This window comes from Ochrobactrum vermis (assembly GCF_002975205.1).
In the GTDB taxonomy this organism is placed as follows: domain Bacteria; phylum Pseudomonadota; class Alphaproteobacteria; order Rhizobiales; family Rhizobiaceae; genus Brucella; species Brucella vermis.
The window spans coordinates 2,639,016-2,751,847 of record NZ_PCOC01000001.1; the positions used below are offsets into that span (position 1 = coordinate 2,639,016).

Sequence of the window (112,832 nt, forward strand, 5' to 3'; positions counted from 1 at the left end):
GCCTCGATCACACCAAGCATGAGACCAGCTAAGCCAGACCTTCATTTTCTGGGTTTGCGGGAACCCGTTGACCATCACCGTTACCTTGATTTCCGCCGGTTCACGGCCAACAATTGTCAGGCCGAACAAGTCATCAAGTCCGCCGCCATCCAGACCGACCACAACGGCCTCCGAACGCCTGAAAAGCGCTTCCAAGGCTTCCATATGCGACAGTTTCGATAGTTCCGGATCTACTCCACTGTCCCATAGGTCAGCACCTGGCCACCGGTTGGCGCGCAGGTTCATGCCGATCTCAATATTCAGATGCTTGGCAAGGAACGTCTGGGTAGTGTCGCCGTCATCGTCTTGGCCGCGCTCAACGTTCCGCATCTTGTTATGAAGCCAATCCTTGCGCACCGACCGTCCAAGATTGGGGTTGGTCACATAGAAGTTTTCAGGCTTCATATATGCCTTGGACTTCACCATGCGTTCCGGGAACTCGTAGAGTATTGGCATGCTGCGCGGGTCTTCGATAACGCCGTCGCGCACATCGCGGAAATAGTCCAACTTCTCCTTGAATACGCCCGTAGGAGGAGCATCAGACTGAGTGGTGATGTAGATTACAAACCCCTCGGAACGGGCTGCCAGGCCGCCCATGGCTTCCTGTAGCATTGCAGCCGCGTTTGCCTTCTTGCCGAACAGCCAAAGCTCCTCGATCAGGACGAATGCAGCTTTCTTGCCTGCCGATGTCGACGCATCAGCCGAAATCACCTTCAGGACTGCCGATGTGACCCTATGCGTGATCTGCTTTAGGTTATCCTGCACACTGAGCAGGTCCATAAGCTCCTTGTCGGCCTTGACCATTTCGGCAGCAGGTTTGAACGAGTTATCGGCAACCTCTCGTGTCGGTGCCAGGATCAGCAATTCAGCAGCAAAACGCCAGTTGCGGATCAAAGCCGTGAGCATGATCCCGGCGACTAGTGTGGACTTGCCGTTCTTTTTACTGACCAAAAGAAAGAACTCTTCGATCAGCCTGGTTGCAGTACTCGCATCGTAGGCACCGAAGACGGCCCGAACGATATCGAACACCCATTCGTCAGACACTTCACCGAAGGTCGGGAAGTCGTATTCGTCGGTTTCGGGCCGATAGACCTTCGGCATGTCCACGACCTTGAGGGCCTTGAACACTTCCAGCGCGGCTTCGGCTTCGTCCGGGAACAGCGGATCGCATGGAACCAGCGACTTTCGGTTGATGATCCTTTCTTCCCAGTCCGGGCAAGCGGTAGACCAGTGAGCCTTCATCAATTGTTACTCACGATCAGCTTGGGCGGCGCTGGCGGTGCGAACTTCCCGCCCACTGCCTGCGCTGCGAGCTTCTGTTCTTCCTTCTTGCCGAGCTTTGGCTTCTTTTCAGGCTTGTCGGGGTTCCGTTTCCGGTTCGCCTCATTCGCTGAAACCTGCTCGATCAGGCGATTTTGCGCCGAGACATTCCCGCCTATGGCTGACTGATATCGCGCCCAGAGCACATCAGCCCTGACTTTTGCCGTCGCGATGTCCATCTCCAAAGAAAAATGCTTGCGCAAAGTTGGCTCGGAAATGCCGATTGCTTCGGCTATCGCCTCATTTGTCATCCCGCAGGCCTTGAGAACCCGCACTTTCTCACGATGTTCATCCGTCGGCGCGAACTCAGGCCGACCGCTGTTTTTGTTACCGGCCATGGGCGAAAATCCGTTGTGAAGAAAAAAATCGTGTTCGTTAGAAGGGCGCGGGTGTGGCGTCTGCCCCGGTTTTCTGGGCGAGGTACCCCCCGGTCGAATGTTTCACGGGCAGTGTTTCACGCATGATCGGCACTTCCGTTTCAATTCCAGGTTAATACCAAAGTTGATCACGAGTTCTCCTTGCCTTTGGTGCGCGTTCACGATTGTATCGATTTGTTAAACAAGGGAGGCTTGAATGAGTGATGAAATAAAGGTCGGTTCTGTCGTACAACTGAAGTCGGGTGGACCGAGGATGACTGTCAATGGCATCGATCACGCTATGGGCGAGGATGATCGCCTTAGCGCGTGGTGTGATTGGTTTGTTGAAGAACGTGGTTCCCTCCAACAAAAGAACGGTGTCTTTCCTCTGACTTCACTTGAACCAGCTTAATTGAGACAAGGGGCGGCTCAACTCTGAAGCTGCCCCTTGTCTCCCGACTTCAATATCCTTGCCTACGCTCTTCGGACTGTATGAGGCTGTCATGCACAGACTTCGCCACAGTCTCGATATTGTTAATGTCCCAGAACAGTTCCGGGTCTCCTTTGTGCGGGATGATGTGGTTAGCGACTGGGCTATTCCCTGCCGGGTACTTGCCTATGCAGAGAGTGCCGGTGCGCTTGCATGTGTACTGATCGCGCTCCCAGACCTTTTGTCGGAGCTTCTGCCACTGGGCGGTGTAGTACCAGCGCCGCCAAGGCTGGGTCTCGTCTCGTTCCTTCAACCTGGCTTTCTCACCCTTCGATACGCTCATGCGAGGCTTGAGGGTGCGGACCAGTGGCCGAACAGTCTTGATCCTAGCCAACGAACCCTCTTGATTTGCTGGAGCCGTCCCTGTTTATTCCCCGATGGGAAATGGGAGGGCTGAATGTTTCTTGAATGGCTTACTGTGATAGCTGGGGCGTTATCAGCTGTGTCGTGGCTGATTTCAGCCCTGATAACGCCAGATTTTTCTATCTCATACTGGGGCGGGCCACCTGCGCACATCCGTAAACGTGCGACATTGGGAACCTGGCTGAACGCGTCTGGAGCGCTATTTGCTGCTATCGCTATCGGTGCCCAAGCGATTTCAACCTATATCTCATTGCCCCAGTAGCTCGGCAGCTGCTTAAACTTAGGAGCATCGTCTATGAGTATCGAAAGCCCTTCTTACGAGCAGATGAACCAAGCGCTAGATTTAATCAGCGAGATTGCTGAAAAGGCAGCTGCCTCCGATGGCATCCCCTCGGAAGTTGACCAAGCTTTAGACAAGATCATTTCTCTCGCTCGCTACAAGTCGAATGTCAGTGGGGCAAAGCTCACCCCAAGGACGTAGTCTTATTGACAGGCCCGCGGAAGGGTTCGAACCTTCGCACCATGGCTCTAACCTACTGAGCTACGCGGGCCTGTCGTTTGAGGCTCAGGCCTCAATGCAATTCTTTGACCCCACCCGTGCGCGCCGGGTGTTCCATATGCTTGTTGAGCAGGGATGTTCATGGGGTCTTTGTGGCCCGGTCTCGCCGTGGCGCACTTCTTCGACGTTACCGTCTATGGATGCCTTTTTACGCAGTTTTCCGACACGGCGTCAAACTCGACTGTCAACCGATATGACGCGGTTCGGCTTCGAACGTTCATAACACGTTGACTGGTAATAGGAATTATTGCCTCTGATTTTCGGGATGGTGCGTCGATTGTAAGGAAAATATGCCTGATTTCGGGGCCAACTGGCAACACCCCGAAACCGGCTGTTTTGTCATTGTATGTGCCGCTCCGAACAAGATAGGCCATTAAACGACATATCGGAGTTGATCTTCCAGCAAATCAGGCGCTGGTTCACCTCTGGCAATCTCCATTCCCATCGTTGCCAGTTCGTCGGCTCGTTCGTTGCCGGTGATCCCGACATGGCCTTTAACCCAACCGATGGTGATATGGTCCTTGCCGTCAAGCACAGCGTCGATCTGCTGCCATAGGTCAGCATTGGCAAGCTCTTTCGTCTCGCCGCGCTTCCAGCCCTTTTTCTTCCAGCCGTGTCGCCAGTCATTGCAGCCGTTCACCACATACTGACTGTCACAGAGGATATGCACCGGCTCGCCTTGTGCGACTGCCCATCGAATAGACATAAGCATGCCGGTCAGTTCCATGATGTTGTTCGTGCTGTCCAGCATGCCGCCGCAGTTGGAATGCACTTCCAGACCATCACGGTAAACGGCAAAGCCCCATCCACCATCACCGGGATTTGGCTCGCAACCGCCATCGGAGAACACGACAAGGCCAGCGGTTGGCAATGGCGGGCGGGCGGCCACCTCCCGTTTGTTGCTCTTTCCACCAGATTTAGCCACCTGCTGCGGTTTGACTACCTTGGCGACCTTCGGCGCGTCTTCGGGTAAACGCTCTTGTATAGCCTTTAAAATCAGAAAGCAGGAAGTGCCCATGGGTGGAAACTTGAACCGGGTGCCGACAAGCTGTTGAGCCATGAACGTTGCCTGACGCTCAGTTTTGATGCTGGATGGCTCCAGACCGGCATTCTCCAGCCAGTTTCGGAGCGGATAGAGGCTATCTGGCCACTGGTAAGTCATGCCGCTGTCTCCTCTTGGTCCGAGTACAGCTTAAGGATATGGCTCAAGCCTTCCTCGACATCCTCAAGAATGCTCCATGCGTTGAATGCTGTGCGCTTGAGGTGAGGGACAGATAGCCATGGATGAGGGCCAGTCACCCGGTTATGGATGAACTGAAACATGCCGACTATTTCGATGTAAGCCTGCTGCTCTTCCTGCTTCACGGCATACCGTCCAAGTTCGCGGACGGCTATGTCAATGCCGCATTTGCTTTCGTGATATCGCCTCAACCATCGCGAATAGTATTCGAGCGCCTTATTCAGGCTCTTGGCGCGTTCAATCTTTGGCATCGCTGCGCAAGCCTCTGCTGATAGCAGGAACGACCATTCACACACCGACCGATAGTTACCGAAGAACATATTGTTCTGCCGCCAGTGGCGGATATCGACAACGTTGTTCATGCTATCGGCCTCCATGCCAAAAAGGACATCGCGACCTTATCCCGGCTCATCGCCTTCAACGTCGCAATTTCTCCGAGTGTTCGATCTTCGGGCTGCCCAGCGAACAAGCATTGGAAGCGATCAATCATCGCCGGTTCGCACAACTCCATGAACGCATCTCTGTTAAGGTCGGGCAGTGCATCACGAAACACATTGAAACTCTCAAGAGCTTCATCTTGTGGCTGCTTGAGCGGCTTGCCTTTGACCGTGACACGGGAAGCTGCTGACAGTACGCCCATATCATCAGACGGCCAGCCGGTGCCGTCATGCCAAATGACTTCCGCAATCTTGGCACCGAGCACGAGTTTAATCGCGTGTTCGACACCAGCTATAACTAACTCTTTCCGGGCAGACGGACTAAACGAAGTGCGAATATCCGCAGCGATGTTGCGAATATCTTTCGCACTTAAGTCCGATACCTTCTTCCCTTTAACCAACTCAGCCCGCACCGCTGCATCAATCTTGGCTTCGATCTCACGATCAATAAGTGAAATTGGCTTGTTCATACCAAGCGCTCCCGTGCTTCATTCAACGCTGCAATTAGCGCGTCTAGGTTCTCGATACCTACAATCGTGATCTTGCTTTCCTCATAGCCAAGCCACGCCTGTTTCAGGTGAATACGATTGCCGAGTGTGTCGCAGTCCAGCGCGATGTACCCTTGATGAGGAACGACGATTTCCGCTTTCGAAACCCGTCTCCTGTCTGTCGTCTCGCTTTCTGTCTGACGTTTCCGTCTCTGTTTCACGTTTCTGTTTCTTTCTCTTTTTCTCTCTCCTGTTTCTGTATCCATTTCTGTCTCTGTCTCTGTGTGTCCACAGGCTCTCGACAGGCTGTCGAGAGGGTATTCATAAGCTGTCATGAGCGTGTCCCTCCGAAACCGGAATATCCGCTTCGTTCTTCGTCTCGGCTGTTGAACTTGGTCTTGCTGAGAGCTTCAACGAAATCGGCTTCCACCTTTTCGCGGATCGTGTCGCTTTCAATGTTGGCGATCAGCTTCTGGGTGCCTTGCGCATGGCTCTTGTTGGTTGGCGGCGAAACCCGAAACCAGCCATTAATGAACACTTCTTCGGTTGCGTCGTCGTAAGAGATCAGCCCCGAAGTAATCAGTTCGCTTCGGGATGTGGTGTATTCCTCAATGCCCCATCCAAGGTCAGTGCAGGCGTACCCTTCCGGTATCCGATAGCAGCCTGCGGAGTTCTGGTGGCTACACGTGACGTAGAACAGCAGAAGCAACCTGCATTTGTCGGTCGATAGCGACAGAAAGCGACGGGACCGCCAGATAGCTGGAGAAACCATCGAGAATTGACGTGAACTCATTGAAGTGTCGCTCCCTCGGCGTTTTCCGATGGCAGTCTGAGGTTGTATTTGACGTGAAGTTTTCCTTCCTTATCGAAAGCGATAAACACAACGAGATAGCCATTCTTGATAAGAGACATATTGGCGTCGAAAAGCTCCTGATCGGACATGGGAAGCCCTTCGGTGATGGTTTTGAAGGCTTCAACCAAGATCGACAGAGCAGGCTCCCCAAGATGCTGGGAAGCCTCAGAATATGAATGGCTGGCCGTGACACGGTTCCAGTCAAGCTTTGATGCGCGGCGCTCTTTCCGGTTCATCGAGCCACCTCCGGCAGAAACGCGGCAACCAGTTCCTTTTCCTTGAGGTCGCCCCATTCCGAGAACGATATGCAGGACAGCATGAACTCGGCCTTGATGCGCACCTCTTCAAGCGAGGTGCATATCGCGTCAAGAACAGCCTGCCGGGTTGCATCGATACCGTCATGGAATGACTTATCCACGTGGTCCCATGCTTCGTTCGGGATGGCGTGATAGACTTCCATATTCGCCTTGTGAGCGGCGATTGCCTGTTGGAGGCTCATTGGCTTGCCTCCTTGGGATAAAGGCGGCTCATGAAGTCGCGTTTCAGCGCTTCAGACCGATTGCGAACATCATTCCAGGCAAAAGCAAGCTGCTCTAGCTCTTCGTCGGTAATCTGAACCCGGCTGTATTCGTCATATTTTGACGTTTGGCCGATAGTCCTATCCAGAATATCCGCGAGAATGCCGGACATGCAGACCAGCGCCTGAAAGTCGAACTCGATATCTTTAAGTTGTGAGACGATTTGCTTTTCGTTGATCATGCTGCACCGCCTGACGCTTCCGTTTCGGAGGCTAGTTGGCGAGCCATTGCACTGAAGTCAGCGAGATTTTCAGCGAAGAATGCTTCTTGCCGTAGCAGCAACCATGCTCGGCGTTCATGGTCATCCGGCGAAACAGGAGTTACGGCACGAGCGGTATCGGCAACAAGTCCAGCGATGCCGTCAACGAAGTCCATCAGGCTATACAGGGTCTCGCCTGCTTCGTTGAACCGGTCTGTTTGCTCGTTGTGATATCGAGGCTGGCTGACCAGTCCGGCAATGACATTGTGGACCGTTCGGCAAGCTTCATAACAAGCCGACATCTCGTACAGGCTATGGCCGGTGAAGTGATGCGTTCCGAAATACAGATTGGTGCTCTGCATTTTGATTTCCGGCATCATTGTCAGATCGTCCGGAAGTGTGGTATTGCTCTGCATGTTCTTAAAACCTTTTGCGGGGTTTGAACCATGGTCCAGAGAGGCGGCAACCTCTGCTGGGCCTTTTCTTTTCTGGGTCACGCTGCGGCCTTCCCTTTGAAAAAGGCAACCAATTCACCGCGCTCGATAACCCATCGATCTCCGATTTTCTTCGCAGGTAGCTGGCCCTGTTTCAGCATATAGGCCGTGGCAGGGAAGCTCTGTCCGATCACCTTTGATATTCCTTCAATTCCCCAAATCAGTTCCAAAGCGTTGTCGCTAGCCATTTATATGTTCTCCAATCGTTCATGAGTGCAACTTGCCATCACAACACTTTATTAACCGAGATTAAGAATGAGTGCAAGTCGCCCTATTGCATTTTTTGATGGCAAGTTGCACTCATTATGAATGACAGAGAAACCGAAGTACCCAAGTGAAGTTGCAGAGCGCTTTCAAATCAGGCTTCCGCCGGGCTTGAGGGATCGCATTAAAGCGTACGCAGACGCTCATGATCGATCCATGAACACTGAGATTGTGCGTATTCTTGAGAGAGAATTCCCTGAACCGTGGGATTTGACGGGGCGCGTCACAGAACTGGTCGAAATGATGAAATTCATTCGAGAAGGAAAAGACGACGATCAGAATGTTCACAAGATGGCAGAGATCATCAAGGAGACAATTGAAGGTATTGCTTCGGGCCGTGTGAGAGGTGTTGATGAAGAAGCCCGGAAATCCATTGCAAGCGAATGGAACGAATACCAAGAAGAATTACTGAAATACGATGATCGAACCCCGGGTTACGACCACATAGAGTATCAGTCCCTTCAACGCGCAGGAAACACCGCGAAATACGTTTGGCCTGATGGGGAGATAGGGCCGAAAGAGCCGAAAAGAGAGCAAGGTTCCGGCAATCCTAAAGACTACGACGATCCAGATTTTCCGGACTAAGCCATGTCGATACGCAAACGAGAATGGACAACTCCAAAAGGCGAACAGAAATCGGCCTGGGTGGTTGATTACGTCGATATTCAGGGGAAGCGGCGCCTAAAGACCTTCGCGAAGAAGAAGGATGCCGATCAATTCTCAGCAACAGCGAAGGTGGAAATCCGCGAAGGAGTGCATGTCGCGGACAGCGCCAGCGCGACAGTGAAGGAAGCGGGAGAGTTTTGGATCAAGCGATCCGAGCAGAACGGGCTAGAGCGCGGTACTATCGTTCAGTACCGGCAGCACCTTGATTTACACATCAAGCCTTTTCTGGGAGACACGCTGCTCTCGCGGTTGAACGTGCCGACGGTCCGCGCATTTGAAGACAAGATGATTGATGAAGGCCGGTCGCCGTCGATGGTCAAGAAGGTGCTAGTCAGCCTCGGATCTCTGCTCTCCGATGCGCAGGAGCGCGGCCTCGTGGTTCGCAATGCTGTCAGGGAGAAGAGCCGCGTTCGTCAGAAGGGCAAGGATAGACGCCTAGAACGCCGCCAGAAGGGCAAGCTCAAGCTTGGGGTAGACATTCCCACGCCAGCGGAGATCAAGGCCATTGTTGGAGCGCTGCAAGGCAAATGGCGGCCTATCCTGCTGACCGCGATCTTTACCGGGCTTCGGGCTTCCGAACTTCGCGGACTGCGATGGGCCGATATCGACTTTGAAAGGCGGGAAATTCACGTTCGCCAACGGGCCGACAGGTTCAACAATATCGGCAGGCCGAAGTCAGAAGCCGGTGAGCGCGCTGTGCCTATACCTCCCCTTGTCCTGAATACACTCAAGGAATGGCGTTTGGCATGTCCACGTCCAAGAGTGAAGGACGCTGACGGAAACGTCGTACAGGAGGAAATAAAGCCGGAGCAGCTTGCATTCCCGAATGGTCTGGGGAAAGTGGAAACGCTGTCGGCGATTATGCAGCGCGGCTTCCAGCCTTTGCAGATCGCGGCAGGTGTGTCGGTTGATACGGGTCGTAAAGACAAGGACGGCAAACCGATCATGGCGGCGAAGTACACGGGCTTTCACTCGCTACGTCACTTCTATGCGTCGTGGTGTATCAATCGAAGGGAAGACGGCGGGCTAGGACTGCCCCCGAAGATGGTTCAGGAAAGGCTCGGTCACTCGTCAATCATGCTGACGATGGACACCTACGGCCACCTGTTCCCGCGCACCGATGATGCTGAAGAACTGGCAGCCGCAGAGACCGCGCTGCTTAGTTAGCCGGGTGTTGAGTATTTAGAACGCAACATCAACGCAACATGCTTTTCTAAGCTACTGATTTAATTAGCCTCAGATCATATTCCTAATCTGTAGGTCACAGGTTCGATTCCTGTCGGGATCACCACCGCAATTCACCCCTCATACGGCCAGCTGGCCTGCGAAAAGACACCGCCATCGACCCATATCGTCTGGCCGGTTACAAAACGCGCTGCATCGGAAACAAAGAACAGGACCGGCCCGGAAATGTCTTCCGCCGTTCCCACCCTGCGCAGCGGTGTGATGCGTGCCCAGGTGCCCGCATAGTCGGGCTGCTCTTCTGCTGTGCGTTCATTGAGGATCGCACCGGGAGCCACGCAATTCACCCGGATGCCATGCGGCCCGAGCTCCACTGCCGAAGCCTTGGTGAACTGCTCTATGCCGCCCTTCGATGCCGTGTAGGAAACCAGTTTCGGAAAGGCGAGTTTGTTGCAGCCTGAGCCGATATTGACGATGGCACCGCCCTTGTCGGCCTCAACCATACGCTTCGCGGCAGCCTGCGTGTTGAGGAAACAGCCTTTCAGATTGGTGCGAATAACATCGTCCCAACCGTCTTCGGAAAGTTCCAGCAAAGGTGCCCATGTCTGGATGCCTGCATTGTTGATCAGCACATCGGGTGCATCGCCGAACCAGTCGCAAACCTCGTCGAAGAAGGCTTCGACCTCGACGCGCCTTCCGACATCGCAACCAAGCCCCAGCGCCTGACCACCAGCCTCCTCGATGGCTTCCACGAGCGATTGTGCAGCTTCGTCATCGTGCTTGTAGCTGAAAGCCACCGTGTAGCCCGCTTCCGCAAAAGCAGAAACAAGATGCCTTCCGATGCCGGTGCTCCCGCCCGTGACGACTGCAAACCCATTCATAAAATTCCCTCCCGAAGCATCCAGAAAGAGAATTTAATCAAGTTTGAACAATGGTAAAGCTGTGAAAATGGAAATACCAGTTTTCCTGAAAGAGGAGGCTTAACATGAACCCCGATATTCAAGTTGCCAATGGCGCGTGTCACTGCGGAACGGTACGTTTTCGCGTCAAACTATCCGACGGGCTTAACACTGCGCGCCGCTGCACCTGTTCCTATTGCCGGATGCGCGGAGCAGTCGCCGTTTCCGCCGATCTCAATGGTGTTGAAATTCTGGAAGGCGAAGCTGCGCTCACGCTTTACACATTCAACACAGGGGCGGCAAAGCACTATTTCTGCTCGAAATGCGGGATTTACACCTTCCACCAGCGCCGTTCCAGCCCGCACCAGTTCGGCGTGAATGTAGCCTGTCTCGAAGGTATTTCGCCCTTCGACTTCAAGGTTATTCCTGTCAACGACGGCGTGAACCATCCATCCGACAATCCGAACTACAAAGGTTCCGGCATCGCTGGCTATCTGCGTTTTGAGCCGGTTGTTGAAGCCGATTAAATCCTTGCACGCCGCTTCTGCTCGTTTTTCTCCCATGAGAAAACAACGGGCGGCAGCGGATCGCGCCCGCGAATAATGTCCGATCCCTTTTCGCCGACCATGATGGTCGGCGCATTGGTGTTGCAGGACGGCACGCGCGGCATGATCGAGCTGTCGCACACCCGCAAGCCCTCCAGACCGCGCACGCGCAGTTCGAGATCGACCACGGCTGAAGCGTCGGTGCCCATCTTGCACGTGCCGACCGGATGGTGATCGGTCTTGGCATTGGCGCAGGCATAGTCGAACAGATCATCGTCGGTGACCACTTTCGGCCCCGGCAGCCGTTCGGCCATGACATAAGGTTTTAGCGCGGCCTGCTGCATGATTTCGCGCGCGATCTTCAGCCCTTCCAGCGACATTTTCAGATCGTGCGGATCGCTCCAGTAATTGGGGTCGATCAGCGGAGCCGCTGCCGGATCGCTGGATGCCAGACGCACCGTGCCGCGCGAGCGCGGATGCAGATAGGCGGAATTGAGCGTCACGCCCGCATTCTTGAGCTTCTCGACACCTGCTTCAATCCCCGAACCGAGTCCCAGATGGAACTGGATATCCGGCGAACGGGCATCCGGGTCGGCATACCAGAAACCGCCCGTTTCAAAGAGGCTCGACGCCACCGGGCCAGAGCGCAACAGCATATATTGCAGGCCCGCGCCAAGCGTGCGGTGCAGCTTGGCGACGCCGTCATAAGTGTGATCGCCAGTGCATTCGCTGATGACGAACAGGTCGAGATGATCCTGCATGTTCTCGCCAACGCCGGGCAGATCGTGTTTTACAGCAACGCCTGCCTGTTTCAGATGATCAGCCGGTCCGATCCCCGATTGCAGCAGAAGCTTCGGCGAGCCGATAGCGCCCGATGAAATGATGACTTCCCGCGATGCGCGCAACACCTCGCCACTCATCAGGGCGACGCCCGTGGCGCGCGTCTTCTCCAGCACGATGTTGCGGACTGGCGCATTGATCCTGACCGTCAGGTTTCGCCGTCCCTTGATCGATGCGAGATAGGCAAGTGAGGCGGAAGAACGGCGGCGGTTGCGCTGCGTCAGCTGATAGAAGCCGACACCCGCCTGTTCGCGCCCGTTGAAATCCGGGTTGTAGGGAATCCCCAACTCCTGCCCGGCGCGGATATAGGCATCGCAGATCGGCAGCGGTGCGGACGGCATGGAAACACCCAATGGCCCGCCATAGGAATGATAATCATCGTTGAAACGCTGATTGTCCTCGGCGCGTTTGAAATAGGGCAGCACGCTGCGATAATCCCAGCCGGTGCAGCCATCTTCATCGGCCCACAAATCATAATCGGCAGCATTGCCGCGCGTATAAATCTGCGCATTGATGCTGGAACCGCCACCGATCACCTTCGCCTGCGTATAGCGCAACACGCGGTTCTTCATATGCTTTTGCGGAACGGTCTCCCATCCCCAGCTGGCCACGCCCTTGGTCATTTTGGCAAAGCCGGCAGGCATATGGAAAAGCGGATTCCAGTCACTGCCGCCCGCCTCCAGCAGCAACACTTTCACCGAGGCATCCTCGCTCAGGCGATTGGCGAGAACACAACCGGCAGGCCCACCACCCACGATGATATAATCGTAATTCATCACGTCGTTCCTAAAGCTTTGCTATCGAAAGGCCGCCATCGGCATTGATCACCGACCCGGTGGCGAAGATGAAATTGCCGCCCGCAAGCCCGGCCACGATAGCGCCAACATCGCCCACCTCGCCCCAGCGTTTCATCGGCACCAGCCCGCCGTCGATCAGCCTGTCGTAGCGCTTGGCGACCTTCGCCGTCATGTCGGTGCGAATGATGCCCGGTCGCACTTCGAACACACCGATCCGCGCCTCGGCCAGACGCAGCGCCAGCCCCAGCACAAAGGCGGTCAGCCCCGCCTTGCTGATGCAGTAATCGAGCCTTTCCGGCGAACTCATCACCGATGAAACCGAACTGATCGTCACGATGCTGCGTGGAAAACGCACATCGGTGACCGCCAGCATGGCTTTCACCACGCCTTGCGTGAAAAACACTGTGCCACGCAGATTGACCCCCATGATGGTGTCGAAATTTTCAGGCTTCAGCCCAAGAAAATCGCCCCGCTCGACAGACCCCATGCCCGCATTGTTGACGAGACAATCGATGCTGCCAAACTCCTTCAGCACAGCAGCAATCGTCGCTTCGTGCGTTTCAACAGCAGCGAGATCGCCTTTGAAGAAGGCCACCTTGCCACCCATGCCGCGCAATTCGTGGATGACGGCCTCGTCGTTCTCAACATCGGTAATCGCCAGATCGAAACCCTTTGCCGCCAGGGCGCGGGCAATGCCAAGCCCGATGCCGCGACGTCCGCCGGTTACCAGCGCCACAGGTCTTTGACGGTTCATGCCAGTACCTCCCGAGTAAGACTGTCAGACACGCGCAGCGCCTGCGCAGCGATGGTCAGCGCCGGATTGACCGCCGCCGATGTCGGCAGGAATGACGCATCGACCACATGGAGATTGGGATGATCGTAAGCGCGGCACCAGGGATCAAGCGGCGCTGTCGCCGGATCATTGCCAATGCGCACCGTCCCGCATTGATGCGACGGCGTGCGCCGGTCGAAGGCCCGCGACAGCACGACGGGGAAACCCGCTGCCCGCAGCGCGGATTTGAGCTTTTCCACCAGCATCAGATGCGCTTTCCAGTTGCTGCGCACCCAATGCAGAACAATGCGGTCACCATCCACAGTCACGCGGCTTTCCGGGGATGGCAAGTCTTCGCTCATGGCGTAGAAATCGATTGTGTGTCCGGCAATCCGGCTCAAAAGCCATTCCGGAATACGCGGCATATTGGATTTCAGAATCGCGCCCGACACGCGCCCCAGCAATTGCACATTGCCGAGCGGCGGCCCGCCTGCGCCGTCCGACAGGTAGTAATCGTTGAAGCCAAAGGTCTTCTGGTAGACGCTATCATTGCGATAGCGCGGATCAAAAGCGATCACGGCGCTTGCGTTGTGGTTCATGAAATTGCGACCGACCTGATCGGAACGATTGGCCAGTCCCGACCGCAGCAAGAGCGCCGCCGATTGCACCGCACCGGCGGACAAAATGACAAGCTTTGGACGCAGGACCAGCGCCTCGCCGTTCTTCACATAATGAACAGCCACGATGGTTTTACCATCCGGACCGGCTTCCAGCCGCGTCACCCGCGCCGCTGTTTCCAGCCGAACGTTCGGATGCTTGAGCGCCGCCGCGAGCGGACAGGTTTCCGCATCCATCTTGCCATCATCGCAATTGGGATGCGCATCCCACGGCGTCTTTGCCTTTGCCAGCCAGCGGTCAATATCGACCCCAAGCGGTAGCGATGCAGCATGAAGACCGTTCTTCTTCAACCGCGCCCGCACATCGGCAATCGCCGGTTCGTCATGGATCGCCGGATAGGGATAGGGCTTTGAATGATCCGGCTCGGTCGGATCGTCGCCCAGTTCGCCGCGCACATGAAAGAGCTGTTCGGCGCGGCTATACCACGGCTCCAGCTCGTCATAGGCGAATGGCCAGGCGGGCGAGACGCCTTCCAGATGCGCCATTTCCGCAAAATCCTCGCGGCGATAGCGGATCAACACCGCGCCAAAGAATTTGGAATTGCCGCCGACATTGTAATAATTGCCGGGATTGAACGGCGTACCGTTCGTCTCGTACCAGAACTCTTTCGGACGAAAGAAGCCTTGTTGGAAAATGGCGCGCGGGTCGCGGTTTTCCGGTCTGTCCGGCAAATGCTCCCCCGCCTCAAGGATGAGAATGTCGGCACCCGACGCCGCAAGACCGGCGGCCATTGTCGCGCCGCCAATACCCGATCCGATGATGACGATATCCGGCTGTCCTCCCAAAGCCGTCACTCCCTACTTCGCCTGAGGCATCCACCAGCCGCTGCGCGCGCCGATATGCAGATTGAGCGTCTTGGTCTCGGTGTAATCTTCCACCGCATGACGGCCCAGCTCGCGGCCAAGACCCGACTGGCGGTAACCGCCGAAAGGCAGTTCCGGTGTGCCGTCCATGAAAGTGTTCATCCAGACCGTACCGGCCCGCACCTTGCGCCCTATAGTCATGCAGGTATCGAAGTCGCGGCTCCACACGCCTGCGGAAAGACCGTAATCAACCGCATTGGCAATGGAGATCGCCTCATCCACCGTATCGAAGGAAAGGACTGACAGAACCGGCCCGAACACTTCCTCACGCGCCACGGCCATGTCGGCCTTCACGCCTGCCAGAATGGTTGGCCCCATATATTGACCAAGACCGAGATCCAGAACTTCGCCGCCATGAGCCAGCGCCGCACCGGCCTTTTTGGCCTGATCGACATAGGCGCCGACCTTGCTCAGATGCTGCGGCGTGATGATCGCGCCCACCTGCGTGCTGACATCAAGCGGATCGCCGACAATGACCTTTTTCGACAGATCGGCGACGCGCCCGACAATCTCATCGACAATCGAGCGATGCACGATCAACCGCGAACCGGCATTGCAGCACTCGCCCGCATTGAACCACGCGCCGAAAACCGCCGCGTCGATGAAGGCATCCATATCCGCATCCGGGAACAGGATTTGCGGGTTCTTGCCGCCAAGCTCCAGCGACACTTTCTTGAGCGTCTGAGCGGCATTGGCCATGGTCAGCTTGCCGACGCCAGTGGAGCCGGTGAACGACACCATATCCACATTGGGATGCGTGCTCATATGCTGGCCGACATCGGCGCCCGTTCCGGTGATGATATTGACCACACCGTCCGGCACGCCTGCCTCAGCCAGAATTTCGCCAAGCACCAGCGTCGAACCGGAGGTGAGTTCCGAAGGCTTTACGACCGCCGTGCAACCCGCCGCCAAGGCGAAAGGCAGCTTCTGCCCGACGATCAGGAAAGGAAAGTTCCACGGTGTGATGATGGAGACGACACCAATCGCCTCACGCAGCACGACGCCCAAAGTACCATCGCCCAGCGTATTATAGCTTTCGCCGTGCAGATCACGCGCCAGCGCTGCCGCATAGCGCCAGATATCGACGGAACCGGCAATCTCGCCGCGCACCTGACTGATCGGCTTTCCAGCTTCAATCGCATCGAGATAGGCAAGCTCTTCGGCCCGGGCTTCGATCAGATCGGCAGCTTTCAGCAGAACCAGCGAACGCTGCGATGCCGTTCTGGAAGACCAGCGCCCATCGTCAAAAGTCTTGCGCGCGCTCGCTACGGCGCGTTCCACATCCGCCTTGTTGCCCGCCGGATAACGACTGACCGTCACACCATGGCCGGGCGCAACGCGCTCGATGCTGCCACCGCTTTGGCTTTGCACCCATTTGCCATCGATCAGCATGGAGAATTCGCGGACGGCCAGTCCGGCCAACGGTTGCGGCTTTACAATCGTGCTCATCACCATTTTCCTTCAAAATTTGCTTCGCGCTTTTCGCTGAACGAGCGCACGCCTTCCTTCAGATCGCCGGTCTTGGCGACAAGGATGGAACCCAGCGCCTCGACAGCGGTTCCATTGTCCTCGCCATTGGCGACGGACAGCATCAGTTTGGAAATTTCCAGTGCAGCCGGTCCGCGCTTGGCCACCCGCGCCGCATAATCCTGCGCCGCCTGCAAGGCTGCGCCCGTCTCGACAACGGCATCGACCAGCCCATGCGACAGCGCTTCCTCAGCCGCAAACATTTCACCGCCCAGCACCATGCGCCGCACGATCTGCGCACCAAAGCGGCGCACAAGACGCTGCGTGCCCGACCAGCCCGGGATCATGCCAAGCGAGGTTTCCGGCAGGCCGATCTTCGCCTGTTTTTCGACAATGCGGATATCGGCGGCCCCTGCCAGTTCCAGCCCACCACCCAAAGCATGGCCGTTCATCGCCGCGATCAACGGCACACGCAAAGTCGCAAGCCGCTCGAACACCCGATGCCCATAACGCACCCAGGCGTGGCCGAACTCCGCCGGTTCCATGCCGCCCCAGGCCTTGATGTCACCACCGGCGGAAAAAGCCTTGCCCTCGCCGGTCAGGATCGCAACGCGCACGGTGCTGTCCGCCTCCACCCGGTCACAGGCGGCAGAGAGTTCCTGCAAAAGCTCGATATCGAAGGCATTGAGCTTTTCGGGCCGCCTGATGGTCATGACCGCGATGTGATTTTCGGTTGTGATTTCTATCCGATCAGCCATCTCACGCCTCCAGCTTTCGCGCCGGTTTTTGCGGCAGCGTGAGGCCAATCGGCTCCTCTCGGAACAGCGCCTGATCCATGGTCTTAAGCTTGTCCGAAACGATCAGCGGAAATTCGGATTGATCGAGAATATGCGTCTGCAAATCCACACCCGGCGCAATCTCGGTGAGTACAATGCCTTGCGGCGTCAGCTTCATCACCGCGCGTTCGGTGACATAGGTAATGTCCTGCCCCTGCGCGACGCTGCGGGGGCCCGAGAAGGTGACATGCTCGACCTCATTGACGAGCTTTTTCAGCTTGCCTTCCTTCTCGATCACCAGCTTGCCATCGGCGACCGACAATTTCGCACCCGCATTGAACATGCCGGAGAAGACAATCTTTCTGGCCCTTGCCGTGATATCGACAAAGCCGCCTGCCCCTGCAGTGACATGCGGACGGAATGACAGTTTCGACACATTGACCGAGCCGTCGCGTCCGATCTCAAGGAAGGACAAAAGCGAGGCGTCAAACCCCGCGCCCTGAAAATAGGTGAACTGATAGGGCGATGGCATATAGGCGTCCGCATTCGCTGCGCAGCCAAAGGCAAAATCCAGCAGCGGCACGCCGCCGACAGCACCCTGCTCGATCACCCATGTCACGGCACCGTGCAGGCCTTCTTCCAGCAAAATGCGCGGTACATTGGCGGAAATGCCGAAGCCGAGATTGACGGCGCTGCCCGCCTGCAATTCCTGCGAAACACGGCGCGCAATCGCCTTCTGGATATTGAACTCGGCCAGACGGAACGTGTCCAGCGGACGGAAAATCTCGCCCGAAATCGCCGGGTCGTAGAGCGTCTGCGTCGTCTGCTTCTGGTCGGGATCGACCACGATATAATCGACCAGAACACCCGGCACCCGCACATCATGCGGCTTCAGCGTGCCTTCCTTGGCGATGCGCTTCACCTGCGCAATGACGATGCCGCCATTGTTGCGCGCGGCCAACGCCTGATCGAGACCGCCAAGATAAGCGCCCTCATGCTCATAGGTGAGATTGCCGCGTTCATCTGCCGTCGTTGCGCGTATGATCGCCACTTGCGGGATAATAGCCGGAAAATAGAGCCAGTCCTCGCCTTCGAAGCTGACATGTTTCACAACCGGTTCCAGCGCGGCCTTGTCATTCATCGCCGTGCCCTGACGCTTGGGATCGACAAATGTATCGAGCCCCACCTTGGTCAGCACGCCGGGGCGCTTGGCCGCCGCCTCGCGATGCATATCGAACAGAATGCCTGATGGGACATTATAGGCCGGGATCTCATTATTGGTGATCATCTGCCAGATCAGCGGCGGTTCGGCGCTGGACGGGCCGGACGGATAGGAACCGCCGATGATCTTTTTCAACAATCCCGGCTTGGCGATGTAATCCACCCCCTTGATGCCGCTCATATCGCCTGCCGCAATCGGATGCAGCGTGGTGATATTTTTGGGATGGCCGGTTTCGTCAAACCGCTCGCCAATCGCTTTCAGCGTCAGGTCGGGGCAGCCGAGACCGCTCGATGAAGAGACCGAAACGACAGCATTGTCGGGGATGAGTGCAGCCGCTTCCGCAGCCGAAATATGCTTGTTCATGGTGTTCAGAGTCCAGATTGAACGGCGGTTGCCTTGCCGGTCTTGGCGGCTTCAGCGACCGCAAGCCCGGTGGCGAGCGACCAGATGCCGTCTTCCAGTGTTGCAGAAGGCTGGCCCTTGCCAGCAATGGCGTTATGAAAGGCCTGCAAGGCAGTTTCGTAGAGATTTTTCTGGTCGAGCGGCAATTCGCGCTCGCCGTTTTGATCGCGCAGTAGCACCGAACCAACCGGCTTTTGCGTCATCACATTGCGCGCCACCAGCGAGCCTTCGCTGCCATGCACTTCAAAGCCGGTTTCGGCATATTTGGTGGTGAAAGCATCGTGGAACTGGGCAATCGCGCCGGAGGAGAAGCGCAGCACCCCCATCACACCGTCTTCCAGCCCAGCGCCGCCCATCTTACCCTCTAGGCCCCCTTGCTGGCTGAAAGCCAAGGCTTCGACCGGATTTTCGCCCAGCACGAAACGCAGCGTGTCGGCATCATGCACGGTGATATCGAGGATGACACCGCCACCGGCATCCGGCCGCTCGATGCGCCAGCCCTGTAAATGCGGCGGCAGATAAACCGCATGGAAAACCCGCGCGCCAAGCACCTTGCCGATCCTGCCCTGGGCGATGGCATCACGCATGGCGCGGTGGCTTGCAGCATTGCGCAAATGATGGTTGGTGCCAGCCACCACACCCGCTTCGCGCACGGCCTTCAGCATGGCATGGGCATCGCCAATCGTCAGCGCCAGCGGCTTTTCACAAAGGATATGTTTAGCCGCTCTGGCGGCAGCAATCGCCTGATCGCGATGCAGTTCATTGGTGGTGGAGATATAGACCGCTTCGATTTCCGGATCGCCCAGCAGCGCATCAAGGCTTGTCACCGCGCGGGCAATCCCGTTTTCGCGGGCGTAAGTTTCACCGCGCGCGGCATTGGTGCTGTAAACCGAAACGACTTCGCCGCCGGTCGCGCGAATGGCTCCGATCACCCACTCTTTCGCAATCGTGCTTGCGCCTATAAGGCCCCACTTTGCCATTGGTGTTTCTCCTCCCTTTTGGTCTGCGCGCCACAGCTTGCGCGCACCGCAAGACGCACCGCCAAACGCTGCGCCTCCGCCTCCACCCGTTCCGAATTGATCTGCTTCAACAGAAGCTGTGCCGCCCGCTCGCCCATCCCCTGCGGATCGACCGACACCGTTGTTAATGCGGGCACCGCCGTCTTTGCTTCGATCACATCGTCAAAGCCGACCACGCCGAAATCGAGCCCCGGTTCCAGATGCGCGGCGCGCAAGCCGTCACAAACGCCAAACGCCACCGCATCGTTGAAACACACCGTAGCCGTCGGCTTTGCACCCAGCAGCAACATGCGCTCCACCGCTTCCACACCGCCTGCCCGCGACGGCGCCGATGTGAAGACCAGCGCCTCGTCAAAGGCGAGACCCGCCTGCTCCAGACCGGCGCGATAGCCGGAAACACGTTCAGCAAACACCGCCGTATCCGCATAGCCGCCCATGAAGGCGATATTCCTGTGACCGAGACCAACCAGATGCTCGACGGCCTTCGCCACACCGCCGCGATTGTCGGACAGAATGGACGAAACGCCGGAACCCGGCACATCGCGCACCATCTGCACAACAGGCAGGCCGCTTTTCGCCAGCGGCTTCAGATCGCCAGACTCGGTGCCACGCGCCGGTGAAATGATCAGCCCGGCAATGCCATGTTCGCGCATGGAGGCGATCACCTCACGCTGCCGGTCTATGCTTTCCGCCGTATTGGCCAGAAACTGCACATAGCCCGCCGACTGCATAACGCGGTCTATGCCGACGGCCAGTTCGGCAAAGAAGCTGTTGGTCAGATCGTTGACGACCAGCCCGATGATCTTGGATTTCGACTGACGCAGATTGGCAGCCGAGCGATTATAAACATAACCGAGCTTCTCGATTGTTTCCTGAACCTTGACCCGCGTTTCGGCATGAACCAGCGGACTATCCCGCAGCACCAGCGACACGGTCGATTTCGACACGCCAGCCTCGCGTGCAATGTCGATAACGGTGACGCTGCTCTTGCTCATGATCTGCTCCAATTTCCGCCACTGATTTAATTGGAACGTTCCAATACTGTCAAGAGAAGAGACTTAAACCGCTATTTGCCTTCACTTCGCCATAATTGAAAGCCGGTTTTGGTACAAGATTTTTGAGAAAATACGCATTTCGTACCTAAAAGTACTCAAATCACATTTTTGCCGTAATTTTTGCTCGAATTGCCATTTGGAACGTTCTAAAACAACAATCGAATATTCAAGCGGAGGAACGATAAGGCATGAGTGACCATCAAGTGATCTTGCCGGATGGCAATGGAAGCCTGAGTTCCTACGCATTGAGCGGGACGTCGACCTCACGTCCCGCAAGCCCACCGCAGTTCAATCGCATTGCCTATGCGGCTGCGCATGTTGTCTCGAATCCGCTGAAAGATACCCGTCCATGGAACGAACCCGCGATAGACTGGGACGCAACCATGGCCTTCCGCCATCATCTCTGGAGCCTCGGTTTCAAGATCGCTGAAGCAATGGACACGTCACAGCGCGGCATGGGGCTGAACTGGGCGGGGGCGCAGGAATTGATCCGCCGCGCGCTGGCAGAAAGCAAGACCGTAGCGGGCGCCGATCTCGCCAGCGGCGCAGGCACCGATCATCTCGATCCGGCGGAAGCAAAAAGTCTTGATGACGTCATCAGGGCTTATGAGACACAGGCTGGTTTCATCGAGAAACACGGCGGGCGTTTCATCCTGATGGCAAGCCGTGCGCTTGCCCGCATTGCCCAGTCCCCGGACGATTATGCCAAGGTTTATGGGCACATTCTCTCCAATGCCCGCGAGAAAGTCGTACTGCACTGGTTGGGCGACATGTTCGATCCGCAGCTTAAGGGCTATTGGGGTTCTTCGCGTTTCGAGGATGCGCTGGATACGGTCATCGGCATCATCGAGGCCAACCGCGACAAGGTAGAGGGCATCAAGATTTCGTTGCTCGAAGAGCGCTACGAACTTGCGCTGCGCGACCGGTTGCCGGAGGGCGTACTCTGTTTCACAGGCGATGATTTCAACTATGCGCCGCTGATCGAGGGCGACGGCAACAAGCACAGCCATGCGCTGCTCGGCATTTTCGATGCGGTCGCCCCGCAGGCTTCCAGCGCGCTGGTGTCTCTGGCGGCTGGTGACAATGCGCGCTTCCGCGCGATCATCGAACCAACTGTACCGCTATCGCGCAAAATCTTTGAAGCACCGACGCAATATTACAAGGCAGGCATCGTGTTCCTCGCCTGGCTCAATGGTCACCAGAGCCATTTCACCATGCCGGCTAGAATGCAGTCGGCGCGTGGCATTTTGCATTACGCCGACATATTCCGTCTCGCCGATCAGGCCAATGTGCTCGACCGGCCAGACCTTGCCATCAGCCGCATGAAACAGCTTTTGGCCGTTCATGGCATATCGTGAAAGCAGGCGGCTCTGTGTTCGGCGCATGTCTTGATCCCGAAACCGGTTCCCACTTTCGGGAGACATGCTTTCACCGCCTGCTCTTCCAAATCACCGCCAGCCAAGGCCCGGCGCAACATGCTTGAGGATCGACTCGATCACATGCGCGTTGTACTCGACGCCAAGCTGGTTCGGCACGGTGAGAAGCAGCGTATCGGCTTCGGCAACCGCCTCGTCCTTGGCAAGCTCCTTGATGAGCTGATCAGGCTCTGCCGCATAGGACCGGCCAAAGACAGCCCGCAGATCTTCCTCGATATAGCCGATAGAATCCTGCTCCTTGCCGCCATTGCCGAAATAGGCCCGGTCGCGATCATCGACCAGCGCGAAGATGCTGCGGCTCACCGAAACACGCGGTTCGCGCGTATGTCCGGCCTCCTTCCAGGCTTCACGATAGGCGCGAATCTGCTTGGCCTGCTGAATATGCAGCGGCTCGCCTGACTCGTCCTTCTTCAAGGTTGAGCTTTGCAGATTCATGCCAAGCTTTCCGGCCCAGATCGCCGTGGCATCCGATGCAGCGCCCCACCAGATGCGATCCCGAAGTCCTTCCGAATGCGGCTCGATGCGCAGCAGACCGGGAGGGTTCGGAAACATCGGACGCGGGTTTGGCTGGGCAAAGCCCCGTCCCTTCAGCGCTTCAAAGAACACCTCGCCATGCTGGCGGCCCATATCGGCATCGGTCTTGCCCTCTTCCGGCTCGTAGCCGAAATAGCGCCAGCCATCGATCACCTGTTCGGGTGAGCCACGGCTGATGCCGAGCTGCAGACGGCCCTTGGAGATCAAATCTGCAGCGCTGGCATCTTCGACCATATAGAGCGGATTTTCATAGCGCATGTCGATGACGGCGGTGCCGATCTCGATCTTGCTCGTTTTGGCGCCAACTGCCGCCAGAAGTGGAAAGGGTGAAGCGAGCTGGCGCGCAAAATGGTGCACGCGGAAATAGGCGCCATCGGCCCCCAGTTCCTCGGCGGCAACAGCCAGATCGATTGATTGGTGAAGTGCATCGCCAGCCGAGCGGGTTCCCGATTGCGGCGACGGCGACCAGTGGCCGAAAGAAAGAAAGCCGATTTTCTTCATGATGATGTTCCCTGATTGCGGGCAAACGATAAGTGTCATCGCCAAATATGGCAGCGCGCCGCCAGATTGAAAGGGCGCTGAACACAGTGTTCAGCATTTGAAACCGGCGTCTGAATCCAGGTCGCTTCATGTTGCGGGACATGGGCGCCCTATTCTGACAGGTTGCCCGACACGTTGCCGACACGTTGACAGTCTATCCGGACCCGATTAAGCCTCAAATCTGGCGGATAAACCTTCAATCTGAGGTTATTGGAGAAAAGGTGTTTGCCGATAAGCAACGCACCAAAACAGGGGAGATTTTCATGCGTTCTACGCTTCTGGCCTTGCTGGCCGCAACGGCCATTGCCACCTCGGCACAGGCAAAAGACGTAACAGTTGCCGTAACCGCCATTGTTGAGCATCCGGCCCTCGACGCCGCACGCGACGGCGTGAAGGATGCGCTGGCCGAAGCTGGTTACAAGGAAGGCGAAAATCTCAAATTCGTCTATCAGTCCGCGCAGGGCAACCCGGCAACCGCAGCACAGATCGCCCGCCAGTTCGTCGGCGACGGCCCGGATGTGATCGTTCCGATCTCCACGCCGTCGGCGCAGGCCGTCGTTTCGGCAACCCGTGATATTCCGATTGTCTTCACGGCTGTTTCCGATCCGGTCGGTGCGCAGCTCGTCAAGGACATGGCAAAGCCGGGCGGCAACGTCACCGGTCTTTCCGACATGTCGCCGGTGGTGGAGCATATCAAGCTCATCAAGGAAGTGATGCCGAACATCAAGAAGCTCGGCTATCTCTACAATTCCGGTGAAACCAACTCGGTCTCGCTGCTGGCAGCGCTGAAGGAAGCAGCTTCCGCCGAAGGCATCGAAATCGTTGAATCGGCTGCCACCAAGTCGGCAGAAGTTCAGGGCGCTGCCCGTGCCCTCGTCGGCCGTGCGGATGCCATGTATGTCCCGACCGACAACACCATCGTTTCGGCTCTTGAAAGCGCCGTCGGTGTCGCCGAGGAAAGCAAGCTGCCCCTCTTCACCGCCGATACGGATTCCGTGAAGCGTGGCGCACTGGCAGCACTTGGCTTCAACTATTACGATGTCGGCAAGCAGACGGGTGCCGTCGTGGTCAAGATCCTCAAGGGTGAAAAGCCGGGCGATATTCCGGTCGACATTGCCAAGGGCACCGATCTCGTCATCAATCTTTCTGCTGCAAAGAAGATGGGCGTCGAGTTCCCGCAGGCCGTTATCGACCGCGCTACCAGCAAGATCGACTGATCGAGCTTGAAAGCAGAACAGGAAAAGGCGGAGCCTCAAAAGGGCTTCGCCTTTTTGCTAGAGCGCATCCCGAAAAGCGGGAACCGGTTTTCGGGCAAGATGCGCGTTAAAAACAAACAGAGTATTTCCGACGACTGAAACCAGGCGGAAAACGCTCGATGTTGCAATTGCCCCACAAAGTGCCGCATTTCGGGGCTCGCCCGGCGATATTGCTTGCACACTGGAACTTGTGGGTTGTATCCCGCGTGGGATATAAAGCCGCAAAAATGCGGTTTCGCATAAACAACCGGGGAATGATCTGGCGCAGCCGATGGTTGCCAGACGAACTCAAATCAAAACCGGTCGTGACTGAAGCTGGCCGAGCGGAATGCCGGGATATCCGGTTTTCGCAACGCTGACGATGGATGCCGCTTCGACGCGGACCTCTTTCGTTTTGGTCGCGGCGAGAAACAAGGAATGACATTGTGAGTCAGATCGCCTTCTGGGGTGCGGTCGAATTGGGCCTCGTCTTCTCTTTTGTCGCCATCGGCGTCTATCTGGCTTTCCGCGTGCTCGATTTCCCCGATCTGACCGTGGACGGCTCGTTTCCGCTGGGCGCCGCCGTAACCGGCGTGTTGATTATTGCGGGCGTGAATGCCTGGCTGGCGGCGGTGATCGCCATGATTGCCGGCGCAGCCGCCGGGCTTGTGACCGCGACGCTGAACGTGCGTTTCAAGATTCTCAATCTGCTCGCCTCCATTCTCACCATGATCGCGCTGTTCTCCGTCAATCTGCGCGTCATGGGACGTCCCAACATCGCACTCATCAATCAGGACACCATGCTGTCGCCGTTCTTCGGCCATGGCATCCCTGAATATTACGTGCGTCCGCTGTTCCTGTTCGTGCTGGTTGCCATTGCGGTCTTCATCGTCTGGCGCTTTCTGGAAAGCGACATGGGTCTTGCCATGCGTGCAACCGGTGCCAATCCAAGAATGGCGCGCGCGCAAGGCGTTCGCACCGACAGGCAGATTTATCTCGGCATGGCGCTTTCGAACGCACTGGTAGCGCTTGGTGGCTCGCTTTTCGCCCAGACAAACGGCTTTGCAGATGTGACTTCCGGCGTCGGCACCATCGTGGTCGGTCTTGCTGCGGTCATCATCGGTGAAACGCTGCTGCGCTCGCGACTTATCCTCGTCATTCTCATTGGCTGCGTGGCCGGTTCGATCATCTATCGTATTGCCATCCAGCTTGCGCTTTCCAATGGCGATATCGTCGGGCTTCAGGCTTCCGACCTCAACATAGCCACGGCGCTTCTCGTCACCTTCGCCCTGATATTGCCGCGCCTGCGTCGCGGGGGAGCATCGTCATGATCGAAGTATCCAACCTCGAGGTCGTCTTCGGTCGCGGCACTCCGCTGGAAAAGCAGGTGCTGAACAAGATCAACCTGACGATGGAGCAAGGCTCTTTCGTGACAGTGATCGGGTCCAATGGCGCCGGCAAATCGACCATGCTGGGCGTTCTGGCAGGCGACGTTATCCCGACGGCTGGCAAGGTCGTCATCAGCGGGCAGGATGTGACGCGCAAATCGACGGCCGAACGCGCCGGCCTTGTCGCCCGCGTATTTCAGGATCCACTTGCCGGCAGTTGCGGTACGCTGACAATCGAGGAAAACCTTGCCCTCGCCGCTTCACGCGGCAAGAGACGCGGTCTTACCCATGCGCTCAATTCAGGCCGTCGGGCATGGTTTCGCGAGCGGGTGGCAAGCCTTAATCTGGGGCTGGAAAACCGCATGCAGGACCGCATGGAACTGCTTTCAGGCGGTCAGCGCCAGGCACTGTCGCTCATCATGGCGACGCTTGCCGGTTCGGAAGTTCTGCTGCTCGACGAACATACGGCAGCGCTTGATCCCGGCATGGCGGAGTTCGTTATGGAACTGACCCGCACATTGATTGCCGAGAACAAGCTGACGGCGCTCATGGTCACGCATTCCATGCGTCAGGCGCTCGATTATGGCGATCGTACAATCATGCTGCATGGCGGCAAGATCCTGCTCGACGTCACCGGCGACAAGCGCAAGACGCTCGGCGTTGAAGACCTCATCGAAATGTTCCGCAAGGTGCGCGGACAGACCCTCGATGACGATGCACTACTGATCGAATAGGGGTGCTTTCCAACGCTCATCCTGTAAACTGATGGCGGCTCCAAGTCGAAGAAGGAAACGCCAGTGCCCCGATTTCTTGCTGTTTACACGATGAAGCCCGAAGACCTCGCATCGTTTCGAAGCCTGCCCAAAGCCAAGCAGGATGCCGTCGACACTGTGGGCGTATCACAGTGGGCGGCATGGGAGGAACGCAATGCATCAGTCATCATCGACCGAGGCGGCATGGTAGGCAAGACGACGCGTGTGACAAAGGACGGTGTGGCCGAAGCCGCCAATCCGTTCTGCGGCTATCTGGTCGTCGAAGCGGAAACAGCCGATGCCGCCGCACAGCTTTTTCGAGACCATCCGCACCTCACAGTGTTTCCCGGTGACGGCGTTGATATCATGCCGTTTCTGACTTGAGCCCCGCTTGGCGAAAGCTGGTGGTTTTGCCAGCTTAGTTTGGCTGTGGCGAATGGCTGCGACGGGCTTCTTTTCAGTCGTTCAGTCAGCCTTTGAGTTCAACACGATGGACAGGCCGCAATCAGAAGCTGACGCTGAATTTAGCGTTCAAACCATTTTGTTTGGCGCCGGATGCGAACTGCCCATTATAGGATAGGCCAAGCGTGGCGTCCTCGGTCAGTCGGAAATCAAGCCCTGCTTCAAGAAGGGCGGCGTCTTCGGCAATCGGAAGACCCCATACTGTGAAGGCATCCGAGCCGATGAAACTTGCGGTGGAGATCGGCGTGATATCGCCATAGGCATGGCGCCAGCCGATGTCGGCTCGTGCCGTGGTCGCGATCGTTTCCAGAGTAAATTCTGTCGATGCGCGAAGCCCGAGTGTGGAGAAGCTGGTATCCGTCGTGTCGGAGTTGACTGACAGGGCGGCGGCCGTCAGGCCTTCTTCTGCAAAACCATCCGTCTTCAGCCGCACATAGGCCAGATTGGCGTAAGGCTCGAAGAGGGCCTTGTTGTAGGGCAGCTTGTAGCCAACTTCCCCGAATACCTGGAAGGTTCCAGCATCGTAATCAGCGTTCAGGCGATCGGCAAAGCCGGGAAAGGCAATAGAACGATCCATGTCGATGTTGTGCCACGTATAGGCAAGGCCGGAACGGAATGCCAGAGCGTTGCCATTGTCGAGGTTCCATTCGGTCCCCGCATAGGCACCGAGCGTATAGTTGTCGCTGCTGCCTGAGGAAGCACGATCATCCGCGCTGAAACTGGAATGGCTATAGCCTGCCAGAAGCCCGAGACGCCATGTGTCGAGAACCACACCGTCAATGCCGGTAACGAAGCCGCCGATGGACGACTTCACATCGCCTGCATTGCCATCGCTATTCTGCCTCGTCCACGCACCATAGGCATAGCCCCAGGCTGTGTAGCCGTTTTGTGCCGCAGCGATACTGGCCGGAGCAACGGTGTCGATGGCAGAGGCAGAGCCGGAAACCGGCTTTTGCGAAGGAGCATAGGACAGCGCATTGATCGAGGTTGCCGGAGCACCGCCGAAGGCCTGCTGCAAACGGCCGAGCGCCGCATTGCGGATGAACTGGCTGTCATTGATCAATGCACCCTTGGCTGCAGCATAAGCCTCACCGGAGAGGTTATCGAAGGCCGCCCGAGCCTCAGGCGCCGACAGCATCAACAAGCTGTTATAGAGCGCAAGAGGCGAACCCGTCTGTGCCAGCGTATCCAGTCCACCAGCGGTGCCATTCTGATTGCGGGTCTCTGTAACCGTTGTGAACAGGACAGGAGGCACTGGCGTCGTCGGCACCGTTGGTTCGCCTTTGATCGCAATGTTCAACAGAACATCGTTTGGCGTGTAGTTCACATTCAAATTGAGAAAAGCCGATTTCGAAACAGCATTCGCAAAAATTCCGCTGACACCGCCGTCCGCATGCAGAATGGAATAGTTTTGTCCTGTCCGATAGCTGGTCTCCGGGTCGATGGCGGTAACAGAAACAGTGCTGCCAGCAATCGTCGCTATACCTTTCACATCAACCAGGTCCGCTGCGCCGCTCCCGGCGATCTCGACTTCGAGTGTTGATCCGGGTTGCAGCGCCAGATTGCCATTGACCGTTAGAGTTCCGATGGAGTTGCCGGGCGCGATCGTTGTGCCGGTCGCAACCGTCGTCGTTCCGACCACGCCGGTCCCCTGCAGTCGGCCGCCGCTTGTCACATTGAGCGAACCGCCGAGCGAGCCGTTGACCGAGAGTGTGCCGTCAGCAACCATGGTGGTGCCAACAAAGGCCGAACTGTTGCCGGAAAACAGGAGAGCACCGCTGCCCAGTTTGGTAAAAGCGCCGTGTCCCGACAACTGTCCGGCATAGACGTCATTCTGGGTTTGATTGAAGACGACCTCGCCATTGTTGAGAATGTTGCCGCTGAACGAAGACGCGTTGCCGATCAGTTGGCCACCCTCAACGGCGGTGTTGCCATAGGCGTTGCTGCCATTCAAACGCAGGGCACCCCCACCCGTCTTGACGAGGTTGCCAGCGCCGCTGACGCTGCCCGATAATTCAAGCAGGGTGTTTGCGGCAACATCGATCTCGCCATTTACCAAAAGCGCGATGGCTCGGTTGGTGCTTATATCTGCGGTGGTTGCCAGTTTGCCGCCATTGAATATCAGGGCGCCGGCTGCATTACCGAGATTGGCATCATTCGAAATCGAAAGTGTGCCCTGACTAATAGTCCAGGGTGTCATGACTGTCGTCGTTCCTGCCAGCGTCCAGGTGCTCATGCCGGTCTTCGAGAAGACTTCGAAGCCTTGAAACTGGTCACCGATGGTGCTGACGTTAAATACATCTGCGGGATTGGTGTTGCCGCCAAGAACGAGCGTGTCGTTGTTGCCGTTTGCCGCGACATCGCCATTGATGCTGTAGCCGCCTTGCAATTCCAGCCGGTTATTACCGCTCGTGAAGATGATGGCATTGGCGCGGGTATTACCATCGCCGCCAAGACCGCCCGAAATCGCACCAGAATTAACAATGCTCAGATTTGATCCGGAAATGCCAACGCCGCCGACAGCAGCAATGCCAATATTCCCAGGCGATGAAGGACTGGAACCAGGCACACCAGCAGCGCCGCCTCTGCCTCCTGTTATTGTGCCTGCATTGTTGATTGTCGAGTTGGTCGCCGTGATTCCGAAACCGCCGTCGCCGCCATTGCCGCCATCACCGCCTTCATTGGGAGAGCCGCCGCCAAGGCCGCCCCTGCCCCCGTTGCCGCCGGTAATCAAGCCGGAGTTTCCCACGAAAACGCCGGAAAAAGACAGACCCGCGCCGCCAACGCCAGCAGAGCCGCCATTGCCGCCGATACCGCCGTACCGGCCATCTGCCCCATTGCCGCCATTGCCGCCGGTGATCCGGTTTCTGTTCGTCAGGGCATCGCCGAAGAAGGACAGGCCAATACCACCAAGGCCACCATTGCCCCCTGATCCGGCAACACCATTAAGACTGCCGGTGCCCCCTCCTTCACCACCCGTACCCCCGGTGCCAGCGGTGATCGAGCCGGAGATCGTCAGGTTAAGGCCCGAAAAGATCACGCCGATGCCGCCGTCGCCGCCATTGCCCCCTTTGCCTGCCCGACCGTTTCCATCGCCGCCAGCACCGCCGGCGGCTCCGCTGCCAGCTGAAAAGAATTCGTTGGAGAATATCTCGGCCGTGCCGCCGTTCGAAACAATGGCACCGTAGCCACCAGCGCCGCCGCCACCGCCTGAACCTGCATATTGTTCGTCACCTCCGACTTGGCCGGCCGTGCCAAAACTGCCTGTTACGCCGAACGTCGGCAGTGTGTTACCTACGTAGCCGTGGCCGCCGCCATTGCCGCCCGCACCACCTGCGGCAGCAGTAAGGCCGTCGGTGCCCGCCATAGGCTGACCAGCCTGGCCACCCTGACCGCCGCCGGGACCGCCACCACCGCCGCCGCTGCCTGCAGCACCCCAGGTGCCGCCATTGCTAGCCGCGCGCCCGTCTTCACCGTTCGGATTGTCAAATGTGCCGCCTGCACCGCCTTGACCGGGAATACTTCCGTCACTCCCGACGCCAACGCCTCCATCTCCGCCTTTGGTCACTTGCTGCGCCCTGGCGGAGTGCGGCACCACAATCGGCATCATGCCAGCGGCAAGGACTGTGGTGCAAAGCAGCACGACATACAGGCGTCCTGAGAAAGGTCGGTCCATCCTATCCCCCGGTCAGACAGCGCCGGCGCGGCGCATACAGCGACAGATTATAGTGGTAAGGAGTGATAGAAGCGGTTGCAATAATTTTGTTTAGAACTGGCTACATAAGCACTTATTACGCCGACACAGCGTGACTGGCGCTTCTCCGTTCAGAAAATGGCGTGATTCGGCCTCGCTGGTAAACGCAATTACGCTGGCCGAAACACATCAGACCGGGCGTCAAAGCCACGATCTACGAAGGAACGCATCAGACAATATTCGGCTAACCGAACTCGTGGCTTCTGGCGTTATTTCGGGTGCGGGCCGTTTCACTGGCTCGCAAGATCAGGTTTGCCCCAACCAGAATCTTGATCGGCGGCTGCGGTTCTGCGGTATTGATCAAGTCATCGAGTACAGTGACTGCAAGGTTTCCGATTTTCCGCTTGGAGACATCAACCGTTGTGAGGCCCGGTTCCATCGTTGCGCTTTGCGGCAGATTATCGAATCCTATCACCGAAACATCGTCTGGAATGCGGAGGCCTTTTTCCTTCAATGCCCGGATAAAGCCATAAGCAATGATATCATTCGTGCAGAAATAGCACTCGGCCAGATCAAGACCGGAATGGAGCATGGCGCATGTATCGCGATGCGCACCTTCGTAAGTCGATTCCACCGAGAGAATGTCGTGCTCATGAACCTTCAGGTCCAGACGCTGCATATTCTTGAAAAACGCGTCGCGGCGAAGACCGAAATTCGTCGTCTCCGTATGGCTGGCAACAAAGCCAATCCGCGAAAAGCCAAGCTGTTTGAAACGCGACAGAACCTTGAAGACCGCATCCTCATTGTTCATATCGACGAAATTAGCTTCAACGATCTCATAAAATGTATCGATAAACACGGTGGGCAGACCAAGCCCCTGTATCATATGGATATCCGCCGCCGAAAGTTCGGTCCCAAGCGCGATTACACCGCGCACCGGTGCGCCAGCAAGCGATTCCGCCACCACACTGATCGGCTGCCCGTCGAAGCTCACCACTTCCAGCGTATAGTTCCGGCGTGTCGCTTCCGATGACATGCCATCAATATAATCGGATACAAAAACGCTGTGATCGCGATTAACCGTCTCTCCATGCTTGGCAATCTTGAGAAAGCGGATCGTTTCACCGGTACTGGGCGCAGTTTTTGACGCTCGCGGAATATAATTGAGGCTGGAAACAGCTTCGAGAACGCGGGCACGCGTTTCTCCCGAAATTTCGCCCTTACCGTTGAGCACGAGCGAAACCGTCGCCGGAGAAACGCCGGCAGTCTCTGCGATATCCCTGATCGTAAAAGACTTTTTCTTTTTCATATGCTCCGCACGATTATAGGCAGTCGGTTAAGGAGGCTGGCTCCAGGAATGAAAGCGCCTGCCATTTCTATGGCATCTGCCCTCCAGAACTTCAAATCCGTAAATGGCACCGGATTCAATATGTTGCCGGTTTGGTTCTCAAATCAAGAACTAACAGGCCCAATCTTTTCAACGGCAAAACGGTCGACTTTACACCCTGATTTGCATCATTTGTTTAGTAAACGATGCGGGCGATTTTTAAACCGATTAGGATATAATCGATCCACAGGCAATGAAAATCTGCAGATATTGCGCTTGACAGCCATGAACCTTCTCGTCATTTATTTAGTGAATATTGGTAATGTTTACTAAACATGGTAGGAGGAGACCATGCAGAAGACAAGCAATCAGCTTGCTATGCTTGTTGTCATCAATCTCGGATTGCTCGCGCTTGGCGCGTATATCTCGGGCGGATCTTTCCTATCCCTGTTCAATCTGCAGTCGATGGCAGGCCAAGTACCCGAGATCGGGCTTCTGGCAATCGGCGTGATGCTGGCAATGTGCGCTGGCAATGGCGGGATCGACCTGTCGGGTATCGCTCTCGCCAACCTGGCGGGCGTACTTTCCGCAGTTATCGTTTCGATGTTCATTTCCAGCGCTGAAAACCAGCTTGGCTTCAGCCTCGCTTTCATCGGACTGGCACTGGTGATCGGCCTTGCAGGCGGTATCGTCAACGGTGTGCTGATTGCGCGCTTCAATATCACGCCAATCCTATGCACGCTCGGCACGCAGATGGCGTTTACGGGGCTTGCGGTTGTCGTGTCTGGCGGCCGTGCCGTCATGGTTGGCAGCCCGGATCTGCTGTCGCGCATCGGCAACGACATGTTTCTGGCGGTTCCGATCAGCTTCCTGATCTTTATCGCTGTTGCGTTGCTGATTGCTGCTGTGGTGCGCTTCACGCCCTACGGTTATTGGCTGATGCTGATGGGAACCAATCCGAAAGCCGCCGTTTTTGCCGGTTTTCCGCGCAATGGCGTGCTGGTTGCCACCTATGCAACCAGCGGCCTGCTGGCCGGGATTGCGGGCATCATCATCGCAGCACGCAACGTCAACGTGAAGTTCGATTATGGCAGTTCTTACCTTCTGGTCGCCATTCTGATTGCCGTCATGGCCGGCGTTAAGCCGGAAGGTGGCTATGGCCGCGTGATCTGCGTGGTGCTGAGCGCAGTTGCACTGCAGCTCATGTCCAGCCTGCTCAACTTCGGTGGCCTTTCCAATTTTGTCCGCGACTTCGCCTGGGGCTTGCTGCTGCTCGCCTTCCTCGCAGTCGGAAAATACGACATCGCGGGATTCTTTACCCTCGGCAATCGCCAAAAGGGAAATATCGGTGCTCAACCCTCAGGCACCCGACCATAGACATTGGGGGAATGTTAGCGTGGAGGAAATCATGAAATCAGTAACGAAAAAACTGCTCGCCGGCACTGTCATTGGCGCAGCAATCGTCGCGGGCAGCGCGGGCACGCTCGTCGCACAGGAAAAGCCGGTTATCGCAACTGTCGTCAAGATCAGCGGTATTCCTTGGTTCGACCGCATGCACACCGGTGTTGAAGCCTATCAGAAGGCAAATCCTGATGTGGTTGCAACGCAGAGCGGCCCTGCAACATCTGACGCAGCGCAGCAGCTTCAGATCGTTCAGGACCTGGTTGCCAAGGGCGTTAACGCTCTTGCAGTTGTCCCAATGGATCCGGCTGTTCTTGAAGGCACCTTCAAGCGCGCCATGGAACGTGGCATCGTTGTTGTGACCCATGAAGCCGACAACCAGGTCAACACCATGGCCGACGTCGAAGCCTTCGATAATGCCGATTACGGCACAGCACTCAACGAACGTCTGGCAGAATGCATGGGCAAGAGTGGCAAGTGGACGACCTTCGTTGGCTCGCTCGGCAGCCGCACGCACATGCAGTGGGTTGGCGCAGCGGAAGAAAACGCCAAGAAGTACGCTGACATGCAGCTCGTCGATCCGAACAACGAATCCTTCGACGACGCCAACGGCACCTATGAAAAGGCCAAGGAAATCCTGCGCAAGCATCCAGACCTGAAGGGCTTCCAGACCTCTGCCGGTAACGACGTTCTCGGCGTTGGCCGCGCTATCGATGAAGCTGGCCTGAGCGGCAAGGTCTGTCTGGTCGGCACCGGCCTGCCAAACCCTTCGGCTGATCTGCTTGAATCCGGTGCGATCACCGCAATCGGCTTCTGGGACCCGCAGAAGGCTGGCATGGCGATGAATGCGCTCGCCCGTCTGTTCCTTGAAAAGAAGGAAGTCAAGGACGGCACCGATCTTGGCGTTGAAGGCTACAACAGCGTGCGCGTGAAGAAGGGGGCAGGCGAAGGCCTTCTCGTCATCGGCAACGGCATGGTTCTCGCTGACAAGGCTACCTACAAGGAACACCTGTTCTAAGAGGGTGACTACAGGCTGACTGACCATCGTGTGCGGAAATCGTTCAGCCGTACGCGATGGTGTCAAAAGCCCGGATGCTTCGTTGCATCCGGGCGCCTGAACCGAACGAACAACCATAAAATCAAGACATTAGCGCGGCAATTACAGCCAGGCGGTCCTACAGCCAGCCCAATCGCTTTGGCGAGCGGTGCGAGGACAAAGGAATTCAACGTGTCAGCTACGACGAAGAATGGGACGAGCAACGGCCGGTCTCCGGATCGCTTTCTCGAACTGCGTAATATTCATAAGCGGTTTGGCGGTGTTCATGCGCTGCGCGGCATCGATCTGACAATCGATCTTGGCCAGGCCTATCACCTGTTGGGTGAAAATGGTTGCGGCAAGAGCACCGTCATCAAGATCATGTCCGGCGCTCACGCGCCCAGCGAAGGCGACATCATTCTCGATGGTAAAACCTATACTTCGCTGAACCCGATCCAGTCGCTGGCAGCCGGCATCGAGACCGTCTATCAGGATCTGTCACTTATTCCCAATTTGACCGTCGCTGAAAACGTAGCGCTGAATGAGCAGCTCGTCGAAGGCAATGGTCGACTGTTCCGCAGCATCAAGCTTTCGCAGCTTCGCGAGACTGCAGAACGTGCGTTGAGCACGGTTGGCTTGCCCACCGACAAAGCCTTTCTGAACACAATCGTTTCCGAACTGCCGCTTGCCATGCGCCAGCTGGTTGCCATTTCGCGCGCCATTGCAACCCGCGCCAAGCTTGTCATCATGGATGAGCCGACCACATCGCTGACCCGTCGCGAAGTGGACAATCTGATTGAAGTCGTTGAACGCCTGCGCGCTGAGCGCGTCGCCGTGCTTTTCGTGACCCACAAGCTTGATGAATGCTATCGCATCGGCGGCAATGCGGTTGTCTTCCGCGATGGCCAGTGCGTGGCACAAGGCCCAATCGAAAACTACACCAAGAAGCAGCTTTCCGAGCTGATGATCGGCCGGGAAATCGACGCCGAGCGCTATCGCACGGCACAGCCCGGCGATGCTGAACTGCTCAAACTCGACGGCCTTACCGCATCGGGTTTCAAGGACATCGGCTTTCGCCTACGAAAAGGCGAAATCCTCGGCATTACCGGCCTTGCAGATTCCGGACGCAACGAGCTGGCCATGGCAATCACCGGCGTTGTACCTGCGCATTCCGGTTCAATCCGCCTCGAAGGGAATGTAACCGAGGTCAAAAGCCCTGCGGAAGCTATTGAGCGCGGCATAGGCTATGTGCCGGAAGACCGGCTTGCAGAAGGCCTTTTCCTCGACAAGTCGATCTTTCAAAACGAGATCGCACTGATCTTCAGAAAGCTCTGCAACAGCCTCGGCATCGTTGACCAGAAACAGGGCCGCAACATTGCCGCCTCGCTGATGAAAGAGATGCGGCTTAACACAACCAATCTGGACCTGCCTGTTGGTGCGCTTTCGGGCGGCAATCAGCAGCGCGTTTTGATCGGTCGCTGGCTGAGCATTGCCCCCAAGCTTCTGGTGCTGCACGGCCCTACCGTTGGCGTCGATGTGGGATCAAAAGACACGATTTACCGCGCAATTCAGGCGCTGGCCGAAGCTGGCATGGGCCTCATCATCGTCAGCGATGATCTGCCGGAGCTTCTGCAGAATGCCGATCGCATTCTCGTTATGAACTCAGGGAGCATCGTTGCAGAACTGGATGCTGCACAGGCCACCGAAGATCAGCTCTATCAAGCCATGATGTCGTCGCAGAAGGAAATTGCCTAATGAGTGCGTCGCAATATCAGCCCAATCTGAACCAACATGATCTGGGCCGTGCCCAATCCTTCAAGTTGGGTGACTTCATTCGCAGGCGCCCGGAATCGATCACTTTCTTTCTGCTCGTGGCAATCTGCACGATTGTCTCGATCATCAACCCTGCATTCCTGCAAGCCTCGACACTGATCGATATTGGTCGTGCCAGTGTGGTAATGGGCCTATTTGCGCTTGGCGTCTTCATCATTCTCGCCGCCGGCGGCATTGATGTTTCCTTTACGGCAATTGCCGCCACGACAGTCTATTCGCTGACGCTTCTGGTGCAGGCCTATATGCCGGAACTGCCGATCATCTTCATCATTTTGATGGCGATTGCTGGCGGCATTTTCCTTGGTGTTCTCAACGGTCTTCTGGTGCATTACCTGAATGTGCCGTCATTGATCGTCACCATCGGCACGCAATATCTCTTCCGCGGCTTCCTGCTGGCTTTTGTCGGCACGGTCTGGATCATGTCCTTGCCTCCGACAATGGGCGCTTTCGGTCGCCTGCCGCTGTTCCAGTTTGAATCGGCAACCGGTGCAACTATCACCATGCCATTCTATTTTCTGGTGCTGCCTGCGGCTGCAATCCTGACCTGGTGGATATTGAACCGCACTTTGATGGGCCGCGCGATTTTTGCAATGGGTGGTAACAGCCAGATCGCAAGCCGTCTCGGCTATAATCTGCGCACCATCCATATCTTCCTGTTCGGCTATGCAGGTGGTCTGGCCGGACTTGCAGGCATCATCCACGTCTGCGCCAATCGCCAGTCGAGCCCCTTCGATTTTGTCGGAACCGAAATCGCCGTCATCGCCGCTGTGGTTCTGGGTGGTGCACGCATCACCGGCGGCACCGGCACCGTCGTCGGCACCCTTCTTGGTGTGCTGCTCATCACCGTCATCAACAGTGTTCTGGTGCTCGTCGGCATCCCCAGCACATGGCAGCGTCTCGTCGTAGGCTGCTTCATCCTGCTGGCCGCCGCCTTCTTCGTCACCAGTCAACGCAAGAAATAACCCGATACTTTCAAGAGGAAATCATGAAGAAATTCCTGAACGATCCCGTCAATTTCGTGGATGAGATGCTCGAAGGCATCTATCGGGCACATCCCGAGCTTACCTTTGTCGACAACGACAAGCGCTGCATGGTCACAGCCAATACCAAATCCGGCAAGGTCGGCATTGCAACGGGCGGCGGCTCAGGCCATTTGCCATTGTTCCTCGGCTATATCGGCGAAGGCATGATTGATGGCGCGGCTGTCGGCGGCGTCTTCCAGTCGCCAAGCTCGGAGCAGATGTATCAGGTCACCAAGGCCATCGATCAGGGCGCAGGCGTGCTCTACATCTATGGCAACTACAGCGGTGATATCATCAATTTCGACATGGCAGCAGAACTTGCTGATCTCGATGGCATCGCCGTCAAGCAGGTTGTCGGCAATGATGATGTGGCTTCCTCGGTCGTCGGCGAAGAACACAAGCGTCGCGGCGTCGCCGGTATCTTCTTTGTCTACAAGGCAGCCGGTGCAGCAGCCGCCAACGGCCTGTCGCTTGATGAAGTGACGCGTCTTGCCGATAAAACACGCCTGCGCACCCGCACCATGGGCGTTGCTCTCTCCAGCTGCGTCGTGCCGGAAATCGGTCACGCTACCTTCTCCATCGGCGAAGATGAAATGGAAATCGGCATGGGCATCCATGGCGAACCGGGCATCAGCCGCAAGAAGCTTGCCAGTGCAGATGCGGTTATCGACGAGCTGATGGAACGCATTTTCGCCGAGCAGGCCTATGCCAAGGGCGATGAAGTTGCCGTGCTGGTCAATGGTCTCGGCGGCACGCCGCTTGAAGAGCTTTACATCATGTTCCGCCGGGTTTCCCAGCTGTTTGACGAGCGTGGCGTCAAGGTCAAGCACGTCTGGATCGGCGAGTTTGCCACTTCCATGGAAATGGCTGGCGCGTCAGTTTCCGTGCTGCATCTGGATGAGGAACTGGAGCCACTGGTTGCCGCTTCCGCTAACACCCCATTCTTCAAGCATTTTGCGGGTTGAGGTCCGGTCATGAACGTCATCACAGCATCTGATCTGATCGACCTCTTCGATAGCTGGAAGCAGCTTTTTGCAGAACAGCGTGAATTCCTTATCGCGCTGGACGGCAAGGTTGGCGATAGCGATCTTGGCATCACCATGAGCAAGGCCTTTGCAGCAGCTTCAGAAGCTGTCCATGCGGAAGGTGAGGCTGCAGGCGTCGCCAAGCTTCTGCGCACAGCTGGCACTACCATGGCACGCGTAGCGCCATCGACCATGGGTACGCTGACCGCAACCGGCTTCCTGCGTGCAAGCAAGGCCTGTGACGGCATCAACGAGCTGGGCACCGCTGAGATTGCGGCTTTCTGGCGTGCTTATCGCGATGGCATTGCCGAGCGCGGCAAGGCAAAGGTTGGCGACAAGACGCTTCTCGATGTGCTTGATCCAGTCGCCGTAACACTTGAAGCACAAGCATCAGCGGGTGCCTCACTGGCAGATGCGCTTGCAGCTGCCGCCAAAGCTGCCGAAGATGCTCTTGAAGCGACCAAAACGATGGTTGCCCAGCACGGCAAGGCGGCAGCTTTTCAGGAAAAGACCATCGGTCTTCAAGATGCAGGTGCAACTGTCGGAATGCTGCTTATTACCAGCATGTCGGCGTTTGTTTCCGCAAGCAAATAAGGGCACCCACCATTATCGATAAATAGAAGCCCCGAGTTGCGAGTTCGGGGCTTTGCGGAGATTCCCTATCGATGTCCTGGGTCGGAGGGGTAAATTCAGAGACCGTGAAAAGCGTATCCCTTTTTAGCATAGGATAGCACGAGCTTCTGAACAGCCCGCATAAAGCCGTATTGCGCGATGCTCGCTAATATATGGTTGTCAGCGTGTCGACGTGCAGTAAGTATGTCACTTAGACGATAAGCATGACGCCCGGCACTACCACACGGATTGCATCGGACGAGACCAAGCCGTCCAGCGCGGTTCCAGCCTAACATCGATAACCCTCTGAAGGATGAGAGTGATCTCAACCGGATATTGCCGACTTATGTCGCGTTATAACACTTGGCGGAATGCCTCGTTGGCAACAGTCGCTGATGGGTTGTCCGACGAGGAGCGCCGGAAGGATCGAAGCGCTTTCTTCAAATCGATTGCAGCCACATTGAACCACCTCTCTATCTGCTCGATCACCATCTCGCAATCATCGCGAGCCGCCAACGGCTGTAAATTCAGCCTTTGCGATAAACCAAAGTTGGATCACCTCCCACTGTGACAACATACAGTTTAGTTAAGCAGGTTGTGTGTCATAATACTAATCGTGTATAAATCATTATTCTTGATAATTATACATGAACTTCTAGAAAGAACGGATAATTTAATGAATAAATTTCTTTGCGCAGCAGTAGCATTATCGACTTTCGTTCCAAGCTATGCGTTAGCCTCCCAAACTTATCAGGTTACGTTTATAAATCTTTCTTATGATTCATTGACAATTATGCCGGACGGCGCCGCGGCAAAAGTGCTTGAACTATTAACAAAGACATCACCGCTGATCGAAAGGGTACCTGTCCCGCGATTGCGAAGATTCGCCCCGTTGCCCCGCATATCCCAACCGCGGTCCGAAGTGTTACCGCTGCCCGTATAGACGACGTTGTCGGAATAATTATTGGCCTGTTTGAAGGTGACTGTGCCGTCTGCCACCGTGGTGGGAGCCCCGAGCGAGCTGGCTTCCCCGAGATTGCCGATCGATGAGAAATAGCTATAGCCAACACCGTTGATGCCGACGAACGTCGTTTTGCCCGTATAGGTGCTGGCGTCGTTGCTCATGGCAACGCCATTAGTGACGGTAACCTGGCCACTGCCATTAAAAAGCGCAGATCCAACACCACTACCTGCCAGCGTCGTTGTACTGCCGCTTCCCAGATTGATAGTCCTGCTGGTACCAGTCCCACCGATCACCAGCTCGACTATCGCATCTGTCGCCGTGAATATTGCATTGCCCGCGCCCCCAAGAGCGGCGTCGTTCGCCGCACTGAGTTGTCCGGCACTAATATTGATATCACCGGTAAATGTGTTGATACCATTAAGTGCGAGGATGCCCGCACCGGCCTTGGTCAGGCCGGCGGTTCCTTCAATCACAGAACTTATAGTTGTCGTACCAGCATTGACGGTTATGGACGGTACCGTCCCCGCAAAATCGAGCTTACCGCCCGTAAAGATGTAGCCCGTCACTTCTGTCGTGAGACTATTGGCCGTAACCGATCCTGAAATCGTGACCGTTCCGGTCGCGCCGCCAAAAATTGCATTGTCGAGCCCGCTATTGTTCCAGGCAGAATACGGTCCGCTGACGCCATCGCCGTTCGGGCTCCATTCAGCCGATGTCGTGTTCCAGGTGCCAGCCCCACCTCGCCCCAGTGCGGTGCCATTCGGGTCCCAATATCTGTCCGCAGCCGCAGCCGAACCAACGGCCATACCACCCGCCAGCAAGAAAGGCGTCGACCAAACGAAAAATTCAGCGAAGTTCGGAGCATAGCTTGCAACCTGCCCCTTCCACTTAGTCATTCGCCCGCCACAAATAACGCGTGACCAGATTTTAAAAGAAGAATCATTTGTAAACCGGTTTTTCTCGCGCAATTTAGCATTATGGCACATATAGACCTCAAAAATTTAGTAACACCTACTTCAATAAAGTCGGCAATTATTTTATATTTATTATAACAAAGATCGTTATTCGTAAATAGATATGTCAAAAATGTAAATTATTTAAGTAATAAGTAATTTTTTATACTGTAATAGTCGTTTTATTATCTTTATTACAAAACTCTGATGCAAAATTTCATCAACGGAGCGGGGGTTAGATTCATGCCCTTTGAGAGCTGAGAATTACGAGATGTTCAAAGGTCGCCATTTCGATACGTCCGTCATTCGCTTGTGTGTGCGATGGTACATGGCTTACAATTTGATCCTACTTGATCTGAAGGAGATGATGGCTGAGCGCGGCATTGCGATGGATAATTCGAGCGTGCATCGCCGGGCTTTGTGTTTCAGCCCAAAGCGGCTTGAGTGCTTCAATCGCAGGAAACGTCAGGTCGCGCGGAAATGGACATGGACGAGACCTAGGGTACCTCTTTTTTTAGGGGCTTGGCAGTATTGGCGATACGGTTGTGTTCCTGTTCAGCAGAAACTGCGATCTTCAGACTGTGAAGCGCTTGTTGCGTAAGACTCTGCTGCATCAAGCGGCGCATCGGTGCATGCTCCGCTTCAAGTCCTAAGTTGCTGCCGGTATCATATTGGCTGGCATCGAACTCATTCACATGATGCGCAGGCAACAAGGCATCTTCGCTTAATGACACCACTCTCCCTCAGACAACAGTTCACAGCGTTCGCAGCATAATTGCATCCGCAGTTAAGACGTGCTTTGTGCTAAACGAATCCTTGCAGCGGAACCCAAATCTATGGCGCAGAAGAAAGCGAACGAAGTCGATAGTTTTCTGGCAAGACCGACGAGCTCGTTCCCGGTCGTGCTGCTTTACGGTCCCGACAAGGGACTGGTAAGCGAACGCGCGCGCCGTTTCGCTGAAGCAAGCAAACTGCCCCTGGATGATCCCTTCGCTGTCATTCGCATGGAAGCGGACGAGATCGAAGCCGACCCGGCGAAACTCGCCGACGAAGCCCGCACTATCTCGATGTTCGGCGGCCAGCGCCTGATCTGGATCAAGAATGCCGCAGGCCAGAAGAAGCTTGCGGAGGCGATCAAACACCTCGCAACCGAACCGCCACAAGAAACATTTGTGCTGGTCGAAGCCGGCGACCTCAAAAAGGGTGCTGGCTTGCGCAGTGCCGTCGAGAACGCTTCAGCCGGCATGGCCCTGCCCTGCTATTCCGACGATAGCCGGGGAATCGACGGTGTCATCGACGATGTTCTGGTTGAATGGAAGATGCAGATCACACTCGACGGGCGCCAGCTTCTCCGCGCAAGTCTGGGCGGTGATCGTCTCGCCACACGTGGCGAGCTTGAAAAGCTTTGCCTTTACGCACGCGGCAAGGAGCGCATCGATATCGACGATGTACGCCAGGCTGTCGGCGATGTTGCCGGTCTTTCAACCGACGAAGTGATCGACGCGGTTTTGGCTGGGGATCTTCAACGTTTTGAAGTCTCTTTCGACCGCGTCGTGAAATCCGGCACCGCACCGTTTCTCCTGCTCAACACGGCGATGCGGCAGTTCCAGCAGGTGCAGACCTTGCGCCATATCGCCGATACCGAGCGGAAAAGTGCCTCTGTCGTTGTGGCCGGTGCCCGCCCACCAATCTTCTTCAACCGCAAGAAACTGATCGAGAATGCAGTAAGCCGCTGGACCGGAGAAAGCCTTGCGCGCGTTATAGAGCGCCTGCAGCGTGCCGTCCTCGAAAGCCGCCAGAATGCGACCCTTGGCATCCCTATCATTCGCCAATGCCTGCTGGCAATCAGTGTCGAGTCACTACGAAATGCCCGTCGATAATAGCAGTCACTTCATGTAATACTCTGCAAAAGATGAAAAGGCTCGCTGCAATGAGGTGCAACGAGCCTATAGATATATCCGTCATTTCAAATGATTAGCTTTGAAGACGACGGCAAATCTCATCAAGTTGTTCCAGAGAACTGTAACGTATCTTGACTTCTCCACCGCGATCACGGTGATTGATTTCCACTTTCATGCCAGTGACATCTGAAAGCAGCTTTTCGAGCGCTTTGGTGTCAGCATCTTTCTCAACAGGCCCTGCTTTACCGGGCTTGGCTTCCGCACCACCACGGGCTTCCGCTTGTGCCAGCGCCTCCACCTGGCGAACTGACAGACCGTCCTTGACAATCCGCTCCGCCAAAGCGGTTGGATTTTCCATCGTGATGAGGCTTCGTGCATGACCTGCCGAAAGCGCGCCGTCAACGATAAAGTCCTGCACAGGCTGTGGCAGTTTCAACAACCGCAATGTATTGGCGACATGGCTGCGGCTCTTGCCGATCACTTGCGCCAGATCATTTTGCGTGTAGTCGTGATTATCGATAAGCTGTTGATATCCCATCGCTTCTTCGACCGCATTCAGGTCGGCACGCTGCACGTTTTCGATGATCGCAATCTCGAGCGCGACGCGGTCATCGACGTCACGAACAATAACCGGGATCGTATCGACACCGGCACGCTGCGAAGCGCGCCAGCGGCGTTCGCCGGCAATCAGCTCAAAATGACCAGGCTGCCCGGGCGCCGGTCGCACAACGATCGGCTGCACGACGCCATGTTCCTTGATCGACTGCGCCAGATCTTCCAGCTCTGCCTCTGAGAACATACGACGCGGATTGCGCGGATTGCGCGTCACGAATTCAATCGGAACGTTCCGTTCGATGGGAACCGGCGCCTTGCGCTCTTCGACAGGGCGGTCGATTTCGCCGATCAACGCTGCTAATCCGCGGCCAAGGCGCTTCTTTGAAGGATCGTCATTCATCGTTCGGCTTATTCCTGAATTGTTTCGTCGTCGAATCGATTGGTTTACGCGGCCTGTAATTGCCGTTCACGCTGGATAACTTCCGATGCAAGCTGCAAATAGGCCTGACTGCCGGCGCATTTCAGATCATAGAGAATAGCCGGCTTGCCGTGTGATGGCGCTTCAGACACCCGCACATTGCGCGGAATGACAGTACGATAGACTTTTTCACCCATGAAAGCGCGAACATCATCCACCACTTGCGCGGCGAGATTGTTGCGGCTGTCGAACATGGTCAGCACGATACCCTGAATCGAAAGATCGGCGTTAATCGAAGTACGCACCTGATCGACGGTCTGCAGAAGCTGACTCAAGCCTTCCAGTGCAAAGAATTCGCATTGCAGAGGCACCAGAACGGAATCGGCCGCAGCCATCGCGTTCAGAGTCAAAAGATTGAGTGATGGCGGGCAATCCACCAGCACATAAGAAAAACGTTCGGAAACACCGGAATCGAAACGCAGGGCATCGCGCAGACGCCGTGTACGGTCAGCAGATTGTGCAATCTCCATCTCGATACCAAGAAGATCCAGCGTCGAGGGCACGATATACAGATTGGGAACATCTGTCGGCATCGCCGCATCGGGAACCGACGATTCCTGTGTCAGGACATCGTAGGATGACAGCGGGCGATTGCGACGATCGATACCCAATCCGGTACTGGCATTGCCTTGCGGATCGAGATCGACAATCAGCACAGTCTCGCCGATTGCGGCCAAAGCCGTTGCCAGATTGATGGCGGTGGTTGTCTTGCCAACGCCGCCTTTCTGGTTCGCAATGGTTATGATCCTCGACATTTTGTTCATCACCGTCGCCTTGCTGCTGTCCGCCCCTTCGAAGTTCTCAGTCATCAAACAGCCTTACGCCGAAGATTGCTGATTTCGAGTATCACCGAAGCCTGATCGATAGCACTTTGATGTTGTACCAGATCGAAACTCCAACCGACACGGCTTTCATCGATCTCACGCTGGTAATCCCGTCCTTTTTGGAAAAGAGCCTTGGCGCCCGCGGTGAGCCATGGCTCAGTCAGGCCAAAAAGATCGTTCAGCGAAGCCAAAGCACGAGCGGTAACGACTTGCGGCGTTTCAATTTTCTGCCACATCGCTTCGATGCGCGCCGAATGAATCCGCGCTGGTACACGCAAATGTCCGGCTGCAGTGCGCAAAAAGGCCGCCTTTTTTCCCGCACTTTCAATAAGATCGATTGCACTGCCAGGATGTTCCGCAAGGAAGGCGGCCGTCACGATACCCGGAAACCCGCCACCTGATCCGATATCAAGCCAACGTGTGGCGTCGCTTGCCAGGGGGAAGAGCTGGGCACTGTCCAGAATATGTCGGGTCCATAACTCGTCCAAGGTCGAAGGTGATGCCAGATTGATCGCTTTGGACCATTTGCGGAACATTTCTTCAAACGCAATCAGACGTTCAACTGTTTCACGTGAAACAGAGGGAACAATTGCTTTCAAACTTTCATGATGGTTATCGGCGCTCATGCGGCGCCCTGCCCTTCAGAGAGCGCCACAGCCGCACGCTGGCGGTATCCGAACTTCTTGATCTGCGCAATAAGCAGTGCCAAAGCTGCCGGTGTCATTCCATCAACGCGCTGTGCTTCGGCAATCGTTTCCGGCTTGCGCTGCTTGAGCTTGTGTTTCAACTCATTGGAAAGGCCGGAGATTCCGTCTATATCCAACCCGGCTGGGATGAGCAATTGCTCCTCACGCTCCATTACCGCTATATCGCTCTTCTGGCGTTCCATATAGACAGCATACTGAGCCTCGATCTCCAGAGCATCCCGCGTTACTGCATCGACGGCTTCCAGTTCGGGCCAGATGGATTTCAAGCGGTCGAGATCGATATCGGGATAAGAAAGAAGATCGTACGCTGAACGGCGAACACCATCCTGATTGAGACGAAGCTCGTAACGGCTGGCCAGATTGGGCGTAATTGTCAATGACTGGGTCAACGTCCGCGCTTCAGCCAAAGCTGCCTCGCGCATCTCAAAGCGCTCCTTGCGCGCATGTCCCAATATACCAAGCTTATCCGCCAAAGGCGTCAGGCGTTGATCGGCATTATCAGAACGGAGCGAGAGACGGAATTCTGCGCGCGACGTAAACATGCGATAGGGTTCGCTGACGCCGCGAGACGTCAGATCATCCACCATAACACCAATGTAGGCTTCAGTACGCTGGATGATGACCGGTTCACCACCTGAGGCGCGACGAGCGGCATTGATACCCGCCAGCAAACCTTGCGCAGCTGCCTCTTCATAGCCCGTGGTACCGTTGATCTGCCCAGCCAGAAACAGACCGCTAACTTTGCGGGTTTCAAGGCTACGCTTCAACTCGCGCGGATCGATGAAATCATATTCAATCGCATATCCCGGCTGCAGCATGATCGCTTTCTCAAGCCCTGGAATGGTCTTCAATATGTCGAGCTGCACATCTTCCGGAAGCGATGTCGAAATGCCGTTCGGATAAACGGTATCGTCATCCAGTCCTTCCGGTTCAAGAAATATCTGGTGACCGTCGCGATCACCGAACTTGACGATCTTATCCTCCACTGATGGGCAGTAACGCGGACCAATCCCTTCAATCGAGCCTGAATACATGGCCGAACGGTGCAGATTAGCCCGAATGATCGCGTGGGTTTCCGGTGTCGTGCGCGTGATACCGCAATCGATCTGGGGCGTGGTGATCCGATCTGTCATGAGAGAAAAAGGCACCGGATCTTCATCGGCAGACTGCATGTCCAGGCTCTGCCAATCAATGGTGCGCCCATCCAGTCGCGGCGGTGTACCGGTCTTGAGCCGTCCCAGGGCAAAACCAAACGATGTCATTCGCTCGGAAAGACCAAGCGCTGGCTTTTCACCCATACGGCCAGCAGGAATCTTCTTCTCACCAACATGGATCAACCCATTCAGAAACGTACCCGTCGTTAAAACGACAGCACCACATGTCAGGCTTCGTCCATCGGATAGAACGATTCCCGTAATGCGCCCGTCTTCTTCCAGAAGATCGTGGGCGCCGCCTTCCACAACAGACAGGTTTTGTTGTGCTGTGATCATCTTCTGCATGGCAAGCCGATAGAGCTTTCGATCCGCCTGGGTCCGGGGGCCCCGAACGGCTGGTCCCTTCCGGCGATTCAACAGGCGAAACTGGATACCCGCCTCGTCAGCCACACGCCCCATCAAACCATCAAGCGCGTCGATCTCGCGCACAAGATGGCCCTTGCCCAATCCGCCTATCGCAGGATTACAGGACATAACGCCAATAGTATCAAAGCGATGTGTTACAAGCGCTGTTCTGGCGCCAGCGCGCGCAGCTGCAGAAGCGGCCTCGCATCCCGCGTGGCCACCGCCGATTACAATGACATCAAAGACTGTAGCTTCGGTCGAACTCATTGGGTTCATCCTGACGCAACTCGAATCCGTTTCTGAAAGATGTCTCTTTGACATGAATAGGCTTAAAACGGAAGATCAAACTGCCCAGCAGCGATCAAATCTCTGCAATGGGTCGACTCACGGATAAGGAGTTGAGTCAATTGTCGTAGCGAGATTCCACAGATGTTTCACGTGAAACAATTTTCAACCCAGAATGTCCCGTGTTTCACGTGAATCACTTCCCGATGCAGAACTGGGAGAAAATAACGTCGAGGATCTCCTCTACATCGATGTCTCCTGTGATGCGCCCGAGATACTGAGAAGCGAGACGCATATTCTCCGCACGGAGTTCAAGTGGGAGATGTTCGCTGTCCAGTGCTCTATCGATTTCCGCTACTGTTGAGCGTAGGAGGTTAATATGTCTTTGCCGTGTAGGCACAGCATCTTCAATCTGGCCGATCTGCGCCTCCGCGAAACTCTGGAGGTCGGCCAATAACTCATCCAGTCCTTCACCGGTTTTCGTTGATATACGATAGGACCAGTTATCGGATGATTTATCGTTCAGATCGGCCTTTGTTCCGATTTTCCAAAGAACTTCCGGTGCCTTTTCAGAAGCGATAGCTATGGGATCGTTCATATCTTCCAAGAGCAGAACCAGATCGGCGTCAGCCATTTGCGCGCGGGCGCGTTCGATTCCGATCCTTTCGACCGAACTTTCGGTCTCACGCAAACCTGCAGTGTCCGTCACATAAACAGGGATGCCACCAAGGTCGAGTTTAACTTCCAGAAGATCGCGGGTTGTCCCCGCCTCTTCGGATATGATCGCTACTTCGCGACCGGCAAGAAAATTCAACAAGCTTGATTTACCGGCGTTCGGCGCACCGACGATAACAACATGCAGACCATCGCGCAGCATGGAAGCGCGTTTGCCGCTCGCTATATGGTTCTCGATCTCTCTCTTCAGGAGTGCGAGCGATTGCCAGACTTGCTCCGATACAGAACCGGGAACATCGCTTTCATCAGAAAAATCCAGTTCCGCTTCAATAAAGGCACGGGCACGCAACAAGCGTTGACGCCATTCCGTGTAGAGTTCGCGCTGCGTACCCGATGCGACCTGTAAAGCAAGTCGCCTCTGTCCTTCAGTCTCGGCTGCGATTAGGTCGGCAAGACCTTCAGCGATGGTCAGATCCATTTTGCCATTGGAGAAAGCCCGTCTCGTAAACTCTCCGGCTTCCGCTATACGGCAACCGGGTAGCTCTCCTAACTCCAACAAAAGTTTTTCGACGACAGCCTTGCCGCCATGTAAATGAAACTCAGCACAATCCTCTCCGGTAAAACTGTTGGGTCCAGGAAAGAAAAGTATCAGTCCGCGATCAATTGGATCATCATTTCGGATACGGAACAGATTATAGGCTGCATAACGTGGTGTAGGTATGGAGCCGATCATCGTTTCGAGTACGAATCGAACTTGTGGGCCAGAAATGCGCACAACAGCAACACCGGACGGTAAACGCCCGCTCGACAAAACAAAAATCGTATCTTGAAGGGAAGCGATCTCGCTCATTCCATTTCCTGACCTATAATCAATAAGGATGAAAGCAGCCAAACGGGTGCTGAAGGAATGGCATATTCATTCATGCAGTGAAAGAAAAGCCTCATGACAGAGTTAAACCGCAACCGTCTTGCCGAAGAACCGAGTGCCTATCTGCGCCAGCATGCCAACAATCCTGTTCACTGGCAGCCCTGGGACAAGCAAGCACTGGATGCCGCGAAGGAGCTGGACCGGCCCATTCTGCTTTCGGTCGGCTATGCGGCCTGCCACTGGTGTCATGTCATGGCGCATGAATCCTTCGAGAACCCTGATGTGGCCGAGGTGATGAACGCGCTGTTCGTCAATGTGAAAGTGGACCGCGAGGAAAGGCCCGACATAGACCAGATCTATATGGCAGCACTTGGAGCAATGGGACAACAAGGCGGTTGGCCGCTCACCATGTTTCTAAAACCCGATGGCAAGCCTTTTTGGGGTGGCACTTATTTCCCTCCACACAAGCGTCATAACATGCCGGGTTTTATTGATGTCCTGCACGCGGTCAATAATCTGTGGCACAAGGATAAAGAGAAAATTAACCATAACGCCCAGGCCGTCTTTGATCATCTGGAAGGCAGGCTGGCAGCCCAGAATGTGCCGGTCCAGAACGAAGCAGAGCGATTTGACGAGATCGCCACACGCATCAATAGCCTGATCGATCCCATCCGTGGCGGTATAGAGGAAGCGCCGAAATTCCCGAACGCTCCTTTCATGGATAATCTGTGGCTTTCGTGGCTCTACAGCCGCAGCGAAACGCATCGGGACAATTTCCTCCTCTCACTCAAGGTGATGCTGCAGGGAGGGGTGTACGACCATCTGGGCGGCGGGCTTTGCCGCTACTCCACCGATGCCGACTGGCTGGTCCCGCATTTCGAGAAGATGCTCTACGACAATGCGCAGTTCATTCGCCATGCGAATTACGCTTTTGCTGAAACCGGAAGTGATTTGTTTCGTTTGCGAATCGAAGAGACCGTTGATTGGCTGATCCGGGAAATGCGTTTGTCCGATGGAAGTTTTGCGTCCAGTCTCGATGCTGACAGTGAAGGTGAGGAAGGCCGGTTCTACGTCTGGAGCGAACAGGAGATAGATCAGGCACTTGGCAACGATAGTAAAGCCTTCAAGGATTATTACGCTGTCACAGCGGGTGGAAACTGGGAAGGCCAGAACATTCTGAACCGCCTTCACACGGTCAATGACGACGCAACCCTGCCCCCAATGATAGAAGCATCGCGGCAAAAACTGCTGGCACGTCGTGATTTGCGGGTACGGCCCGGACGGGATGAGAAAGCACTGACAGACTGGAACGGCCTTGCTATCCGGGCACTAGCAGAAGCTGGCCGAAGCTTCGGCAGGCAGGACTGGATTGATCTCGCAACCGGTGCCTATCGCTCTATCGTCAGCAGTTTTCGGGATGGCCGCATCGCGCATTGCCGCATGGAGAACTCGCTTCTCTACCCTGCCCTTTCGACCGATTATGCATCAATGATCAATGCAGCCATTGCTCTTTTTGAAGCAACAAGCGAGCGGGCTTATATTGATGACGCGTTGAAGTTCAAAAAGGCGCTTGATGACAGTCACCGCGATGGTGCTGGTAATTATCGCCTGTCGGCGCTGGATGCCGATGATGTCATCCTGCATGCCTATGGCGATTACGATGAAGCTATACCGAGTGCGACCAGCCAGATCATCGAAGCACTGACAAGACTGTTCCTGGTAACGGGCGATATCAATCTCTATCAGAGCAACGAGAAGCTGATCGAACAGGCGCTTGGGCGAGCCTTTGCGCAGCAATATGGGCAGATAGGAATCTTGAATGTGGCTCGCTTTGCAGCGGAACCGCTTTCTCTTGTGGTAACGACAGAGGACAATACCGGAGAACTTGTTTCGACTGCGAATCGAAATCCTGACCCGCGACGTGTGGACAAGTTCGTGCGGTTCGAGGCCGGCAAGACAATAGAGCTACCGACTGGAGGAACTGCAGAGCCGGAGCATCCATCTGCCTGGTTCTGCAAGGGACATGTCTGCCTGCCATCTGTCGAAAACGCTTATTCGTTGCGACTGCTACTCGGCAAAACATCCTGAAATGAAAACGCCGCATCCGTTTCCGGCGCGGCGTTCTCCAATCGCTATTGCTTGAATAGCTTTTAGGTATTCATCGAATCGAAGAACTCACCATTGCTCTTGGTCTGCTTGAGCTTGTCGATAAGGAATTCGATCGCATCGGTCGTGCCCATCGGCGCCAGGATACGACGCAGAACGAAGATCTTCTGCAGATCAGCGCGCGGAACGAGCAGATCTTCCTTACGGGTACCGGACTTGAGAATGTCCATGGCCGGGAAGATGCGCTTGTCAGCAACCTTGCGGTCGAGCACGATTTCCGAGTTACCGGTGCCCTTGAATTCTTCAAAGATCACTTCGTCCATGCGGCTGCCGGTATCGATCAGAGCCGTGGCGATGATGGTCAGCGAACCACCCTCTTCGATGTTGCGGGCTGCACCGAAGAAGCGCTTCGGACGCTGCAGTGCATTGGCATCCACACCACCGGTCAGAACCTTGCCGGATGACGGTACGACAGTGTTGTAGGCGCGACCGAGACGGGTAATCGAATCGAGCAGGATCACAACATCGCGACCGTGTTCAACAAGGCGCTTGGCCTTTTCAATGACCATTTCGGCAACCTGAACGTGACGTGCTGCCGGTTCGTCGAAGGTCGAGGAAATCACTTCGCCCTTCACCGAGCGCTGCATGTCGGTCACTTCTTCCGGGCGTTCGTCAATCAGCAGAACGATCAGATAGCATTCCGGATGGTTTGCGGTGATGGAATGGGCGATGTTCTGCAACAGAACGGTCTTACCGGTACGCGGCGGAGCGACAATCAAACCACGCTGGCCCTTGCCGAGCGGTGCCACCAGATCGATCACGCGTGGCGAGAGATCCTTGGAGGTTGGAACTTCCAGCTCCATCTTGAAGCGCTCATTCGGATAGAGCGGCGTCAGATTGTCGAAGTGAACCTTGTGCCGGATCTTTTCCGGGTCTTCGAAATTGATCGTGTTGACCTTGAGCAGCGCGAAATAACGCTCGCCTTCCTTTGGGCCGCGGATCGGACCTTCGACGGTGTCACCAGTCTTGAGAGAAAAACGACGCAGCTGCGAAGGAGAAATATAAATGTCGTCAGGGCCTGGCAGGTAGTTGGCATCGGCAGAGCGCAGGAAGCCAAATCCGTCCTGCAGCACCTCGACGACGCCCTCGCCGATAATTTCGACATCCTGGGCCGCCAGCTTCTTGAGGATCGCGAACATCAGTTCCTGCTTGCGCATAGCGCTCGCGTTTTCGACCTCAAGCGTTTCGGCAAAAGCCAGCAGCTCCACCGGTGTCTTGTTTTTTAGTTCTTGTAGTTTCATTTCCTGCATGGATGAGGAACTCTTTTTAAAATGTAAGGAGAAAATGCAGTTGTTCGGAAAGGTGGCCACCTGAACGTCGTGACCGGCATCGAAGGCCTGCTGTCTTGAAGGGAAGAGGCTTTCTACATACTGATTTGCAGCATGCAGAGCAAGTCTCATGTAGGGATAGCGCAAAATTTCTGCAACAAAAAAATGGCGGAAACCCGGCAAGCGGATTTCCTTTTTCAATCGCGTTCAGGATCAGAACGGCTTAACGATCACCAATATGACAATCAGGATCATCAGCACAGTCGGCACTTCATTGATGATTCGCCAGTGTTTGGCCGAGCGCATATTGCGGTCTTCAGCAAAAAGCCGCGTGGATTTCGCCAGATAGCCGTGCAGGCCGGACATCAGCACGACCAGAAGCAGTTTCGCATGTAACCAACCACCCTGAAAGCCAAAGATTTCCCAGGCCATCCACAGCCCGGCAATCCAGGTCACGATCATGGCCGGATTGATGATGAAGCGCAGCAGCCGTTTTTCCATCACCTTGAAGGTCTCCGAGGTTTCGGAGCCGGGTGTTGCAGCGCAGTGATAGACGAATAGGCGCGGCAGATAGAGCATCCCCGCCATCCAGGCGATGACTGCGATCACGTGAAGCGATTTAACCCAGAGATAAGCGTCGGCTGGATTCACGTGAAACAATGCCCACACACCAAGCGCCACCACGACCAGCGAAACGACCGTGCGAATGGCAACTGCCGAACCACGATTTTCGGGAGCTGTCTGGCTCATGATTTTCCTCCACGGATACGGTCGATCATGCGATGCACATTCTCGATGGGTGCCTGCGGCGTGATCCCGTGCCCGAGATTGAAGATCAGCGGGCCCTGGCCGAGACGTTCAAGAATGGTATCCACGCCTTCATCCAGCGCATTACCGCCAGCCACCACGCGCAACGGATCGAGATTGCCTTGTATGGCACCTTCTTCCTGAAGGGCGGCAGCAAAAGACAGGGGAACGGACCAGTCGAGGCCGAGCGTATCCACACCGGTCTTCTCGCGATAGCCCGCATATAGCATCCCGGCCCCTTTCGGGAAACCGATGATACGGGCTTCAGGGTAAACTGCCCTCACCTTCTGGACGATCCGCGCGACGGGCTGGATACAGAACCGCTCAAAGCAGTCCTCGTCCAAAACACCTGACCAAGAATCGAAAATCTGCACGGCATCGGCGCCGGCATCGAGTTGTTCGATGAGATACTCGGCGGAAACATCGGCAAGATTGTTCAGGAGCTTTTCAAAAGCTTCCGGGAAGCGATAAGCGAAAAGACGGGCTGGTGCCTGATCCGGCGTGCCGTGACCGGCAATCATATAGGTCGCAACGGTCCAGGGAGCGCCACAGAAGCCCAGCAGCGTCGTTTCGTCGGGCAACTGCTCGCGCAGCAGCCGAACTGTCTCGTAGACCGGCTCCAGCCTTTTAGCGACACCTTCAGTCTCAAGCCAGAAAATCTCGTCGGCATCGATTGGTGTCATCAAAGGTCCCTTGCCTTCTTCAAAGCGAAGGTCGCGTCCAAGGGCATGAGGAATGACGAGAATGTCTGAAAAGAGAATGGCTGCGTCAAAGCCAAACCGGCGGATCGGCTGAAGCGTCACTTCGACGGCAAGATCAGGCGAATAACACAGATCGAGAAAACTCCCGGCCTTTTTCCGCGTCTCGCGATATTCGGGAAGATAGCGTCCGGCCTGGCGCATCATCCAGATGGGAGGTGGAAAGACCGTTTCACCGTCGATCACTCTCAAGACTTTGCGCTTCATCTGATTTTTATCCGCCCTGTTGGTTACCTGATCCGGTTTGGTCTGAAGTTATCCAGTCCGGTTCTCATAAAGAAAGGATGATTCAGGAATCTTTTGATTCTTAGAGTCTGTTGGAATCGGGGATTAAGGTCTGTCCCGTTTTTCCCCACAGTTCCGAAATTGCCATCTCATCCTGTGCAATCATTCACCGATAGTCTGACCAAATACAATGAAAACTCAATTCCCTCTTTTAATATAAAGGGTTACCAATTGACGCAGTTCATGCTGATTTGTGGAAAAGCTGGGAATTACGACGGGATTTCGCGATTTCTTGAGTCTTGTCCACATATGTTGAAGACGGCTTCGCACATGTTCGCCCGCTGTGGATGACTTGCCAATTTTCCCACAGCCTGCCATGGCTTGTGGAAGACGTTCGGCCTTTACGCACAGCCGTCAACAGGAGGGCAACAAAACTGTGACCAGACCGCTTTCCTACTTTCATCTCCATCTGATTTCTGATGCGACCGGAGAGACTCTCCTGGCGGCGGGTCGCGCGGCGGCGGCGCAATATGCCAATGCACGCGCTATCGAGCACATTTATCCATTGATCCGCACCGAAAAGCAGTTGCGCAAGGTTCTCGAAGGCATCGATGCGGAACCGGGCATCGTTCTCTATACGATTGTCGATCAGAAACTGGCTGCGATCATTGATGAATCCTGCGCAGACATGGGTGTGCCCAGCGTTTCCGTGCTGGAACCGGTGCTGAACACGTTTCAATCCTATCTCGGTGCGCCGGCGCATCGCCGCGCCAGTGCGCAACATGTCCTCAATGCCGATTATTTCCGGCGGATCGACGCGCTCAATTTCACGATGGAGCACGATGACGGGCAATTGCCCTATGATATTGAGGAAGCCGACGTCATTCTCGTCGGTATTTCGCGCACATCCAAGACACCGACGAGCATCTATCTCGCCAATCGCGGCATCAAGGCCACCAATGTTCCGATCGTGCTCGGCATCCCCCTGCCGGAAGTGCTGTTCACGGCAAAGCGGCCGCTTGTTGTGGGGTTGGTCGCGACCGCCGAACGGATTTCACAGATCCGCCAGAACCGACCGCTCGGCAATGTGCCGTCGCTGGATACCGGGCTTTATACGGACCGCGTTTCGATCTCGGAAGAACTGGCTTATGCGCGTAATATATGTAACCGGCACGGCTGGCCGATCATAGACGTATCGCGCCGGTCGATTGAGGAAACCGCAGCTGCCATTCTGGCATTGCTTCGAACGCATAGCGAAAAGGGTTAAACAAGGTTCCAGCCATGACGGACAAACTCATTCTCGCCTCTAAAAGCCCTTTTCGTTCGGCCTTGCTGAAAAATGCCGGAATAGAATTTTCCACAGCAAGCGCGGATATCGACGAGCGCTCGGTAGAAGCTCCGCTTTATGAAACGGGCGCAACGCCGGAAGAAGTCGCACAGGTTCTGGCCGAGGCGAAGGCGCTTGACGTGAGCGAGAAGAACCCCGGTGCGGTGGTGATCGGGTGCGATCAGACATTGTCACTCGGCGACGAGATTTTCCACAAGCCCGCCGATATGGAAGCTGCACGCCGTCAGCTTCTGAAATTTTCCGGCAAGACCCATCAGCTGAACAGTGCGGTCGTGCTGGTGAAGGATGGCAAGAGCTTGTGGCGTCACGTTTCGATTGCCCGCATGACCATGCGTGATCTCGATCCCGGCTTTGTCGGGCGTTATCTCGGTCGTGCTGGAGACGTCGCTCTTTCGAGTGTCGGCGCCTATCAGGTCGAGGGACCGGGCATCCAGCTTTTCGAGAGGATCGAAGGCGATTATTTCACGATTGTCGGTCTGCCGCTGTTGCCGCTACTGGCTGAGCTGCGGAAGGAAAAACTGATCGATGGCTGATAAAGTCACGAAGCAGAAGGCTTTTGTCACCGGCTTTCCCATCAAGCATTCACGGTCGCCGCTGATCCATGGCTTCTGGCTCAATGAGCTGGGGATCGACGGTTCTTATGAGGCAATAGAAGTGAAGCCGGAGGATTTCAGCTCCTTTGCTTCGTCGCTTGCTGAAAACGGTTTTGCCGGTGGCAATGTCACCATTCCGCACAAGGAAGCAGCCTATGCTGCTGTGGAAAGTCTGGATGAGGCCGCGAAAGCTATTCGTGCGGTCAATACGCTCTGGCTCGAAAATGGCAGGCTTCATGGCGGCAATACGGATGCCTACGGCTTTGCGGCCAATCTCGATGCATCGGCTCCCGGCTGGGACAATGCCGACAGTGCACTTGTTCTGGGTGCCGGTGGCGCAAGCCGGGCAATCGTTCATGCGCTTCTGTCGCGCGGCTTTACAAATGTTGCCATCGTCAATCGCACGGTGAGCCGAGCCGAAGATCTCGCAACCCATTTTGGACCACGTGTCTCGGCATATGGCTGGGACGCGGCACAAAATCTGGTTTCAGACGCCGGTTTGATCATCAATACGACGTCGCTCGGCATGAGCGGCCATGACGAGCAGGACGTATTTCCGCTCGATCTCGGCAAGGCTTCGCGAAAAGCAGTCGCCACCGATATTGTTTATGTTCCGCTCAAAACACCATTCCTGAAAAAGGCTGAAGAAGCCGGTCTGACGACTGTGGATGGGCTCGGCATGCTGCTGCATCAGGCCGTTCCGGGTTTCGAGCGCTGGTTCGGCAAAAGGCCGCAAGTGACGAAAGCGTTGCGTGAGCATATTCTGGCGGATATGGCAAAGGCTGGCGCCCTATGATCGTGCTTGGACTGACCGGTTCCATCGGGATGGGAAAAACAACGGCGGCGAACATGTTCGCCGAAGCTGGTGTGCCGATCTATAGCGCCGACGATACCGTGCATCGGCTTTATTCCGGTCGTGCAGCGCCCCTGATCGAAGCCGCGTTTCCGGGGACGGTGGAAAATGGCTCGGTCAATCGGGAAAAACTTTCCGCCGCCGTCATTGGAAAACCCGACGCACTGAAAAAACTGGAAGCCATCGTTCATCCTCTCGTACGCGAGGAAGAGGAAGCCTTTCGCCGCAACGCGGCAGAAGCCGGCGCCGTTTTGGCGCTGATCGATATTCCGCTGCTCTTTGAAACTGGCGGCGACAAGCGTGTGGACAAGATTGTGGTTGTCTCCGCCCCTGCCGAAAAACAGCGCGTTCGGGTGCTTGCGCGACCGGGTATGACGGAAGAAAAACTCGATGCCATTCTGGCACGCCAGACACCGGACGCCGAAAAACGCGCGCGGGCTGATTTTATTATCGATACAAGCGGGAGTTTCGACAATCTGCGCCGCCAGATTACCGAAATCGTCGCGGAATTGAGTGGAAAGCCGGTGGTCGCGACGGAATAGTCGCGGGCGTTGTGTTACAGCTATTCAAGATATTTTCCGAGAGGTTCTTCAATGCGTGAAATCGTTTTCGATACGGAAACCACCGGTCTGGAAAGGCTGGAGGACCGTGTGATCGAAATCGGCGGCGTGGAACTGATCAACAAGTTTCCCACAGGCCGCACTTTCCATAAATACATTAACCCGCAAGGGCGTCAGGTTCATGCCGAGGCGCTTGCGGTCCATGGCATCAGCAACGAACAATTGCTGGACAAGCCGACATTCGCGGAAATTCTGGACGAGTTTTTCGAATTTTTCGATGGCGCCAAGCTGGTGGCGCATAATGCCATGTTCGACCTTGGCTTCATCAATGCTGAACTGGCACGGCTCGGACAGGCTGAAATCCAGTCGGAGCGCATCATCGATACATTGGCGCTTGCCCGTCGCAAGCATCCGATGGGGCCGAACTCGCTCGACGCACTGTGCAAGCGCTATGGCATCGAAAATGGACACCGCACCCTGCACGGCGCATTGCTCGATTCCGAGATTTTGGCCGAAGTCTATATTGAACTGATCGGCGGCAAGCAGACGGCGCTTGGGCTCAGCATGGGCGACACCGAAAACGGCAATAATGCCGGAGAGAGCAGTGCCGCTGTCATTCTTGCAGCGCGCCCGAAGCCACTTGCCTCGCGCATTTCCGAAGCCGAGCGTGTCGCTCACGCGGCACTTGTGGAGAAGCTTGGCGACAAGGCCATCTGGAAGAAGTACTGAACACGTCGCGCAAGCGAAACGTGAATATGAAAAAGCCCGGTCGAAACCGGGCTTTTTTGCAATCGTCGTTTGAAACGATCAGCTCTTTACAGCGGACTTTGCCTGTTCTTCAGCCATGCGCTGCTGGAACATCTGTGCGAAATCGATCGGGTCGATCATCAGCGGCGGATAGCCACCATTGCGCGTTGCGTCGGCAATGATCTGGCGCGCGAACGGGAACAGAAGACGCGGGCATTCGATGAACAGAAGCGGCAGCATGTGCTCCTGCGGGATGCCCTGAATGCGGAACACGCCGCCATAGACGAGTTCGGTGTTGAAAAGGATGTCCTTGCCGTCAACAGCCTTGGCTTCCAGCGTCAGCACAACGTCGAAATCCGTTTCGGAAATCGGATTGGCGTTGACGTTCACGTTGATGTTGATGGACGGTGCCTTTTCGCGCGGACGCAGCGACAGCGGCGCGCCCGGGCTTTCGAAGGACAGATCCTTCACATATTGCGCCAGAATATTGAGGGACGGCTCGGCCGTTGCGCCATTGCCGTTCTTTACTTCGCCCGCGGCCTTATCGCTCATTATCTGTATGCCTTCTATCGGTGATTAAGATTTTTGTCCCCTCAGGCGCAAACTGCCCGCAGCCTGCTCCGAAAGGTCGGAATGTTTGGCTAGCATGTGCGCGGGCATGAGGCAAGAAAGGCTTTTTAGGTTAGTATTTGCGCATTCAATGATCTTTGCGATCACCTTTCCAGGGCGAGTTTTCATTCGGCCTGGTCGTGTAATCCTCGGGGTTGAGATCGATGACATGATCCTGCTGCCGATTTTGATCGGGGCGCTGCTGCCCGTAGCCGTCCGAATAGCGCGCTGATGTAGCGACGACCACGCGGCCGCGCATGAATTTTTCCCACATGAAATCGCGAATGAACGGAACGAACAGCAGAATACCGATGGTGCTCGTCACGAAGCCGGGTACGATCAGCAGGATCGCTGCCAGAACCATCATGGCGCCATGCACCATTTCGCGATCCGGTACGCGTCCGGCAGCCGTTTCCGTGCGAATGCGCTGTAAAAGCCCGATGCCTTGCACGCGTAGCAGAAAGAAACCCAGCATAGCGCTTAGAATAACAAGGCCCAAGGTCGCGAAAACGCCGATCTTGCTGCCAATGATGACGAAACCGGCAATTTCGATGAAAGGCATCGCCAGCATGACGAGAGGGGCGAGAGAGGAGGACACGTAAGTTACGACCTTTGTTGTTTGGTTTCAGCGTTTCAATTTAACCTGAATTGTAACTTTTTCAGGTTCGGAACCAAATTGAAACTGTCTGTCATGCAATATCAAATAGGTACGCATGATCGGGATTTGAATGATGACGTAAGCCGATCTATATGTATGTGATACAAACAGGGATAGGAAAGGCGAAAAGCCTGATCCTTCAATCAGCGGCAGGCGGTATGGAATTTTTTGATTTTGGCACGATATTCTTCTTCATCGCAGCGGTGATCATCTTTCTCCAGCTGAGGAATGTTCTTGGCCGTCGTACCGGAAGTGAAAAACCGCCCGTCGATCCTTACACATCCGCGCGCAGCGCCGATGCTGCACCGGCAAGCAGTGAGACCGACAATGTCGTCTCCCTGCCGCGCCGTCCGGGCGAAAAGGATTTTACAGCCATCGACAAGGCTGCTCCGGCTGGCACACCGATCAATGACGGTCTGCGCGCAATTTACGCTGTCGATCCTTCATTTGACCCAGCCGGTTTCGTGGATGGCGTGAAGATCGCCTATGAAATGATCGTAATGTCCTATGCCGATGGCGACCGCAAGGTTCTGAAAAACCTTCTCTCCAAGGATGTGTTCGAGGGGTTCGTTTCGGCAATCGATGAGCGTGAAGCCCGCGGCGAAAGCGTTCGTTCGTCCTTTGTCGGCATCGACAAGGCGGAAATTACTGGAGCCGAGATGAAGGGTTCGGAAGCGCATGTGACGGTCAATATCGTCAGCCAGTTGATTTCCTCAACCTATGACAAGGACGGCAAGCTGATCGACGGCGATCCGGAAAATGTGCTCGAGATCAAGGATCTGTGGACATTTGCCCGCGATACGCGCTCGCGTGATCCAAACTGGAAGCTTGTCGCGACCGAAGCGGAAGATTAAGAGAAAACATAAGAATCGGGCCGCTGACCCCAGCGGCCTTTTTGTTTGTGCATAGTTAGACGGATGCGGCGATGAACGACTTGGCGAGGATTTTGCGCCCGGCGGCTTTTTCCGATTGTCCGGGCTGGAACCGGGACGATCAGTCGGCAGCATTCGCTGCGTTTCGCCGTTCTGCCGACTATGCTGCCCACCAGACATACAAAAGCGGCAGTCTCGGCATCCGTTTCGAAGCGCTGGAGCCGATCTTTGCCGCCGCCCGCGCTCTCGATAATCCGGGTGTGGAAGAAGCACGTGCGTTCTTCGAACAGAATTTCATCCCCTGCCGGATAGTTCCCGACCAGGGAAGCGGCTTCGTGACCGCGTTCTATGAACCGGAGATCGAAGCCTCCCTTCAGGCCGACGGTCAGTTCAGGGTGCCGTTTCTGCGCCAGCCCGATGACCTCGTGAAAGTGACAGATGAAAACCGTCCGACAGGCCTCGATCCGTCCTTTGCCTTTGCACGCCGGACGGATAACGGTCTTGCGGAATATGATGATCGCCAGACAATCGAACAGGGAAGTCTCTCCGGGCGCGGTCTGGAAATCGCTTACGTCACCGACCGGGTCGACGCCTTTTTCGCGCATGTGCAAGGTGCCGCGCGCCTGAAATTGCGCGATGGCCGCGTGCTGCGCATTACCTATGCGGCCAAATCCGGCCAACCATTCGTCGGTATCGGCCGTATTCTGGTTGCCAATGGCGAAATTGCGGCTTCAGAAATTTCCATGCAGTCGATTCGTCGCTGGCTGGCGGAGTGCCCTGACAAGGTCGACGATCTCATCTGGCAGAACCGCTCCTATATTTTCTTCCGGGAAGCACCGGTGGATGATCCGGATGCAGGTCCGATAGCCGCTGCAAAAGTTTCGCTGACGGCCGGGCGTTCGCTTGCTGTCGACAAATTGCTCCACACATTCGGGACGCCGATCCATGTCAGCGCTCCGACAGTGACGGTCTTCGATCGCGAACCTTTTGCGCGCCTGATGATCGCACAGGATACGGGAACGGCGATCGTCGGCCCCGCCCGTGGCGATCTTTTTGCCGGCTCTGGCGATATGGCAGGCGAGATCGCCGGTGGTGTGAAGGACGATGCGGACTTCTACGCGCTGGTGCCGCACAGGCTTCTGGAGGCTTGAACGGGATGGCGCGCGAGACCGACAAGCCGGAAAAGGATTATCTGCGGCCCGAAGACCGAATCTTATGGGAAACGGTCGCGAAAACCGCAAAGCCGCTGATAAAGTCAAAGGCGAAACAGGACGAGCTTCCCGACTTCAAATCGTTGATGGCCGAAGAAGAGAAACGCCCTGCCAAGGTGAAGGTCCAGCCTGATGTGGCGGCGATCAAACCGAAAAAGGGCTTGTCGACGCTCAGCGAGATGCAGATTCAATCGCTCGACAAGCCGACGCATCGAAAGATCGCCAAAGGTCGTGTCGATATTGAAGCCCGCATCGATCTCCATGGTCTCACGCAGGGCGAGGCGCACGGCCTGCTCTACGGATTTCTGGTCAGCGCGCATGCGCGCGGGCTGCGTCATGTTATGATCATCACGGGCAAAGGCCGTTCATTCGGCAGCGAAGGCGTTCTGCGGCAGGCAGTACCGCACTGGTTCTCCACGCCGCTGTTCCGGCTTCTGGTAAGTGCCTATGAGGATGCGGCGCGTCATCACGGCGGGCATGGCGCCCTTTATGTAAGGCTTCGCCGCCAGACCCAACACGCGGCACAGCAAATATTGCCCGGAGGAAACAGGCCGCGATGACACCATTTGGAATACGCCTGCGCCAATTGCGGGAAGAACGGGGTGTGACGCAGAAGGAAATGGCAGCAGCGCTCCGCGTTTCGCCCGCCTATCTGTCGGCGCTGGAACATGGCCGACGCGGCCAGCCGACCTGGGACCTGCTTCAGCGCATCATCACCTACTTCAATATCATCTGGGATGAGGCGGAAGAGTTACAGAACCTCGCCGCCGTCTCGCATCCGCGCGTGGTGATCGATACGTCGGGGCTGTCACCGCAGGCAACGGAACTCGCCAATCTTCTGGCACGCAATATCCGCATCATCGACCGCGAGACGATCAGGCATCTGAGCGAAGAAATCGAGGCGGCGCGAAAGCGCCGCCGCGGCATCAGGCCTGTTCAGACCGGCTGAAACCCTGGTACGATACAATCAGATCGAAACGCGCTCGAGAGCATTTCCTGCTTTGATTGAGCCATTGGAAATTCTCTATCCGCTTGTTTTTACGCGCATCTTATTCCGAAAACCGCTTCGCACTTTTCGGGACGCGCTCTAGAAAAGCGCTTTCAGTTCGTCGAGCTTCGAATTGACCAGCCAGCCATAGTAGTTTTCCTGCGGCAGCACAGATTCCTGACCATCAGCCTTTCGCTTGGCATTTTCGTTGGCCAGTGCCCGTGCGCGCGCTTCCGCGCCGCCGGTATTGTAAAGCGTTGCCGTCAGTCCGGGGTTCTTCGAGATGTCGAAGTCGGCGATCTGACGGTAGGAGTTGATCGACTGCTTCAGTGTTGCAGCAATGTAGGGCAGCGTCAGATCAGGATCCATGATCGTCTTGTAGACCACGTTGCCGTCTTCAGCATTGAGCTTGGGCAGACCGGAAACCCGGTTCACCATGTCGGACATCTGCAACGCCGTCAGTGGATTGATCTGGCCAAGGCCGAATGTCTGCCCTGCATAGAAGGGCTGGAAGAAGACGGCGCTGAAACGATTGTTCGGATAGGAATTGCCGCCCACCGATTTGCCGCGGAATGTCTTGTTCCAGACATTTTCGCGGCAGGACCACAGCGAATAGCTGTCCTTGAACTTCAGGCAGTCGGCAAACTCCGGCCGTTTGATGAACTGGCCGATGCTTTCGCCATTGTAGCCGAAGCTCACGCCCTGGTTCACATAGGACATGGCCTTGACGTAATAGGTCTGGAGTCGGTCATAGACGTCGACATTGTAGGTATGCTCACCCACAATCGCGCCGACAATGTGAATGGGATCGATACCATAGGCTGCTGCCGTTGAACGGATCTTGGACCGCAGCGAAGCATCCTTCTTCAGAAGATTGTAGATCTTCTGATACTTCTTCTCGTAAGTCGTGCTGAGTTCTCGCGTGCGCTTGGCTGAGGCACCGGGAACCGGCGGTTGTTCAGCACTGCGATTGCCCGGAGGCACGACCGTTGCCGCATAGGCGCTCTGACTGGCAAGGCTGAGTGCCAGGACAAATCCAGCAAATAAGCGCCGTGATTTTGCGCCCGGTATTCTGATCCCCGGTATTCTGATCATTGTGAGGAAACGGTCCTGATATGGTGAATATTCGGTAAAAGTTGCGGGGAAAATAAAAAACCCCCCGATGCAAGTCGAGGGGTTTTTGCAGTATTTGCGAAAGTGAACTCGCGCCGTGGCTTTCTGGTCACTTTTAGAGGATGAAGCGCGACAGATCGGTATTCTTGGCAAGGCTGCCGATCTTGTCTTTTACATAGGCCGCATCGATGACGAACTTTGCACCGGTCTTGTCAGGCGCGGTGTAGGAAATTTCATCGAGAACGCGTTCCATCACCGTCTGCAAGCGCCGGGCACCGATATTTTCAACCGACGCGTTGAGATCGACTGCGATATCGGCCAAAGCGTCGATGGCGTCATCGGTGATTTCGAGCTTCACCTCTTCCGTCTCCATCAGGGCGATATACTGTTTGATCAGGCTTGCTTCTGTTTCCGTCAGAATGCGGCGGAAATCTTCACGCGTCAGCGCGCTGAGTTCCACACGGATCGGCAGGCGACCCTGCAGTTCCGGCAGAAGATCGGATGGCTTGGATACATGGAAGGCACCCGATGCGATGAAAAGCACGTGGTCGGTCTTCACCGGTCCGTATTTGGTGGCAACCGTCGTGCCCTCGACCAGTGGCAACAGATCGCGCTGCACGCCTTCGCGCGACACGCCGGCACCCATGCCGCCTTCCCGCGACGCGATCTTGTCGATCTCGTCGATGAACACGATGCCTTCGTCTTCGGTGACGCGGAGCGCTTCCTGAACGATCTGGTCCTGATCCAGCAACTTGTCGGATTCATCGTTGATCAGGATCGGATAGGAATCCTTGACCGTGGTCTTGCGCGTCTTGGTGCGCCCGCCCATGGCCTTGCCCAGCATGTCGGACAGGTTCATGACGCCGATATTGGCGCCCGGCATGCCTGGAATTTCGAAGCTCGGGCCGGAACCGGTATCGGCGACCTCGATTTCGATTTCCTTGTCATCCATTTCACCGTTGCGCAGCTTCTTGCGGAAGCTGTCGCGGGTGGCGGGACTTGCGGTCTTGCCGACCAGCGCGTCCAGCACGCGTTCTTCCGCATTGAGATGCGCTTTGGCCTTCACATCGTCACGGCGCTTCTCACGGACCAGCGTGATGGCTGCCTCGACGAGATCGCGGACGATCTGCTCGACGTCGCGGCCTACATAGCCGACTTCGGTGAACTTGGTCGCCTCCACCTTGACAAAAGGCGCACCGGCCAGCTTTGCGAGGCGACGGGAAATTTCCGTCTTGCCGACGCCGGTCGGTCCGATCATCAGGATGTTCTTCGGCATGACCTCTTCGCGCATCTGGCCTTCGAGTTGCTGGCGGCGCCAGCGATTGCGCAAAGCGATGGCGACTGCGCGCTTGGCGTCGTTCTGGCCGATGATGAAGCGGTCGAGTTCGGAGACGATTTCACGGGGAGAGAAATTACTCATAATTATAACCCACTTTGCCACTGCTTGATGAACTCGAACGGATGCAGCAGCATGATCACGTTGAGCGTAAGATTGTCGCGAATGACGATCAGCGCCAGAACTTCAAAGAACAGCGCGATGGCGACGGTTATTTTCGTTGGCAGTTTGGCTGCGATCAGAAAGCCGAGAGCGGCGGCGAGCGTGTCGGAAACCGAATTCACGATGCTGTCGCCGAAATAGTCCACCGAGGACGTATTGGCGCGATAGCGTTCGATGATGAAATTCGAGTTTTCGACCAGCTCCCAGACCGCTTCGATGCCGACCGCAGCCGCAAGTCTCAAGCCGAGCGGGGCTTTGGGCGCGATGACCGTGAACAGCCAGTAGAACAGAAAGCCATGGATGATATGCGACAGCGTATACCAGTCGGATATATGCTGGGAGTTCTCCGATTTCAGCGAACCCGACCATAATTTTATGGTCCCGCATTCGCACATGGCGATCCGCCCGTCGAGATAGAGCCAGAAGGCTTGTACCGCGACTATGGCGAGAACGATCAGGGCACCGATGCCCCAACGTTGCGCACTCGGTTTTGAGGCCTGCGCGAGCGAGCTCATTCTGCGTCCAGGCTTTCCACGATGATGCTGTGATTGGTGTAGATGCAGATATCCGCTGCAATCTCCATCGCCTTGCGAGCGATTTCTTCGGCATCCTTGTCGGTGTCGATCAGCGCGCGGGCTGCTGCCAGTGCATAATTGCCGCCCGAACCAATGGCCATGACGCCATGTTCCGGTTCCAGCACGTCGCCGGTGCCTGTCAGCGCCAGCGTTACTTTGCTGTCGGCGACAAGCATCATGGCTTCCAGCTTGCGCAGATAGCGGTCGGTGCGCCAGTCCTTGGCGAGTTCGACCGAAGCGCGCATGAGCTGGTCTGGATATTGCTCCAGCTTCGCTTCGAGGCGTTCCAGAAGGGTGAAGGCATCTGCGGTCGCTCCGGCAAATCCGGCAATCACATTGCCCTTGCCGATGCGGCGAACTTTTCGCGCATTGCCCTTCATGACGGTGTTGCCGAGCGATACCTGCCCGTCACCGGCGATGACGACCTTGCCGTTCTTGCGCACGGTCACGATGGTCGTGCCGTAAATTGTCGTGGGATGATGTTCGATCATGGAGGCTCCTTTGGCGGCACATGCAATCCCGGAAGGCAATTGCAGATGTCCCTTCATCTGATGGGGAAACAGGTTCGGCCAGCAACCGGCGGATGAATCGTGCTTCGATGAGAATATTTAAGAACGTACGAACGAATTGCAAATGCCGAATTGCAGCTTGCCAAACCGGCAAAAGGAATTGGCAAAGGGGGCAAGCTGTTCTAGAACGCCTCCAAGCTATTTAACGAGGAAAGCTTATGACTGCAGAAAGCACCCGCAAGGCAAGCATCGAGCGCTCGACGAAAGAGACGAGCATTGCCGTTTCTGTCGATCTGGACGGTGTTGGCAAGTTCGACATCACCACCGGCGTCGGCTTCTTCGATCATATGCTTGAACAGCTTTCCCGACATTCGCTCATCGATATGCGCGTGATGGCCAAGGGCGACCTGCATATCGACGATCATCACACGGTTGAAGATACGGGCATCGCGCTTGGTCAGGCCATTGCCAAGGCGCTTGGCGAGCGCCGCGGCATCGTGCGCTATGCCTCAATGGACCTTGCCATGGACGATACGCTGACAGGCGCTGCCGTCGATGTGTCGGGACGCGCCTTTCTGGTCTGGAACGTCAATTTCACGACGTCCAAGATCGGCACGTTCGATACCGAACTGGTGCGCGAGTTCTTCCAGGCTTTCGCCATGAATGCAGGCATCACGCTTCATATCAACAATCATTATGGTGCCAACAATCACCATATTGCGGAGTCGATCTTCAAGGCGGTGGCCCGGGTTCTGCGTACGGCTCTTGAAACCGATCCACGCCAGAAAGATGCAATCCCCTCCACAAAGGGGTCGTTAAAGGGATAGGTCCCGAGCGAAAGGACAGGTCATGGCGCAATACGTCGTGCTGGAACCGAAAGGCGCGAACGCAAATTCAGGAAAAGTGGGAACCGGTTTTCCGTCCGAAATTGCGACTGAAAAAAGCTCTGACAAAGCAGTGTTTGTGCGCGACGGTTTCCATGTGCTGGCGCTGGTCCTGCCCTTCGTCTGGCTTCTGACCCAGCGTCTGTGGTTCGAAGCTTTTGCTGTTTTGGGCATCACCATCCTGCTCGGATTTGCCGGAACCTATTTCGATATCGCCGATGCGATTCCGCTTCTGACCCTGCTCGTATCGCTGTTTGTGGCGCTGGAAGGTGTGAACTGGAAGATCGCCAAGCTCAGGCGGCAAGGCTTTGTTGAAAAAGCGGTCATTGATGCCTCCGATCTGGAAGAAGCGGAAATCCGTTATTTCTACCGCCTCGAAGATGCGGTTCAGCCAGCAACCTCTCTCGCAGACAAGTCTGCTCCTGAATGGGCGCAGCAGACCCCTCGTCCCACCTATTCCTCATTTGGCTCGACGATCGGATTCGTTGGTCATCGCGGAGAAAACTGAAAATGCGTGTTGCAATCATCGATTACGGCTCCGGCAATCTGCGCTCGGCCACCAAGGCTTTTGAGCGCGCAGCGCATGAGAGCGGCATCGCGGCAGAAATCGAACTGACGGCGGATGCCGACCGCGTGGCGACGGCCGACCGCATCGTGCTTCCCGGCGTCGGCGCTTATGCCGATTGCCGTCGCGGACTTCATGCCGTTCCGGGCATGGTGGAAGCGCTGGAAGATGTGGTTCTGAAGAACGCGCATCCCTTCCTTGGCATCTGCGTCGGTATGCAGCTCATGTCCGAGCGTGGCCTTGAAAAGAAAGTGACCGAGGGTCTTGGCTGGATCGCGGGCGATGTGCGTGAGATGACGCCGTCCGATCCTTCGCTGAAAATTCCGCAGATCGGCTGGAATCGGATTCACGTGAAACATTCGCACCCGGTCTTTGACGGTATCGAGACCGGCGAGAACGGGTTGCATGCCTATTTCGTGCATTCCTATATGTTTGACGCGAAGAACAAGGCCGATGTTCTGGCTGTGACTGACTACGGCGGCGACGTCACCGCAACGGTCGGTCGCGACAATATGGTGGGCACGCAGTTCCATCCTGAAAAGAGCCAGCTGCTCGGCCTTTCGCTGATTGCCAATTTCCTGAAATGGAAGCCTTGAAGATATGATCCTATTTCCCGCCATCGATTTGAAAGACGGTCAATGCGTGCGCCTGAAGCTTGGCGACATGGATCAGGCTACCGTCTATAATGAAGACCCGGCAGCACAGGCCAAGGCTTTCGAGGATCAGGGCTTTGAGTGGTTGCATGTGGTTGATCTTAACGGTGCCTTTGCTGGCGAAAGCGTCAATGGCAAGGCTGTGGAAGTGATCCTGAAAGCCACGAAAAACCCGGTGCAGCTCGGCGGCGGTATTCGCACGCTCCAGCATATCGAGAACTGGCTGTCCAAGGGCCTGCGCCGCGTCATTCTCGGCACGGTCGCCGTACGCGATCCGGCACTGGTGATCGAAGCCTGCAAGGCGTTTCCGGGTCAGGTTGCCGTCGGCATCGATGCCAAGGGCGGCTATGTCGCTGTTGAAGGCTGGGCCGAGGCGTCCGAGCTCGGCGTGGTTGAACTCGCGAAAAAGTTTGAAGGTGCTGGCGTTGCAGCCATTATCTATACCGACATCGATCGCGACGGCGTTCTGGCTGGCATCAACTGGGAGTCGACGCTTGGTCTCGCTGACAGCGTTTCCATTCCGGTGATCGCATCCGGCGGCCTTGCTTCGATGGATGACATCAAACGTCTTGCCGCACCTGATGCGGCCAAGCTTGAAGGCGCGATTTCCGGTCGCGCGCTTTATGATGGCCGCATCGATCCGGCAGAAGCTTTGGCTCTCTTGAGGACTTCGGCATGACCTTGAAAGCACGCGTAATTCCTTGTTTGGACGTTAAAGACGGCCGCGTCGTCAAAGGCGTGAACTTTGTCGATCTGATCGATGCCGGTGATCCGGTAGAGGCTGCCCGTGCCTATGATGCGGCGGGAGCAGACGAACTGTGCTTCCTCGACATCACGGCGTCCTCGGACAATCGCGAGACAATTTTCGATGTCATAGCCCGTACGGCAGAACAGTGCTTTATGCCGCTGACCGTTGGCGGCGGCGTGCGTCAGGTTTCTGACATTCGCAAGCTGCTTCTGGCTGGTGCCGACAAGGTTTCGATCAATACGGCTGCGGTGAAGAACCCGGAATTTGTTGCCGAAGCCGCTGACAAGTTTGGCGATCAGTGCATCGTTGTGGCCATCGACGCCAAGAAGGTTTCGGGCACTGGAGAGGCTGATCGCTGGGAAATCTTTACCCATGGTGGTCGCCAGACGACTGGCATCGATGCGGTGGAATTTGCGCAGAAGGTGGTGAGTCTCGGTGCAGGTGAAATCCTGCTGACCTCTATGGATCGCGACGGCACCAAGGCCGGCTACGATGTGGCATTGACGCGCGCCGTTGCTGACAGCGTGCGTGTTCCGGTGATCGCATCAGGTGGTGTCGGCAATCTGGACCACATGGTTGCTGGCATTCGAGACGGTCATGCGACGGCGGTTCTCGCTGCTTCGATTTTCCACTTCGGCACCTATACGATTGGTGAGGCCAAGCGCTATATGGCCGAAGCCGGTATTCCGATGCGGCTCGATCCGGTCCGCTGAGATCAAGATTTAAGGAAATCCGATGACCGAGTTCACACTTTCCGACCTTGAACGCATTGTCGCGGAGCGTGCGCGTTCGACGGACGGATCGTCCTATACTGCAAGCCTTGTCGCCAAGGGACAGACGCGAGCCGCTAAAAAACTCGGCGAAGAAGCCGTGGAAACGGTCATTGCTGCAGTTGAAGGCAACCGTGCAGAAGTGGTCACCGAAAGCGCCGATCTGCTTTATCATCTGCTCGTGGTTCTCAAGATTGCAGATGTGCCGCTTGATGAGGTTCTTCAGGAATTGCAGCATCGCACAGCGCAGACCGGTCTGGCGGAAAAGGCCAGCCGTCCAAAAGCATGATCCCGAAAAGCGGGAACCGGTTTTTGGATAAGATCATGCTCAGACAACGGCCTGAGGGGCAGACATTCATGTGGGAAAAAGTCGATCAGCTCACCCCGTCGCGCTATTCGCCTTACCGCTTCTTCTCAGCAGAGGAATGGGCAGGCTTTCGCGCCGACACGCCGCTCACCCTGACTTATGACGAGGTCAAGCGGCTGCGCTCGCTGGGCGATCCCATCGATCTCGACGAGGTGCGGCGCATCTATCTGTCGCTGTCGCGATTGCTGTCGGCGCATGTGGAGGCGAGCCAGCTTCTGTTTGAGCAGCGCAAGCAGTTCCTCAACATGGAAGAGTCGTTCAAAACGCCTTTCATCATCGGCATTGCGGGTTCGGTTGCGGTGGGAAAATCCACAACTGCACGTATCCTGAAAGAGCTTCTCGCACGATGGCCTTCGAGCCCGAAGGTCGATCTGGTGACGACTGACGGTTTTCTCTATCCCAATGCCGTTCTGCGCGAGCAGAACATGATGGAGCGCAAGGGGTTTCCTGAAAGCTACGATGTCGGCGCGGTTCTGCGTTTTCTGTCGGCGATCAAGGCGGGCATGAGCCAGGTACGCGCGCCTCTCTATTCACATCTGAGCTACGATGTCTTGCCCGGCGAATATCAGATCGTCGACAAGCCGGATATTCTGATCTTCGAAGGCATTAATGTGCTGCAGGTGCGCGATCTGCCGGAAGACGGCAAGATGGTGCCATTCGTTTCCGACTTCTTCGACTTCTCGATCTATATCGATGCGGAAACGAAGCTGATCCACAAATGGTATATCGACCGTTTCATGCGGCTGCGGGAGACGGCCTTCGTCAATCCGGAATCCTTCTTCCACCGCTATTCGCAGCTTTCGGAAGATGCGGCACGTTCCATTGGCGAAGGGCTTTGGAACAATATCAACCTGAAGAATCTCAAGGATAATATCCTGCCGACGCGCCCGCGCGCCGATCTGATCCTGCGCAAGGGCAGCGATCATCTGATCGAGGAAGTGGCCCTGAGAAAAATCTAGAGCATTTCCAGCAAAAGTGCGAAGCGGTTTTGCGTAGGATAATGCGACGAAACAAGTACTTAGATATGAAGAAGGGCCGGTTATCCGGCCCTTTGGTTTTCTGGTAACTGCGGTAGGTCAGGCCGTGCAGTCGCGCATGAAACGCTGCAGATAATTGTCGAAGACGGCTGGTGTCTCGCGGAAAGGCGCATGCCCTGTTCCGTCGATGACATGGGTCTTGCCTTCCCACAGATTGCCGAAACGGACTTTCGAGACGAAATCCAGTTCGACAAATGGCTCGTCGCGACCATTGACCACCGCAATCGGGAGCTTTGCTTCGGCCACGATATCGCGCTGGTTGCCGCCGGTTCCGGCAGCAAATTTTTCGAACATGATGCGGCGCGCGCGTCCGTCCGTGCGGGCGACAATATCGAGCAACTGTTCCTCGAAGGGCTCGCCGCAGGTACTGCGCGCATAGGATTCGACATCACGGTCGGAAAAGACTTCCTGCCCGGCCAACGCCATGTCGGGACCGCTCTTGAACCCCTGCCCCACTTCCTCGCGAGCGACCGGTGGCGTACCGGTGATCATCAGCCCGCGCATGCCGGGAAAGCGTGAAATCATCTCGATGCCGATATGGCCGCCAAGCGACCAGCCGAAAACAACCGCATCCGAAATGCCGAGCTTTGCCAGCACTTCCGTCATCGCGTCGGCATACCCTTCCATGGAATAGCTGCGATCCGGATCAAGCGCGTCGCCGGACTGGCCATGGCCCGGCAGATCCGGCGCGATCACCCGCCAGTTCCTGCCTATCTCGCCTTCGAGCTGGGGCGTGAAGATGGCGCCCGCGCTGGAATTGCCGTGGATCATCAGCAAGGGCGTCCCCTCGCCCGCGCTTTCACGGATGGCAATGCGACCGTGGCTGGTTTCGAGATCGTAGAGTTTCGTGGTCATGCGTTTCCCCTGCTCATGCGGTCTTGTCAGGATTGGAATTCAGCTCTGGAGGTGGTGTTTCAGTCGAATGAAACCTTGCCGCGCCCCTTCTTGATGTCGGATCGACCGGACTTGGCCTTGAGGCGGCGTTCGACGGAGCCCTTTGTGGGCTTGGTCTTCCTGCGGGGCGGTGGCGGTGGTTCGGCAGCCTTGGCAATGAGCGCAATCAGCCGTTCGCGCGCGTCCTCACGGTTACGCTCCTGGGTACGGAAACGATTGGCCTCGATCAGAATATCGCCGTCCTTGGTGCCTTTCTGTCCGGCAAGCTTGAACAGCCGCGACAGGATATCTTCCGGCAGGCCCGCCCCCACTGCGTGGAATCGTAGCTGCACGGCGGTGGAAACCTTGTTGACGTTCTGACCGCCCGGCCCGGAGGCACGGATAAAGCTCTCCTCCAGATCGTCTTCACGGATCGTCAGGCGATTGGTGATGCGGATGATGTTCCGGTTCTCTTCCATGTGGGAAGACATACACCGCTTCGCGCAAGTACGCATTCCGAAAAGAAGAAATCAATTTGCCGATTTGAAGCTGAATGGACACAAGAAAACCCGGCCCCAAAAGAAAACCCGGCACGATGGCCAGGCTCTCTCCTCCTCAGTATTGCGGAAGCATGTCTCCAAAAAGTGGGAACCGGTTTTTGGATAAAGACATGCGTTAAAGCAAATTATTCTGCTGCGATACGGATCGCCGGAGCCGCGTCCCTGACCTCGTGATCGACATGGCTTTCGAACTTCTCGAAGTTCGTGACGAACATGTCGACCAGTTTCTTGGCCTGCGCGTCATAAGCAGCCTTGTCGGCCCAGGTCGAACGCGGGTCGAGAATGGATGTATCCACGCCCGGCACTTCAACCGGAACGGCGAAGCCGAAATTCGGATCGATGCGGAACTCCGCATTGTTCAGCGAGCCGTCGAGAGCGGCGGCCAGAAGCGCGCGGGTTGCCTTGATCGGCATGCGCTTGCCGGTGCCGTAGGCGCCGCCGGTCCAGCCGGTGTTGACCAGCCAGCAATCGACCTTGTGTTCGGCGATCAGCTTGCGCAGCAGATTGCCATATTCCGACGGGTGACGGGGCATGAACGGCGCGCCGAAGCAGGTCGAGAAGGTTGCTTCCGGTTCGGTGACGCCCTTTTCAGTGCCCGCTACCTTGGCCGTGTAGCCGGACAGGAAGTGGTACATGGCCTGTGCTGGCGTCAGCTTGGCAATCGGAGGCATCACGCCGAAAGCGTCGGCGGTGAGCATGATGATGTTCTTCGGCTGGCCGCCCTTGCCGGTCTTCGATGCATTCGGGATGAAGTCGAGCGGATAGGCACAACGGGTGTTTTCGGTCAGCGAACCATCGTCGAAATCCGGCTGGCGGTTGGCGTCGAGAACGACATTTTCCAGAACTGTGCCGAAACGCTGCGTCGTGGCATAGATTTCCGGCTCCGCTTCGGCGGAAAGACGGATGGTCTTGGCATAGCAGCCGCCTTCGAAATTGAAGATGCCGTGTTCGCCCCAGCCATGCTCGTCGTCACCGATCAGCGTGCGCGTCGGGTCGGCGGAAAGTGTGGTCTTGCCGGTGCCGGACAGGCCGAAGAAGACGGCTGTGTCGCCGTTCGGACCTTCATTGGCCGAGCAATGCATCGGCATCACGCCCTTGGCAGGCAGGATGTAGTTGAGCGCCGTGAAGACCGACTTCTTCATTTCGCCAGCATAGGAGGTGCCGCCGATCAGCACGATCTTGCGGGTCAGATCGACCGCAATCACCGTTTCGGTGCGCACGCCATAGCGTTCCGGGTCAGCCTTGAAGGACGGCAGATCGATGATCGTCATTTCCGGCACGTAGGAAGCAAGTTCTTCCTGGGCCGGACGGATCAGCAGGTTGCGGATGAACAGCGAGTGCCAGGCATATTCGGTCACGATGCGGGCATTGATCTTGTTGTCGACATCAGCGCCGCCGATGAGATCCTGAACAAAAAGCTCCTTGCCCTTCGCATGCTCGATGAAATCGGCATAGAGAAGCTCGAAGGCTTCCGGGGTCATGGGCTTGTTGTTGTCCCACCAGACCTGATCTTCGGTATTGGTGTCGCGAACGACGAATTTGTCTTTCGGCGAGCGGCCCGTGTGCTGGCCGGTGCGTGCGACAAGCGCGCCCTGCGCCGTCAGTTCGGCTTCGCCCCGGCGGACGGTTTCCTCATAAAGGCGCGCTGGCCCAAGGTTATAAAAGACTGCGGAGAGTTCCTTCAGTCCTGAAGTGGCAATGGAAGCGGCCGTGTTGTGAATGCCGGTCTCTCTCATGATGTCTCCGCCATATGGTTTGACAATTGATCGGTCTCTTTTCGCGCCACCAGATGGATCGCGAAACAGAGGATGGCAGTCAGAAACAGATTAATCGTGGCAATTCAAATATTTAATCGATTTAAAATTTTTGAATTTTTTTTAAATCGTTTAACCTGTGCGTTATGAGCCGTGAGATTCGGTGAATATCAGTCTGGCTGTCATTCATCCCGGTATTAACCAAAGCGCGATTCGGTGCGCGCCGTTTCACGGCTTCTTCTGGTCTCGCCACATTTTGTACCTAATTTGTACTGCACAAGCAGGCACATTATAATAGTATCGATGTGTAATAAGGCGCTCGATTGACAGCTGGCCTGCTTCTTGGCGGCTGAACGACGTCACCAGCCGGACATCCCGGTTGGCTTAGTTGAAGGAGAAAGGTTCGCATGAAGGAAGCCTCGGCAACGCAGACAATTGCGCTGGTCGACGACGACCGCAACATCCTGACCTCCGTGTCCATTGCGCTGGAATCGGAAGGCTATCGGGTCGAAACGTACACCGATGGCGCATCCGCGCTGGACGGTCTGATGGCGCGTCCGCCCAATCTTGCGATCTTCGATATCAAGATGCCGCGCATGGACGGTATGGAGCTTCTGCGCCGTCTGCGCCAGAAATCCGACCTCCCCGTCATCTTCCTCACCTCCAAGGACGACGAAATCGACGAGCTTTTCGGCCTCAAGATGGGCGCGGACGATTTCATCACCAAGCCCTTCTCGCAGCGTCTTCTGGTCGAACGCGTCAAGGCGGTTCTTCGCCGGGTTGCTGCACGCGACGGGACGGCCAAGCCAACCGGACAGCAGGCAAAATCGCTTGAGCGCGGCCAGCTTGTCATGGATCAGGAGCGCCATACCTGCACCTGGAAGGGCGAACCGGTCACATTGACGGTCACCGAATTCCTGATCCTTCATTCGCTGGCACAGCGTCCGGGCGTCGTAAAAAGCCGTGACGCCCTGATGGATGCGGCCTATGATGAGCAGGTCTATGTGGATGACCGTACCATCGACAGCCATATCAAGCGCCTGCGCAAGAAGTTCAAGGCGGTTGACGACGATTTCGAAATGATCGAAACGCTCTATGGTGTCGGCTATCGCTTCCGCGAGGCCTGATCGGTAAAATTTACAATGCCGGGTGCGATATCCCGGCATTGATCTAGAGCATGTCTCCCAAAAGCGGGAACCGGTTTTCGGATAAAGACATGCGTAAAACAAAGAGTTAGAGCGGTTCCAATGACTCCGTTTTAACCGGAACCGCTCTAATGTGAGTAAACAGAAGCGAGATGGTCGCAGAAACCCGGAACGATGGCCTTGTCGGCCAGAAATCGGATTTGCGCGAACGCAGAGCCCGGCGGCAGCGCTCGGTGTTCTGGCGTCGCTTTTTTGCGCCCCTGCGCAAGTTCCTCGGCCAGTATCTGTTCTCGAGCCTGACGCGCCGTATCCTGTTTCTCAATCTGGCGGCGCTGGCGGTTCTTGTTTCCGGCATTCTTTATATGAATCAGTTCCGTGAGGGGCTGATCGACGCGAAGATCGAAAGCCTGCTCACGCAGGGCAAGATCATCGCGGGCGCGATTTCGGCTTCGGCGACCATCGACACCAATTCGCTGATGATCGATCCGGAAAAGCTTCTGGAACTTCAGGCCGGACAAAGCCTGACGCCTTCACCGGATTCGCCTGACAATTGGGAATTTCCGATCAATCCGGAAAAGGTTTCCCCCCTGCTGCGCCGGTTGATTTCGCCGACCAGCACGCGGGCGCGCATCTATGATCGCTACGCCAACATGCTGCTTGATTCGCGCGCGCTCTATTCGCCGAGCTTTCCATCGGCGGGGCCTGTGCTTCGCTACGACCTACCGCCCATCGAGGAAGAGGCTCCGACGCTCTGGGAACGGGCCGCAACATGGATCTCGCGCCTGTTCTACGGTGGAGGACTGCCGGTCTATCAGGAGCAGCCGGGCGGCAACGGTCTCGCCTATCCGGAAATCGTCAAGGCGCTGGCCGGTTCACCGCAAACGGCGCAGCGGCGCAATGAAAAGGGTGAGCTGGTTGTCTCGGTAGCCGTCCCGATCCAGCGTTCCCGCGCAATATTGGGTGTGCTCCTGCTATCGACCGAAGGCGATGATATCGACAAGATCGTGCAGGCCGAACGCATGGCGGTCTTCCGCGTGTTCGGCGTTGTGTCGCTGGTCATGGTCATCCTGTCTCTTTTCCTCGCATCGACGATTGCAAGTCCGTTGCGCAAGCTTTCCGCTGCTGCGGACCGTGTTCGCCACGGTGTGAAAAGTCGCGTGGAAATCCCCGACTTCTCCGAACGTCAGGATGAGGTCGGCCACCTTTCCACGTCGATCCGCGAGATGACCGATTCGCTCTATACCCGTATCGAGGCCATCGAGAGCTTCGCCGCCGATGTCAGTCACGAGTTGAAGAACCCCCTCACCTCGCTGCGCAGCGCTGTCGAAACGCTGCCGCTCGCCAAGAGCGAAGAATCGCGCAAACGTCTTCTCGACGTCATTCAGCACGACGTTCGCCGCCTCGACCGTCTGATTACCGATATTTCCGACGCGTCGCGTCTCGATGCGGAACTTGCGCGCGAACATATCGACCGCGTTGATATGAAAACGCTTCTGACCAGTCTCGTGACGGCAGCGCGTGAGGTGCGCCGTAACAAGGTCGGGACGGAAATCGTCTTCAATACCGGCAAGCTGCCTGCTGGAAAGAAGGGTTTCTATGTCGCCGGTCATGACCTGCGTCTCGGTCAGGTGGTGAGCAACCTGATTGAGAATGCACGTTCTTTCGTGCCCGACGATACCGGGCGCATCGTGGTGTCGCTGAGTGGCGAAGGCAACCGCTTGCGTGTGCTTGTCGAGGATAATGGTCCTGGCATTCCGATCGAGAATATCGAACGTATCTTCGAGCGCTTCTATACGGACCGCCCGGCTTCGGAGGCTTTCGGCCAGAATTCCGGCCTCGGCCTTTCGATCAGCCGCCAGATCATCGAGGCCCACGGCGGTACGCTGACTGCCGAAAACATCGTCGATCCGGTAAGGCCCGATCAGTACAAGGGCGCACGTTTCATTGTCGACCTGCCGGCAAGCGCATGACGCCTGAAGAGGAAAAAAGCGGGCTTCATGCAACGACGCTTCAGGTGCGCGGTCGCGGTGTCATGATCATGGGGCGTTCGGGGGCGGGCAAGACCGAACTTGCGCTGACACTTGTCGAAAGAGCCCTCCTTCGCGGTGAAGCGGCTTCGCTGGTCGCGGACGACCGCACATTGCTTCATATGGAAAGCGGCAGGCTGATCGCCAGTGTCCCGGCAGTCCTTGCAGGCGGCGTGGAGATTCGCGGCGCCGGTCTTTTCAAGGTGGCTTTCGCTGCGACGACGCCGCTCTATCTCGTCGTCCGGCTTGTGGATCGTGACGAGGCTGAACGCTATCCAAGCGGTGAAACATGGGAGTTCGAGGGTGTTTCACTCCCCCGGCTTCTTCTGCCGGCTTTGTCTTCAAATGGCGATTCCAACGCGCTTTCGCGGGCGATAGAGGCCACTTTATTCTACGATAGATGGTCCTCGAACGAGGGCTGAAACGAGCTTCGTTACGAATCGATTAATTTTTCGCAGCACTGCGGCATTTTGCTTTTTTCATGGCAGCGTGGGAATTTTTCACTTGCTATCAAGATTTGCGCTGCCAAGATGCACAACTCGCCGGTGCTTTTCCGGCGTGGTTTCAGTGCCATCTGACACTCTGGCGGGGTGATGCGGCGGGCACGCGACGGGAGCTTTTATAGTATGATCGGACTCGTGCTTGTTACGCACGGAAGATTGGCCGAAGAGTTTTTGCATGCTGTCGAGCATGTAGTCGGGCCGCAAGATAATTTCGAAACCGTTTGCATCGGTGCCGAAGACGATATGGAACAGCGTCGGCGGGATATCGTTGATGCGGTGGAGCGCGCCGATAATGGCAGCGGGGTCATTATTCTGACCGATATGTTCGGCGGCACGCCGTCCAATCTCGCCATTTCTGTCATGAAGGAAGGCAAGGTCGAAGTCATCGCAGGTGTCAATCTGCCGATGCTTATCAAGCTGTCGAGCGTCCGCATCGGGGGCGACATCAAGACAGCGCTGCGCGAGGCGCAGGATGCGGGGCGCAAATATATCAATGTTGCGAGCCAGGTCCTGACAGGAAAGTAATTCATGTACTCCAGTGTGCCCGTCACCGGTGAATACGAACCCGAAACTGCTGTTTCCCGATCTTTCGAGATCGTCAACAAGCGCGGCCTTCATGCCCGCGCTTCGGCCAAGTTCGTGCAGATGGTCGACGGTTATAATGCGCATGTCCGTGTCAGCAAGGACGGCATGACCGTTGGCGGTACATCGATCATGGGCCTGATGATGCTCGCCGCATCACCGGGTTGCTGCATCGACGTCAGCGCCTCGGGCGAACAGGCGGGAGCGGTACTTGATGCACTCCAAACACTCATCGCCGACAAATTCGGCGAAGAATGCTGAACGATAAGGCCGTCGTGGCTGATCTCAAAGATCCTGTGGCTGTTTTCGATGCGGGGATCGGCAGTTACGCTCTGGTTGAGCTGATCAGGCGTAGCCAGCCGCTACGTGACATCATCTATTTTGCTGATCGGGCCAATTTCCCCTACGGCGCCAAAAGTCGCGACCAGTTGCTTTCCATCATGCGTCGCACGATCAACTATCTGGCGGACCTCGGCGCTCAAACGGTTGTGCTTGCTTCCAATGCGCCCTCCGTCATGGTCCTCGACACGTTGAAAAGCGAGTTTACCGTACCGGTTTACGGTGTAGCTCCGCCGGTTCGCACCGCACTTGCGACGAGCCGAAGCGGCAAGGTTGCCGTGATGGGTGTGCGCTCGATGATCGAGAGCGAAGAGCTTGCACGTTTTGTCCGGACACAGACCGATAACCCAAGTGACGTCGCTTTGATTAATGCGTCTGCGATGGTGGAGTTGGTGGAAAACGGCGCTTTTCTTCGGCAACCGGATGAGACCGCGCAAAAGGTCGCCGCATTTTGTGATGACATTGCTGAGCGCCACCCTTTCATAGACGCGCTGACACTCTCCAGCACCCACCTGCCCTGGCTCAGATCATTTTTTGAGGCAGCACGCCCGGAGTGGCAGTTTTTCGATCCGGCAGACGACGTGATCGCTGCACTCCCGCAACCCAAAGGCGGCTCTGGCCGCACGATCGCTTTTGTGACGGAAAGTGAAACCTATTCTGTGGCCGAATTCCGCCATATGCTCGAAATATTGCAGATCGATCTTCCTTTGACGGTCATCAATCCCATATCTGGCCCATAATCGCCGAACCTGCCTGATATGCACGTATAAAGATTTCTTTATATTGCGTTGTGCTTCTGGCTGCGATCTGCTAGTCAAGGCGGCAGCCGGAGCGCTTTTCCCGCATGGAAAGCCGCTCCACATTGGAATGCAATTCCGGCCGCTGATTACTCTTTGTTGAGCGGGAATTGCCCCAGAACTGCCTTTGATTGGAGCACGCGATGACCGCAAGCCAAGATTTCGTCGTCAAGGATCTTAGCCTGGCCGATTGGGGCCGCAAGGAACTCGATATCGCAGAAACCGAAATGCCCGGCCTGATGGCTGCCCGCGAGGAATTCGGCAAATCGCAGCCACTGAAGGGTGCGCGCATTTCCGGATCGCTGCATATGACGATCCAAACCGCCGTTCTGATCGAAACGCTGCAGGCGCTCGGCGCACAGGTCCGTTGGGCCTCCTGCAACATTTTCTCGACGCAGGATCACGCAGCCGCCGCGATTGCCGCGACCGGCACGCCGGTTTTCGCCATCAAGGGCGAAACGCTTGAAGAATACTGGACCTATACCGACAAGATCTTCCAATGGCCGGACGGCGAACCGTCCAACATGATCCTCGACGATGGTGGTGACGCCACCATGTATATCCTCATCGGTGCGCGCGCTGAAGCTGGCGAGGACGTTCTGTCGAACCCCGGTTCGGAAGAAGAGGAAGTTCTCTTCGCGCAGATCAAGAAGCGTATGGCTGCAACGCCGGGCTTCTTCACACGCCAGCGCGAAGCCATCAAGGGCGTGACGGAAGAAACCACCACTGGCGTCAACCGTCTTTATCAGCTGCAGAAGAAGGGTCTCCTGCCCTTCCCGGCCATCAACGTCAATGACAGCGTCACCAAGTCGAAGTTCGACAACAAATATGGCTGCAAGGAATCGCTCGTCGACGGTATTCGTCGCGGCACCGACGTCATGATGGCTGGCAAGGTTGCTGTCGTGTGCGGTTATGGTGATGTCGGCAAAGGCTCCGCCCAGTCGCTTTCCGGTGCAGGTGCGCGCGTCAAGGTTACCGAAGTCGATCCGATCTGCGCGCTTCAGGCCGCAATGGATGGTTTCGAAGTTGTGACCCTCGACGATGCCGCTTCCAGCGCCGATATTATCGTGACCACGACCGGCAACAAGGACGTGATCACCATCGACCATATGCGCAAGTTCAAGGATATGGCGATCGTCGGCAATATCGGTCACTTCGACAACGAAATTCAGGTGGCGGCACTTCGCAACCTGAAGTGGACCAATGTGAAGCCGCAGGTCGATCTGATCGAATTCCCGGACGGCAAGCGCATCATTCTGCTTTCTGAAGGCCGCCTGCTCAATCTGGGCAACGCAACCGGCCATCCGAGCTTCGTCATGTCGGCTTCATTCACCAACCAGGTTCTGGGTCAGATCGAACTGTTTACCCGTACCGACGCCTACAAGAATGAAGTCTATGTGCTGCCGAAACATCTCGACGAGAAGGTCGCGCGCCTGCATCTCGATAAGCTCGGCGCCAAGCTGACTGTGCTTTCCGAGGAACAGGCCGACTATATCGGTGTCACTCCACAGGGCCCGTTCAAGTCGGAACACTACAGGTATTAACCATACGTTAAGCATTGCACTACATGTTGAGGCCGGACGGTTGACAAACCGCCCGGTCTTTCTTTTTGCGTGCAAGATGCTTCACGTGGATTCGCCGGAAGGGTATTGTGTAGGCGAATCAAGGTGTTTGAGCGGGTGTTTGCGTTTCGCGTTTTTTGCCGGTTGTGGCGGGAAGCGACAGGTCGATTCATCCCCTAAACACCTGAAAACGCGATGACTATCGTGCACTGTGGCGGCGTGCGTATGGTCGGGTTTTGATGTGTATTGAAGTGTTTTAATACGGCCAGTCTGCCTTCGTGGCAGTTTTCATGGCCGGGTGGCGGAGAAAAGGACAACATGCCAGAGTTCGGCGCAACGGGGAATTTGCGGAATGTTTCCGCAATCGTTACTGGCAGGCAATGGCGTCCTGCCGCCCATGTTGCAAAGCCGTTCGCATGGCTTGCCCCGAAAAAAGCCCTGATGAAGGCTTCCGTTTCCCTTGCGACGCTTTTCGCAGCCGTACCCGCCTTTGCACAGGGCGCGGAATCGGCGCGCATCGCCCTGCCCTTCGGTGGCGGCAGTATTGGTGCTTTTGAGGTCATCCAGTTTTCCATGTTCCTTGGCGTGATGGGCGCAGCCCTTCTTTCTGCAGGCTGGCTGATCCGCGAACGGTCGCGCGTTGCCGCAGAAAACAAGGAACTGCGTTCCAAATTCGCCGATCTCAATCTGATCGCCCAGCGCAATGAAGCCCTGCTCAACCTCAAGGATCAGCGCATTGTGGTCTGGGACGGTCATGGCACACGCGCTGAAGTCGTCGGGTTGTTGCCGGATGACAGTGCCGCCCCGCAGGATCGCTCGACCTTTCTGGCTTTTGGCCGCTGGCTGCGTCCGCAATCGGTGGTGGCGCTCGAGCGCGCCATTGGAATGCTGCGCGAACAGGCGCGGGCGTTTGATCTGACGGTTGAAACTGTCAACGGCACCTTGCTTGACGTGCGTGGGCGAACATCGGGCGGTTTTGCCGTGGCCCGGTTCCTGAGCCTGCAAGGCGTGCAGGCGGAACGCGCAGCACTACAGGCGCAAAACCGCGAGTTTTCAGAGCGTATCGAGCTTTTCCGCCGTCTTCTCGACCGGATCGATCAACCCGTCTGGGCGCGCGACGCCAGTGGGCGCGTTGAGTGGGTCAATGCCGCCTATGCGCAGGCTGTCGACATGGCGAATGCAAGTCAGGTCATTTCCGAAGGGCGCGAGCTTTTCGGGGCGCAGGCGCGCCAGCGTCTGGAACGCGACCGCTTTGCCGAGCCTGTCCTGCAGGAACAATTGACGGCTGTCGTGCATGGTGACCGCCGCCTTTTCGATGTGACGGATGTCAGCGCGGAAACGGGTTCCGTCGGGCTCGGCTTCGACCAGACCGAAGTGCAGGCTGTGCGTGAAGAACTGAACCGCACGATGAAGAGCCATGCCGAAACGCTGGATCAGCTTTCGACCGCAGTGGCGATTTTCGATCCCGAGATGAAGCTTCAATTCTTCAATCAGGCTTTCGCGAAATTGTGGTCGCTCGATACCGCCTGGCTGGAATCGCAGCCGAGCAACACACTGATCCTTGATCGTCTGCGTTCGGAAGGCAAACTGCCCGAACAGCCGGAATGGCGCAAGTGGAAGGATTCCGTCCTTTCCGCCTATCGCGCTGTCGAGCCGCAGGAACATATGTGGCATCTGCCGGATACGCGGACCATGCGCGTTGTCTCCAACCCGCACCCGCAAGGCGGTGTGACGTGGTTCTTCGAGAACATGACCGAAAAGTTCGAACTCGAAGGCCGTTACAACACACTTATCAAGGTGCAGGGCGAAACGCTCGACCATCTGGCGGAAGCAGTGGCAGTGTTCGGCTCCGATGGGCGCATCCGGCTTTCCAACCCGTCCTTTGCCGATCTCTGGGCTCTGCCGATGCCGCTGATCGTCGAAGGTACGCATATTTCATCGATTGCCAGGATCTGCGGCGAACGCGGCGGCAACGGTCTGTGGGATGATTTCGTGTCTTCTGTCACCGGCTTCCTCGATGAGCGCAATGGGCGCATGGGGCAGGTGGAGCTGGACGACGGCGCCATTCTCTCCTTTGCCGTGGTGCCGTTGCCGAAAGGTCAGACCATGCTGACCTTCATCGACGTTACCGACACGGTGCGCGTTGAACGGGCGCTCAAGGAAAAGAACGAGGCACTGGAACTGGCCGACCAGATCAAGAATGACTTCGTTCAGCACGTTTCCTATGAATTGCGTTCACCGCTCACAAACATTATCGGCTTTACCGAACTGTTGCAGACGCCGGCTTTCGGATCGCTCAACGAGCGCCAGATCGAGTATCTCGACCATATCAGCACCTCGTCATCGGTTCTGCTGACCATCGTCAACGACATCCTCGATCTTGCGACCGTGGATGCAGGCATCATGGAACTGGAGGTTGGCGAAGTTTCCGTCGTGGAAGCGATTTCGGCTGCCGCCTCCCGTGTCGGCGAGCGCTTGCGTGACCACGATATCGGGCTCGACATCGACATTGCCGACGATGTGGATGTGTTCAAAGCTGATGCAAACCGCGTCCGTCAGGTGCTTTTCAACCTCCTGTCCAACGCCACCAACTATGCGCCGGAAGGCTCCAGCATCCAGCTGCAGGTGGCGCGCGAAGGATCGGAAGTGGTTTTTGCCGTCCACGACGATGGTCCCGGCATGCCTGGAGAAGTGCTCGACACGGTTTTCAAGCGCTTCCAGTCCTATCCGAATGGCGGTCGCCGCCGGGGTGCGGGGCTCGGCCTTGCCATCGTCAAGAGCTTTGTCGAGCTGCACGGTGGATCCGTCGATATCGATACGGGTTCCGGTCGCGGAACAACGGTCATTTGCCGCTTTCCGTCGGAAACACGCAGCTTCCGCGTCGCTGCCGAATAAGGTAAAGGGTGCTCATGAGCGCCTCACAATCCAGCATTAGCTATTTCTTGTCCGACGAAGCCGCAACGCGGCGTTTCGGCGAGGATTTCGCCCTCGCCTTGCAAAAGGGCGATCTCGCCACGCTTTCCGGTGATCTGGGGGCGGGGAAATCCTCGCTTGCCCGGGCGATCATTCGGGCAATTGCCGATGATGAAGGTTTGGATGTTCCAAGTCCGACTTTCACGCTGGTGCAAAGCTATGAGACTTTGCGCATTCCTGTTGCCCATGCCGATCTTTACCGCATTTCACATGGTGAAGAACTGGATGAGCTGGGGCTGCCGGAGTTTCTGGAGGACGGCGTGGTTCTGGCCGAGTGGCCGGAGCAGGGCGAGGGGTTTCTGCCCGAACCGTCTTTTGCCGTCACGCTGAGCCATGAAGGGGCAGGGCGACGTATTGCCGTGTCGGGACCGGTGGCTGCGATCCAGCGGCTGGAGCGCTGTCGGACGATCCGCGCATTTCTTGAAAAAAACGACCGGGGAGAGTCCACACGTCGTTATTTCCAAGGAGATGCCGGTCCCCGTAGATATGAGCTCATCACAAGTGTCTCTGATGGTGTGGAAGTTCTCATGAACGCGCCAGCGATGTCCTATGATCCGCCGCTACGTAATGGCAAGTCCTACCGTCAGCTTGCCCATATTGCGGAGAATATTCAGGCTTTCGTGGCAATTGATGGCTTGCTTGCAAAACATGGTTTTCGCGTGCCGCAAATGCGTGCGGTGGATATTGATGCAGGGCTTTTGATCCTTGAGAATCTCGGAACCGAGGGCGTGCGGGCAGCTTCCGGGGAACCTGTCGCGGAACGCTATGAAGCCGCCGGGCGCTTTCTGGCGCATCTGCATGGGGTTGCCTGGCCCGATCATGCACCGGTGGCAGGGTATCCCGATCACATCATTGCTGGTTTTGACCGCGATGCGATGATGATCGAAGTCAACCTGATCGGCCAATGGTATGCGCCGCGCATGATGGGCAGGCAGCTTACAGACGCAGAAAAGCAAGCTTGTGAAACCGCATGGGATCGCGTGATCGCTGACATTGCCGATGTCGAAAAGAGCCTGCTCTTGCGCGACTACCATTCGCCGAACCTGTTCTGGTTTCCAGATGCCGAAGACAAGATCGGTGTCATCGATTTTCAGGATGCGATGATTGGACCGGCAGCCTACGACGTGGCTTCGCTGGCCCTTGATGCGCGTGTGACGATTTCGCCAGAGCTGGAACAGGCTGTGGTCGCGGTCTATTGCGACGAGCGTCATGCGCTCGGACATGCGTTCGACGAGGCTTTGTTTCGCAAGGCCTATGCGGCCATGGGCGCGCAGCGCAATGCCAAGCTGCTCGGTCTTTTTGTCCGGCTCGATGAGCGCGATGGTAAGCCGGATTATCTAAAGCACCTGCCGCGCATCCACGACTATCTCAGGCGTGTGCTGAAGCATCCGGTCATGGCGCCGGTGGCAGCATGGTTTGAGGAATTGGGGTTGATGCAGGAAGGAATGGCAAGCAATGAAAATGCCTGAAATGGCCCCAAAGACGGCAATGGTTCTTGCCGCCGGGCTTGGCAAGCGCATGCGTCCCATCACCGAAACCATTCCAAAGCCGCTGGTCAAGGTGGCAGGCAAGCCCTTGATTGACTGGGGGCTCGATGCGGTGGCGCAGGCAGGCATTGGCACGGCAATCGTCAATGTGCATTATTTAGCCGACAAACTGGAAGAGCATCTTCGTGATCGCAACGATCTGGAGATCGTGATTTCGGATGAACGCGAAATGCTGCTTGATTCAGCCGGCGGCATCGTGAAGGCACTTCCGATACTCGGAATGGAACCGTTTTTCATACTGAATGCCGACACATTCTGGGTGGGCGATGAGAAGGCTCCCAATCTGTTGGCGCTCACCGAGTTCTGGGACGCAGACCGGATGGATATTCTCCTGATGACGGCGCGTCTCGATCAGGAAACCGGTTATGAAGGCAAGGGCGATTTCGTTGCCGATGAGAAGGGGTGCCTGCGTCGTGCGCGCGATGTCTCCGGCGAGCCTGTGATCTATGCGGGAGCGGGGATCATCCATCCTCGCATCTTTGATCGTGTGGAGCCGGGTGTGTCTTCGCTCAACCGCTATTTCGACGAAGCGATTGCAGCGGGTCGCCTTTATGGTATGCCAATGACCGGGCACTGGCTGACCGTCGGAACGCCGGACGCAATCGGCGAGGCAGAGGCAGCGCTTACTGCATTTGCATAAGGAGGTAAAACGCATGAGCGCACGACGACCCAGAGATGGGAAACAGCGCCTGTTTTCAATTCCTCCCGGCACGCCATTTCTTCCCGCTTTTGCCAAGGCGCTTCTGGAAGGACGACTGGTCGAAGGTTTTCCCGGCAACCCTTCCGATCCGCTGGCATTGGCCAATGCAACTATCTATGTGCCAACGCGCCGTGCGGCACGCGCTTTGCGGTCCATTCTGGTTGATAGGAATCCGGCTAAGAGTGCTATTTTGCCGACGATAAAACCGCTCGGCGACGTGGATGAAGATGCCGCTTTCTTCAATGCAGGCTCATCGGGCGTCTTCGATATCAATCCGCCTATCGGTACGGCGGAGCGGCTTCTGCTTCTGGCGCGATTGATCCGCCCATGGCGGGAATCGCTGCCTTCCCATGTGCGCGCACTATTCGGTGTTGACGATGTTTCGGTTCCGGCAACGACTGCCGATGCGATCTGGCTTGCCCGCGATCTGGCGGGGCTGATGGATCAGGTCGAAACCGATGGGGCCAAGTGGAGCGAGCTTGCTGGAATTGCCCCGGAAGACCTCGCCGACTGGTGGCAGGTCACGCTCGGCTTTCTCAACATCGTCACCAATCTGTGGCCGGATATTCTGGCGGAACGCAGGCTTTCAAATCCCGCTGCGCATCGCAACGATCTCATCTGGAGCGAAGTAAGGCGCCTGCGCGCTCATCCGCCTGCCGGGCCGGTCATCGTCGCGGGTTCCACCGGCTCGATACCGGCGACTGCAGAACTCATTTCCGCCATTGCGGACTTGCCGAATGGCGCGGTGGTGCTGCCGGGACTGGACCGCGATCTGGATGATGCAGCCTGGGAGATGCTGGCATCGGCAACCGACAATCCCTCGACCTTCGGTCACCCGCAATTCGGGTTGCGCAAGCTTCTCGATGCAATGCAGACATTGCGTAGTGATGTGGAACATCTGGATGATATGCCCGCCTCCAAACGCCTGCGTGAGCGGGCGGTAAGCGAAGCGCTTCGCCCGGCGGAAACGACCGATGCATGGGGGCAGCTTGGAAATGACCCTAACACACAGCCGGAAGCCTTGCGGCAGGCAGCGCAGACGATCGATCTGATTGAAACTGCCAATGAGCGGGAAGAGGCGCTTGCCGTCGCTCTCGTCCTGCGCGATGCGATCAATGATGAAAACAAGATGGCTGCGCTGGTTACGGCAGACCGCAATCTGGCGCGACGCGTGGTGGGTGAACTTGCCCGTTTCGGGATCGACGCCGACGATTCCGGCGGGCGGCATCTGCGCGATGTCGAGACCACGACACTGCTGCGGCTTCTGGTCGAGACGGTCTTTAGCCCGGGCGATCCGGTCGCCTTGCTGGCGCTGGTCAAGCATCCGCTGCTGCGGTTGGAAGCTCCCCGTATAGAACGACGCCTTGCTGCCGAAACCCTGGAACTCATCGCCTTTCGCGGTGGCACGGGCCGCGCCTCCGTGCTCGATCTTCCCGCATTCTTCGATCGGCGGCTGGAAGAAAGCGCCAGCCAACCATGGCAACCGGCATGGCACGGCACGGTCACGCCGGAAATGATCGCCGCTGCCCGAAATCTCTGCGAAAGCCTGTCGAAGGCCGTGGTCCCGCTGGCACCTTTCGTTATCGCCGCACGCAGGACTGAGATCGGCGAAATCGCGCGTGCCACGGTGGAGGCGCTGGAAAATCTTGCGCGGAATGAAAAGGCCAGCGTGGCGCCTTTTTATTCCGGAGAACGCGGCGAACAGCTCGCCGCCTTTTTGCGTGGTCTGGTTTCGAGCGAAGCCGGGCTCGATTTTGAGGCCTCGGAATGGCCAGCCGTCCTGGATGCGCTGATGGCGGGCGAGACGGTCAAGCCGCATCCGGGCGGTCATCCGCGCCTCTTCATCTGGGGTGCGCTGGAAGCGCGCCTGCAAACCATGGATACGGTGGTAATCGGTGGCCTCAACGAGGGGAGCTGGCCCGCCCGCACCCGCAATGATCCGTTCATGTCGCGCCCGATGAAGTCGATGATCGCGCTCGATCCGCCCGAACGCCGTACGGGCCTTGCCGCCCACGACTTCCAGATGGCGCTCGGCATGGATCATGTGGTGCTGACGCGCTCGCAGCGTTCCGACAATGCCCCGACCGTGCCCTCGCGCTGGCTGCAGCGGCTTGAAACGGTGCTGGGCGCGGATGTGACGGCCGAAATGCGCCGGCGTGGGGCGCGTTTTATCCAGTGGTCGCGTGAAATCGACTGGGCCGAAGATGTTCCTTTCGTGAAAAGGCCGCAGCCCGCGCCGCCGGTCCTAGCGCGTCCGAAGCATTTTTCGGTGACGGAAATCGAAACGCTGCGCCGCGATCCCTATGCGATCTTCGCCAAGAAGATACTGAAACTGCGGCCGCTGGAGCCGCTGATCCGCGATCCGGCTGCTGCCGAGCGCGGCACCTTGTTCCACGATATTCTGGGACATTTTACCGAAGAAGCCATCGATCCGCTGGCACCGGATGCCGCAGAACGGTTGATGGAACTGGGGCGCATCCTCTTTGCCGATATGGACTTGCCGACGGAAATCGAAGCCGTGTGGTGGCCCCGTTTCACGGCGCTTATTCCGCAGTTTCTGGCCTGGGAAAGCGAGCGCGCCTACAATGTCCAGACCCGCTTTGCCGAGATTTCGTCAGACAAGCGCGAGGTTGAAGGACTTGGCATCACGCTTTCCGGCCGTGCTGATCGCATCGACCTGATGCGAGACGGGACGGCGGAAATCATCGACTACAAGACGGGATCGACACCATCGCCCAAACAGGCACATGTGCTGCTGTCGCCGCAGCTTGCACTGGAAGCTGCGCTTCTGGTGCGCGGTGCTTTCCGGGAGCTGGGCTCGGTCCGCGCATCCGATCTGACCTATGTGCGCCTCAAGGCGGGCGGTGAGGTAAAGCCGGAATCCATCCTCAAGATCGGACGACCGCCATCCGAAAAAACCGCACCGGCGCTTGGCGAGGAATCCTGGCAGCGGCTGACGCAACTGCTGGCCGAATACCAGAAGCCGGACAAAGGTTATCTGTCGCGTGCATTGCCGTTTCGCGAGACGGACCTGACAGGCGATTACGACCATCTGGCGCGGGTGTTGGAATGGTCTGCCGGAGGTGATGCGGGCGGAGAGGGGGAGACATGAGAAAAGCGCCTATTATCCCGGATGAAACACTGCGGGCGCAAAGCAACGCAGCAAATCCGGCAGCTTCCGTCTGGGTGTCCGCCAATGCGGGTTCGGGCAAGACTCATGTTTTGACCGAACGGGTTATCCGTCTGCTGCTCGAAGGCACCGATCCGTCCAAGATTCTCTGTCTCACCTATACCAAGGCGGCGGCAGCGGTGATGCAGAACCGCGTGTTCATGCGGCTTTCAGAATGGGCTGTCCTGCCCGATATCGAACTTGCCGAGCGTCTTAAGTCGCTTGAAGGCCGCAGACCGGGCGATGCCCGTCTTGCTGCGGCACGACGGCTGTTCGCCCGTGCGCTTGAGACGCCGGGCGGGCTTAAAATCCAGACCATCCATGCTTTCTGCGAAGCGATCCTGCATCAGTTCCCGCTTGAGGCGAACATTGCCGGTCATTTCGAGATGATGGACGATCTGATGCAGGCAGCCCTTGTTGGCGAAGCACGGCGGCAGTTGCTCGAAACCGCGCATGGCGGCGGCGATATTGAACTGGCAGAGGCCTTTGCCGATGTTTTGCAGGCATCGGGCGAGATGGGGCTGCAATCGCTTCTGGATGAGGCTGTGAGCAGGCGCAACGGCTTGCAGACCTATATCGCCGAACTGGGGGTTGCCGGGCATCGCAGCGAAGCTCTGCACCGGGCTTTCCGCTTCGATCCGCAAACCAGCGAAGACGATCTTGTCGCTGAACTCTGGCCGATACTGGAATTTTCCGACGATACGCTCGACCTCATCATGTCGATCCAGAAAGGTGCGTCGCGCGCGCAGGATTTTGCGCTGCAGCTTCGCCGTTTCGAAAAGGTGACGAGCCAGCGTGACCGCGAAGCGGTGTTGCGCGCTGCTTTTTTGAAAAGCACCGGTGAGCCAAAATCCGGTTCCTATGTCGGCTCGGCAGCGGTCAAAAAGCTTCTGCCTGATTTCGAAGAGGATTTCGACGCAGCAGCGGCACGTGTCGAACAGGGTCTCGATCGGCTGAAGGAATTGCGCCTTGTGCGGCTCAATCTGGCCGCGCTCACGCTGATCGATAATCTGCTGCAACGCTATCACGACCTGAAACGTCGGCGCGGCCTGCTCGATTTCGAGGATCTCATCACCCGGACCGTGGCGCTGCTCGCCCGCAACGGGGCAGGGCAGTGGGTGCAGTACAAGCTTGATCGCGGCATCGACCATATTCTGGTCGACGAGGCGCAGGACACCAGCCCCGACCAGTGGCAGGTCATCCGCATGCTGTCGGAAGAGTTTTTCTCCGGCCTCGGCCAGCGCAATATCAGCCGCACACTCTTTGCCGTGGGGGACGAAAAACAGTCGATCTATTCGTTCCAGGGCGCAGTGCCGGAGGATTTTGCGGCGCAGGGTAGAGCAATCGACGTTAAAACTCGCAACGCTGATCTGACTTTCAGCGAAGTACGTTTGAATTTTTCTTTCCGCTCCACTCCCGATGTACTCCAGGCCGTAGATGAAGTTTTTGGACGTCCGGAAGCCTATCGAGGCCTCGGAGATGCGACCATTCATACTGCCATTCGTTCCGGCGAACCGGGCGAGGTAGAAATCTGGGATATGCTGACGCCGGAAGTGGTGGAAGAGCCGGACGACTGGCGAGAGCCGGTTGATCATCTGGCAGCACCCGCCGTCCGGCTGGCGGATCAGATCGCGGCCACCATTCGCCACTGGCTGGATCGCGGGGAGCCTATTCCGGGCCAGAACCGGCGGATCATGCCGCGTGACATCATGGTTCTGGTACGAAAGCGCGACCAGTTCATGCCTGCCCTGTCGCGGGCGCTGAAAAACCTGTCCGTTCCGGTGGCAGGTGCAGACCGCTTGCGGCTCACCAGCCATATTGCCATTCAGGACCTGATGGCGCTCGGTCGGTTCGTGCTTCAGCCATCGGACGATCTTTCGCTGGCATCGCTATTGAAAAGCCCGCTATTCGGCTGGGATGACGACCAGTTGTTCGAGCTTGCCCATTCGCGAGCTTCAAGCCTCACTCTGTTCGAGCGGCTTTATCAGGCATCGCGCGGCGATGCTGCGCTGGCCGATGTGCACAAGACCTTGAGCCGCTGGCGCAATATGGCCGACACGATGCCGGTGTTCGAATTCTATGCACAAATATTGAGCGCGGATGGTGCGCGGCGAAAACTCCTGGCGAGGTTGGGGCCGGAGGCGGGCGACATCATCGACGAATTCCAGAATTATGCGCTTTCGGCCGAGCGTGCCGGTCTGCCCGGCCTGCAGGCTTTCCTTGAAACGCTGGAAGCGGCATCGCCGGAAATCAAGCGAGAACTCGATCAGGGGCGCAATGAAGTGCGCCTCATGACCGTCCATGCCGCCAAGGGGCTGGAAGGGGCGGTGGTGTTTCTCGTGGATCCGGGAAGCGCGGTCTGGACAGGCAGCCGCGCGCCAAAGCTCATTCCTTTTGACTTTTCGAACGATAATCCGTCGGTGAAAGGCTATCTCTGGCAACCGAATGCTGGATACCAGACCGGGTTCACGACAGCACAGATCGAGAAGCTCAAAACGCGGGCCGAAGAAGAATATCGTCGCCTGCTCTATGTCGGTATGACCCGAGCAGAAGATAGGCTCATCATTTGCGGTTATCGCGGCACGCGCGAAAGCGGCGAGACATGGCATTGCCTTGTCGAGGATGCGCTGGCTACCAAGGCCGAGACATTCGTGCACCCCGTTCTGGGTGTTGCCGCGAGGCGTTATCGCAATACTCCGCGAGGAATGGTCGAGATTACCGATCAGGATAGGACCGAAAACCACGCGCTGCCGTCGCTGCCGCGCGACTATCTGCGACCGATAAAGCCGGAAACCGGATTGCCGCGACCGCTGGCGCCGTCCGGCGCATCCGCGCTGATCGAAGCAGATGAGGAACCGCCACTCGATATGTTTTCGCCGGTACTCGGGGCAGGCGACGGCACGCCGGCCTTTGCACTGCGACGCGGCACGGCGATCCATATGCTGCTGCAATATCTGCCGGATGTACCGCAGGATGGGCGTGAAACGCTGGCACGCAACTATCTTGACCGGATCGCTGCCGACTGGCCGGAAACGGAGCGCCAGATAGCATGGAAGAGCGTCAGGACCATTCTGGACGATCCGACCTATGCGCCCGTCTTTGCAGAAGGCTCACGCGGGGAGGTCGCCATCATGGGCACGATCGAGCTTGGCGGGCGTGATCATGCGGTTTCCGGTCAGATCGACCGCATCAGCGTCGGTGAGGACCGGGTTCTGATTGTCGACTACAAGACCAATCGCCCGCCACCGAAAACCATAGAGGCCGTTCCTTTCGCCTATCGGGCGCAGCTTGCGCTCTATCGGGAATTGCTGGTGCCGCTTTATCCGGGACGGATTGTCGAAACAGCGCTTCTGTTCACCGAAGGCCCATATTTGATGCCGCTGCCGGATGTTGTTCTCGATGAAGCGCTGCAGTCTCTGAAAGACTCTCAAGGAAAGGTGACGAACCAGAACTTGACGGATGGCAGCAGACACGCCACATGATATAGCGAATGAAGAGCGGATTGTGTTGTGAGTCTGAAAAAGATGTCTGCCGTTCTTGGTGAAAAAAGAGGATAGCCCTATGGCAACCGTTAAGGTCGATAACAGCAATTTTCAGTCGGACGTTCTTCAGTCGAGCGAGCCTGTCGTGGTGGATTTCTGGGCGGAGTGGTGCGGTCCCTGCAAGATGATCGCTCCGGCTCTGGACGAAATCGCGACCGAAATGGCCGGTCAGGTCAAGATCGCCAAGGTCAATATCGACGAAAACCCGGAACTGGCTGCCCAGTTCGGCGTGCGTTCGATCCCGACGCTTCTGATGTTCAAGGACGGCGAACTCGCCGCCAATATGGTTGGCGCCGCTCCGAAGAGCCGCCTTGCCGACTGGATCAAGGCTTCGGCTGCCTGATCGTTTCAGCATAAGAAATACAAAACCCGGCCTTCGAGCCGGGTTTTTGCTTATAGGGGTGGCGTGCCGTTATCGCGTAAGACTTCACCGGCAAGGTAAAGCGATCCGCCAATCAGGATACGGGGTGGTGCTTCGTCTGATGGCCATGTGTCGCGTAGAAGCTTCAACGCATTGGCAACCGAATGCACAGGCTCTGCCGACAGGTTGGCTTTTTGAGCTGCTACCGCCAGCTCATCATTGGGAATGCCCGCGTCGCTGGACGGAACAGGCACGGTGAAAACATGCCGCGCCATACCGGCAAAAGCCTCGAAATAGCCAACCGGATCTTTGGTGTTGATCATACCCGTTACAAGAAACAGCGGGCGTTCATTGCGTTCTTCCAGATCGCCAAGCGTCTCGGCGATGACTGCGCCCGCACCCGGATTGTGGCCGCCATCGAGCCAGATCTCGGATGCCGCCGGTGCCAGGTCGACGAGAGCGCCATGGGTCAGTCGCTGCATGCGGGCTGGCCAGTCCACCACCATCAACGCCTTTTCGACGGCTTTGTCGGTCAGGCTGAAACCCGCCATCTGCACAGCCTCGATTGCCGCAGCAGCGTTGGAAATCTGGTGGCGCCCGAGGAGGCGCGGCAAAGGCAGGTCAATCAGACCGTCCTCGTTCTGGAACACCATGCGACCATGTTCCTCAAAAGCGAGGAAATCCTGCCCGTAAACCGAAACAGGACAGCCAAGACGATCTGCAGTCGAGACGAGCACTTCCCGCGCCGCGTCGAAGGGCTGAAAACCGACGACGACGGGACAATCCTTCTTGATGATCCCGGCCTTTTCAGCCGCAATCAGCTCTACGCGGTCGCCAAGATAGGCCTGATGGTCGATGGAAACCGGCATGATGAGCGCGACGGCAGGTTCGGTAATGACATTGGTGGCGTCGAAACGTCCGCCAAGTCCGACTTCCATGACGACGACGTCTGCCGGATGCTCGGAAAAGAGCACAAAGGCCACGGCCGTCAGGATTTCGAAAACGGTGATATGCTGACCGCCATTGGTCGCTGCAACGCGCTCTATCGCGTCGGCCAGAACATCGTCACTGACAAGTCTGCCGCCGCCAGGCGCTGCCAGGCGATAGCGCTCGTGCCAGCGGACGAGATGCGGCGAGGTATGGACGTGAACATCAAAGCCGCCCGCTTCCAGAAGCGCGCGGCAGAAAGCTGTCGCCGATCCCTTGCCGTTGGTTCCGGCGATGTGGATGACCGGCGGCAATTTCAGATGCGGATTGCCGAGCTTTTCCAGAAGACCGCGGATGCGGTCCAATGAAAGATCGAAGCCCTTTGGATGCAACTGCATAAGCCGCTCGATTGCGGCGGCGGCTTTTTCTGTCACGATCAGGCTGCCTTGTCGGTTGCTTCCGTCTTTTCGTGTTCCGGCGCGTCGCTTGTGCCGGGCTGCCGGGTCATGATCTTGAGAAGGCGCGCAACCGTGCCCTTCAGTTCCAGACGCGAGACGACCATGTCGACCATGCCGTGTTCCATGAGATAATCCGCGCTCTGGAAGCCTTCCGGCAGCTTTTCACGGATCGTCTGCTCGATGACGCGCGGTCCGGCAAAGCCGATCAGTGCGCCGGGTTCGGCAATGTGGATATCGCCCAACATGGCGTAGGAAGCCGTCACGCCGCCGGTGGTCGGATTGGTCAGGACAACGATATAGGGCAGGCCTGCTTCCTTGAGCATCTCCACCGCAACCGTGGTGCGCGGGAGCTGCATCAGTGACAGGATACCTTCCTGCATGCGTGCGCCGCCCGATGCGGCGAACAGAACCAGCGGACGCTTCAGCTCAATGGCTTTTTCGAAGCCCTGGATGATCGCTTCGCCGGCACCCATGCCGAGCGAACCGCCCATGAAACCGAAATCCTGAACGGTGGCGACAATCGGCAGGCCTTCGATCGTGCCGAGGCCGTTGACGATAGCGTCTTCCATGCCCGTGCGCGTGCGATAATCCTTGAGACGGTCGATATACTTCTTCTCGTCGCGGAATTTCAGCGGATCAACGGGCACTTTCGGCGCTTCAAGCGTGGTGTACTCGCCATTGTCGAAGAAGAAACGCAGACGGTCCTTTGCCTTGATGCGCATGTGGTGGCCCGAGGAAGGGATCACAAACTGGTTGCTCTCAAGGTCCTTGTGAAACACCATTTCACCGGTCGACGGATCCTTGATCCAGAGGTTTTCCGGCATTTCACGACGGCCGAGCATCGAATTGATCTTCGGACGGACGTAGTTGGTGATCCAGTTCATGACGTTTGGTTCCGTTTCTTGTTCTTCGGCAAAGAGCTTCAGCCGCTTAAATGGACGATTTATTGGGCGGCTTCAAGGCGTGTGGCGCGCACGCTCTCAGCAAGGGCGTGGACAAGTCCGGTTGCCGCAGCAACTGGATCGCCCTTCGGCTTGCCATTTTCGTCCAGTTCACCGGCAATCGCGTTGACAATCGCCGTACCAACGACCACGCCATCGGCATGGGTGGCGATGGCTGCTGCCTGCTCCGGCGTCTTGACGCCGAAACCGACGCAGATCGGCAGATCCGTGCTCTTCTTGATATGACGCACGGCTTCGCCGACCTTTGTCGTATCGGCAATGGCCGAGCCGGTGATGCCGTTCATCGAAACGTAATAAACAAATCCCGATGAATTATGCAGAACCTTCGGCAGGCGCTTGTCGTCGGTGGTCGGCGTGGTGAGGCGGATGAAATTGATGCCCACTTTCATCGCCGGAATGCAAAGCTCGGCATCCATTTCCGATGGAAGATCGACGACGATCAGCCCGTCCACGCCGGAAGCCTTGGCATCAGCCAGAAAGCGGTCCACACCGTAGATATAGATCGGATTGTAATAACCCATCATGACGATTGGGGTCGTGTCGTCTTCCTTGCGGAATTCTGCTGCCATGTGCAGCGTCTTGGCGAGCGTCTGACCGGCATTGAGGGCGCGCAGGCCTGCGGCCTGAATGGCCGGACCGTCCGCCATCGGATCGGAAAAAGGCATGCCGAGCTCGATCACGTCGGCACCGGCCTTGGGCAGCGCCTTCATTACCTTGAGCGAGGTTTCCAGATCGGGATCGCCACCCATGAAATAGGTAACGAGCGCCGGGCGGCCCTCTGCCTTCAGTTCAGCGAATTTGGTGTCGATGCGAGTAGTCATACCGTGCCCCGTGGCAAAGTGCGCGCCAGATAGTCGGCAACGGGCTTACCCGCCATCGCCGTTTCCATCCAAGCACGCCGTTCAAAGTCTATGATTCCGAGTTCCCACACACAGGCCATCAGCAGCGGCTGTGCGGGCATGAATTCCACCTCGTCGCCGAGTTCCGACTGCCAGAGGATTTCCGTGGCGATGCCGCCTTCGAGCCACCAGTGCAGAAGCAGCCAGAGACCTTCCTCGCCCTGATGCAAAACGGCGAAACCAACCCCCAGATGCGGCAGGGTGACAAGCTTTTCAGCGGCGGTTTCGATCTGTCTGCGGGCGAGGCCGACGGCAGCTTCCACGACAGGATTGTCCGGATCGGCTTCGATAATGTTGAGTTTGATCGTCGCCGGGCCGCACGTCGTCAGGCCGTCGAACCATGCGGCGCGCGGCTTGTAGACGGAGATTTCGGCGACGTCATTACCCATATCAGATGTCCATGCCGAGCAGCTTGCCGACCGTGTGGACATCCTTGTCGCCGCGACCGGACAGGTTGACGATCATGACCTGATCCTTGCCCATGGTCGGTGCCATTTTCACCGCCTGCGCGATGGCATGGGCGGATTCGAGCGCAGGGATGATGCCTTCGGTGCGCGTGCAAAGCTGGAATGCATCCAGCGCCTCATCGTCGAGGATCGGCACATAGTCGACGCGCCCGCTGTCCTTGAGCCATGAATGCTCCGGCCCGACGCCCGGATAGTCGAGACCGGCGGAAACCGAATGGCCTTCGAGAATCTGACCGTCATCGTTCTGGAGGAGATAGGTGCGGTTGCCATGCAGCACGCCGGGCCGACCTGCGCTCATCGAGGCGCAATGTTCTTCGCCGTCGAGACCGCGTCCGCCTGCTTCGACACCAACGATCTTTACAGAGGCATCGTCGAGGAATGGATGGAACAGACCAATGGCATTCGAGCCGCCGCCGACCGCTGCCACGATCACATCCGGCAGGCGTCCTTCCTGTTCCAGAATCTGCTGGCGGGCTTCGGTGCCGATCACAGACTGGAAGTCGCGCACCAGTTCCGGATAAGGATGCGGACCGGCAGCGGTACCGATGAGGTAATAGGTGTCTTCGACATTCGTCACCCAGTCACGCAGGGCTTCGTTCATCGCATCCTTGAGGGTGCCGTTGCCTGCGGAAACCGGGATCACTTCAGCGCCGAGCAGCTTCATGCGGAACACATTCGGCTTCTGGCGCTCGACGTCGGTTGCGCCCATATAGACCACGCAAGGCAGGCCGAAACGCGCGGCAACGGTGGCCGAAGCCACACCATGCTGTCCGGCGCCGGTTTCGGCGATGATGCGGGTCTTGCCCATGCGCTTGGCGAGGAGAATCTGGCCGAGGCAGTTGTTGATCTTGTGACTGCCGGTATGATTGAGGTCTTCGCGCTTGAAGTAGATTTTCGCGCCACCCAAATGTTTCGTCAGGCCTTCGGCATAGTAAAGCTTGGAAGGACGACCGGCATAATAGGTGGAAAGGGCATTCAGCTCCGCCTTGAATTCAGGGTCGTTCTTTGCCGTTTCATAGGCTTCCTGCAATTCGTGGATCAGAGGCATCAGCGTTTCGGCAACAAAACGTCCGCCGAAAATACCGAACATGCCCTCTTCGTCGGGGCCTGTCTTATAGGAATTGGGTGCAACCGGCTTGTTCAACGCTTCCGCTCCGTCAGTTCAGGCTGTCATACAGGGCATCGGCGCGCATCGGCGACAGCCCGGAAAAAATTCTCGATGAGACGCACATCCTTTTCGCCAGGCGCGCGCTCAACACCGGACGATATATCGATACCCGGCGCATGGGTCTTGTCCAGCGCCTCGGCGATATTGTCCGCATTCAACCCACCGGAAAGCATGTAATCGATATCCGCGTCAAGCGCGGCCAGAAGTTCCCAGTCGAATGACACGCCGTTGCCGCCCGGAAGGTCAGATCCCTTCGGCGGCTTGGCATCGAACAGGAAACGGTCTGCTATGCCTTTATAGGCTGTAATCGCGGCAAGATCGCTGGCCTCGCGCACCGAAAAAGCCTTCATGACCGGCAGGCCATAACGCGCCTTGATAAAAGTCACGCGTTCCGGCGTCTCATCGCCGTGAAGCTGCAGAATATCGGGTTTCACCGTTTTCACGATATCATCCAGCGTTTCATCGTCTGCATCGACTGTAACGGCAACGACAAGCGCACGTCCCTTGACCGCATCGCGCAAGCCTGCTGCCGTCTGCGGGGGTATATGGCGCGGGCTTTTGGGAAAGAAGATGAAACCGATATGCGTCGCACCGCCGTCGAGGGCGGCGGCAACGGCGTCGGGGGTTTTAAGCCCGCATATTTTGATATCGAGAACCATGGTTTTCCGTCGCATAAATCCGGGGGCTACTCAAGTTATTCCGTCCGTTGCCGATCTATTCGGAGAGCGGATGGCCGTCAAAACCCTGTGCGATCAGAAAATCATACGCCTCCATGACCTCAAGGGGAACCGCCTGTGCAATCTGATAGCCCTTTGCCGGATATTCAAGGATGCGTTGAAGGTCACCGGTCATTTCACTGATAAGCATCTCGACCGGATGATCTGCCGTCGGCTGGCCCTCGAAGGATACGAGCGGCGCGGTGATGCTTGCGCGTGCTTCCGGCCATTGCCGCGCCACTGTCGCCAGAACGCGGCGCTGTGTCTGCGGTTTGGTCACAAGGATGGCGCTGATTGCGCCGGGGGCAAGCCGTTCGCGACTGAACCTTATGTTTTCGCCGATATTGGTGGCATTGGGTTCGATCGTGATCGCTTTTTCGGGCACGCCGCGCTTGATTGCGATTTCAGCAAAGGCCTCGGCCTCGCTCGATTGATAGAGCTTGTCCGTCCAGTGACCGCTTTTGCCGGTAAACACCAGCCAGGTCGCCATGCCGGACAGAAAGAGATCGGCTGCCCTCTCGGCAACGCGCGGATCGTAGCTGCCAAGCCCGATAATGACATCGGCGGTTTCCAGCGGATCATAGATGCAATGATAATCCCACAGCACCTTGGCGGCGGTCAGTATGGATGGGGTCATGTGAAGTCGATAGCCTGTAATGCGCTGCCATTGCGCTTCAGCCAAGCCTTACAACGTTCCGTGTCGGGACAAAGCTCATGGCAGAGTTTCCAGAATTGCGGCCCATGATTCATCTCGATCAGATGCGCGACTTCATGCGCGACGAGATAGTTGATGACGGCCGGCGGTGCCATGCCGATGCGCCAGGAGAAGGAAAGGACGCCATCCGAGGTGCACGAGCCCCAGCGGCTCTTGGTGTCCTTGAAGCGGACGGCCTTGGCCTTGCGCCCGACGGTTGCCGTATGGCGTGCGACAAGCGCTTCAATATCCCGCTTCACCTGCCCCTTGAGATAGTCGGCCAGACGGCGCGGCAAATGGCTGGGATCGCCATGAACGAGCAGCACATTTCCTTCAAGAAGGTCGACTGTGCCGCGTCCGGGCTGATGCATGATGAGGTGCGGCACACCGCGAACGGGAATTTTCACACCGGGGCGTACGCCCGGCTGATCGGGCAGTTTTGCGATACGGCTTTCGATCCAGCTTTCGTGGCGATTGAGGAAGCTAAGCACTTCGCGCTCGGGTAGTCCGGGCGGAACCGTGATGCGCAATCCCCTGCCACCTGCTTCGATACGCAGGGTCAGTCGTTTGGCACGCGGGTTTTCGAACACACGCAATGGCAACTCGCGACCTGCCACCGCATGGATGCGTTCGCTCCGGACCGTCGCCGTATTGGCAGATGTCCTGTTGCCGCTGATTTGCCGAAGGAAGGATAAGCCCATCACTTAAGAATAAGCGATTCGCGTGAAAAACCAGAAAAATTTGCTGTTTTGGCCAAAACGGCGCGGCCAAACCGCGCCGTTTCGAGAGATTTCAGGGTGTTATACCCCATCAAACATCGGTGATGTCGTTCTTGCTGCCTTTGGCTGGCGTCTTCTTCGCGCTGGCACGGCGTTCAGCCATGAAACGATCGAATTCTTCCTTGTCGCGGGCGCGGCGAAGTTCTGCGGCATAGGCCTCGAATTCGGCGCGCGCCTCTTCAAGCTTGCGGCGTTCTTCAGCCAGTCGTTCCAGCTCAGCACGACGCCAGTCGTCAAAAGCCTCGTTGCCGGTGGTGTTACCGAAGTTGAAGCTTTCGCCTTTGCGGCAGTTGCGGAACGAGCCAAACATGGAATCGGTCTTTTCGTTCACGCCGCGCTTGAACCCTTCGAGGCGATCACCCCAGAGGATATAGGCGAGCATGGCAAGGCCAAGCGGCCAGAACAGGAAAAAGCCGAGCACCATCAGCGCAATCGTGGCTGGCGTCCATGCCGGGCGGATCAATGCAGTATTGGTCATGGTCTGCTCCGTCGAAAAGCGCATGCCATTCAACCGTTCGACATCGTCCGGCAACATGCGCGAAACCAGGGCCTGCCAGCCCGCTCCATGCGGACATTTTCTTCTGGCGGCTTGACTTCGACGTGGTGAAAAGATTGCGGCTTTTCAAGAATGCAACCTGCGGATTCAGGCTGCGTTTCGCCTAACCAATGTGATTAATTCGAAATTTTTTTGCGAAGATGCTCAAGAAAAGTGACGCATAGCCCGGCTATCAGCGCCCAGAAAGCGGAGCCAACCCCGAAAAATGCCATGCCGGAGGCCGTCACGGCAAAGGTTATCGTTGCAGCAAGACGTTCATGTTCGTCCTTCAGCGCCAGCGACATCGCATTGATGAACGGGCCTGTCAGGGCAAGCCCGGCAACAAGGGCGATGAGCGTTACCGGCAATACGGCAAAGATCGCGACCAGCGAAGCGCCGAAAAGGGCAAACACGACATAGATCGCTGCATAGACCGGTCCGGTAAGCCAGCGTTTGCTGTGGTCCGGATGTGCATCGGGATTGGTGCAGAGCGCTGCCGAGATTGCGGCAAGATTGGTGGTGGATGCCCCAAAAGGCGCTGTCAGCAAAGAAGCCAGGCCGGTCACGCGCAGGCAGGCGCTGGTTGGCGGTTCATAGCCCGAAGCGCGCAGCACGGCGAAGCCCGGCAGGTTCTGCGAGGCCATGGTCACCAGATAGAGCGGGATCGCAATGCCGATCATCGCACCCATGTGGAATTGCGGCCAGATGAGGGTAAGCGTCGAGATTTCTGGCGCGGGCAGGGCAGGTGAGCGCCCTGTGATCAATGCGAAGATCATGCCGGTCACCAGCACGGCAATGACGGCAAGCGACGGGTTGAACAGGCGGATGATGAAGAACAGCGCCACCAGCGGCAGAACGAAAACCGGATCGCCGGGCACTGTTTTGGCCGCAGCGATGACGAAACTCAACAGCACACCTGCAAGCATGCCTGACGCGACCGAGGCGGGGATGCGGGAAACGAGTACCGACAATTGACGGATCAGTCCGGTGGCGACCAGTGCGAGTGCGGTCACGATGAACGCGCCAACCGCTTCCGGCATGGTGAAACCGGCACTGGCGCCGATCAGTGCCAGCCCCGGTGTGGACCAGGCTGCGATGATCGGCATCTTGTAGCGGATGCTGAGCCAGGCGGAAGAAGCGGCAATCGCAAGACAGATCGCCGTGACCCAGCTTGCGGTTTCGGCCTGTGTGGCGCCCAGCACCTGTGCTGCAGCAATGATGAGTGCCAGCGTGCCACCGAAGCCGACAATGGCAGCAACCGCCGAGGAAGCGAAAACCGAAAACCGCATGATGATGCCCCGTTATGCTGTTGCGGTAACGCGTTCGGCCAGACCGGAAACCGTGCGGATGAGAAGATCGAGGTCCTGCGGGCGCGAAAGCCGGTGGTCGCCATCGCGTACGAGCGTCAGGGTCACGTCATCGACAGGCAGGTGTTCCACCAGCGTCAGTGCGTGTTTGTAGGGAACGTCGGGGTCCTGCATGCCCTGCAGGATATGAACCGGACAGCCGGTCTCGATAATATTCTTGAGAACCAGATTCTTCCGTCCGTCCTCGATCAGCGCACGCGTATAGATATAGGGATTGGGCGAATATTCGGAGGGTTCTTCGAAATAGCCCTTTTCCTGGAGATCTTGTTTCTGTGCTTCGGAAAGCGTGGGTTCCACGAGCACGGCGGTAAAATCGGGAGCCGGCGCGATCAGCACAATCCCGGCAGGCGACTTGCCTTCCTTCTTGAGCTCCTGCGCCATCCGCAGCGCGATCCAGCCGCCCATGGAGGAGCCGACAAGAATCTGCGGACCCTTGGTAAGTTTGCGGTAGACCGCAAGGCTTTCGTTCAGCCAGCGCGAGATGGTGCCCTGATTGAAATCGCCACCGGATTCGCCGTGGCCGGAATAATCGTGCCTGAGCGCACTGTGTCCGGTCTCAGCTGCCCATTCGTCGAGAACGGCCGCCTTGGTGCCCAGCATGTCGGAACGATAGCCGCCGAGCCAGACCACGCCTGGAGATTTGCTTCCGGCTCTGTAACGCAGGGCGATGTTCACTCCGTCCACGTCGATGAATTCCAGCCCCGCAGCGCTCATTTCAAATCTCCTCATTTTCCGGGAGTGTTTTGGCATGTTCGTAATTGAGTGAAAACCCGCCATCTGGTGCGAGGCCCTTGAAATGACGGCAAATGTGACCGATATGCCGCTTGTCTCCCGCGAAATGACGCCAAAAAGAACGTTTATCACGCGGGGGTGATTTTTCCTGTCAAAGATGCTATTGACTTCGCCGCCTGCTTGACGACATTTCCGCGATCAACTGCGGTTTGATCGAGGATATGCCGTCTGGCAGCAAGTATCCGACCGCATGAGACGTAACAATTCAGGAGATAACGACCATTCGCCGACCCTTCAGAGCGACGCCGGTTCAGAAAGATGGACCGCGCTCCAACCGTGATATCCGGGTTCCCCGGGTTCAGCTTATCGATGCCGAAGGCCAGAACCACGGCGATGTTTCCATTCAGGAAGCTATCGCCATGGCAGAGGAAGCGGGCCTCGATCTCGTTGAGATCGTGCCGAACGCGGAGCCTCCGGTTTGCAAGATCGTCGACCTCGGCAAGCTGAAGTATCAGAATCAGAAAAAGGCCGCCGAAGCACGCAAGAAGCAGAAAACGGTTGAAATCAAAGAGATCAAGATGCGACCGAACATCGACACCCATGATTATGAGGTGAAGATGAAGGCTGCTCTGCGTTTCTTTGAGGAAGGCGACAAGGTCAAGGTTACCTTGCGTTTCCGTGGACGCGAAATGGCGCATCAGGAACTTGGCATGAAGCTTTTGCAGCGTGTCAAGGAAGACACTGTTGAAATTGCCAAGGTCGAGTCCGAGCCGAAGCTTGAAGGCCGTCAGATGATGATGGTTCTCGCTCCGCGCTGAACATTTCGAAATGCCTTGGAAAAGCCGCCTTCGGGCGGCTTTTCATTTGTCCTGACAAATATGGGATCATGAAACTGCAATGAAGACTTTGGGCGAACTGGGTAAATATCAGCAGCGTCGGCGTCTTGCGATCGGTGCCGTTATAGTGCTTCTGGTCGTGGCGCTGCTTTTCGTGAGCTCGCAATCGACCGGGCATTTTCATGAGTATATCGAGGCGTTCGGGCTTAGCCTGATCGTTGCGGCCATTATCGGGCGCATGTGGTGCACGCTTTATATCGGCGGCCGCAAGAGCGCGGAAATCGTCCAGAGCGGGCCGTATTCGGTTACGCGCAATCCGCTCTATGTCTTCAGCAGCATCGGTGCGATGGGTATCGGCGCGCAGACCGGCAGCATCATCATTGCTGCAGCATTCGGCGTGCTTTGCTACCTCGCTTTCTCGGTTGTCATCCGGACGGAAGAGAAATTCCTCAAGCAGAATTTCGGCCAGCCTTATGAAGCCTATTGCGCGAGTGTGCCGCGTTTCTTCCCGAAGTTTTCGCTGTTTCGCGACGACAAGGAGCTGATCGTCCGGCCTGACCGGATCTACCGCACCTTTACGGACGGTCTGGTGTTCTTCGTCGCCTATCCTTTCTTTGAGTTCGTGGAATATTTGCAGGACATTCATGCCCTGCCAGTGCTTCTGCGACTTTATTGAGGTTCAGGCTGCGATTCAGCCCAATTCGGGCATTGCGTTTTGCGGTCTTTAAGCCTATAAGGCCGCGTTCGAACCGCCCGGCAGGGCATGCCGTGGCGGTTTCGTATGCTTTTCAGGCTCGGTCTGCCTGAAAGTAAAAACACTGTTCCTGTGTGACGCAGGCACGAGCGCCCTTAAAGCAAGAGGCGTGGAGTGCCGCAGGCACGACGGGGACTAAACAAAGGAGTAGCAAAATGCCCAAGATGAAGACCAAATCGGCCGCCAAGAAGCGGTTCAAAATCACTGGCACTGGCAAAGTTGTAGCCGCGGCTGCAGGCAAGCGTCATGGCATGATCAAGCGCTCGAACAAGTTCATTCGCGATGCACGCGGCACCATGGTGCTCTCGGAAGCAGACGCGAAGATCGTAAAACAGTTCCTGCCTAACGGCCTCTAAGCCGCTGTCCTTTAAGGAGATCATACTATGGCACGCGTAAAACGCGGCGTTACTTCACACGCCAAGCACAAAAAAGTTCTCGATCAGGCTGCCGGTTTCCGCGGTCGTCGCAAGAACACCATCCGCACCGCTAAGGCTGCAGTTGACCGTTCGAAGCAGTATGCTTACCGCGACCGTAAGAATCGCAAGCGTACGTTCCGCGCTCTCTGGATCCAGCGCATCAATGCTGCTGTCCGCGAACAGGGCCTGACCTATGGCCGTTTCATCGACGGTCTGGCAAAGGCTGGCATCGAGATCGACCGCAAGGTTCTGTCCGACATCGCAATCCACGAACCGGATGCATTCGGTGCGCTGGTTGCATCGGCAAAGAAGGCTCTTGAGTATCTCAAGAACACCGAAACGCCGAACGCTTTTGAAGGCGCTGTCCGCTAAGCCAGCCCTTCCCAAGTGACATTTTGAATTTGGGAAACCCGCGCTGGCTCGGCTGGCGCGGGTTTTCCTTTTTCGGGCGTTCAGAACGCATCCCGAAAAGTGTGAAACGGTTGTTGGAACAAGATGCGAAAAGCAAAGGCATAGACCGGAGATGAAGGATGAGCCGGGCAAGCTGAGACTGGACGTGGATGATCTCCGCAGCCTGCTGGTTTTGCTTGTTCAGAGCCAGGGCAAGCGTGTTTCCAGCGCTGTGATTGGCGGTCATCGCGTCTGGATCAAGCGCTACGATGCCGAAAGGCGTCCGCTTGCGAAGCGTCTGCACAGCCTGATTTCGCCACTTCTTCTCTATCCGTTCCTGCGCAGCCCGAAAGATGTTGGGGAAGTAGGCATGGCCGACCGTGAAGAGCGCAAGATGAGCGCTTTTCTAGAGGCCGGCTTTCAGGTGCCCGGAATTGTCTACCGCCAAGGGGCGGTGATGGTCCTGAGCGATGTCGCGCCGATCATCCAGGATCGGCTCGACCATTTGCGTCGAAATGATCCGCAAGGCCATGACGCGCTTCTCGTCCGTTGTGCCCATGCTTTGGGTGAGGCCCATGCCGCAGGACTGTGCCACGGGCGTCCGCATCCGCGTGATTTTTTCGAGAAGAATGGTGTTGCCGGTTTTCTGGATTTCGAGGAAGAACCGGAAACCATCATGCCGCTGGCCGCCGCACAGGCGCGCGACGTGTGGCTTCTGTTTTTCCAAATCACCGCGCAGGCGCGTCTTGCGGGGACGCCGCAAAGGGCATTTGCAACCTATCGCGCGGCGGCACCGTCTGCTGTGATCCCGGAACTGAAGAAAATCGTCGGGTTTTTCCGATTTACCATCGCGCCGCTGAGGCTGTTCCGCCGGATATTTCTAGGCGGTGATGGAAGACGGCTTTTGCAGGCGATGGAATTTTTTGACGCCAATCTTGATGCGTCTTACCAATCAGGCCAAAGAGAGTGACGACAACGCTTCTTTGGCTTCGGAGCAAAATATCTGGAGCGCTGCAGGCGCGACCAGGGAACTCAAAACAAGAGGCGTGGAGCGCTGCAGGCGCGACAGGGAACTCAAACAAGAGGCGTGGAGTGCCGCAGGCACGACAGGGATTTAAATGATGAGTGATCTAGAACAACTCGAACGGCAAATTCTCGAAGACATTGCGGCAGCGGTTGATGAGCCTGCTATCGAAGCCGTGCGTGTCGCAGCCCTTGGCAAGAAGGGCACGGTTTCGGAAAAGCTGAAGACGCTGGGTTCCATGACGCCGGAAGAACGTCAGGCGCAGGGGCCGGCCATCAATGGCCTGAAAAACCGCGTCACCGAAGCGCTGACCGAGCGCAAGACAGAGCTGCGTCGGCAAGCTATTGCAGCACGCCTGGAACGTGAGAAGGTCGACGTGACGCTGCCAGTGCGCGAAAGCGCTGCCGCGCGCGGTCGTATCCATCCGATTTCACAGGTTATCGATGAAATCACCGCGATTTTCGCGGATATGGGTTTCTCGATTGCCGAAGGCCCGGATGTCGAGACCGACTATTATAATTTCACGGCGCTGAACTTCCCTGAAGGCCATCCGGCGCGCGAGATGCACGACACGTTCTTCTTCAATGCAGACGAGAAGGGTGAGCGCAAGCTATTGCGCACGCACACGTCGCCGGTGCAGGTGCACACGATGGAGAAGTTTGCAGCGCTGCGTGACAAGGAAGGCCGCGACGAACCAATCCGTATCGTCATTCCGGGCAAGACCTATCGCATGGATTCCGACGCCACCCATTCGCCGATGTTCCATCAGGTCGAAGGTCTGGTCGTCGACAAGTCGGCCAATGTCGCCAACATGAAGTGGGTGCTCGAAGAGTTCTGCAAGGCTTTCTTCGAAGTGCCTTCAGTCAAGATGCGCATGCGCCCGAGCTTCTTCCCGTTCACCGAGCCATCGGTTGAAGTAGACATTCAGTGCGACCGTTCCGGCCCGCATGTGAAGTTCGGCGAGGGCAATGACTGGCTCGAAATTCTGGGCTGCGGCATGGTGCATCCGAATGTGCTGCGCGCTTCCGGCTACGATCCGGACGTCTATCAGGGCTTCGCATGGGGCATGGGTATTGATCGCATCGCCATGCTGAAATACGGCATGCCTGACTTGCGCGCCTTCTTCGATGCCGATGTGCGCTGGATCGAACATTACGGTTTCCGCCCGCTCGATATTCCGACGCTTTTCGGCGGACTGAGCGCGTAAGGACAGGAAGGGACAAGACAAATGAAATTCACGCTTTCCTGGCTCAAGGATCACCTTGAAACCGATGCGACGCTCGATCAGATCGTCGAGAAGCTGACCGATATCGGTCTTGAAGTGGAATCGGTCGATGACCGTGCTGCTTTCAAGGCCTTCAAGATCGCCAAGGTTCTGACGGCCGTTCAGCATCCGGATGCCGACAAGCTGCGCGTTCTCTCGGTCGATACGGGCGAAGGCCAGCCGGTTCAGGTCGTCTGCGGCGCACCGAATGCCCGCGCCGGTCTCGTCGGTGTTCTGGGCCGTCCGGGCGACTATGTGCCGGGTCTCGATGTCACGCTTTCGGTCGGCAAAATCCGCGGTGTCGAAAGCTTCGGCATGATGTGTTCCGAGCGCGAGCTGGAGCTCTCTGACGAACATAACGGCATTATCGACCTTCCGGACGATGTTCCTGTCGGCACCAGCTTTGCAGCCTATATGGGCCTTGATGATCCGATCATTGAAATTGGCCTGACGCCAAACCGTGCGGATTGCACCGGTATTCGCGGCATTGCACGCGATTTGGCAGCAGCCGGTCTTGGCACGCTCAAGAACACCCTGCCGGAAGCGGTGAAGGGTGAAGGCGAAACGCCGGTCAAGGTCATTCTCGATCAGGATGCCGAAAACCCGTTCTGCACCGGCTTCGCGCTGCGCATGGTCAAGGGTGTCAAGAACGGCCCAAGCCCGAAATGGATGCAGCAGCGCCTGAAGGCCATCGGTCTGCGCCCGATCAACGCACTGGTGGATATCACCAACTACGTGACGTTCGATCAGGGCCGCCCGCTGCATGTTTTCGATGCGGCCAAGGTCAAGGGCAATCTGACAGTGCGTGCGGCAAAGGATGGCGAAACCATTCTCGGCCTCGACCAGCGCGACTATAAGTTCAAGCCGGGCATGTATGTGATCGCCGATGAAAACGGCCCCGAATCGATTGCCGGTATCATGGGCGGCGAACACTCGGGTTGTGATGAAAACACCACCGACGTGCTGATCGAATCCGCTCTTTGGGACCCGCGCATGATTGCACGCACGGGCCGCGAGCTGGGCATCGTCACCGACGCACGCTATCGCTTCGAGCGAGGCGTCGATCCGGAAATGATGGTTCCGGGTGCAGAACTGGCAACCAAGCTGGTTCTCGAACTCTGTGGCGGTCAGCCGACGGTTCTCGACGTGGTTGGCTACAAGGCTCCGACCGCGCGCGTGATTGATTTCCCGGTTACGGAAGTGAAGCGTCTTACCGGTATCGAGGTTTCCTATGACGCATCGTTCGACATTCTGAAGCGTCTTGGCTTCGGCGTTGAAGGTGACGGCAAGGTCATCAAGGCAACCGTGCCGTCATGGCGTGGCGACGTGGAAGGCAAGGCTGACCTCGTTGAAGAAGTCATGCGTATCCATGGCATCAACCAGATCGACCCACAGCCGCTGCCGGGCCTTGGTACAGTCAATGGTCGTATTCTGACGACACTGCAGATCCGTACGCGTCTGGCACGCCGCACACTTGCTTCGCGCGGCATGATGGAAGCTGTGACCTATTCCTTCATTTCCGACGCGCAGGCCAAAGCCTTTGGCGGCGGCAAGCCGGAGCTGAAGCTGGCGAACCCGATTGCAGCCGATATGTCGGACATGCGTCCTTCGCTTCTGCCGGGTCTGCTTGCCGCCGCACAGCGCAACGCAGATCGCGGTTTTGGCGATACGGCTTTGTTCGAAGTGTCGGGCATCTATGAGGGCGACAAGCCGGAACAGCAGCGTCGTGTGGCTGGCGGTGTTCGTCGCGGCACGGCTGGCGTTGAAGGTTCAGGCCGTTTCTGGGCTGGCAATGCAGCACCCGTTGGCGTCTTCGATGCCAAGGCTGATGCTTTGGCCGCACTGGAAGCTGCCGGTGCGCCGGTTGACCGTATCCAGATCGAAGCCGGTGGTCCGGAATGGTTCCATCCGGGTCGTTCGGGCACGTTGAAGCTTGGCCCCAAGGTCGTGCTTGGCCACTTCGGCGAGTTTCATCCTGACACGCTGGAAGCGCTCGACGTGTCGGGCAATCTCTGCGGCTTCGAAATCTATATCGATGCGATCCCTGAGCCGAAGGCAAAGGCAACCCGCACCAAGCCTGCGCTCAACCTGTCGCAATTCCAGAGCCTCAAGCGCGACTATGCCTTTGTGGTGGATGCGAATGTGGAAGCAGGCAATGTCGTGAAGGCGGTTTCCTCTGCCGACAAGAAGCTGATCGTTGGCGTTCAGGTGTTCGACATCTTCACCGGTGCATCGCTTGGCGAAGGCAAGAAGTCGATTGCGGTTGAAGTGCTGCTGCAGCCGCAGGATCGCACATTGACCGACGACGACCTGGAAGCACTATCGAAGCAGGTCGTGGCCAGTGTGGCCAAGCAGACCGGCGGCGTCCTTCGCGGATAAGCATGAAACAAAAAGCCCGGCTTCAAGCCGGGCTTTTTACTTTGGCGGGCATGGCGCGCATGGCCATATCGATGATCTTTTGCACGGCGGCCCGCGAACTGCCGTCACGCGCCTCATAGGAGAGGCTCTGCTGGATCGCGTGGTAGAATTCGCTCATCTGGGCGATATCGGTTTCGGGCGGCAAGTCACCCTCGCGCAAGGCGCGTTGCAGGCGCTTTGAAAGCAGGTCCTGATTGGTGTGGCGAATGGCGGTCAGGAATTCTTTGACCGGCACATTTTCCGGTTTGCACTGTATCGAACTGACACTGATCATGCAGCCGCCCGCCGGACAGACGAAAGCACTGTCCGCGCTCAGTTCCAGCCATTGGCGCGTGCCTTCCTGAATGGTGGCCGCGTTTTCCAGTGCATCAAAAGGAGGAGCGCCGATGGTGCGGCGGTAATAGTCGACGGCTTCACGAAACGCCTGCTCCTTGTTGCCGAAGGCGGCATAGAAACTCGGCGGCGTGATGCCGATGGCGGTCGTGAAGTCGTTGATCTGGGCGCATTCATAGCCTTTGGCCCAGAAAACCTTCATCACCTTGTCCAGCGCTGCATCGCGGTCGAAGCTGCGCGGGCGTCCGCGTGGAACCATTTTTCGCCCTTTCTGTAATTATCCCTATATAATTCGCTTGACCCTTTCGGGCAAGGCGATATTAATTTATGTAGTCTACACTATATAAATAGGATTCGTCTCATGAACGATACGTGCGAATCTGCCCTTGCGGCGGAAGGGGCGGTTGCGTCCCGTAAAGAGGCGCGGGCAATACCGCTGGTCGTCTATTGCCTCAGTCTCGGTGTCTTTGCGCTGACGACCTCCGAACTGATGATTTCGGGCATGCTGCCGTCGCTTCAGGTGGCTTTTGGCCGTTCCATTGCCGATATCGGCAATCTGATCTCGCTCTATGCCCTCGGCATGATGATTGGCGGGCCGCTGGTGACGATCCTGTTTCTGGCGCTGAAGATCGAGAACAAGCGGGGGCTGCTGCTTCTGCTGATCTTCTATGCGGCGGCGCAAAGTGTGGCCGCGTCAACAAGCAGCTTCCAGATTCTGCTGATCGCGCGAGTTCTGACTGGTATGGCAGCAGCAACGAGCTTCGGACTGATGCTTGCCATCACCGCACAACTGGTCGAGCCGGAACTGCGTGGACGCGCATCCTCGCTGGTTTTCGCCGGATTGATGCTCTGCACCGTGCTCGGCGTGCCGATTGCAACGGCGATCACCAATGCTTTCGGCTGGCGGGCAAGCTTCTGGGCCATTGTGGTTCTGATCTTGGTTTGCGCCCTTGTCATCGCAATCAAGATCGAGTCGTCGCCTGATGCGCCGCAGGCCGATCTGCGTTCGGAGCTGGCGGAAATGCGCAAGCCGAAACTGTGGGCGGCTTATGCCACCAGCGCGCTGGTCATCGGTTCGTCATTCGCCGTTTACAGCTATCTGTCGCCGATCACGGTGGAACTGGCTGGCTTCTCGGCCATGCAGGTTCCGTTTCTGCTCGCTGTCTATGGCGGTGCCAATATCGTCGGTAACTATATCACCGGCCGCTTTGCCGACCGTCACACGATCCCGACCATTGCCTTCGGTCTTGTGATAATGCTCGCAGCGATGCTGATTTTCGCGCTTTTCGCAGAATTGAAACCGGCTGCAATCCTTTCCATCGTGATGATCGGCCTGACCGGCATTGCGCTTAATCCGGCTTTCATCGCGCGAGTAATGCGGATCGCGCATCCCGGTGCACTGGTGAACGCGATGCATGCATCTGTCATCAATATCGGTCTCGGGCTTGGGCCGTGGGTCGGTGGTCAGGCGATGGAGGCCGGCTATGGCCTGCACGCGCCGTTATGGGTTGGCTTTGCCATGACGCTGGCTGGGCTCCTGACGCTCGCGCCACCAGCCTTGCGCAGGATGTAAAAAAGGGAGCCCGACGGGCTCCCTTTTTGTTTGAGGCCGTTCATCAGAGACCGGTCAGCGCAAGTTGCTGTTCGTTGTAACGCTTGCCAGCGATCAGGTCGGGCGCGGATACCTCGTCCAGACGCTGCAGATCCTGCGGCGTCAGCACGATGTCGACGGCTTTCACATTGTCTTCCAGATGGCTGATCTTGCGGACGCCGGGGATCGGCACGATGAAATCACCGCGGCTCAACACCCATGCCAGCGCTAGTTGCGCGGGCGTGACCTGCTTTTCCTGTGCGATCTCGACGATGCGATCCACCTGCCGGTTGTTTGCTTCCAGATTGCCCGGCTGGAAACGCGGCAGCGTCTTGCGGAAGTCGTCTTCGGCGAGGT

General features: G+C 56.8%; 111 protein-coding genes, 1 tRNA gene and 2 pseudogenes (2 of these 114 cut by a window edge). 57 read left to right on the forward strand and 57 right to left on the reverse strand.

Translation table 11 applies throughout. The features are described from left to right. Positions 1 to 1,281, reverse strand: the 5' portion of a protein-coding gene (locus CQZ93_RS13140) for a terminase large subunit (RefSeq protein WP_105542936.1). Its footprint begins 513 nt before the window's first position; 1,281 of the gene's 1,794 nt are visible here — the first part of the coding sequence; its start codon is at positions 1,279 to 1,281; its stop codon lies beyond the left edge, outside the window. Further along, a complete protein-coding gene (locus CQZ93_RS13145; protein ID WP_105542937.1) occupies positions 1,281 to 1,697 on the reverse strand; it encodes a helix-turn-helix domain-containing protein in 417 nt (138 codons plus the stop codon). Before CQZ93_RS13145 ends, CQZ93_RS13140 begins: the two co-directional genes overlap by 1 nt. 235 nt (positions 1,698 to 1,932) lie before the next feature. Here CQZ93_RS13145 and CQZ93_RS13150 point away from each other — a divergent pair, with 235 nt between their 5' ends. Continuing rightward, complete coding sequence (locus CQZ93_RS13150; protein WP_105542938.1) at positions 1,933 to 2,127, forward strand: YodC family protein; 195 nt, start codon at positions 1,933 to 1,935, stop codon at positions 2,125 to 2,127. Positions 2,128 to 2,176: 49 nt separating this feature from the next. On the opposite strand, the gene CQZ93_RS13155 is transcribed toward CQZ93_RS13150, so the two are convergent. Beyond that, entirely contained in the window at positions 2,177 to 2,539 is a 363-nt protein-coding gene (locus tag CQZ93_RS13155) for an HNH endonuclease (protein WP_105542939.1), read from the reverse strand. 324 nt (positions 2,540 to 2,863) lie between these two features. Between CQZ93_RS13155 and CQZ93_RS13160 the strand changes: the two genes are divergently transcribed. Next, entirely contained in the window at positions 2,864 to 3,049 is a 186-nt protein-coding gene (locus tag CQZ93_RS13160) for a hypothetical protein (RefSeq protein ID WP_105542940.1), read from the forward strand. An 11-nt stretch (positions 3,050 to 3,060) separates the two neighbouring features. Here CQZ93_RS13160 and CQZ93_RS13165 read toward each other — a convergent pair. The 11 genes from CQZ93_RS13165 to CQZ93_RS13215 form a co-directional block, all read right to left on the reverse strand. Then, positions 3,061 to 3,119 (reverse strand) — tRNA-OTHER (locus CQZ93_RS13165). A gap of 381 nt (positions 3,120 to 3,500) precedes the next feature. Next, complete coding sequence (locus tag CQZ93_RS13170) at positions 3,501 to 4,289, reverse strand: ribonuclease H family protein (protein WP_286153300.1); 789 nt, start codon at positions 4,287 to 4,289, stop codon at positions 3,501 to 3,503. Continuing rightward, complete coding sequence (locus CQZ93_RS13175; RefSeq protein WP_105542941.1) at positions 4,286 to 4,729, reverse strand: hypothetical protein; 444 nt, start codon at positions 4,727 to 4,729, stop codon at positions 4,286 to 4,288. The genes CQZ93_RS13170 and CQZ93_RS13175 overlap by 4 nt, the downstream gene beginning before the upstream one ends. Next, complete coding sequence (locus CQZ93_RS13180; RefSeq protein ID WP_105542942.1) at positions 4,726 to 5,274, reverse strand: hypothetical protein; 549 nt, start codon at positions 5,272 to 5,274, stop codon at positions 4,726 to 4,728. The genes CQZ93_RS13175 and CQZ93_RS13180 overlap by 4 nt, the downstream gene beginning before the upstream one ends. Beyond that, positions 5,271 to 5,627 carry a hypothetical protein gene (locus CQZ93_RS13185; protein WP_105542943.1) on the reverse strand — a complete coding sequence of 119 codons (357 nt, stop codon included), beginning with the start codon at positions 5,625 to 5,627 and terminating at the stop codon, positions 5,271 to 5,273. Before CQZ93_RS13185 ends, CQZ93_RS13180 begins: the two co-directional genes overlap by 4 nt. Continuing rightward, a complete protein-coding gene (locus CQZ93_RS13190) occupies positions 5,624 to 6,085 on the reverse strand; it encodes a hypothetical protein (RefSeq protein WP_105542944.1) in 462 nt (153 codons plus the stop codon). Before CQZ93_RS13190 ends, CQZ93_RS13185 begins: the two co-directional genes overlap by 4 nt. Further along, positions 6,082 to 6,381 carry a hypothetical protein gene (locus CQZ93_RS13195; RefSeq protein ID WP_105542945.1) on the reverse strand — a complete coding sequence of 100 codons (300 nt, stop codon included), beginning with the start codon at positions 6,379 to 6,381 and terminating at the stop codon, positions 6,082 to 6,084. Before CQZ93_RS13195 ends, CQZ93_RS13190 begins: the two co-directional genes overlap by 4 nt. Next, entirely contained in the window at positions 6,378 to 6,644 is a 267-nt protein-coding gene (locus tag CQZ93_RS13200) for a hypothetical protein (RefSeq protein ID WP_105542946.1), read from the reverse strand. Before CQZ93_RS13200 ends, CQZ93_RS13195 begins: the two co-directional genes overlap by 4 nt. After that, positions 6,641 to 6,904, reverse strand: coding sequence for a hypothetical protein (locus CQZ93_RS13205; protein WP_105542947.1), 264 nt, complete (start codon positions 6,902 to 6,904; stop codon positions 6,641 to 6,643). The genes CQZ93_RS13200 and CQZ93_RS13205 overlap by 4 nt, the downstream gene beginning before the upstream one ends. Beyond that, positions 6,901 to 7,419, reverse strand: coding sequence for a hypothetical protein (locus CQZ93_RS13210; protein WP_105542948.1), 519 nt, complete (start codon positions 7,417 to 7,419; stop codon positions 6,901 to 6,903). Before CQZ93_RS13210 ends, CQZ93_RS13205 begins: the two co-directional genes overlap by 4 nt. After that, complete coding sequence (locus tag CQZ93_RS13215) at positions 7,416 to 7,604, reverse strand: MerR family transcriptional regulator (protein WP_105542949.1); 189 nt, start codon at positions 7,602 to 7,604, stop codon at positions 7,416 to 7,418. Before CQZ93_RS13215 ends, CQZ93_RS13210 begins: the two co-directional genes overlap by 4 nt. A 121-nt stretch (positions 7,605 to 7,725) precedes the next feature. On the opposite strand from CQZ93_RS13215, the gene CQZ93_RS13220 reads away from it, so the two are divergent. Next, positions 7,726 to 8,265, forward strand: a complete 540-nt coding sequence (locus tag CQZ93_RS13220; protein WP_105542950.1) for an Arc family DNA-binding protein — start codon at positions 7,726 to 7,728, stop codon at positions 8,263 to 8,265. A 3-nt stretch (positions 8,266 to 8,268) separates the two neighbouring features. Then, positions 8,269 to 9,513 carry a tyrosine-type recombinase/integrase gene (locus CQZ93_RS13225; RefSeq protein ID WP_105542951.1) on the forward strand — a complete coding sequence of 415 codons (1,245 nt, stop codon included), beginning with the start codon at positions 8,269 to 8,271 and terminating at the stop codon, positions 9,511 to 9,513. A 131-nt stretch (positions 9,514 to 9,644) separates the two neighbouring features. On the opposite strand, the gene CQZ93_RS13230 is transcribed toward CQZ93_RS13225, so the two are convergent. After that, positions 9,645 to 10,409, reverse strand: coding sequence for an SDR family NAD(P)-dependent oxidoreductase (locus tag CQZ93_RS13230; protein ID WP_105542952.1), 765 nt, complete (start codon positions 10,407 to 10,409; stop codon positions 9,645 to 9,647). Positions 10,410 to 10,513: 104 nt separating this feature from the next. Here CQZ93_RS13230 and CQZ93_RS13235 point away from each other — a divergent pair, with 104 nt between their 5' ends. Further along, entirely contained in the window at positions 10,514 to 10,954 is a 441-nt protein-coding gene (locus CQZ93_RS13235; RefSeq protein ID WP_105542953.1) for a GFA family protein, read from the forward strand. On the opposite strand, the gene CQZ93_RS13240 is transcribed toward CQZ93_RS13235, so the two are convergent. From CQZ93_RS13240 to CQZ93_RS13275, 8 genes are read right to left on the reverse strand one after another with little or no spacing between them, the layout of a single operon-like run. Beyond that, entirely contained in the window at positions 10,951 to 12,588 is a 1,638-nt protein-coding gene (locus tag CQZ93_RS13240) for a GMC family oxidoreductase (protein WP_105542954.1), read from the reverse strand. The two genes, CQZ93_RS13235 and CQZ93_RS13240, sit on opposite strands and share 4 nt — an antisense overlap. Before the next feature lie 10 nt (positions 12,589 to 12,598). Further along, positions 12,599 to 13,363, reverse strand: coding sequence for a 3-ketoacyl-ACP reductase (locus CQZ93_RS13245; protein WP_105542955.1), 765 nt, complete (start codon positions 13,361 to 13,363; stop codon positions 12,599 to 12,601). Continuing rightward, complete coding sequence (locus tag CQZ93_RS13250) at positions 13,360 to 14,844, reverse strand: GMC oxidoreductase (protein ID WP_105542956.1); 1,485 nt, start codon at positions 14,842 to 14,844, stop codon at positions 13,360 to 13,362. The genes CQZ93_RS13245 and CQZ93_RS13250 overlap by 4 nt, the downstream gene beginning before the upstream one ends. A gap of 12 nt (positions 14,845 to 14,856) precedes the next feature. Further along, positions 14,857 to 16,377: an aldehyde dehydrogenase family protein gene (locus CQZ93_RS13255; protein ID WP_105542957.1), complete on the reverse strand. Its 1,521-nt coding sequence runs from the start codon at positions 16,375 to 16,377 to the stop codon at positions 14,857 to 14,859. Then, a complete protein-coding gene (locus tag CQZ93_RS13260) occupies positions 16,371 to 17,147 on the reverse strand; it encodes an enoyl-CoA hydratase/isomerase family protein (RefSeq protein WP_105542958.1) in 777 nt (258 codons plus the stop codon). The genes CQZ93_RS13255 and CQZ93_RS13260 overlap by 7 nt, the downstream gene beginning before the upstream one ends. 1 nt (position 17,148) lies before the next feature. Then, positions 17,149 to 18,750 carry an acyl CoA:acetate/3-ketoacid CoA transferase gene (locus CQZ93_RS13265; RefSeq protein ID WP_105542959.1) on the reverse strand — a complete coding sequence of 534 codons (1,602 nt, stop codon included), beginning with the start codon at positions 18,748 to 18,750 and terminating at the stop codon, positions 17,149 to 17,151. A 5-nt stretch (positions 18,751 to 18,755) separates the two neighbouring features. Then, positions 18,756 to 19,769, reverse strand: coding sequence for a Gfo/Idh/MocA family protein (locus CQZ93_RS13270; protein WP_105542960.1), 1,014 nt, complete (start codon positions 19,767 to 19,769; stop codon positions 18,756 to 18,758). Beyond that, positions 19,748 to 20,803 carry a LacI family DNA-binding transcriptional regulator gene (locus tag CQZ93_RS13275; RefSeq protein ID WP_105542961.1) on the reverse strand — a complete coding sequence of 352 codons (1,056 nt, stop codon included), beginning with the start codon at positions 20,801 to 20,803 and terminating at the stop codon, positions 19,748 to 19,750. The genes CQZ93_RS13270 and CQZ93_RS13275 overlap by 22 nt, the downstream gene beginning before the upstream one ends. A 248-nt stretch (positions 20,804 to 21,051) precedes the next feature. On the opposite strand from CQZ93_RS13275, the gene CQZ93_RS13280 reads away from it, so the two are divergent. Further along, the gene (locus tag CQZ93_RS13280; RefSeq protein ID WP_105542962.1) at positions 21,052 to 22,221 is read left to right on the forward strand and encodes a dihydrodipicolinate synthase family protein; all 1,170 of its coding nucleotides are present in this window, start codon (positions 21,052 to 21,054) and stop codon (positions 22,219 to 22,221) included. A 90-nt stretch (positions 22,222 to 22,311) separates the two neighbouring features. On the opposite strand, the gene CQZ93_RS13285 is transcribed toward CQZ93_RS13280, so the two are convergent. After that, a complete protein-coding gene (locus tag CQZ93_RS13285) occupies positions 22,312 to 23,334 on the reverse strand; it encodes an LLM class flavin-dependent oxidoreductase (protein ID WP_105542963.1) in 1,023 nt (340 codons plus the stop codon). Between the two features lie 302 nt (positions 23,335 to 23,636). On the opposite strand from CQZ93_RS13285, the gene CQZ93_RS13290 reads away from it, so the two are divergent. From CQZ93_RS13290 to CQZ93_RS13310, 4 genes are all read left to right on the forward strand, one after another. After that, positions 23,637 to 24,590 (forward strand): ABC transporter substrate-binding protein, encoded by a 954-nt coding sequence (locus CQZ93_RS13290; protein ID WP_105543312.1) that lies wholly within the window; start codon positions 23,637 to 23,639, stop codon positions 24,588 to 24,590. A gap of 464 nt (positions 24,591 to 25,054) precedes the next feature. Continuing rightward, positions 25,055 to 25,939 (forward strand): ABC transporter permease, encoded by an 885-nt coding sequence (locus CQZ93_RS13300; protein WP_105542965.1) that lies wholly within the window; start codon positions 25,055 to 25,057, stop codon positions 25,937 to 25,939. After that, on the forward strand, positions 25,936 to 26,730 hold the full coding sequence (locus tag CQZ93_RS13305) for an ABC transporter ATP-binding protein (RefSeq protein ID WP_105542966.1): 795 nt from the start codon (positions 25,936 to 25,938) through the stop codon (positions 26,728 to 26,730). Before CQZ93_RS13300 ends, CQZ93_RS13305 begins: the two co-directional genes overlap by 4 nt. 63 nt (positions 26,731 to 26,793) lie before the next feature. Continuing rightward, a complete protein-coding gene (locus CQZ93_RS13310) occupies positions 26,794 to 27,132 on the forward strand; it encodes a hypothetical protein (protein ID WP_181153351.1) in 339 nt (112 codons plus the stop codon). 121 nt (positions 27,133 to 27,253) lie between these two features. Here the strand turns inward: CQZ93_RS13310 and CQZ93_RS13315 are convergent, their stop codons facing one another. Together CQZ93_RS13315 and CQZ93_RS13320 are read right to left on the reverse strand one after the other, a co-directional pair. Beyond that, positions 27,254 to 30,886: an autotransporter outer membrane beta-barrel domain-containing protein gene (locus CQZ93_RS13315; RefSeq protein WP_105542968.1), complete on the reverse strand. Its 3,633-nt coding sequence runs from the start codon at positions 30,884 to 30,886 to the stop codon at positions 27,254 to 27,256. A gap of 262 nt (positions 30,887 to 31,148) precedes the next feature. Continuing rightward, positions 31,149 to 32,213 (reverse strand): LacI family DNA-binding transcriptional regulator, encoded by a 1,065-nt coding sequence (locus CQZ93_RS13320; protein WP_105542969.1) that lies wholly within the window; start codon positions 32,211 to 32,213, stop codon positions 31,149 to 31,151. 369 nt (positions 32,214 to 32,582) lie between these two features. Between CQZ93_RS13320 and CQZ93_RS13325 the strand changes: the two genes are divergently transcribed. The 7 genes and pseudogenes from CQZ93_RS13325 to CQZ93_RS27375 all read left to right on the forward strand — a co-directional run. Next, the gene (locus tag CQZ93_RS13325; protein ID WP_094544576.1) at positions 32,583 to 33,608 is read left to right on the forward strand and encodes an ABC transporter permease; all 1,026 of its coding nucleotides are present in this window, start codon (positions 32,583 to 32,585) and stop codon (positions 33,606 to 33,608) included. A 31-nt stretch (positions 33,609 to 33,639) separates the two neighbouring features. Further along, positions 33,640 to 34,650 carry a substrate-binding domain-containing protein gene (locus CQZ93_RS13330; protein ID WP_105542970.1) on the forward strand — a complete coding sequence of 337 codons (1,011 nt, stop codon included), beginning with the start codon at positions 33,640 to 33,642 and terminating at the stop codon, positions 34,648 to 34,650. A 210-nt stretch (positions 34,651 to 34,860) separates the two neighbouring features. After that, positions 34,861 to 36,423: a sugar ABC transporter ATP-binding protein gene (locus CQZ93_RS13335; RefSeq protein WP_105542971.1), complete on the forward strand. Its 1,563-nt coding sequence runs from the start codon at positions 34,861 to 34,863 to the stop codon at positions 36,421 to 36,423. Further along, positions 36,423 to 37,463, forward strand: coding sequence for an ABC transporter permease (locus CQZ93_RS13340; RefSeq protein WP_105542972.1), 1,041 nt, complete (start codon positions 36,423 to 36,425; stop codon positions 37,461 to 37,463). The genes CQZ93_RS13335 and CQZ93_RS13340 overlap by 1 nt, the downstream gene beginning before the upstream one ends. A gap of 23 nt (positions 37,464 to 37,486) precedes the next feature. Beyond that, entirely contained in the window at positions 37,487 to 38,488 is a 1,002-nt protein-coding gene (locus CQZ93_RS13345) for a dihydroxyacetone kinase subunit DhaK (RefSeq protein ID WP_105542973.1), read from the forward strand. Positions 38,489 to 38,497: 9 nt separating this feature from the next. Next, positions 38,498 to 39,142, forward strand: coding sequence for a dihydroxyacetone kinase family protein (locus CQZ93_RS13350; RefSeq protein WP_105542974.1), 645 nt, complete (start codon positions 38,498 to 38,500; stop codon positions 39,140 to 39,142). Positions 39,143 to 39,506: 364 nt separating this feature from the next. Continuing rightward, positions 39,507 to 39,632 (forward strand): annotated as a pseudogene (locus CQZ93_RS27375) (DinB family protein); the annotation flags it as partial. A 302-nt stretch (positions 39,633 to 39,934) separates the two neighbouring features. Here the strand turns inward: CQZ93_RS27375 and CQZ93_RS13360 are convergent. Next, positions 39,935 to 41,110 carry an autotransporter-associated beta strand repeat-containing protein gene (locus CQZ93_RS13360; protein WP_105542975.1) on the reverse strand — a complete coding sequence of 392 codons (1,176 nt, stop codon included), beginning with the start codon at positions 41,108 to 41,110 and terminating at the stop codon, positions 39,935 to 39,937. Between the two features lie 238 nt (positions 41,111 to 41,348). Between CQZ93_RS13360 and CQZ93_RS13365 the strand changes: the two are divergent. After that, a pseudogene (locus CQZ93_RS13365) lies at positions 41,349 to 41,852 on the forward strand (transposase family protein). 61 nt (positions 41,853 to 41,913) lie between these two features. Beyond that, entirely contained in the window at positions 41,914 to 42,957 is a 1,044-nt protein-coding gene (holA, locus tag CQZ93_RS13370) for a DNA polymerase III subunit delta (protein WP_105542976.1), read from the forward strand. A gap of 94 nt (positions 42,958 to 43,051) precedes the next feature. Here the strand turns inward: holA and CQZ93_RS13375 are convergent, their stop codons facing one another. The 5 genes from CQZ93_RS13375 to mnmE all read right to left on the reverse strand — a co-directional run bounded on the left by CQZ93_RS13375 (position 43,052) and on the right by mnmE (position 48,911). Beyond that, positions 43,052 to 43,933: a ParB/RepB/Spo0J family partition protein gene (locus CQZ93_RS13375; protein ID WP_105542977.1), complete on the reverse strand. Its 882-nt coding sequence runs from the start codon at positions 43,931 to 43,933 to the stop codon at positions 43,052 to 43,054. Between the two features lie 44 nt (positions 43,934 to 43,977). Next, positions 43,978 to 44,775 carry a ParA family protein gene (locus CQZ93_RS13380; RefSeq protein WP_105543314.1) on the reverse strand — a complete coding sequence of 266 codons (798 nt, stop codon included), beginning with the start codon at positions 44,773 to 44,775 and terminating at the stop codon, positions 43,978 to 43,980. 44 nt (positions 44,776 to 44,819) lie between these two features. Then, positions 44,820 to 45,461 carry a 16S rRNA (guanine(527)-N(7))-methyltransferase RsmG gene (rsmG, locus tag CQZ93_RS13385; RefSeq protein ID WP_105542978.1) on the reverse strand — a complete coding sequence of 214 codons (642 nt, stop codon included), beginning with the start codon at positions 45,459 to 45,461 and terminating at the stop codon, positions 44,820 to 44,822. Beyond that, entirely contained in the window at positions 45,458 to 47,368 is a 1,911-nt protein-coding gene (mnmG, locus tag CQZ93_RS13390) for a tRNA uridine-5-carboxymethylaminomethyl(34) synthesis enzyme MnmG (RefSeq protein WP_105542979.1), read from the reverse strand. Before mnmG ends, rsmG begins: the two co-directional genes overlap by 4 nt. Positions 47,369 to 47,582: 214 nt before the next feature. Continuing rightward, positions 47,583 to 48,911, reverse strand: a complete 1,329-nt coding sequence (gene mnmE / locus CQZ93_RS13395) for a tRNA uridine-5-carboxymethylaminomethyl(34) synthesis GTPase MnmE (RefSeq protein ID WP_105542980.1) — start codon at positions 48,909 to 48,911, stop codon at positions 47,583 to 47,585. 93 nt (positions 48,912 to 49,004) lie between these two features. On the opposite strand from mnmE, the gene CQZ93_RS13400 reads away from it, so the two are divergent. Then, a complete protein-coding gene (locus CQZ93_RS13400; protein ID WP_105542981.1) occupies positions 49,005 to 51,017 on the forward strand; it encodes a thioredoxin domain-containing protein in 2,013 nt (670 codons plus the stop codon). Positions 51,018 to 51,079: 62 nt separating this feature from the next. Here the strand turns inward: CQZ93_RS13400 and rho are convergent, their stop codons facing one another. The 3 genes from rho to hemE all read right to left on the reverse strand — a co-directional run bounded on the left by rho (position 51,080) and on the right by hemE (position 54,135). Next, positions 51,080 to 52,345 (reverse strand): transcription termination factor Rho, encoded by a 1,266-nt coding sequence (gene rho, locus CQZ93_RS13405; RefSeq protein ID WP_105543315.1) that lies wholly within the window; start codon positions 52,343 to 52,345, stop codon positions 51,080 to 51,082. 231 nt (positions 52,346 to 52,576) lie between these two features. Beyond that, entirely contained in the window at positions 52,577 to 53,113 is a 537-nt protein-coding gene (gene hemJ, locus CQZ93_RS13410; protein ID WP_105542982.1) for a protoporphyrinogen oxidase HemJ, read from the reverse strand. After that, a complete protein-coding gene (gene hemE / locus CQZ93_RS13415) occupies positions 53,110 to 54,135 on the reverse strand; it encodes a uroporphyrinogen decarboxylase (protein ID WP_105542983.1) in 1,026 nt (341 codons plus the stop codon). Before hemE ends, hemJ begins: the two co-directional genes overlap by 4 nt. A gap of 454 nt (positions 54,136 to 54,589) precedes the next feature. On the opposite strand from hemE, the gene CQZ93_RS13425 reads away from it, so the two are divergent. From CQZ93_RS13425 to dnaQ, 5 genes are read left to right on the forward strand one after another with little or no spacing between them, the layout of a single operon-like run. Further along, positions 54,590 to 55,420, forward strand: coding sequence for a pyruvate, water dikinase regulatory protein (locus CQZ93_RS13425; RefSeq protein WP_105542984.1), 831 nt, complete (start codon positions 54,590 to 54,592; stop codon positions 55,418 to 55,420). Positions 55,421 to 55,434: 14 nt separating this feature from the next. Continuing rightward, positions 55,435 to 56,034: a Maf-like protein gene (locus CQZ93_RS13430; RefSeq protein WP_105542985.1), complete on the forward strand. Its 600-nt coding sequence runs from the start codon at positions 55,435 to 55,437 to the stop codon at positions 56,032 to 56,034. Beyond that, complete coding sequence (locus tag CQZ93_RS13435) at positions 56,027 to 56,890, forward strand: shikimate dehydrogenase (RefSeq protein WP_105542986.1); 864 nt, start codon at positions 56,027 to 56,029, stop codon at positions 56,888 to 56,890. The genes CQZ93_RS13430 and CQZ93_RS13435 overlap by 8 nt, the downstream gene beginning before the upstream one ends. After that, positions 56,887 to 57,489, forward strand: coding sequence for a dephospho-CoA kinase (gene coaE, locus CQZ93_RS13440; RefSeq protein WP_105542987.1), 603 nt, complete (start codon positions 56,887 to 56,889; stop codon positions 57,487 to 57,489). Before CQZ93_RS13435 ends, coaE begins: the two co-directional genes overlap by 4 nt. 51 nt (positions 57,490 to 57,540) lie before the next feature. After that, positions 57,541 to 58,236: a DNA polymerase III subunit epsilon gene (gene dnaQ, locus CQZ93_RS13445; protein ID WP_105542988.1), complete on the forward strand. Its 696-nt coding sequence runs from the start codon at positions 57,541 to 57,543 to the stop codon at positions 58,234 to 58,236. Positions 58,237 to 58,314: 78 nt separating this feature from the next. Here dnaQ and secB read toward each other — a convergent pair whose 3' ends face one another. Both secB and CQZ93_RS13455 read right to left on the reverse strand, forming a co-directional pair. Beyond that, entirely contained in the window at positions 58,315 to 58,806 is a 492-nt protein-coding gene (gene secB / locus CQZ93_RS13450) for a protein-export chaperone SecB (RefSeq protein ID WP_105542989.1), read from the reverse strand. 145 nt (positions 58,807 to 58,951) lie between these two features. Beyond that, on the reverse strand, positions 58,952 to 59,461 hold the full coding sequence (locus tag CQZ93_RS13455) for an FxsA family protein (RefSeq protein WP_105542990.1): 510 nt from the start codon (positions 59,459 to 59,461) through the stop codon (positions 58,952 to 58,954). Positions 59,462 to 59,679: 218 nt separating this feature from the next. On the opposite strand from CQZ93_RS13455, the gene CQZ93_RS13460 reads away from it, so the two are divergent. The 4 genes from CQZ93_RS13460 to CQZ93_RS13475 all read left to right on the forward strand — a co-directional run bounded on the left by CQZ93_RS13460 (position 59,680) and on the right by CQZ93_RS13475 (position 62,553). Beyond that, positions 59,680 to 60,375: a Tim44/TimA family putative adaptor protein gene (locus tag CQZ93_RS13460; RefSeq protein WP_105542991.1), complete on the forward strand. Its 696-nt coding sequence runs from the start codon at positions 59,680 to 59,682 to the stop codon at positions 60,373 to 60,375. A 71-nt stretch (positions 60,376 to 60,446) separates the two neighbouring features. Next, a complete protein-coding gene (gene mltA / locus CQZ93_RS13465; RefSeq protein WP_105542992.1) occupies positions 60,447 to 61,544 on the forward strand; it encodes a murein transglycosylase A in 1,098 nt (365 codons plus the stop codon). Positions 61,545 to 61,549: 5 nt separating this feature from the next. Further along, complete coding sequence (locus CQZ93_RS13470) at positions 61,550 to 62,164, forward strand: Smr/MutS family protein (protein ID WP_105542993.1); 615 nt, start codon at positions 61,550 to 61,552, stop codon at positions 62,162 to 62,164. Then, complete coding sequence (locus tag CQZ93_RS13475; protein WP_105542994.1) at positions 62,161 to 62,553, forward strand: helix-turn-helix domain-containing protein; 393 nt, start codon at positions 62,161 to 62,163, stop codon at positions 62,551 to 62,553. Before CQZ93_RS13470 ends, CQZ93_RS13475 begins: the two co-directional genes overlap by 4 nt. A gap of 138 nt (positions 62,554 to 62,691) precedes the next feature. Here the strand turns inward: CQZ93_RS13475 and CQZ93_RS13480 are convergent, their stop codons facing one another. The 4 genes from CQZ93_RS13480 to hslV form a co-directional block, all read right to left on the reverse strand. Further along, entirely contained in the window at positions 62,692 to 63,687 is a 996-nt protein-coding gene (locus tag CQZ93_RS13480) for a DUF1402 family protein (protein ID WP_105542995.1), read from the reverse strand. A gap of 133 nt (positions 63,688 to 63,820) precedes the next feature. Next, positions 63,821 to 65,125, reverse strand: coding sequence for an ATP-dependent protease ATPase subunit HslU (gene hslU / locus CQZ93_RS13485; RefSeq protein ID WP_105542996.1), 1,305 nt, complete (start codon positions 65,123 to 65,125; stop codon positions 63,821 to 63,823). A gap of 2 nt (positions 65,126 to 65,127) precedes the next feature. Beyond that, on the reverse strand, positions 65,128 to 65,718 hold the full coding sequence (locus CQZ93_RS13490) for a DUF2585 domain-containing protein (protein WP_105542997.1): 591 nt from the start codon (positions 65,716 to 65,718) through the stop codon (positions 65,128 to 65,130). After that, on the reverse strand, positions 65,715 to 66,269 hold the full coding sequence (hslV, locus tag CQZ93_RS13495) for an ATP-dependent protease subunit HslV (RefSeq protein ID WP_105542998.1): 555 nt from the start codon (positions 66,267 to 66,269) through the stop codon (positions 65,715 to 65,717). The genes CQZ93_RS13490 and hslV overlap by 4 nt, the downstream gene beginning before the upstream one ends. A gap of 236 nt (positions 66,270 to 66,505) precedes the next feature. On the opposite strand from hslV, the gene hisB reads away from it, so the two are divergent. The 7 genes from hisB to coaA all read left to right on the forward strand — a co-directional run bounded on the left by hisB (position 66,506) and on the right by coaA (position 71,233). Next, positions 66,506 to 67,114 (forward strand): imidazoleglycerol-phosphate dehydratase HisB, encoded by a 609-nt coding sequence (gene hisB, locus CQZ93_RS13500; protein ID WP_012091061.1) that lies wholly within the window; start codon positions 66,506 to 66,508, stop codon positions 67,112 to 67,114. A gap of 22 nt (positions 67,115 to 67,136) precedes the next feature. After that, on the forward strand, positions 67,137 to 67,679 hold the full coding sequence (locus CQZ93_RS13505; protein WP_105542999.1) for a DUF2628 domain-containing protein: 543 nt from the start codon (positions 67,137 to 67,139) through the stop codon (positions 67,677 to 67,679). Positions 67,680 to 67,681: 2 nt separating this feature from the next. Then, positions 67,682 to 68,332, forward strand: coding sequence for an imidazole glycerol phosphate synthase subunit HisH (hisH, locus tag CQZ93_RS13510; protein WP_105543000.1), 651 nt, complete (start codon positions 67,682 to 67,684; stop codon positions 68,330 to 68,332). Between the two features lie 4 nt (positions 68,333 to 68,336). Further along, positions 68,337 to 69,068 carry a 1-(5-phosphoribosyl)-5-[(5-phosphoribosylamino)methylideneamino]imidazole-4-carboxamide isomerase gene (gene hisA / locus CQZ93_RS13515; protein ID WP_105543001.1) on the forward strand — a complete coding sequence of 244 codons (732 nt, stop codon included), beginning with the start codon at positions 68,337 to 68,339 and terminating at the stop codon, positions 69,066 to 69,068. Next, complete coding sequence (hisF, locus tag CQZ93_RS13520; RefSeq protein WP_105543002.1) at positions 69,065 to 69,850, forward strand: imidazole glycerol phosphate synthase subunit HisF; 786 nt, start codon at positions 69,065 to 69,067, stop codon at positions 69,848 to 69,850. Before hisA ends, hisF begins: the two co-directional genes overlap by 4 nt. Before the next feature lie 22 nt (positions 69,851 to 69,872). After that, positions 69,873 to 70,196, forward strand: a complete 324-nt coding sequence (locus tag CQZ93_RS13525) for a phosphoribosyl-ATP diphosphatase (RefSeq protein WP_105543003.1) — start codon at positions 69,873 to 69,875, stop codon at positions 70,194 to 70,196. 68 nt (positions 70,197 to 70,264) lie between these two features. Beyond that, entirely contained in the window at positions 70,265 to 71,233 is a 969-nt protein-coding gene (coaA, locus tag CQZ93_RS13530) for a type I pantothenate kinase (RefSeq protein ID WP_105543317.1), read from the forward strand. Positions 71,234 to 71,350: 117 nt separating this feature from the next. Here the strand turns inward: coaA and CQZ93_RS13535 are convergent, their stop codons facing one another. From CQZ93_RS13535 to CQZ93_RS13545, 3 genes are all read right to left on the reverse strand, one after another. After that, the gene (locus CQZ93_RS13535) at positions 71,351 to 72,166 is read right to left on the reverse strand and encodes an alpha/beta fold hydrolase (protein WP_105543004.1); all 816 of its coding nucleotides are present in this window, start codon (positions 72,164 to 72,166) and stop codon (positions 71,351 to 71,353) included. 59 nt (positions 72,167 to 72,225) lie between these two features. Beyond that, complete coding sequence (arfB, locus tag CQZ93_RS13540) at positions 72,226 to 72,675, reverse strand: alternative ribosome rescue aminoacyl-tRNA hydrolase ArfB (RefSeq protein WP_181153352.1); 450 nt, start codon at positions 72,673 to 72,675, stop codon at positions 72,226 to 72,228. Between the two features lie 194 nt (positions 72,676 to 72,869). Next, a complete protein-coding gene (locus tag CQZ93_RS13545) occupies positions 72,870 to 74,480 on the reverse strand; it encodes a phosphoenolpyruvate carboxykinase (protein WP_105543006.1) in 1,611 nt (536 codons plus the stop codon). A gap of 425 nt (positions 74,481 to 74,905) precedes the next feature. Between CQZ93_RS13545 and CQZ93_RS13550 the strand changes: the two genes are divergently transcribed. The 13 genes from CQZ93_RS13550 (at position 74,906) to trxA (ending at position 93,727) form a co-directional block, all read left to right on the forward strand. Then, positions 74,906 to 75,625 (forward strand): response regulator transcription factor, encoded by a 720-nt coding sequence (locus tag CQZ93_RS13550; protein ID WP_006468074.1) that lies wholly within the window; start codon positions 74,906 to 74,908, stop codon positions 75,623 to 75,625. A 170-nt stretch (positions 75,626 to 75,795) separates the two neighbouring features. After that, positions 75,796 to 77,613: a stimulus-sensing domain-containing protein gene (locus CQZ93_RS13555; protein ID WP_105543007.1), complete on the forward strand. Its 1,818-nt coding sequence runs from the start codon at positions 75,796 to 75,798 to the stop codon at positions 77,611 to 77,613. Further along, positions 77,610 to 78,092, forward strand: a complete 483-nt coding sequence (locus tag CQZ93_RS13560) for an HPr kinase/phosphorylase (RefSeq protein WP_105543008.1) — start codon at positions 77,610 to 77,612, stop codon at positions 78,090 to 78,092. The genes CQZ93_RS13555 and CQZ93_RS13560 overlap by 4 nt, the downstream gene beginning before the upstream one ends. Positions 78,093 to 78,296: 204 nt before the next feature. Next, a complete protein-coding gene (locus CQZ93_RS13565; RefSeq protein ID WP_006472522.1) occupies positions 78,297 to 78,698 on the forward strand; it encodes a PTS sugar transporter subunit IIA in 402 nt (133 codons plus the stop codon). A 3-nt stretch (positions 78,699 to 78,701) separates the two neighbouring features. After that, positions 78,702 to 79,016, forward strand: a complete 315-nt coding sequence (locus CQZ93_RS13570; RefSeq protein ID WP_105543009.1) for an HPr family phosphocarrier protein — start codon at positions 78,702 to 78,704, stop codon at positions 79,014 to 79,016. Between the two features lie 14 nt (positions 79,017 to 79,030). Beyond that, positions 79,031 to 79,834, forward strand: a complete 804-nt coding sequence (locus CQZ93_RS13575) for a glutamate racemase (RefSeq protein ID WP_286153341.1) — start codon at positions 79,031 to 79,033, stop codon at positions 79,832 to 79,834. A gap of 200 nt (positions 79,835 to 80,034) precedes the next feature. Beyond that, positions 80,035 to 81,435 (forward strand): adenosylhomocysteinase, encoded by a 1,401-nt coding sequence (gene ahcY / locus CQZ93_RS13580; protein WP_105543011.1) that lies wholly within the window; start codon positions 80,035 to 80,037, stop codon positions 81,433 to 81,435. Between the two features lie 459 nt (positions 81,436 to 81,894). Beyond that, positions 81,895 to 84,348: a sensor histidine kinase gene (locus CQZ93_RS13585; protein WP_286153494.1), complete on the forward strand. Its 2,454-nt coding sequence runs from the start codon at positions 81,895 to 81,897 to the stop codon at positions 84,346 to 84,348. A gap of 14 nt (positions 84,349 to 84,362) precedes the next feature. Next, the gene (gene tsaE, locus CQZ93_RS13590; RefSeq protein WP_105543013.1) at positions 84,363 to 85,895 is read left to right on the forward strand and encodes a tRNA (adenosine(37)-N6)-threonylcarbamoyltransferase complex ATPase subunit type 1 TsaE; all 1,533 of its coding nucleotides are present in this window, start codon (positions 84,363 to 84,365) and stop codon (positions 85,893 to 85,895) included. After that, on the forward strand, positions 85,882 to 86,613 hold the full coding sequence (locus CQZ93_RS13595) for a nucleotidyltransferase family protein (protein ID WP_105543014.1): 732 nt from the start codon (positions 85,882 to 85,884) through the stop codon (positions 86,611 to 86,613). Before tsaE ends, CQZ93_RS13595 begins: the two co-directional genes overlap by 14 nt. Positions 86,614 to 86,626: 13 nt before the next feature. After that, the gene (gene addB, locus CQZ93_RS13600; protein ID WP_105543015.1) at positions 86,627 to 89,785 is read left to right on the forward strand and encodes a double-strand break repair protein AddB; all 3,159 of its coding nucleotides are present in this window, start codon (positions 86,627 to 86,629) and stop codon (positions 89,783 to 89,785) included. Then, complete coding sequence (addA, locus tag CQZ93_RS13605) at positions 89,782 to 93,324, forward strand: double-strand break repair helicase AddA (protein ID WP_105543016.1); 3,543 nt, start codon at positions 89,782 to 89,784, stop codon at positions 93,322 to 93,324. The genes addB and addA overlap by 4 nt, the downstream gene beginning before the upstream one ends. Positions 93,325 to 93,403: 79 nt before the next feature. Beyond that, positions 93,404 to 93,727, forward strand: coding sequence for a thioredoxin (gene trxA, locus CQZ93_RS13610; protein WP_006473274.1), 324 nt, complete (start codon positions 93,404 to 93,406; stop codon positions 93,725 to 93,727). Positions 93,728 to 93,777: 50 nt separating this feature from the next. Here the strand turns inward: trxA and CQZ93_RS13615 are convergent, their stop codons facing one another. From CQZ93_RS13615 to CQZ93_RS13665, 11 genes are all read right to left on the reverse strand, one after another. After that, entirely contained in the window at positions 93,778 to 95,070 is a 1,293-nt protein-coding gene (locus CQZ93_RS13615) for a bifunctional folylpolyglutamate synthase/dihydrofolate synthase (RefSeq protein ID WP_181153382.1), read from the reverse strand. A 38-nt stretch (positions 95,071 to 95,108) separates the two neighbouring features. After that, complete coding sequence (accD, locus tag CQZ93_RS13620; RefSeq protein ID WP_105543018.1) at positions 95,109 to 96,014, reverse strand: acetyl-CoA carboxylase, carboxyltransferase subunit beta; 906 nt, start codon at positions 96,012 to 96,014, stop codon at positions 95,109 to 95,111. A 59-nt stretch (positions 96,015 to 96,073) separates the two neighbouring features. Continuing rightward, positions 96,074 to 96,913: a tryptophan synthase subunit alpha gene (gene trpA / locus CQZ93_RS13625; protein ID WP_105543019.1), complete on the reverse strand. Its 840-nt coding sequence runs from the start codon at positions 96,911 to 96,913 to the stop codon at positions 96,074 to 96,076. After that, positions 96,910 to 97,380 (reverse strand): hypothetical protein, encoded by a 471-nt coding sequence (locus CQZ93_RS13630; RefSeq protein ID WP_105543020.1) that lies wholly within the window; start codon positions 97,378 to 97,380, stop codon positions 96,910 to 96,912. Before CQZ93_RS13630 ends, trpA begins: the two co-directional genes overlap by 4 nt. Position 97,381: 1 nt before the next feature. Then, entirely contained in the window at positions 97,382 to 98,602 is a 1,221-nt protein-coding gene (gene trpB / locus CQZ93_RS13635) for a tryptophan synthase subunit beta (protein ID WP_105543021.1), read from the reverse strand. 26 nt (positions 98,603 to 98,628) lie between these two features. Then, positions 98,629 to 99,285, reverse strand: coding sequence for a phosphoribosylanthranilate isomerase (locus CQZ93_RS13640; protein WP_105543022.1), 657 nt, complete (start codon positions 99,283 to 99,285; stop codon positions 98,629 to 98,631). A gap of 55 nt (positions 99,286 to 99,340) precedes the next feature. Continuing rightward, positions 99,341 to 99,979, reverse strand: a complete 639-nt coding sequence (locus CQZ93_RS13645) for a YdcF family protein (RefSeq protein WP_105543023.1) — start codon at positions 99,977 to 99,979, stop codon at positions 99,341 to 99,343. Further along, positions 99,976 to 100,737: a M48 family metallopeptidase gene (locus tag CQZ93_RS13650; RefSeq protein ID WP_105543024.1), complete on the reverse strand. Its 762-nt coding sequence runs from the start codon at positions 100,735 to 100,737 to the stop codon at positions 99,976 to 99,978. Before CQZ93_RS13650 ends, CQZ93_RS13645 begins: the two co-directional genes overlap by 4 nt. Before the next feature lie 109 nt (positions 100,738 to 100,846). Further along, positions 100,847 to 101,293: a DUF2852 domain-containing protein gene (locus tag CQZ93_RS13655; RefSeq protein WP_105543318.1), complete on the reverse strand. Its 447-nt coding sequence runs from the start codon at positions 101,291 to 101,293 to the stop codon at positions 100,847 to 100,849. Between the two features lie 194 nt (positions 101,294 to 101,487). Continuing rightward, entirely contained in the window at positions 101,488 to 102,639 is a 1,152-nt protein-coding gene (locus CQZ93_RS13660) for a benzoate/H(+) symporter BenE family transporter (protein WP_105543025.1), read from the reverse strand. A gap of 12 nt (positions 102,640 to 102,651) precedes the next feature. Next, entirely contained in the window at positions 102,652 to 103,431 is a 780-nt protein-coding gene (locus tag CQZ93_RS13665; RefSeq protein WP_105543026.1) for an alpha/beta hydrolase, read from the reverse strand. Between the two features lie 299 nt (positions 103,432 to 103,730). Between CQZ93_RS13665 and infC the strand changes: the two genes are divergently transcribed. From infC to pheT, 7 genes are all read left to right on the forward strand, one after another. After that, positions 103,731 to 104,267 carry a translation initiation factor IF-3 gene (gene infC / locus CQZ93_RS13675; protein ID WP_012091035.1) on the forward strand — a complete coding sequence of 179 codons (537 nt, stop codon included), beginning with the start codon at positions 103,731 to 103,733 and terminating at the stop codon, positions 104,265 to 104,267. Between the two features lie 79 nt (positions 104,268 to 104,346). After that, positions 104,347 to 104,961 carry a methyltransferase family protein gene (locus tag CQZ93_RS13680; protein WP_105543028.1) on the forward strand — a complete coding sequence of 205 codons (615 nt, stop codon included), beginning with the start codon at positions 104,347 to 104,349 and terminating at the stop codon, positions 104,959 to 104,961. Positions 104,962 to 105,194: 233 nt separating this feature from the next. Further along, a complete protein-coding gene (rpmI, locus tag CQZ93_RS13685; RefSeq protein ID WP_024898386.1) occupies positions 105,195 to 105,395 on the forward strand; it encodes a 50S ribosomal protein L35 in 201 nt (66 codons plus the stop codon). A 27-nt stretch (positions 105,396 to 105,422) separates the two neighbouring features. Then, positions 105,423 to 105,827 (forward strand): 50S ribosomal protein L20, encoded by a 405-nt coding sequence (gene rplT / locus CQZ93_RS13690; protein WP_105543029.1) that lies wholly within the window; start codon positions 105,423 to 105,425, stop codon positions 105,825 to 105,827. A gap of 151 nt (positions 105,828 to 105,978) precedes the next feature. Beyond that, positions 105,979 to 106,815 (forward strand): BUD32 family EKC/KEOPS complex subunit, encoded by an 837-nt coding sequence (locus CQZ93_RS13695; protein WP_105543030.1) that lies wholly within the window; start codon positions 105,979 to 105,981, stop codon positions 106,813 to 106,815. A 151-nt stretch (positions 106,816 to 106,966) separates the two neighbouring features. Continuing rightward, positions 106,967 to 108,076: a phenylalanine--tRNA ligase subunit alpha gene (pheS, locus tag CQZ93_RS13700; protein ID WP_105543319.1), complete on the forward strand. Its 1,110-nt coding sequence runs from the start codon at positions 106,967 to 106,969 to the stop codon at positions 108,074 to 108,076. A gap of 21 nt (positions 108,077 to 108,097) precedes the next feature. Further along, on the forward strand, positions 108,098 to 110,512 hold the full coding sequence (gene pheT, locus CQZ93_RS13705; RefSeq protein ID WP_105543031.1) for a phenylalanine--tRNA ligase subunit beta: 2,415 nt from the start codon (positions 108,098 to 108,100) through the stop codon (positions 110,510 to 110,512). A 22-nt stretch (positions 110,513 to 110,534) separates the two neighbouring features. Here pheT and CQZ93_RS13710 read toward each other — a convergent pair whose 3' ends face one another. After that, positions 110,535 to 111,143, reverse strand: coding sequence for a TetR/AcrR family transcriptional regulator (locus CQZ93_RS13710; RefSeq protein ID WP_105543032.1), 609 nt, complete (start codon positions 111,141 to 111,143; stop codon positions 110,535 to 110,537). Positions 111,144 to 111,245: 102 nt separating this feature from the next. On the opposite strand from CQZ93_RS13710, the gene CQZ93_RS13715 reads away from it, so the two are divergent. Next, positions 111,246 to 112,457 (forward strand): MFS transporter, encoded by a 1,212-nt coding sequence (locus CQZ93_RS13715; protein ID WP_105543033.1) that lies wholly within the window; start codon positions 111,246 to 111,248, stop codon positions 112,455 to 112,457. 43 nt (positions 112,458 to 112,500) lie between these two features. Here the strand turns inward: CQZ93_RS13715 and CQZ93_RS13720 are convergent, their stop codons facing one another. Beyond that, positions 112,501 to 112,832 carry the end of an aldo/keto reductase gene (locus CQZ93_RS13720; protein ID WP_105543034.1) on the reverse strand. The gene runs 649 nt beyond the window's last position, so the window shows 332 of its 981 coding nt (coding positions 650–981); its start codon lies beyond the right edge, outside the window; the stop codon is at positions 112,501 to 112,503.

Excerpts from the sequence above, each read along its gene's own strand:
- CQZ93_RS13555 (WP_105543007.1), top strand. The coding sequence starts at position 75,796 with ATGGTCGCAGAAACCCGGAACGATGGCCTTGTCGGCCAGAAATCGGAT.
- CQZ93_RS13245 (WP_105542955.1), bottom strand. The coding sequence starts at position 13,363 with ATGAACCGTCAAAGACCTGTGGCGCTGGTAACCGGCGGACGTCGCGGC.
- CQZ93_RS13225 (WP_105542951.1), top strand. The coding sequence starts at position 8,269 with ATGTCGATACGCAAACGAGAATGGACAACTCCAAAAGGCGAACAGAAA.
- CQZ93_RS13375 (WP_105542977.1), bottom strand. The coding sequence starts at position 43,933 with ATGAATGACGATCCTTCAAAGAAGCGCCTTGGCCGCGGATTAGCAGCG.
- CQZ93_RS13305 (WP_105542966.1), top strand. The coding sequence starts at position 25,936 with ATGATCGAAGTATCCAACCTCGAGGTCGTCTTCGGTCGCGGCACTCCG.
- CQZ93_RS13640 (WP_105543022.1), bottom strand. The coding sequence starts at position 99,285 with ATGGTTCTCGATATCAAAATATGCGGGCTTAAAACCCCCGACGCCGTT.
- CQZ93_RS13535 (WP_105543004.1), bottom strand. The coding sequence starts at position 72,166 with ATGACCACGAAACTCTACGATCTCGAAACCAGCCACGGTCGCATTGCC.
- CQZ93_RS13345 (WP_105542973.1), top strand. The coding sequence starts at position 37,487 with ATGAAGAAATTCCTGAACGATCCCGTCAATTTCGTGGATGAGATGCTC.
- coaE (WP_105542987.1), top strand. The coding sequence starts at position 56,887 with ATGATCGTGCTTGGACTGACCGGTTCCATCGGGATGGGAAAAACAACG.
- CQZ93_RS13360 (WP_105542975.1), bottom strand. The coding sequence starts at position 41,110 with ATGTGCCATAATGCTAAATTGCGCGAGAAAAACCGGTTTACAAATGAT.
- CQZ93_RS13655 (WP_105543318.1), bottom strand. The coding sequence starts at position 101,293 with ATGACCAATACTGCATTGATCCGCCCGGCATGGACGCCAGCCACGATT.
- mnmE (WP_105542980.1), bottom strand. The coding sequence starts at position 48,911 with ATGAGCGAGATCGCTTCCCTTCAAGATACGATTTTTGTTTTGTCGAGC.
- hemJ (WP_105542982.1), bottom strand. The coding sequence starts at position 53,113 with ATGAGCCAGACAGCTCCCGAAAATCGTGGTTCGGCAGTTGCCATTCGC.
- CQZ93_RS13660 (WP_105543025.1), bottom strand. The coding sequence starts at position 102,639 with ATGCGGTTTTCGGTTTTCGCTTCCTCGGCGGTTGCTGCCATTGTCGGC.
- CQZ93_RS13170 (WP_286153300.1), bottom strand. The coding sequence starts at position 4,289 with ATGACTTACCAGTGGCCAGATAGCCTCTATCCGCTCCGAAACTGGCTG.
- CQZ93_RS13490 (WP_105542997.1), bottom strand. The coding sequence starts at position 65,718 with ATGAGCTCGCTCGCGCAGGCCTCAAAACCGAGTGCGCAACGTTGGGGC.
- CQZ93_RS13525 (WP_105543003.1), top strand. The coding sequence starts at position 69,873 with ATGACCGAGTTCACACTTTCCGACCTTGAACGCATTGTCGCGGAGCGT.
- CQZ93_RS13460 (WP_105542991.1), top strand. The coding sequence starts at position 59,680 with ATGGAATTTTTTGATTTTGGCACGATATTCTTCTTCATCGCAGCGGTG.
- hisB (WP_012091061.1), top strand. The coding sequence starts at position 66,506 with ATGACTGCAGAAAGCACCCGCAAGGCAAGCATCGAGCGCTCGACGAAA.
- CQZ93_RS13475 (WP_105542994.1), top strand. The coding sequence starts at position 62,161 with ATGACACCATTTGGAATACGCCTGCGCCAATTGCGGGAAGAACGGGGT.
- hslU (WP_105542996.1), bottom strand. The coding sequence starts at position 65,125 with ATGAGTAATTTCTCTCCCCGTGAAATCGTCTCCGAACTCGACCGCTTC.
- CQZ93_RS13560 (WP_105543008.1), top strand. The coding sequence starts at position 77,610 with ATGACGCCTGAAGAGGAAAAAAGCGGGCTTCATGCAACGACGCTTCAG.
- hemE (WP_105542983.1), bottom strand. The coding sequence starts at position 54,135 with ATGAAGCGCAAAGTCTTGAGAGTGATCGACGGTGAAACGGTCTTTCCA.
- CQZ93_RS13340 (WP_105542972.1), top strand. The coding sequence starts at position 36,423 with ATGAGTGCGTCGCAATATCAGCCCAATCTGAACCAACATGATCTGGGC.
- CQZ93_RS13665 (WP_105543026.1), bottom strand. The coding sequence starts at position 103,431 with ATGAGCGCTGCGGGGCTGGAATTCATCGACGTGGACGGAGTGAACATC.
- CQZ93_RS13315 (WP_105542968.1), bottom strand. The coding sequence starts at position 30,886 with ATGGACCGACCTTTCTCAGGACGCCTGTATGTCGTGCTGCTTTGCACC.
- addB (WP_105543015.1), top strand. The coding sequence starts at position 86,627 with ATGAGCGCACGACGACCCAGAGATGGGAAACAGCGCCTGTTTTCAATT.
- mnmG (WP_105542979.1), bottom strand. The coding sequence starts at position 47,368 with ATGAGTTCGACCGAAGCTACAGTCTTTGATGTCATTGTAATCGGCGGT.
- CQZ93_RS13150 (WP_105542938.1), top strand. The coding sequence starts at position 1,933 with ATGAGTGATGAAATAAAGGTCGGTTCTGTCGTACAACTGAAGTCGGGT.
- tsaE (WP_105543013.1), top strand. The coding sequence starts at position 84,363 with ATGAGCGCCTCACAATCCAGCATTAGCTATTTCTTGTCCGACGAAGCC.
- CQZ93_RS13215 (WP_105542949.1), bottom strand. The coding sequence starts at position 7,604 with ATGGCTAGCGACAACGCTTTGGAACTGATTTGGGGAATTGAAGGAATA.
- CQZ93_RS13680 (WP_105543028.1), top strand. The coding sequence starts at position 104,347 with ATGAAGACTTTGGGCGAACTGGGTAAATATCAGCAGCGTCGGCGTCTT.
- CQZ93_RS13285 (WP_105542963.1), bottom strand. The coding sequence starts at position 23,334 with ATGAAGAAAATCGGCTTTCTTTCTTTCGGCCACTGGTCGCCGTCGCCG.
- CQZ93_RS13265 (WP_105542959.1), bottom strand. The coding sequence starts at position 18,750 with ATGAACAAGCATATTTCGGCTGCGGAAGCGGCTGCACTCATCCCCGAC.
- rsmG (WP_105542978.1), bottom strand. The coding sequence starts at position 45,461 with ATGAGCGCCGATAACCATCATGAAAGTTTGAAAGCAATTGTTCCCTCT.
- CQZ93_RS13235 (WP_105542953.1), top strand. The coding sequence starts at position 10,514 with ATGAACCCCGATATTCAAGTTGCCAATGGCGCGTGTCACTGCGGAACG.
- CQZ93_RS13570 (WP_105543009.1), top strand. The coding sequence starts at position 78,702 with ATGTACTCCAGTGTGCCCGTCACCGGTGAATACGAACCCGAAACTGCT.
- CQZ93_RS13260 (WP_105542958.1), bottom strand. The coding sequence starts at position 17,147 with ATGGCTGATCGGATAGAAATCACAACCGAAAATCACATCGCGGTCATG.
- secB (WP_105542989.1), bottom strand. The coding sequence starts at position 58,806 with ATGAGCGATAAGGCCGCGGGCGAAGTAAAGAACGGCAATGGCGCAACG.
- CQZ93_RS13615 (WP_181153382.1), bottom strand. The coding sequence starts at position 95,070 with ATGCAGTTGCATCCAAAGGGCTTCGATCTTTCATTGGACCGCATCCGC.
- CQZ93_RS13270 (WP_105542960.1), bottom strand. The coding sequence starts at position 19,769 with ATGGCAAAGTGGGGCCTTATAGGCGCAAGCACGATTGCGAAAGAGTGG.
- holA (WP_105542976.1), top strand. The coding sequence starts at position 41,914 with ATGGCGCAGAAGAAAGCGAACGAAGTCGATAGTTTTCTGGCAAGACCG.
- CQZ93_RS13585 (WP_286153494.1), top strand. The coding sequence starts at position 81,895 with ATGAAGGCTTCCGTTTCCCTTGCGACGCTTTTCGCAGCCGTACCCGCC.
- pheS (WP_105543319.1), top strand. The coding sequence starts at position 106,967 with ATGAGTGATCTAGAACAACTCGAACGGCAAATTCTCGAAGACATTGCG.
- CQZ93_RS13430 (WP_105542985.1), top strand. The coding sequence starts at position 55,435 with ATGACGGACAAACTCATTCTCGCCTCTAAAAGCCCTTTTCGTTCGGCC.
- CQZ93_RS13205 (WP_105542947.1), bottom strand. The coding sequence starts at position 6,904 with ATGATCAACGAAAAGCAAATCGTCTCACAACTTAAAGATATCGAGTTC.
- CQZ93_RS13630 (WP_105543020.1), bottom strand. The coding sequence starts at position 97,380 with ATGGGTAATGACGTCGCCGAAATCTCCGTCTACAAGCCGCGCGCCGCA.
- CQZ93_RS13505 (WP_105542999.1), top strand. The coding sequence starts at position 67,137 with ATGGCGCAATACGTCGTGCTGGAACCGAAAGGCGCGAACGCAAATTCA.
- accD (WP_105543018.1), bottom strand. The coding sequence starts at position 96,014 with ATGAACTGGATCACCAACTACGTCCGTCCGAAGATCAATTCGATGCTC.
- CQZ93_RS13190 (WP_105542944.1), bottom strand. The coding sequence starts at position 6,085 with ATGAGTTCACGTCAATTCTCGATGGTTTCTCCAGCTATCTGGCGGTCC.
- rpmI (WP_024898386.1), top strand. The coding sequence starts at position 105,195 with ATGCCCAAGATGAAGACCAAATCGGCCGCCAAGAAGCGGTTCAAAATC.
- mltA (WP_105542992.1), top strand. The coding sequence starts at position 60,447 with ATGAACGACTTGGCGAGGATTTTGCGCCCGGCGGCTTTTTCCGATTGT.
- arfB (WP_181153352.1), bottom strand. The coding sequence starts at position 72,675 with ATGTCTTCCCACATGGAAGAGAACCGGAACATCATCCGCATCACCAAT.
- CQZ93_RS13330 (WP_105542970.1), top strand. The coding sequence starts at position 33,640 with ATGAAATCAGTAACGAAAAAACTGCTCGCCGGCACTGTCATTGGCGCA.
- hisF (WP_105543002.1), top strand. The coding sequence starts at position 69,065 with ATGACCTTGAAAGCACGCGTAATTCCTTGTTTGGACGTTAAAGACGGC.
- CQZ93_RS13565 (WP_006472522.1), top strand. The coding sequence starts at position 78,297 with ATGATCGGACTCGTGCTTGTTACGCACGGAAGATTGGCCGAAGAGTTT.
- CQZ93_RS13380 (WP_105543314.1), bottom strand. The coding sequence starts at position 44,775 with ATGAACAAAATGTCGAGGATCATAACCATTGCGAACCAGAAAGGCGGC.
- CQZ93_RS13350 (WP_105542974.1), top strand. The coding sequence starts at position 38,498 with ATGAACGTCATCACAGCATCTGATCTGATCGACCTCTTCGATAGCTGG.
- CQZ93_RS13185 (WP_105542943.1), bottom strand. The coding sequence starts at position 5,627 with ATGACAGCTTATGAATACCCTCTCGACAGCCTGTCGAGAGCCTGTGGA.
- hisA (WP_105543001.1), top strand. The coding sequence starts at position 68,337 with ATGATCCTATTTCCCGCCATCGATTTGAAAGACGGTCAATGCGTGCGC.
- CQZ93_RS13275 (WP_105542961.1), bottom strand. The coding sequence starts at position 20,803 with ATGAGCAAGAGCAGCGTCACCGTTATCGACATTGCACGCGAGGCTGGC.
- CQZ93_RS13695 (WP_105543030.1), top strand. The coding sequence starts at position 105,979 with ATGAAGGATGAGCCGGGCAAGCTGAGACTGGACGTGGATGATCTCCGC.
- CQZ93_RS13710 (WP_105543032.1), bottom strand. The coding sequence starts at position 111,143 with ATGGTTCCACGCGGACGCCCGCGCAGCTTCGACCGCGATGCAGCGCTG.
- CQZ93_RS13220 (WP_105542950.1), top strand. The coding sequence starts at position 7,726 with ATGACAGAGAAACCGAAGTACCCAAGTGAAGTTGCAGAGCGCTTTCAA.
- dnaQ (WP_105542988.1), top strand. The coding sequence starts at position 57,541 with ATGCGTGAAATCGTTTTCGATACGGAAACCACCGGTCTGGAAAGGCTG.
- pheT (WP_105543031.1), top strand. The coding sequence starts at position 108,098 with ATGAAATTCACGCTTTCCTGGCTCAAGGATCACCTTGAAACCGATGCG.
- CQZ93_RS13240 (WP_105542954.1), bottom strand. The coding sequence starts at position 12,588 with ATGAATTACGATTATATCATCGTGGGTGGTGGGCCTGCCGGTTGTGTT.
- CQZ93_RS13160 (WP_105542940.1), top strand. The coding sequence starts at position 2,864 with ATGAGTATCGAAAGCCCTTCTTACGAGCAGATGAACCAAGCGCTAGAT.
- rho (WP_105543315.1), bottom strand. The coding sequence starts at position 52,345 with ATGCAGGAAATGAAACTACAAGAACTAAAAAACAAGACACCGGTGGAG.
- CQZ93_RS13145 (WP_105542937.1), bottom strand. The coding sequence starts at position 1,697 with ATGGCCGGTAACAAAAACAGCGGTCGGCCTGAGTTCGCGCCGACGGAT.
- CQZ93_RS13595 (WP_105543014.1), top strand. The coding sequence starts at position 85,882 with ATGAAAATGCCTGAAATGGCCCCAAAGACGGCAATGGTTCTTGCCGCC.
- trpA (WP_105543019.1), bottom strand. The coding sequence starts at position 96,913 with ATGACTACTCGCATCGACACCAAATTCGCTGAACTGAAGGCAGAGGGC.
- CQZ93_RS13645 (WP_105543023.1), bottom strand. The coding sequence starts at position 99,979 with ATGACCCCATCCATACTGACCGCCGCCAAGGTGCTGTGGGATTATCAT.
- CQZ93_RS13435 (WP_105542986.1), top strand. The coding sequence starts at position 56,027 with ATGGCTGATAAAGTCACGAAGCAGAAGGCTTTTGTCACCGGCTTTCCC.
- CQZ93_RS13180 (WP_105542942.1), bottom strand. The coding sequence starts at position 5,274 with ATGAACAAGCCAATTTCACTTATTGATCGTGAGATCGAAGCCAAGATT.
- ahcY (WP_105543011.1), top strand. The coding sequence starts at position 80,035 with ATGACCGCAAGCCAAGATTTCGTCGTCAAGGATCTTAGCCTGGCCGAT.
- hslV (WP_105542998.1), bottom strand. The coding sequence starts at position 66,269 with ATGATCGAACATCATCCCACGACAATTTACGGCACGACCATCGTGACC.
- CQZ93_RS13195 (WP_105542945.1), bottom strand. The coding sequence starts at position 6,381 with ATGAACCGGAAAGAGCGCCGCGCATCAAAGCTTGACTGGAACCGTGTC.
- CQZ93_RS13290 (WP_105543312.1), top strand. The coding sequence starts at position 23,637 with ATGCGTTCTACGCTTCTGGCCTTGCTGGCCGCAACGGCCATTGCCACC.
- CQZ93_RS13280 (WP_105542962.1), top strand. The coding sequence starts at position 21,052 with ATGAGTGACCATCAAGTGATCTTGCCGGATGGCAATGGAAGCCTGAGT.
- CQZ93_RS13470 (WP_105542993.1), top strand. The coding sequence starts at position 61,550 with ATGGCGCGCGAGACCGACAAGCCGGAAAAGGATTATCTGCGGCCCGAA.
- CQZ93_RS13230 (WP_105542952.1), bottom strand. The coding sequence starts at position 10,409 with ATGAATGGGTTTGCAGTCGTCACGGGCGGGAGCACCGGCATCGGAAGG.
- rplT (WP_105543029.1), top strand. The coding sequence starts at position 105,423 with ATGGCACGCGTAAAACGCGGCGTTACTTCACACGCCAAGCACAAAAAA.
- trxA (WP_006473274.1), top strand. The coding sequence starts at position 93,404 with ATGGCAACCGTTAAGGTCGATAACAGCAATTTTCAGTCGGACGTTCTT.
- coaA (WP_105543317.1), top strand. The coding sequence starts at position 70,265 with ATGTGGGAAAAAGTCGATCAGCTCACCCCGTCGCGCTATTCGCCTTAC.
- CQZ93_RS13175 (WP_105542941.1), bottom strand. The coding sequence starts at position 4,729 with ATGAACAACGTTGTCGATATCCGCCACTGGCGGCAGAACAATATGTTC.
- CQZ93_RS13715 (WP_105543033.1), top strand. The coding sequence starts at position 111,246 with ATGAACGATACGTGCGAATCTGCCCTTGCGGCGGAAGGGGCGGTTGCG.
- CQZ93_RS13650 (WP_105543024.1), bottom strand. The coding sequence starts at position 100,737 with ATGGGCTTATCCTTCCTTCGGCAAATCAGCGGCAACAGGACATCTGCC.
- CQZ93_RS13255 (WP_105542957.1), bottom strand. The coding sequence starts at position 16,377 with ATGGTGATGAGCACGATTGTAAAGCCGCAACCGTTGGCCGGACTGGCC.
- CQZ93_RS13320 (WP_105542969.1), bottom strand. The coding sequence starts at position 32,213 with ATGAAAAAGAAAAAGTCTTTTACGATCAGGGATATCGCAGAGACTGCC.
- CQZ93_RS13400 (WP_105542981.1), top strand. The coding sequence starts at position 49,005 with ATGACAGAGTTAAACCGCAACCGTCTTGCCGAAGAACCGAGTGCCTAT.
- CQZ93_RS13550 (WP_006468074.1), top strand. The coding sequence starts at position 74,906 with ATGAAGGAAGCCTCGGCAACGCAGACAATTGCGCTGGTCGACGACGAC.
- CQZ93_RS13480 (WP_105542995.1), bottom strand. The coding sequence starts at position 63,687 with ATGATCAGAATACCGGGGATCAGAATACCGGGCGCAAAATCACGGCGC.
- CQZ93_RS13545 (WP_105543006.1), bottom strand. The coding sequence starts at position 74,480 with ATGAGAGAGACCGGCATTCACAACACGGCCGCTTCCATTGCCACTTCA.
- CQZ93_RS13200 (WP_105542946.1), bottom strand. The coding sequence starts at position 6,644 with ATGAGCCTCCAACAGGCAATCGCCGCTCACAAGGCGAATATGGAAGTC.
- hisH (WP_105543000.1), top strand. The coding sequence starts at position 67,682 with ATGCGTGTTGCAATCATCGATTACGGCTCCGGCAATCTGCGCTCGGCC.
- addA (WP_105543016.1), top strand. The coding sequence starts at position 89,782 with ATGAGAAAAGCGCCTATTATCCCGGATGAAACACTGCGGGCGCAAAGC.
- CQZ93_RS13325 (WP_094544576.1), top strand. The coding sequence starts at position 32,583 with ATGCAGAAGACAAGCAATCAGCTTGCTATGCTTGTTGTCATCAATCTC.